This is a genomic window from Xanthomonas arboricola pv. guizotiae, assembly GCF_002940205.1.
Taxonomy (GTDB): domain Bacteria; phylum Pseudomonadota; class Gammaproteobacteria; order Xanthomonadales; family Xanthomonadaceae; genus Xanthomonas; species Xanthomonas arboricola_C.
In genome coordinates, this window is sequence record NZ_MDSK01000001.1 from 166594 (window position 1) to 278583 (window position 111990).

Here is a 111990-nt window from a genome sequence, read left to right on the forward strand (position 1 = left end):
GCGACGCCTGCAGCCTGGTGGCTGTCGGCGTTTTGGTTTTTGCAGTCTGCTGCGCAGCACGCTGCAGCCAGGACGCGCAAGGCAACACCGCTGGCGACACTGGCGCTGCAACTGCGGCCGGCCTCGGGTCGCGGTACTTTCCGGGCACCGCTGAGCGCTGACCGTGGGCGCCTGTACAGCCGCCACCGCGTCGCCATGCCTGCGTTTTGTCGGATCGGTGCGCGCATCGACGCCGTTCTCCACACGTCGCTTACACCCGCGCAACCCGCACTGCCTAGAATCCGGGTTCCTCAACTGGCGTAGCGGACAATGGCAAACATTGCAGTGGTGATGGTCGACGGCGTGGCCGATTGGGAAATTGGCGTCGTCCTGCCGGCGGCACGCGAATGGTTCGGCGACCAGGTCGCCATCGCCAGCATCGATGGTCAGCCGGTGCGATCGATCGGCGGGTTGCGCATCACCCCGGACTTCGCCCTGTCCGATCTGGCGCCGCTGGACGCCGACCTCTGGATCCTGCCTGGCAGCGAGCGTTGGCAGGCCGGCGAAATCCCCGGCCTGAGCGGCCTGCTGGTCGAGCGCGTGCAGCACCAGCGCCCGGTCGCGGCGATCTGCGGCGCCACCATCGCCCTGGCCTATGCCGGCCTGCTCGACCAACGCGCGCATACCAGCAACGCGCTGGCCTTCCTGCAGGAACACGTGGTGCCGTACGCCGGTGCTGCGCAATACCGGCACGAAAAGGTGGTGACCGCCGATGGCGTGATCACCGCCCCCGGCACCAGCCCGGTCGGCTTCGCGCTTGCCTGCATGCGACTGCTGCATCCGGAACGCACCGACATGCTCGCCCAGCTGCGCGGCATGTTCGCCGGCGAGTTCGTCTGATCCAACGGATTCAGGCCGGTACAGCTGATGCGCTGTACTGGCTCACCGTGCTGATTCCCTGTATCGAGTCTCCATACCGTTCGCGGCGAATCACCAGGCGTGAGTCGCTGCGCTGAGCAACCTGAGGCGATTTGCTGACCGGGATTTTTTGCACCGCTCGCCGCAGCTACTCACCAAAGATGACGCGCTGCATCGCTTCGCCGAGCCGATTCGGCTTGCAGACATACCGTTCCATCAGCAGCATCTCGCGCGAAGGCCGCCCAAAAAAAGATGGCCACGTCGTCTCCGACGTAGCCATTCAAGTTGCCTGGCATGCACTCCCATGCGCTGCCTGATCGTGATAACGCTGCCGGTCACTGTTGGCCATCGGCACGCCGCCACGATCATGTGGATGACAGCGCTTCAATCCGGCCCGCCTTTCCGTCAGGCATCCAGCCCGATCGGGCAGCTCACTCCCGTTCCGCCAAGCCCGCAATAACCATTGGGATGCTTGGCCAGATATTGCTGGTGATCGTCTTCGGCGTAGTAGAACGTGGGCGCCGGGAAACGGATCTCCGTGGTGATCGCGCCATACCCGGCGGCGTCCAGTTGCTGCTGGTACGCATCGCGGCTGGCAAGCGCGGCATCGTATTGCGCCTGTGTCGTGCAATAGATCGCCGAGCGGTATTGCGTGCCGACGTCGTTGCCCTGCTGCATGCCCTGGGTGGGATCGTGGCTTTCCCAGAACGTGCGCAGCAATTGCGCAAACGACACCGTCTGTGCGTCATAGACCACCAATACCGCCTCGGTGTGGCCGGTCTGCCCGGAACACACCTCGCCGTAGGTGGCGTTGGGTGTCTCGCCGCCGGCATAACCCACCGCCGTGGTGTACACCCCGGGCAGGTTCCAGAACTTGCGTTCTGCGCCCCAGAAGCAGCCGAGCCCGAATTGCACCTGGGCCAGGCCGGTGAACTCGCCGCGCAACGGATGGCCGTTGATCAGATGGGTGTTGTGGAGCGGCAGTGCCTGCTCGCGTCCGGGTAAGGCCTCGCCCGGACGTGGCATGCGTTGTTTGAAAGCGCCGATTCCCAGCATGGTGCAACTCCGCAATCGTGAGGACTGCCTGCTGGATGGCGCCGACCGCAGCGGCTTTCAAGCCGCTGCGGCCAATACGGCATTACTTCTTGGTCAACGAGGCGGTGGCGGTGTCCACTTCCGGCATCGCCGAGCTGTGGTGGTTGATGATCAGCCATTTGCCGTCACGCTTTTCGTACACGAAGGTGTAGCGCGCCTGCACATTGGTCTTGCTGCCGTCCTTGTCGGTCAGCGTGAAGGTGTAGACGCCGGCATCCACCGCGCTGTCGTCATCGAGCACGCGCACGGTGCGGTAGTTGACGACGCCCTGCGGCTTCTTGGTCAGGAACATCTCGAAGTACTTTTCGATCTGTTCGCGCGAGGCGCGGACCTCGTTGGAGACGGTCGGCAGCAACACGCCGTCCGGCGCGTACAGATCGGCCACCTTGTCCGGATTGCCGGTGGCCAGTGCCGCGTTCCAGGTATCGAACAGCGCGGCGACTTCGCGCTCTTCGCCGCCGGCCGGCAACGTGGCCTTGTTGGTGTAATGCATCACGCCGCCAGCCAGCGCCGGGGTGGCAGCCAGAGCCAGAACCAGAGAGAACAGAATGCGACGCATGGGAAATCTCCGTGTGGTTGATGGGGGTGCCTCATCGGGCAAGCTCAGTATCGAAACCAAGCGGCCCCCACAATTCTGCCGATTGGCATATACTCAAATATGCTGATCGGCCTAGAGCGAAGTCATGGAAACCCCTACCAATGCTGGTGATTGGCGCCTGACACTACGACGCGAGGCATCCGACAGCGCACGCTGGCAGGCGCTCTGGGAGGCTGCGGTGGCGCTGCGCCAGGTACAGACGCCGGAACAGGCCTGCGACGCGGTGCTGGGCCGGGTGCTGCTGTTGCTGGGCCTGGAACATGGCGCGGTGCTGGCACAGCGCGGGCCACGCGCGCAGGTGCTGGCCAGCCGCGGCCGCGCATTGCCGCCCGGTGCCAGCGCAGCCGGCGACAGCCATGAAGCGGCCTGGCTGATGCCACCGCGCCCGGCCGATATCCGCGAGGCCAAGGTGCCGATCCAGGCACTGGGCAGCACCCTGGGCATGCTGTGCGTGGCCTGGAACGACCACCGCCCCGCGCCCGGCAACGACGATGTGCAGGCGCTGCAGGCCTTCGCACTGCTGCTGCCGGCGATGGTGGCCGAACCGGCCAAACCGCTCGCCACGCGTCGGCGCAAGCCGGTGCAGGACGACCGCCTCGGCGCGCTCAGCAAACGCGAGAAACAGGTGCTGTCCCTGCTGCCGCGCGGCCTCACCAATGCGACACTGGCAGCTGAACTGGGGATTTCTGCCGGCACGGTCAAAGTGCATGTGGAGCGAATCCTGCAGAAACTTGAGGTAAAAGATCGCACCCAGGCCGCGGTGTACGCGGTCCAAGCCGGACTCGCGCTATGAATGCATTGGCGGTGCGTTGGAACGATTGGCCGATCACCCGCAAGAGCCTGGCGGTGGTGACCCTGCCGCTGCTGCTGCTGGCGGTCGCCCTGATGGCGATCTACAGCGTGGAGCGGCAGAACATCGCCGCCGAGAACGATGTGCGGCAAACGCTGGAAGTGTTGAGCGATCTGTACGAAGCGCACGCGCTGCTGGCCGAAACCGCAGCCGGCGTGCGCGGGTATCGGCTGGTGCGCCGCGATGAATTCCTCACTCCGTACCGCGATGCCGAGCCGCGCCTGCAACGGGTGGCCGAGCGGCTGTCGCAACGCATCACCGACCCGGGGCAGGCACAGCGGTTTGCGCGCATCAAGCCGTTGTTTGCGGAAAAAATGCAGGGCTGGCGCCGGTTGCTGGCACCGGATCTGAGCCGCGAAGAAGAGATCCGCCAGCTGTGGGACGGCAAGTACAAGCTCGACATCCTGCGTGCCGAACTGCGCGAACTGCGCAATTACGAAACCGCGCAATTGCAGGTGCGTACCGCCAAGGCGCAGGGGCTGCGCCAGCGCAATCTCATCATCACCTTAAGTGCGGCGATGCTGGGCGGCCTGGGCGCGGTGTTTGCGGTGGCGTGGTTCGCCTCGGCGCTTTCCGGGCGCCTGCGCACGCTGGCCGCCAATGCCGACCGGCTGGGCGAAGGCCTGCCGCTGGCCCCGCAGCCGCGGGCCGGCGACGAGCTGGGCCAGGTCGGCCAGCGCCTGGCGCAGGCCAGCGAACTGCTGGCCGCGCGTGCGGCCGAGGCGCAACTGGCACGGCGCGAGGCAGAAACCGCCAACCGTGCAAAGACCGAGTTCCTGTCGCGCAGCAGCCACGAATTGCGCACGCCGCTCAATGCGATCCTGGGCTATGCGCAGGTACTGGAGATGGATCTGCCCGAGCCCGGGCATCGCCGTCATCTGCAGCATATTCTCGGTGCCGGCCGGCACCTGCTGGGGCTGATCACCGAGCTGCTGGACATCGCGCGTATCGAAGCCGACCAACTGGATCTGAGCCCGGAGCCGGTCTCGGTCCGCGCGGCCGTCCACGAGGCGCTGGGCCTGATCGCACCGGACGCGGACAAGCATGGCATCGCGCTGCAGCCGGCCGTCATCGACGGGCCGTGGACGGTGCGTGCAGATGCGCAGCGGCTGCGCCAGGTGCTGCTCAACCTGCTGTCGAATGCGGTCAAGTTCAATCGCACCGGCGGCCAGGTGCAGGTGAGCGCGCAGCCGGATGGCGAGCAGGTGCGCATCACCGTCGCCGACCAGGGCGCGGGCCTGACGCCGGCGCAGATCGAGCGGCTGTTCACGCCGTTCGAGCGGCTGGGCGCGGAGCGCTCGGCGGTGGAAGGCACCGGCTTGGGCCTGGCCCTGAGCAAGCGCCTGATCGAGGCGATGGGCGGACGCATCGGTGTGGACAGCAGCCACGATGGCGCACGCTTCTGGATCTCGCTGCCGCAGGGCGAACCGCAACGCAGCGAGCCGGCGCGCGCCATCGTGCCGCCGAGTAGCACGGGCAGCGGCGTGTGCCGGCTGTTGAGCATCGAAGACAACCCGTCCAACCAGGCCCTGATCCGTACCCTCAGCGAACGTCGCCCGCAATGGCAACTGCTGGAAGCGGCCAGCCTGGCGCAGGCGCGCGAGCTGCTGCAGCACGGCGTGCCGGACCTGATCCTGCTGGATCTGCATCTGAGCGACGGCAACGGCGAAGAACTGCTGCGCGAGCTGCAGGCGCAGCCGGCCACGGCCGGCGTGCCGGTGGTGGTGATCAGTGCCGATGCCACCACCGCCACCCTGGCGCGCGTCGGCAATCAGGGCGTGCGCGCGTATCTGACCAAGCCGCTCGATGTGGCGGAATTCTTCACTGTGATCGACGGGCTGCTGGCATGACACGCGACCAGATCCTGGCTTCCCGCATCCTCATCGTCGACGACGAGCCGGCCAATGTGCGGCTGCTCGAAGACCTGCTGCAGCGCGAAGGCTTCCAGCAGGTCATCGCCACCACCGACCCATTGCGGGTGATGGGGCTGGTGTCGGCATTCGCGCCGGACCTGATCCTGCTGGATCTGAAGATGCCGGAACTGGACGGCTATGCACTGCTGGAACAACTGGCGCGGCTGTCCGATCCCGGCCACTTCCTGCCGGTGATCGTGCTCACCGCCGACCCCAGCCGCAGCGCGCGCCATCGCGCCCTGGGCCTGGGCGCCAAGGACTTCCTGACCAAGCCGCTGGATACCTTCGAGGTCGCGCTGCGGGTCTGGAACGTGGCCGAAACCACCGTGTTGTTCAAGCGCCTGCGGGCGCTGGCGGCGCCGGATGCGGCGCCGCCGGGGTGGCGTCAGCAGAGTTGATGGACGCGCGATCGAGCGATCCCCTCGTAGGAGCGCACCCGGGCGCGACGGGTGTTTCCGGGAATGCCCGTCGCGCCCGGGTGCGCTCCTACGCCAGGCATTGCGCGGGCGCCTAGCTCGCTCAACGCTACAGCGCCCGCGTGACCTGTCCGCACAGGCCAATGTCCGCCAGCACCGCCTGGGCCTGGCTGAGATGCATGTCGGCCACGCAAACCTGCAGCACGCCGAAAGCAGGCAGCTCGCCGGCACCGCCCAGCAGCGACTCTCCGAACACGAATGCGGTGATGCCGGCATCCTCCAGCGCATGCTTGGCCAGATGCGCGTCGATGATGTGACTGGCGCGATAGGCGATCTGCATGTCAGCCGCGCTCCAGGCGTTCGCGCTCGGCGTCCTGCTTCCACTCGCGCAGTGCCGGCAGCGCATCCAGTGCGGCCAGGTAATCGCCGGCAGCCTCGAACAGCGGCACGCCGTAGCTGGCAAAACGCAGCGCGACCGGGGCGAACATCGCATCGACGATACCGAAGTCGCCGCACAGGAACTGCCCGGCATGGCCATGCTCGGCGCGCAGGCTGGCCCACAGCGCCTGGATGCGGGTGATGTCGCGCTCGGCAGCCGCGTCCCAGCGGGCCGGGCCGGGCATGCGGGCCAGATTCATCGGCAGCTGGGTGCGCAAGTCCGCAAAGCCCGAATGCATTTCCGCCGCCGCGGCGCGTGCCTGCGCGCGCACGGCCAGCTCGGCCGGCCAGCCGCGGCCATCCAGCCAGCGTTCGTTGACGTATTCGCAGATCGCCAGCGAGTCCCAGACGTGCAGGGTGTCGTCCCACAGCACCGGCACCTTGCGGGTGGGCGAATAACCGGCGATGCGGGCCTGGAATTGCGGCGTATCCAGCGGCAGCGCGATCTCTTCGAACGGTACCTGGAAATGCCGCAGCAGCAGCCACGGGCGCAGCGACCAGGAGGACCGGGTCTTGTCGCCGATCACCAGGCGGGGCAAAGGCATGCGTGGGGCACTCCGACGGATCGCCGCAGCGTACGCGCCGGCGGCGGTGCCGGCCAGCCCACCGTGCCGCCTGCCGATGGCAACCCCGGCCTGGGTGCGGTCAGCCCATGCAGGCCCCGGCAGCAAGGCGCTTGCGCGCAGGATCACCGCGCACAGGCCACGCGCGATGTCCGGCCCCCGATACGCCGCCTACCCCTAACCGGTGCCACCGCCTAAACTTGCGGTTTACCTATTGCTGATGCGCGCATGTCCGATACCCTAGCCACCGACGCCACCGCCCCGGCGGAGAAGAAAGACTTCATCCGCCAGATCGTCCGCGAGGATCTGGCCAGCGGCAAGCACACGGTCATCCGCACCCGCTTCCCGCCCGAGCCCAACGGCTACCTGCACATCGGCCATGCCAAGGCGATCTGTCTGGATTTCGGGCTGGCCGCCGAGTTCGGCGGGCTGTGCAACCTGCGCCTGGACGACACCAACCCGGCCAAGGAAGACCCCGAGTTCGTGCTCGCCATCCAGGACGACGTGCGCTGGCTGGGCTATGACTGGGCGCAGTTGCGCCACGCCTCGGACTATTTCGAGGTGTATTACCTGGCCGCGCAGAAGCTGATCCGCGACGGCCACGCCTTCGTCTGCGATCTCTCCGCAGAACAGGTGCGCCAATACCGCGGCACGCTGACCGAGCCCGGCCGCAATTCGCCGTTCCGCGAGCGCAGCATCGAGGAAAACCTGGACCTGTTCCAGCGCATGCGTGCCGGCGAATTCCCCGACGGCGCGCGCACGCTGCGCGCCAGGATCGACATGGCCAGCGGCAACATCAATCTGCGCGACCCGGCGCTGTACCGCATCAAGCATGTGGAGCATCAGAACACCGGCAACGCCTGGCCGATCTACCCGATGTACGACTTCGCGCATTCGCTCGGCGATGCGGTGGAAGGCATCACCCACTCGCTGTGCACGCTGGAATTCGAAGACCATCGCCCGCTCTACGACTGGTGCGTGGACAAGGTGGATCTGGTCGGCCATCCGGAATTGCTGCAGCCGCTGCTGGACAAGGGCCTGCCGCGCGAGGCCGCCAAGCCGCGCCAGATCGAGTTCTCGCGCCTGAACATCAACTACGCGGTGATGAGCAAGCGCAAGCTCACCGCGCTGGTGGAAGAACAGCTGGTGGATGGCTGGGACGACCCGCGCATGTACACGCTGCAGGGCCTGCGCCGGCGTGGCTATACGCCGGCGGCGATGCGCCTGTTCGTGGACCGTGTGGGCATCAGCAAGCAGAACTCGCTGATCGATTTCTCGGTGCTGGAAGGCTGCCTGCGCGAGGATCTGGATGCGGCCGCGGCGCGCCGCATGGCCGTGGTCGAGCCACTCAAGCTGGTGCTGACCAATCTGCCGGAAGGCCACACCGAGACGCTGCAATTTTCCAATCACCCCAAGGACGAATCCTTCGGCACGCGCGAGGTGCCGTTCGCGCGCGAGCTATGGATCGAGCGCGAGGATTTTGCCGAAGTCCCGCCCAAGGGCTGGAAGCGCCTGGTGCCCGGTGGCGAGATCCGCCTGCGCGGCGCCGGCATTGCGCGCGTGGACGAGGTGATCAAGAACGACGCGGGCGAGATCGTCGAGCTGCGTGGCTGGCTGGACCCGGAATCGCGCCCAGGCATGGAAGGCGCCAACCGCAAGGTCAAGGGCACCATCCACTGGGTCAGCGCGGTGCATGCGGTGGAAGCGGAAATCCGCCTGTACGACCGCCTGTTTTCGGTGGAAAAGCCCGACGACGAGTCCGAAGGCAAAACCTATCGCGACTACCTCAACCCGGAATCCAAGCGCAGCGTGCGCGGCTACGTGGAGCCGAGCGCAGCGCTGGCAGCGCCCGAGCAGGCATTCCAGTTCGAGCGTACCGGCTACTTCGTCGCCGACCGCCGCGACCATAGCGCGGCCACACCGGTATTCAATCGCAGCGTGACCCTGCGCGACACCTGGGCCAAGTAACCAAAGGCCGAAATACAACGACGTCCGCTCGAAGCGGGCGTCGCTGCCACCGAAGGCAGGCGGTGATCGCGCCGCCTGCGGATGCACCATCTGCGTCTTGTCAGGCGCCCTCCCCGGCCTTTATCGCCGACGCGGAGCAACGCCTCGCCACGCATTTACTCCATCCAGGCCGGCACGCCAGTGCTGGTCGCCCATGCACGGCAGTGGCATCGCTAGATCAATCAACGCAATCGACGACCCGCAGCATTCGGCCGGCAGGTCACGACAGCGCAGCGCGCTGCAGCAACGCCGTCGCTACGACGTCGGCGCTTCAAACTTCTGCAGTGCTCGCCTTGATCAACCGGCTGCCGCACGGCACGCTGCGACGCACGCCCTGAGGAACAGCACGATGCGTGAACGCTTGATGGTGGGTGTCGCCTGCGGAATCGGTGCAGGCTCGCTGTGGGGGCTGGTGTTTCTGGCGCCGCAATTGCTGGCCGCATTTACGCCGCTGCAATTGGCGGTGGCGCGCTATCTCTCGTATGGCGCGGTGGCGGCGTTGGTGCTGGCCCCGCGCGCGCGGCAGACCGCTGCCCGGCTCGGCCGCGCCGAATGGTGGGCGCTGGTGCGTCTGAGCCTGATGGGCAATTTGATCTATTACGTGCTGCTTGGCAGCGCCGTGCAGTGGGCCGGCAGTGCGGCAACCGCATTGATCATCGGGCTGTTGCCGGTCGTGGTCACCGTGATCGGCACGCGTACCGCAGGCGCGGTGCAATTGCGCCGTCTGGCGGCGCCCTGCGTGCTGTGCGTGATCGGCGTGGCGTTGGTGGCACTGGACACCGTGCAGGACGACTCCGGCCAGCAAGCGAGCGACCGCCTCACCCGCGTTGCCGGCCTGCTGTGCGCGGTGGGTGCGCTGGTGTCGTGGGCGGCGTATTCGATCGCCAATGCCCGCTGGTTGCGGCGGCGCCCGGATCTGTCCGGCGGCGACTGGTCGCTGCTGACCGGCGTGGTCACCGGCGCATTGGCGCTGTTGCTTGCGCCGGCCGCGCTGATCGGCAGCGCGCCCCATGCGCCGATCGACTGGGCCAGTTTCTGGGGCATTTCGCTACTGCTGGGCATCCTGGCCTCGGTGATCGGCAACGCCTTGTGGAACCGGGCCAGCCGCGTGTTGCCGCTGACCCTGGTTGGCCAGATGATCGTGTTCGAGACGGTGTTTGCGTTGCTGTACGGCTTTGCCTGGGAAATGCGCCTGCCCACGCCACTGGAACTGGCCGCCATCGCCTGCCTGCTGGTCGGCGTGCTGTGGTGCGCAGCACTGCATGCGGAAGCGAAATGACGCCGGCACCTGATGCACGCAGCGGCCTAGATTGCAGGCTGTGTCCGCCAGCAATGCCGCCATGTGCCTCCCACACCCACGCTTACGCCCACCTGCAGCCACGTTGCGCAGCGCGGTGTTTTCGCTGTCGATCGGCCTGGCGGCCTGCTCGCCGCAGCCGCCCGTCCCGAACGCGGTGACCCCGGCCGAGGTGTTCTGCACGCTGCTTCCGGGCCGGCCAGATGAGGATCTGCCCAGCGATCGCCGCGACGAAAGCATGCAGCAACTGGACCTTGCCACGCGCTGCCACCGGGCGCTGCACTGACAGCGTTGACGACCCTGAGGCTGCGGGCGTGTTGCGGTCACCCGCCGCGCGCCGGCCAGCGTCATCCGCCGCAACGCGCGCAAGACCTGGATCGCGGGGTTTGCCGTCGCTGATCCAGCGCGCGCCACATTCCGCGCATCCGGGGCTTACCATGGCCGCTCACCTGTCCTGATCGGAGCGGCCGCATGTCCGTCTTTTGTCCCGGTGTCTGAGCACGCTGTTGCTGCTGGCCTGTCTGGTGTCGATCGGCTGCGTGGCCGCACCACCGGCCGATACCGCCGCGCCGCCTCCGGCGACCGGCTCGGCAAGTGGCCCGGCCACCGGCAAACCGATCACCGTCACCACCACCTGCCGCACCGATGCCGATTGCACGGTGAAGGACGTCGGCAACTGTTGCGGTGCATTTCCGGCCTGCGTCAACGTCGACAGCGCCACCGACCCGAAGGGCGTGCTCGCGCAGTGCCAGGCCAGCGGCATGATGAGCGTGTGCGGCTTCCGCGAAATCAGCGCCTGCCAGTGCGTGGCCGGGCAATGTGCCGCAAAGGACGCCCAGGCCGATACACTGCGCCCCGCCACTTCCCCTACTGAAACGGTCCACTGATGCTTTACGCGCAAGTCCACCTCACGCTGCCCGACTGGATCCACGCGCATGTCGACGACAGCCGCGCCTATCCCAGCGACGGGGACAAGGTGGCGCTGGCAATCGAACTGTCGCGGATGAATGTGCAGGAGCGCAGCGGCGGCCCGTTCGGTGCGGTCGTGTTCGGCCCGGACCACCGCATCATCGCTGCGGCGGTGAACCGCGTGGTGCCGCAGAGCACCTCGCTGGCGCATGCCGAAAACATGGCCTACATGCTCGCGCAACAGCGCCTGCAGACGCCGCGCCTGAACGATGTGCTGTCGCCGGTGACGCTGGCCACCTCCGCGCAGCCGTGCTGCCAGTGCTATGGCGCCACGGTGTGGGCCGGCATCGACCGCCTGCTGATCGGCGCACGCGCCGACGACGTGATGGCACTGACCGAATTCGACGAAGGCCCCCTGCCTGCCGATTGGGTGGGCGAGCTGACCCGCCGCGGCATCGAGGTGGTGCGCGACGTGCATCGCGACCAGGCCTGCACCGTGCTGCGCAACTATGGCGAGGGCGGCGGTGACCATTATTGACCTGCCCCGCAGCGATCGCGCACGCCAGGCACTGCGATGAGCGGCCTGCTGTGTTATTGCCGCCAGGGCTTCGAGCCGGAGCTGGCCGCCGAGTTGAGCGCGCGCGCCGCAGTCGTCGGCATCGCCGGCTATGCGCGTACCCAGCGCAACGACGGCTATGTGCTGTTCGTCTGCGATGAGGCCGCACAACTGGCTGCCAGGCTGCACTGGCGCGAGCTGATCTTCGCGCGGCAGAAGCTGATGGTGATTGCCGAACTCAAGGACATCGACCCCAAGGACCGCATCACGCCGATGCTGACCGCCCTGGAAGGCCAGCCGCGTTTCGGCGATCTGTGGGTGGAACACCCGGATTCGGACGCGGGCAAGCCGCTGGCAGGGCTGGCGCGCAGCTTCGGCAACGCCTTGCGTCCGGCCCTGCGCAAGGCCGGCCTGCTCACCGACAAGCCGCAGCCGCGCCTGGCACGGCTGCATGTCTGTTTTCTCGACGGCGACCACGCCTTGCTGGCGGTGGCCGACAGTGCCGACAGCGCGCCGTGGCCGCTGGGCATTCCACGTTTGAAGCTGTTGCCGGAGGCGCCATCGCGCTCGGCGCTCAAGCTCGACGAAGCCCTGCTCACCCTGCTCGCACCGGACGAACGCGACGCGCTGGTCAAGCCCGGCATGCGCGCCGCCGATCTGGGCGCAGCTCCCGGCGGCTGGACCTGGGTGCTCACCCGCCAGCATGTGCATGTCACCAGCGTCGACAACGGCCCGCTACGCGAGCATGTGCTGGAGACCGGCCTGGTCGAGCATCTGCGCGCCGACGGCTTTCATTGGAAGCCTGCGCAGGCGCTGGACTGGATGGTCTGCGACATGGTCGAGCAGCCGCGCCGCGTGGCCGAACGCATGGCCACCTGGATCCGCGAGGGCTGGTGCCGCAACACCATCTTCAACCTCAAGCTGCCGATGAAAAAGCGCTGGGACGAGACCCGGCTGTGCCTGGACCTGTTCGAACAGCAGGCCGAGAAATCGCTGATCGTGCGTGCCAAGCAGCTGTATCACGATCGTGAGGAGATCACGGTGTTGGCGATGCGGGGTTGAGAGCGGGGAATCGGGATTGGGGAATCGTGGGAGCTGGGATTCGGGATTGGGGATTCGGGAATCGTAAAAGCGGGGGGATTGGTGGCGTTGTTGCGGTGGGTGCTGGCGGGTATCGCGTGAGTTGGTGTGGTGATTCACCTGCGGCAGTCGCGCTGATGGCAGTCCGGCGTGGTTGCTGGGTAGCCGCTTTTTGGTAGTCGACTGCATGGCCCTTGGGGACTTCATCGTGGCAGCCTGGTGCGCGCCAGCCTGCTCGCTTGACTTCGACGGGCAGCTCCGTCGATTGACGGAGCTTAGGCGCGATCAGAGCACGATGCGCTTGCTGCCCTCGCGGGCCGAGCGGTAGATCGCATCGACGATGCGGATGTCGCGCAGGCCTTCTTCGCCGGGCGCACGCAGCGGAGTGCCGTTGATGATCGCCAGCGCGTCCTCGTCCATCTGCAATGCCTGCTGGTGCGGCACCCTGGCGTCGAACACGCGCCCGTCGCTGGCCTTGCCGGTCACGCCCTGGTAGCTCTGGAACGGCGACAACTCGTACCAGCCGCGCTCGCATTCGGCACGCAGCACATTCATGTTGTTGCCGAAGCTGGTCTTGCACTCGGCACGCACCGCGTTCGGGAATTCCAGGGTGAAGTCCATATGCTCGTCGACTTCGTCGAACAGCTCGGGGCGATCGGTCCAGCGCTTGGCGGTCACGGCCAACGGCTCGCTGCCCACCGTGTAGCGCGCGGCATTGAGCGGATACACGCCCATGTCGTACATCGCCCCGCCGCCGAACTGGGAGCGCAAGCGCCACGGACGATCGGCCTTGGTCGCATCGTGATAGCCGTTGTACCCGGCCTCGGCGCGCACACGCTGCATCGCGCCGAACGGTTTCTCGCTGGCCATCGCGATCAGGCGACGCGTGTTGGGTTCGTGCTGCATGCGGTAACCGATCGTCAGCGCCACCTTGTTGCGCTTGCACGCCGCGATCATCGCCTCGCATTCGCCGGCATGCATCGCCATCGGCTTTTCGCACCAGACGTGCTTGCCGGCCGCCGCCGCGCGCAGCGTCAGCGGCGCATGCAGATGGGTCGGCGTGACGATGTACACCACGTCGATGTCGTCGTTGTCGGCGATCCGGTCGAAGTTCTCGTAGGTGTAGACGTTGCGATCGGCGATGCCGTACTTGGCCTGCCACTGCGGAATCTTCGCGGGCGTACCGGTGACGATGCCGGCCAGCCGGCAATGCTTGGTCAGCGCCAGGCCCGGCGCGAGCTGCCCGCTGGCATAACTGCCCAGGCCGGCCAAGGCCACGTTGAGCGGTTTGCCCGGCTTTTTCTTCGGCAATGCCCAGCCGGGCGCAGCAAGCAGGATGCCGGCGCCGCCGAACGCGGCGAGCAAACGGCGACGTGTGATCGATTGCACGGACATGCAAACCTCCTTGGCAAGATTGAGAGCGGCTGACACCATCGCATGCGTTCGTCAGCGATGACGACGACGCACTCGCACAGGAGTGTCAGTGGGTACATGCCGCAGCGCGCCCAATCGCACTGCCCGCAGGCGGGCGCAGTGCTGCTGTTGGTCGCTCGTCGGCCAATGCTGCCCGGGCACCTTACTTGATCGTGCGTGATCGCCGCCATGGCCGCTGCGCACGTTCTGGCACACTGGCAACGATCCCATCTGGAGCATGCCGCATGACCGCTGTCGCCCGCAGTCGTTTCCTGCCACTGGCGTTGCTGTTGTCCAGCTCGCTGGCGATCGCTGCCGATGCGCCGTTCGTTGCGCGCGACCTGATCGGTGACGGCGCCTTCACCCACAATGCCGAGGGTCCTGCGGCCGGACCGGATGGCGCGCTCTATGCGGTGAATCTGGGCAAGGACGGCACCATCGCGCGCATTGCCCTGCACGCCGATGGCAGTGCCAAGGCAGAGGTCTTCGTGACCCTGCCCGAGGGCAGCACCGGCAATGGCATCCGCTTCCGCGACGGGACGATGTACGTGGCCGATTACACCGGCCACAAGATCCTGCAGGTGAACCTGCAGACGCGTGCGGTCAGCACCTTCGCCTCGCTGCCCGACGCCGACGGCCCCAACGATCTGGCGATCGCGCCCGATGGCAGCTTCTATGCAAGCGACCCGAACTGGAAGGACAATAGCGGCCGCCTGTGGCACATCAGCCGCAAGGGCGTCGCCCGGTTGATGGAATCGGGCATGACCACGCCCAACGGGCTGGATGTCAGCCCCGACGGTAAGCATCTCTACGTCAACGAAAGCATGTCGCGCAAGGTGTGGGTATACGACCGCGTCGACGGTGGCCTGCGCAACAAGCGCCTGCTGATCAGCTTCCCCGACTTCGGCATGGATGGCATGCGTTGCGATGCCGACGGCAACCTCTATATCGCCCGCTACGATGCCGGGCAGATCGCGGTGGTCTCGCCGCAGGGCAAGTTGCTGCGCACGGTCGCGTTGAAAGGCCGCAAGGCCAGCAACGTCGCGTTCGGCGGCAGCGATGGCAAACAGGTGTTCGTGACCTTGCAGGATCGTGGCGCAGTTGAAACGTTCAGGTCCGATCGCCCGGGCCGCGAAACCGGACGCTGAAACTGCTGCGCGCGTCGCAACGGTTCTCAGGTCGCGCAACAGCGTCCTGGCATCCTGCAGGTCACCCGTGGAGGACTCCCCATGCAACCGATCGAACTCAAGGACGCGGCTGCCTTCGGCAACGAATTCCTGCGCCTGACCCTGCTGCAGGGATTCCAATCGCTGACCAAGCGCGATCTGGAATTGCTGATCTTCGTGCTGCTCGAACGCGACGGCGCCATCTCGCGCAACAGCTCCAACGCGATGGTCGCGCTGCAGCTGCGGGTGACCTCGGCCAAGGTCAAGGCGTTGCGTCGCGACGGCTATGCGCGCTGGCGCTCGCTGGTGCCCGAGGAAGGCGATGCGGCCATGCAGCGCATCGTCGCCAACGTGCTCACCGAAGACAACCTGCGCTCCGGTGCCAAGCACGTCAGCGAGCGTAGCCGCAAGGAAGGCTTTCTGGCGGTGCGCATCGAACATCCGGACGACGCGCAGCAATTCGAACAGGCCATCCTGGATGTGGGTGCCTTGCCGGTGTACGAGCGCAATCGCGAAGTGGTCGCGGTGCGCTTCGACACGCTGCTGAAGGTCGCCGAGCGCTGGGGCTATCTGCAGCCGGATCCGCAGGCCACCGTGCGCGAACTGCAAAAGCTCACGCCCACTGCCGAAGAGGTGGCGGACCTGCTGAAGAAGGACATCGCGCAGCTGCGTTGGGAGGACGTGCGGCGCGCGCTCAACAGCCTTGGCGCCAAGGCCGTAGCCAGCACTGCCGAGGGCGGTCTGAAGGGCTTGTTGAAGATCGTGTTTCCGTTTATCCCCGGCTGAGCTGCGGAGCCGGCTGCGATGTGCGGGGGTGCGGTGCGGTCATCGGTTCCGGCTCCGGTGCCGTTTGGGCCGATGCCGCAACGCGCACGCCGCACCGACGCCAGCCCGAGCGCTGGTAGGCGCGGTCGCCAGATCCTGAGCACGGCTTGCACGCACCCCAAGACGCCCGACAGACTCTATGCTTGCGGGCTGTTCCACATCTGGGGGATCTGATGACCACCGTTCGTAGCGTTGCGTTTTCCGTATTGCTGCTGCTCGGCGGCCACGCGCTCGCGCAACAGGCGCCGACGCCGGCCAGCAGCATGCCGCTGATCGACGTACCCAATGTGATTCGCACCCAGCCGCTGTCCAGCGGCGAGGTCACCCACCAGGCCCAGCTGGAGCGCCCGCGCGGCGAGTCCAGCGTGATCGCGCGCTCGATCCAGCCCAACAGCGTGGTCGGCAGCTACCGCATCGACTTCCAGGCCATGGATACCGACGGCGACGGCAGCATCAGTCGCGCCGAGGCACAGGCCAACCCGGCACTGGCCGATGAATTCGACGCGCTCGACACGCATCACAGCGGCCACCTGGGCCGCGAACAGCTGGCCGGCTGGCTGATCCAGTAAGTCATTCGGCAGCATCGCAAACAGGGCCGCGCGCGGCCGCGCTACGCAGGCGCGCACGGCCCTTCGTTTGTGACCGCGTTTGTGACCGCCGCAACCTCTTGCAGTGCCCGCTTCGGTCGGCTAGATTGTATTTAACGGATACAATCTGGATGGCTCGATGAGCGCTCGCCTGGCCCTTGCCGCAGACCTTGGCTATCAATTGCAACTGGCGACCCTGGCCTCCAGCCATGCCGCGCGCCAGGAACTGGCCGAACTGCACCTGACCCCGGCGCGCGTCACCGCCTTGATCCACATCCGCGACCAGCCCGGCTGCGACCAGACCGAACTGGGCAACCGCCTGCTGGTCAATCGCGCTGCCGGCATGAAGATCGCCAACGCACTGGCCGAGCAGGGCCTGATCGAGCGTCTGGCCGGCCGCGACCGACGCAGCAAGGGTTTGTACCTCACCCCGCTTGGCGAGCGCACGCTCGGCACCGCCCAGGGTTGTCTGGCGCGGGCGATCGCGCGCACCTGCACCGGCCTGCAGGCCAGCGAGCAGCAGACCTTGCTGCGGCTGCTCTGCAAGTTGAACGCCAGCGCCACGCTGGAACGGGCAAACGTGCCGGACGCCGCGCTCGCCGAGGAACTGTGATTTCCACTCTGTACCGACTCGAAGGAGACGCCGCTTGAACGAGCATGACGTGGTATCGGTCCGCATCGAAAACCGCATTGCCTGGGTGAAGTTCGCACGCCCCGACAAACGCAACGCGATGAGCCCGGCGCTCAACCGCCGCATGATGGATGTGCTGGACGAGCTGGAATTCGACGACAACGTCGGCGTGCTGGTGCTCGGCGGCGAAGGCACCGCCTGGTCGGCCGGCATGGACCTGAAGGAATATTTCCGCGAAACCGAAGCCCAGGGCCTGCGCGGCGTGCGTCGCTCGCAGCGCGAATCCTACGGCTGGTTCCGCCGCCTGCGCTGGTACCAGAAACCCACCATCGCGATGGTCAACGGTTGGTGTTTCGGTGGCGGTTTCGGGCCGTTGTTCGCCTGCGACCTGGCGATCGCCGCCGACGAGGCGCAGTTCGGCCTGTCGGAAATCAACTGGGGCATCCTGCCCGGCGGCGGCGTCACCAAGGTCGCGGTGGAACTGCTGTCCATGCGCGATGCGATGTGGATGACGCTGACCGGCGAAATGGTCGACGGCAAGAAGGCCGCCGAATGGCGCCTGGTCAACGAAAGCGTGCCGCTGGAACGGCTGGAGGCGCGCACGCGCGAGGTGGCCGAGTTGCTGCTCAGGAAGAACCCGGTCGCGCTGAAGTACGCCAAGGATGCGGTGCGCCGGGTCGGCACCATGACCTACGACGAAGCCGAAGATTACCTGGTGCGCATGCAGGAAGCGGCCAATTCGTTCGACAACAACGCCCGCAAGGAAGGCATCCGTCAGTTCATCGACGAGAAGAGCTACAAGCCCGGCCTGGGCGAATACGACCTGACCAAACACAGCGCCTGAGCACGTCCTGCGGCGCCTGAAGCGATGCGTGCAGCACGCGCATCGTTGGCGCTGCCAGTGGTTTTCTGCACCGAGGAGGGAGTATGGAAGCCTTGTCCGCAACCCTGCGCGGGATCGCTGCGCGTGGGCCGTTGGGCCTGTTCGTCGACGGCCAATGGCGCGCAAGCAGCGGCGATCGCGCCGTCGATGTGATTGCCCCGCACACCGAACAACGCCTGCTGCGCTACACCGAGCCCTCGCCGGCAGACACCGAGGCCGCCATCGCCGCCGCGCGTGCCGCATTCGACACCGGCCCCTGGCCGCAGCGATCGCCGCAAGAGCGCGGCGCCGTGCTCAAGCGCGTGGCCGCGCAGCTGCGTGCGCGCATGCCGGAGCTGGCCGAAGCCTGGACCGGACAGGTCGGCGCCACCATCGGCTTCAGTCGCCACGCTTCGCAGCAGGCGCCCGGCCTGTTCGACTATTACGGCGATCTGATCGCGACTCACCCGTTCGTGGAGCCGCGTGCACGTGCCAACGGCGGCCGCGTGCACATCGTGCAGGAGCCGGTGGGCGTGGTCGCCACGATCACTCCCTGGAACGCACCGCTGGTGCTGCTCTGCTACAAGGTCGCTGCGGCCCTGGCGGCCGGTTGCACGGTGGTGGCCAAGCCCTCGCCGGAAACGCCGATCGATGCCTACATCCTGGCCGAGTGCATCAGCGCCGCCGACGTGCCCGATGGCGTGTTCAACCTGCTGCCGGGCGGGCGCGAGGTCGGCGAACAGCTGATCCGCCATCCGCAGGTGGACAAGGTCAGTTTCACCGGTTCCACCCAGGCCGGGCGGCTGATCGGGGTGGCCTGCGCCGAGCGACTGGCGCGGGTCGGGCTGGAGCTGGGCGGCAAGTCGGCGGCGCTCGTGCTGGACGATGCAGACATCGCCAGGGTGCTGCCCAGCCTGGTGCCCTACTCGATGCCGATCACCGGCCAGGTGTGCTTCGCACTCACCCGCGTCCTGGTGCCGGCGCAGCGACGCGACCAGATCCTGCAGGCGTACTGCGCGGCCATCGGCGCGCTCAAGCTGGGCGACCCGTTCGCAGCCGAGACCGGCATGGGCCCGTTGGCGCTCGGCCGCCAGCTCGAACGCGTGCAGTCCTACATCGCAAAAGGCAGCGCCGAGGGCGCACGCCTGGTCATGGGCGGCGGCCGGCCGACGCATCTGCCGCGCGGCTTCTTCATCGAGCCGACGGTGTTTGCCGAGGTGACCCCGGACATGACCATCGCCCGCGAAGAGATCTTCGGCCCGGTGGTGAGCTTCATCGATTACCACGACGAGGCCGACCTGATCGCCAAGGTCAACGCCAGCGACTTCGGCCTGCACGGCACGGTCTACAGCGAGGACCCCGATCGCGCCTACCGCATCGCCCGTCGCGTGCGCAGCGGCAGCCATTCGATCAATGGCATGTGGGTGGACTTCGACATGCCGTTCGGCGGGGTCAAGCATTCCGGAATCGGCCGCGAAGGCGGCATCGAAGGACTGCACGCCTTCCTCGAAACCAAGACCATCTATCTCAGTTAGGCCTCCAGGTTAGGCCCTCCAGCACGCCGGCCGCGCAGTCACCGCAGGGCGCGGTCGCAACGCGATGCGACAGGCGCTGCCTTGTCCATCGGTTCCTGCGGTGGGTCCGCACTCGCCGGTGAACGTTCGCCAGGCGTTCCCGCACACGCATCAACCTTCAGCCGCCACCGTCGCACTCACGCCAGTCACTCTCCCAACTGCATTCGGAAGACAGCGCCATGACCATGCCGACCGACTCGATCTCCTTCCACGCCCGGCTCACCCCACACCGGCTTGCCGCCCGCGACCTGCTGCTGGACCGGCAATGGACGTACGCAGAACTGGACGTCTTGATCGGCCGCCTGGCCGCATTGCTGCAGGCGCGCGGCTGCACCGAGGGCGAACGGCTCGCCGTGCTGGCGCGCAATTCGGTCTGGCAGGTGGCGCTGCATTTCGCCTGCGGACGCGTCGGCGCGATTTACGTGCCGCTCAACTGGCGGCTGAGTGCGACCGAACTGGATGCATTGCTACAACGCGCCGAGCCACGCCTGCTGCTGGGCGACGAGGTTGCGGCAGGGCGCGCCGATGTCGCGTCGCTGGCCGACTTCGTCGATGCGGCGAACACGCTCGAACCGGCAGACACCGGGTCGATTCCCCCCGAACGCATCAGCCTGATCCTGTTCACCTCCGGCACCTCCGGCCAGCCCAAAGGCGTGATGCTGAGCGAGCAGAACCTGCAGCAGGTGGCGCACAACTTCGGCGTCACCACGCGCGTGGATGCGCACAGCAGTTTCCTGTGCGAGGCGCCGATGTTCCACATCATCGGCCTGGCTACCAACGTGCGCCCGGTGCTGGCGGTGGGCGGCTCGATCCAGGTCTCCAACGGCTTCGAGCCCAAGCGCACGCTGGGCTGGCTGAGCGACCAGTCGCTGGGCATCACCCATTACGTCGGCGTGCCGCAGATGATGCAGGCCTTCCGCAGCCAGCCCGGTTTCGATGCGGCAGCGTTGCGGCATCTCACCGCACTGGTCAGCGGCGGCGCACCGCATGCCAGCGACGACCTGCTCGGCTGGCTGGACGATGGCGTCCCGATGGTCAGCGGCTTCGGCATGAGCGAGGCCGGCACGGTGTTCGGCATGTCGGTGGACTGCGCGGTGATCCGCGACAAGCTGGGCGCGGTCGGCATTTCGACCCCTGCGGTGCAGACGCGCGTGGTCGATGGCGATGGCAACGACTGCCCGGTCGGCATGCCCGGCGAGCTGTTGTTGCGCGGCCCCAACCTCAGCCCCGGCTACTGGCGCGACCCGCAGGCAAGCGCCGCCGCGCTCGACGAGCACGGCTGGTTCCGCACCGGCGACATCGTGCGGCGCGATGCCGACGGGTTCTTCTGGATCGTCGATCGCAAGAAGGACATGTTCATTTCCGGCGGCGAGAACGTGTATCCGGCCGAGATCGAAGCGGTGCTTGCCGATCATCCGCAGGTGCGCGAATGCGCGGTGGTGGGCATCGCGGACCCGCAATGGGGGGAAGTGGGCTACCTGGCGATCGTGCCGGCCGACGACGCGCCGGATCTGGAGCAGATCCGCGCCTATCTGATCCAACGACTGGCCAAGTACAAGGTGCCCAAGCATCTGCGCGTGGTCGAGGCGCTGCCGCGCACCGCGACCGGCAAGCTGCAGAAAGGGCGCCTGAAAGATGCCCTGGCCACCGGGGCGTGATGCGACCGGATGTGGATGACGCCGCGAGCAGCCGGCGGTGCACGCAGGTTGCCGCCCAGCCACGGCAACGATACGGCAGCGACCGATGCCAGACAGCACAACGGGCAGCCTGAGCCGCCCGTTGTGTGCATGCAGCACTCCAGCGCCATCACGACACGGCAGTGGCTTGCGCCGCGCCTGCCGCGCTCAATCGATCACGCGGACTCGCCCAGCAACAGATCGTCCTCGCTGATCTGGTCGTCCACCCACACCGCGCCCTGTTCGGCCATCACCGCCAACTGGTGTTCCAGTTCGCGCATCAGCAGGCGCACGCCGGGCTTGTGGATGGCACTGCCATCGCGATAGATCACCCCGCCTGCGCGCGCCTGCGACGGCTGCTGCAGCTGGAAGGCGCGCAGCTCGCCGCGTGCGATATCCCCTGCCACCATCATGCTCGGCATCACCGCAATGCTGTCGGTGCCGAGCAGGATCTCGCGGGTGAAGCTGGCCGAACTGGAACGCAGCTGATCGCGCGTGGCCAGGCCGTGCTCGCGCATCACCTGCGCCACGTCGCGCTCGACATGCTGGCTCAGCGTCGGCAGCACCTGGCGATATGCAGCGGCTTCGGCGATGCGCACCTGGCCGTTGGCAAACAGGGGGTGATCGCTGCGCGCCACCAGCGCGATCGGGTCCTGGTACAGCACCTTGCGGATCAGCGCGTCGTAGCGGGCCAGCGGATACAGCCGGCCCACCACCAGGTCGATCTCGTTGCCGGCCAGCTTGGGCAGCAGCTCGTCGGTGCGCCCATGCAGCAGGCGTACCCGCAGCGTGGGTTCGGCGCGATACAAGGCGGCCAGCACGGCCGGCAACAGGCCGCTGGCGGCGACCGGCAACGCGCCCACGGTGATGGTGAGCGCATCGTCCTGCAGCAGCCCCTCGAAGGTGTCCTGCGCGCGGCGCAACTGGCCGAGCACGACATGCGCGGTCTGTACCAGCACCTCGCCCATCGCATTGGGGCGCACGCCGCGCGAATGACGCTCGAACAGCGGCGCGCCGACGATCTCTTCGATCTCCTGCAGGGCACGCGTCAACGCGGGCTGGGTGACGTTCAAGACGCGTGAGGCGCGGAGCAGGCTTTTCTGCCGGTCCAGTGCCTCGATGACACGTAGATGCCGGACCTTGATGCGGTGTTCGAAGAACACGGAGGACATGGTCATGGGGGGTGGGCCTTACGTTGGGAAGTCGGGTAGTGCGGCGGGACGGCACCTGGCCGCCGCCTGCAGCTCAGCGTGCATCGGGCACACGCCGGGTCTGCATGAAGTCTTCGAAGGATTCGCCACGCATGATGGCGTAGACCTGCAGATTGGTCATGCGCACCACGCGGGCGAATTTTTCGATGACGAAGAAGTTGGCGCCGTACTGCACCAGCCCGAGCCAGTCGCGTGCACGGATCAGCGCCTTTTCATGCTCGGTGAGGCCGGCTTCCTGCATCAGGGCTTCGGAATCTTCGAGAAAGCGATCGCGCCACGGGGCGCGGATCATATGCCAGAAGAATCGGTTGATGCGCAACGCGCGATTGCTGGTACGCAGATCGAACAGGTAAGTGCCGCCGATCTGCTCCATGCCCTGTACTTGCGGATTCATCGGCCGGCCCTCATGCCGCGTGCGCGGTGCGCGTGGCGTGCGCGAGCAACTGCGCCGAAGACGGCGCGTCAGCGGCTTCGACGCCCGGCTCGTACAGCACCACCGTCATCGCGGTGGTGGTCATCAGGTAGTAGTTCTGATGCAGCTTGCGGATCGGCCCGCCCAGCGCGCCACGCATCGCCAGCCACATGATCTGCTCCACGCTCTCGGCGCCACCCAGGCGCACGTAGTCGGTGTGGGTGAGATCGGTCAGCGTGTCCGGCGCATGCTGGAAGCGGTCCAGAAATTCCATGTCCCAGTCGGTGTTGTTGAAACCGGTGCGCTCGCCGTGGATCTGGTGCGACAGCCCGCCGGTGCCCACCACCACCACCCTGAGATCCTCCGGATAGGATTCGATCGCCCGCCGCACCGCCTGGCCCAGCCGGTAGCAGCGGCGCGCGGTCGGCAGCGGGTACTGCAGCACGTTGATCGCGATCGGCACCACCGTGCCCGGCCAATCCGGCACGTGCGGCCACAGCAACGGCAGCGGTGCCGCGCAGCCATGGTCGATCGGCTTGTCCTGAAAGACAGTCAGATCGAATTCGTCGTTGACCAGACACTCGGCGATATGCGCCTGCAGTTGCACATCGCCGCGGATCGGCGGCAGGTTGCGCAGCCCTGCGCCTTCATCGGCCACCGGGAAGCGCTCGCCGATGCCCAGGGCGAAGGTCGGATACAGGTCGAAGAAGAACGTCGTGCAATGGTCGTTGTAGAAGAACACCAGCACGTCTGCCTGCTGCTCGGCCAACCAGGCGGCCACCGGCGTGTAACCGTCGAACAACGGCTTCCACAACGGATCCTGCTGTTTGCCCTTGTCGTAGGCCACCCCGATGGTGGGAACGTGCGAGGTTCCGATGCCGCCGATGATGCTTGCCATGCTGCACTCCTGCGATGCACGCCGGCCATCTGCCGTGGCCGATTGCGCATCAGTGATTGAGTCGAAATCCGTCATGGGATCCCCACAACGTCGGCTGACCACTCCGCACCGCCAAAACGGTATCCTTGGGATCCAAACTGCCACCAAGCGCGCTCATCTGCAAGGTTTTTATACCGGTTTTTGCGAGTTTTCCCCTTCGAAGGAACGTGCGCTGCAGTACGGCGCGAGAGAATGGAGCCAATGGCGAACAACCACCGATTGCAAGCGGTCCAGCAGCTACGCGAATTGATCCTGTGCGGCACCTTCGCCCCCGGCGAGCGCATCACCGAAGCGGCACTGGCCGAACGCCTGGCGATTTCGCGCACGCCGATCCGCCAGGCCCTGCCGGCGCTGTGCCAGGAAGGCCTGCTGGTACAGGCGGGTAACCGTGGTTACGCAGTCCGGCGTTTCAGCCAGCAGGAAAGCCTGGACGCCCTGGCGGTGCGCGCGCTGATGGAAGGCATGGCAGCGCGCGCCGTCGCCGAACAGGGCGCCTCGGCTGCGCTGCTGGCCACGCTGCATGCCTGCCTGGGCGAAGGCGACCGGATCCTGGCCACGCGCAGCCTGGATGCCGGCGACGAGCAGGCCTATGGCGCGATGAATGCCCGCTTCCACCGCGCCATCGTGGTGGCCGCCAACAAGCCGATCCTGACCGAGACCGTGGACCGGTGCACCGTGGTGCCCTTCGTCAGCCCGGTCAATGTGGTGTTCGGCCAACGCTCGCCCAGCCTGGCCTACGACGACCTGTACTACGGGCATCGGCAGCACGGCGCCATCGTCTCGGCCATCGAACAACGCGATGGCGCGCGTGCCGAGCTGCTGTTCCGCGAGCACGCCAATACCCAGCGCCACAGCATGGGCATCTGACGCGCGCACGGGTTTGGCGCGGACAGCGTGCACTGGCCTGGCGCAGCAGCCTGCGCAGCTTCAGGGCTCGAACGTAGCACCACCCGGCCTAGCGCTGCATGCAGCGTTACCTGCATCAGCGTGCTGGCTCCGTCTGCGCCGCAGCACGCACGTAGACGCGCCGGCGTGCATGCTGGGGATACGTGCGGATTTCCACGCCAGAGAGTCCACGTTAGAGGGAGTGCACGAACATCAGGTTGACGCTGGTGCCGGCCACCGAGTTGTTTACCTCGACCGGCAGATAGACATTGAAATTCAGCAGGTTGTTGGCATCCAGCCGCCAGGACAGGCCTGGCCCGAGATAGAACTGCATGCGCTTGCTGTCAGGCACACGCTGCCCGTTGGTGCGATTGTCCTTCAGTTGCTGCAGGTAATAGCCGTTGATACCCAGGCGCAATTGTTCGCCGACCTTCACCGAACTGGCCAGGTTGGCCCACAGCACATCGCCGGCCTGACCATTGCGAAAACGGAATCCCGGGATCGGCGGTACGCCACCGGCACGATCGGTGCGGAAATTGTAGAGATAGTTCAGCCGCATGCTGATCTCCCAGTTGTCGCCGGGCTGCACGGTAAACGCCCAATGCGGCGCCACCGACCAGAATCCGGTGCTGTGGTTGATCGCGACATCGCGATCGAACTTGCCCACCGGAGCGAATGCATCGATTGCGAAGCGCTGGAAGAACAGGACGCGCCCGTCGCGCATCACCGGGTCGATCTGCAGCGCCGGCCCGAAGGAGATGTCGCCCATCCCGAACCCGTTGGCGCGCAACTGCACCGGGCTGTCTGCGGCGAAGGAGGTGTCGTAGTTGACCAGCGGCACGATCGCATTGAGGCTCAGCGACGCGCGCTTCCACCGATAGGGCGTGACATAGATCAACTGGGTCAGCAGAGTGCTGACACCGACCTTGGGATCGCGAAAGGCGGCCGCATCGTCGCCGCGCGCGTCCTTGATCGCGTCGAAGTCGTAGTAGCGCAGATACTCGATCACCGTCCAGCCCGGCGTGGAGGATCCGAAGCCATCGAGAAAACTCGTCCCGCCCAGGTTGATGCCCTGCGGCGGTGCAGCGGTTTCCGGCACCGCTTGTGCGGATGCCGCAACGGGCAGGCCGGCGCCAAGCAGCGTCAGCAAGGTCAGGATACGGTGCCGGTACGACGACGACCGTGGCGGTGCAACGGCACAACGGGCAGATGAGCTCACGCGTTCCACTAGGCGATTCTCCAATGCGATGGATGGATGACTGCGGGCGCGACGTGGGGGAGGAAAGCGGTGCTGCGGTGACTGGCATCAGCCTGTGCGTCGGTCGACGGATTGGAGGCAGCCGATCAATCAGCGCCGATCCGCATCAGCAAGGCGCCAAGCCGCTGCTTGAACAACCAGCGCCCCTGTTCCAGCACCAGCACGTCGTCGAAACTGCCGAGCAACGCAGGCGATTGGGCCGTCCAGGGCGGCGCCGTCGAGGTGTCCGCAGCGGTGTAGAGCAGGACCTTGCTGTGCGCATGCGCCAGGGCCGGCGACTGGATGCTGACCAGCGTGTTGAGCATCAGGTGACAGGTCGTGCGCGGCGGGCGCGCGCGGAACGATTGCGCAATCGCCTCGCGCCCATGCACCGGCAGCTCCGGCGCACTGGGGCGGGCGAATACGCCGTCGGCAGTGAACAATGCGGCGAGGCCGTCGTGATCATGACGGTCGTTGAGCAATGCGAATTGGCGAATCGCCTGCTCGCAGGCAAGGATGATCGATGCATCGGCGGGCATGCAGCCTCCTCGGGGCGTTGCTGAAAAACCGACACGCCCGGTCAACGACGGCAGCGCATGCGCCGCCAGCCGGACCGGGCCGCCATCACGCGTCCTGCAGCCAGTCGCGCATCGCTGCATTGACGGCCGCAGGCGCTTCCAGCGGCGCCATATGCCCGCTGTTCTCGAAGACCACCAGCCGTGCGTGCGGGATCTGCTGCGCCATCTGCTGGTGCTGGGCCAGGGGACTCCAGGCGTCCTGCCGGCCCACGCCCAGCAAGGTCGGGCAGCGGATCCGCGCCAGCACCGGCGCGGCGTCGGGGCGCTCCAACAACGCGTCGATCTGCCCGGCGTAGTCCTGCACGCTGTGCCGCTGCACCATCGCCATCAACGGGCTCATCAGTTCGGCATCGGCGTGCCGCTGCGGATGCAGCATCGGCGGTAGCCATTGCCGCGCGAGCGCCTGCATGCCTTGCGTCTGCGCAAGCCGCACCAGTGCCGCGCGCTGCTCGTGCTCGCCATCGCGGCGTGGTGCACTGCCGGTGTCCAGCAAGGCCAGGCGCTGCACGCGCTGCGGCGCCTGGCGCATGATCTCCAGCGCCACCCGCCCGCCCATGGAATGGCCGGCCACTGCGAACTGCGGCGGGGCGACGGCCAGGACGTGTGCCGCCATCTGCACGATGCTGTCGAAGCCGGCGAAGTCCAGCACCTGCACCTCGGCCAGATCGCTCAGCGCCTCGCGTTGCGGCTGCCAGATGCTGGCGTCGCAGAGCAGGCCGCACAGCAGCAGCAGGCCGGGTCTGGACGCACGGGTCGCGGAAGAGGACATGGCTCGACTGTAGCCAGGCCGGCTGCGCCCGTCGTATGGAACATGCTGCCTGCGCTATAAGTTAACCAACATATCGGACATGGCCGATGCCGTGCGCGTCGGCCGCCAGGGCGATCACGCGCTGCCGGAGGCGCGCTTCCACAGCACGTCGACCAGCGGCGGCAACTTGCCGGCCAGCCCGAGCACCGACCCGCGCAACAGGGTCAGGTGCATGTCGTCGTTGGAGAACACCGTGTTGATCGCATCGAAGCCATACGCGGCCACGGTGTTCTCGCTGCGGCGGGTGCGCGCCCAGCGCTGCAGCCGGTGCGGGGCGGCCCAGTCCGCACGCTTTGCCAGCGCACTGCGCACTTCATCGCGCAGCGCAGCGACATCGCGCAGGCCCAGATTGACGCCCTGCCCGGCCAGCGGATGCACCACGTGTGCGGCATCGCCCAAGGTCAGCACGCGGCCGCTGACGTACTGCTCCACCAGTTGCCGTTGCAGCGGAAACGCCGCGCGCGCGGAGACCACCCGCACCTGCCCCAGCCGCGCCGCGAAGGCCTGGGTCAGCGCGCGCGCGAAGTCGGCATCGTCCAGCGCCAGCACGCGCGCGGCCTCGGCATCCGGCAAGGTCCATACGATCGAACTGCGGCCATCGGCGAACGGCAGGAATGCCAGCGGGCCGGTGGTCAGGAAGCGCTGCCAGGCGGTGGCCTGATGCGGCTGTTCGGTCTCCACGAAGGCGACCACGCCGCGCTGCGCGTAGGCGTGCCGCGACACCGGCAGACCGGCGAGCTCGCGCAAGGTCGATGCGGCGCCGTCGGCGGCGATGGCCAGCGCCGCTTCCAGGCGGCTGCCATCGTCCAGGCGCAGCCGCACGCTGTGTGCGTCCTGGTCCAGCTCGACCACGCGTGCCGGGCAATGCACCTCGATGCCGGCCGCGTGCACGGCGGCCCACAGGCGATCGACCAGCACCGCGTGTTCGATGATCCAGCCGAGTTGTTCGCGGCCCAGGGTGTCGGCGTCGAAGCTCAGCTCGCCGCCGCCGGCCGCGTCCCAGACCCGCATGCGCCGGTACGGCTGCACGCGGGCAGCGCGCACCGAGGCCCAGACGCCCAGGCTGTCGAGCAATGCGGCATTGTCGGCGGCGAAGGCGTAGACGCGCAGATCGGGCTGGTCGGCCCGCCAGCGCGCGGGCTCACGGCCTTCGACCAGGGCCACGCTCAGGCCGGCATCGGCCAGCGCCAGCGCGCAGGCGGCACCGACCACGCCACCGCCAACGATCAAGGCATCACGATTACCACGACGGCTCATGCGACGCCCCTGCACAACTGCGGCACATCGCCCCGGAAACCCATCGCCCCGCCGACCAGCATCGACTGCAGCGGCGCCGCCTGCGAGGTGGCGAGCAGGCCGAGGCTGCGCAACGGCCGCAGCAACGGCGCCGGATTGCCGGTGAGCCGCGCCAGCCCGCTGGAAAACCCGATGGTCTGCTCGCGGTCCACGTGCCGCCGCGCCAGGTACTCGGCCAACAATGCGCCCGCCCCGGCATCGCTGCGATCGTGCTCGATCAGTTCGGCCAGCGTCAGTGCATCGCGCAAGCCGAGGTTGAAGCCTTGCGCGCCAATCGGATGCAGCGTCTGCGCGGCGTTGCCCAGCAGCACCACGCGCTCGGCAACCAGCGCGTTGGCCAGCACCTGCACCAGCGGGTAAGCGCTGCGCTCGCCGCTGGCGACAAAGCGCCCGGCGCGCCATCCGGCCGCCCGCTGCAACCGGGCCAGCCAGCCGGTCTCGTCGAGCGCGGCCACCGTCTCGGCCTCGGCGCGCGCCACGCAGTGGATCGCGCCGTAATGGCGGTCGCCGCGCGGCAGCAGCGCAGTCGGCCCGTGTTCGCCGAAGCGCTCCCAGGCGGTGCCATCCGGTGGGCGCGAGGCACGCACCCGCGCCACGAACAAGGTCTGCAGGAAGTCGTGCGCGTCGCTGCCGATATGCAGCAGCTCGCGCACTGCGCTATGGGTGCCGTCGGCGCCGACCACTAGCCGGGCCTGCACGCGCTGCTCGCCATCAGCGGTAGTGATCCGCAGCGCGCGCAGACCGTCCTGCACCGGCTCGACCCCGATGCAGCGTGCCGGGCGATAGCGGCGCAGCCGGGTCAGCTCGTCCAGGCGTGCCTGCAAGGCCTCGCCGAAATCGCGCGCCACCACCACCTGGCCGAAGCTGTCGCGGCCGTAATCGGCCGCGTCCAGCTGCACACGACCGAAGTCGCCGGCCCGGCTGACGTGGATGCGCCGGATCGGCCCCGGGGCGCTGCGCAGCTTGGCCATCACCCCCAGCACGCTCAGCGCATTGACGGTGGCGGCGGCAAAACTCAGGTTGCGCTGGTCGAACACCGCTGGCGGCGTGCCGGCCGGGGTGGCTTCCACCAGCCCGACATCCAGGCCGATGCGGTCCAGCGCAATCGCCAGGCTGGAGCCGACCAGGCCGCCGCCGACGATCAGAACGTCATGTGGATGTGTCATTGCCACATGATAAGCCTTCGCCCATGACCCGTTGCCGCGAGCGGGTGGGACAGCGTGCCGCAGCCGGCTGCTCGTGCAGCTACCGCTACCCTCGCCGATGCAGGGCGCATCCAGGCGCCCACCGGCTTGCGTGCGCGGCGTTCGGCGACAAGCGCTTGTGCCAGGAGGTTTCGCAAGGCGCCAATGGCGCGGGCGCGCCGGGTTCCACGCTACACTCGCCAGCCTGTGACCCGGCCACCTCCGCGCATGACCCCTCGCTCGCACGACACCCTGGTTTTGAGCCTGCTTGCCGTCCTGATGGCGGCCACGCGGATCAATCACTTCGCGCCGGTCCCGGACGCGTCCTGGGCGGTGTTCTTCATCGGCGGCTTTCATCTGGCCGCGCGCACCAGGCTGGCGTTCCCGCTGCTGATGCTGCTGGCAGTGGCGGTGGATTGGCTGGTGATCACCGGCCAGGGCCTGAGCTTCTGGCAGCACTACTGCGTGTCGCCGGCGTACTGGTGCCTGATCCCGGCGTATTTCGCGCTGTGGGCCGGCGGCATGTGGCTGCGTCGGCAGTACCACGGCGCGCAGTGGAGCGCGCTGGCCCGGCTGGTGCCGGCACTGTTGCTCTCGGTGGCGCTGTGCCAGTTGATCGCCCAGGGCAGCTTCTACTGGATCAGCGCCAGCGTGGCCGAGCCGACCGTGGCCGGCTGGTTCAAGAACTACACCGATTGGCTGGGGCCGTATCTGCGCAGCGCCGCGCTGTATGTCGCTGCGGCCGCGGCGATCCAGGTGGCCGCCGAGCGCCTGACCAGCGCGCCCGGCCAGACCCAGGCCGGCTGAGATGGGCAACCGGCTCTCGCGGATCTATACGCGCACCGGCGACGACGGCAGCACCGGGCTGGGCGACGGCAGCCGTACCGGCAAGGACGCGCTGCGCGTCAATGCCTATGGCAGCGTGGACGAGGCCAATTCGGCCATCGGCGTGTTGCTGGCCGCCCCGGGCGTGCCGGAACCGATTGCCGGGCTGCTGACCACCATCCAGCACCAGTTGTTCGATCTGGGCGGCGAGCTGTGCATCCCCGGCCATGCGGCCATCGAGAGCACCGATATCGACGCGCTGGAGCACCAGTTGGACCTTTTCAACGACACCCTTCCCCCGCTGAAGGAATTCATCCTGCCGGCCGGGGGCGAGGCCGCCGCGCGCTGCCACCTGGCCCGCACCATCGTGCGCCGGGCCGAGCGCGAGACCGTTGCGCTAGCGCGCCAGGAGAGCGTGCGCAGCGAGGCGATCGGCTACCTGAACCGGCTGTCCGACCTGCTGTTCGTGCTGGCGCGCGTGCTGGCGCGCGCCGATGGCCAGCAGGAAGTACTGTGGCGGCACGACCGCCGGCGCGGCTGAGCTGCACATGGCACGGCGGACAGGCTAGATTTGCCCCATGTTGGTCTTTACCCATCCCGCCTGCCTCGGTCACGACGCCGGCCCCGAGCATCCCGAGAGCCCCGCCCGCCTGGAAGCGGTGGTGGGGGCCCTGCGCGAAGCGTTCCCGGACCTGGACTGGCGCGAGGCACCGCCGGCCAAGCTGGGCGACCTGTGCCGGGTGCATGAGCGCGAACAGGTCGACGCGATACTGGAAACCGCCTTCGAAGGCCACCATCGGCTCGACGTGGACACCGTGATGTCTCCCGGCTCGCGCGCGGCAGCATTGCGCGCGGCAGGTGCCGGCATCGCCGCGGTGGACGCGGTGATGCAGGACGCCACCCGCACCGCCTTTTGCGCCGTACGCCCACCCGGGCACCACGCCACCGCGCAGGTGTCGATGGGCTTTTGCCTGTTCAACAACATTGCCGTGGCCGCCGCGCATGCGCGCGACCGGCATGGGCTGGAACGCATCAGCATCGTGGATTTCGACGTCCACCACGGCAACGGCACGCAGGCGATCTTCGAACGCGACCCGAGCGTGCAGTATCTCAGCACCCACCAGTCCGGGCTTTATCCGCACTCGGGCAGCGTTTACGAGCGCGGCATCGGCAACATCCACAACCTGCTGCTGCAACCAGGCAGCGACGGGCTGCGCTTCCGCAACGTGTGGGAAGACGAGATGCTGCCGCTGGTCGATGCCTTCCGCCCGCAGCTGATCCTGATCTCGGCCGGCTTCGATGCGCATCTGCGCGATCCGCTGGCCGATCTGATGCTCGATGCCGACGACTTCGCCTGGCTGACCGGCGCGCTGCGCACCCTGGCCGAGCGGCATGCCCGTGGCCGGGTGGTGTCCATGCTGGAAGGCGGCTACGACCTGCAGGCCTTGCGCGAAAGCAGCGTGGCGCACGTGGCCGCGCTGCGTTGAACCCTACCGGCGCCTTGCTCGCGCCCCCCATCGCGATGAACCTCGCCCTCCCGACCAGGGAGCTCTTCATTGCCCCTATGCGGGGTATACGGCAAGCTAGTCGCCATTTTATTGGTTGAATCACGCGTGCGCCGAGTTCTCCGCCTGCTGCCCCTGCCTTTGAGCATCGCCATCTGCCTCCCGGCCATGGCTGCCGACAAGCCGTTGAACTGGGGACTGTGCCCGGCCGTGGATCCGCTGCCAGGCTTCGACGGCGCGCCCGCCGCAGACGCCAAGGCCGCCGAAATGCGCCAGCAGTTGCCGACCGACATCGAAGGCGACCAGCTGTCCGGCACCAGCACCACCCCGCAGTACCAGGGCAATGTGGCGCTCAAGCGCGGCGACCAGTTCCTGGGCGCCGACAACCTGCGCATGGACACCGAGACCGGCAACTACATCGCCGAAGGCCATGTCCGCTACCAGGACACCTCTTTCCGCATGGTCGCCGACCGTGCCGAAGGCAACCAGGACACCGACGCCCACAAGGTCACCAACATCCAGTACCAGCTGGTGGACCGACGCGGCAACGGCGCGGCCGAATCGGTGGACCTGCAGGGCCAGGTTGGGCAGATGCACCGCTCGACCTACACCACCTGCGACCCCTCGCAGCCGATCTGGCGCGTGCGCGCGCCGGAGATCGACGTCGACAACGAAGAAGGCTTCGGCACCGCCCGCAACGCCGTGCTGCAGATCGGCAAGGTGCCGGTGCTGTATTTCCCCTGGTTCAAGTTCCCGATCGACGACCGTCGCCAGACCGGCCTGCTGTTCCCGCAGTTCGGCCTGTCCGGCCGCAATGGCTTCGACTACCTGCAACCGATCTACCTGAACCTGGCGCCGAACTACGACGCGACCCTGTTGCCACGCTACATGAGCAAGCGCGGTTTCATGTTCGGCACCGAGTTCCGCTACCTGTACGAAGGCGGTCGCGGCGAGATCACCGGCAACTACCTGCCCAACGACAAGTTGCGCGACAAGGACCGCGGCAGCGTCTTCTACAGCGGCTACCACAACCTCAACAAGTACTGGCAGGCGCGCAGCAGCATCTCCTGGGTCAGCGACACCCGCTATGTGGAAGACTTCACCAGCCGCCTGAATGGCATGGGCTCGGCCTCCAGCCTGCAAAGCACCGTGGGCATCTACGGTACCGGCGAGACCTGGACCGCCGGCCTGATGGCCGACCGCTGGCAGCTGACCGACTACACGCTGGACGAGCAGGCGCTGCCCTACAACCGCCAGCCGCGCGCCTACTTCACCTGGGACAAGCCGTTCGGCATCTTCGAGGCCGGCGTGTATGCCGAGGCGGTGCGTTTCAACCACGACGACTCTTACCTTGTCAGGCCTCCAACCGACGGCAACACCAACGGTGACGACGGCGACGATTACGTGCGCACCAACATCCGCAACAAGGAGTACGGCAGCGGTTCTCGCTTCGACATCAAGCCCTACATCTCGATGCCGTTGTCCGGCGCAGCCTGGTTCTTCACTCCGACCGTGGCATGGCGGTACACCGCGTATCAGCTGGATTCGACGCTGGCCAACACCGCGCCGCTGACCGGCGACCGCTCCCCCTCGCGCAGCCTGCCGATCGCCTCGGTGGATGCCGGTCTGTATTTCGACCGCGAAACCTCGGTATTCGGCACCAACTACCTCAATACGCTGGAACCGCGCCTGTATTACCTGTACGTGCCGTACCGCGACCAGGATGACCTGCCGGTCTTCGATACCCGCCCGTTCACCTTCAGCTATGGCCAGTTGTTCCGCGACTCGCGCTACACCGGCGCCGACCGTCAGAACGATGCCAACCAGCTGACCCTGGCAGTGACCTCGCGCTGGCTGCGCCAGGACGATGGCCGCGAGAAACTGTCGCTGAGTGCGGGGCAGATCCTGTACTTCAACGACTCGCTGGTCACCATCAACAACAGCACCAACACTGCCACTGGCGGCAGCGAGCAGCCGATCGAGCAGGGCAAGTCCGCCTGGGTGGCCGATGCCAACTACATGATCAACGACCGCTGGTCGATGGGCGCCACGTATCAGTGGAACCCCAACTCGCGCAAGGAAGATCTGGCCAGCCTGCGTACGCGCTACCTGCTCAACAACGACGGCATCATCAATCTGGCGTATCGCTACCGTCGCAACCTGATCGACGACAGCGACCAGCTCAAGCAGGCCGACTTCTCCTTCCTGTATCCGATCAACCCCAGCTGGAGTGCGGTCGGCCGCTATTACTACTCGCTGCTGGACCGCAAGCCGCTGGAAATCATCGGTGGCGTGCAGTGGGACAGCTGCTGCCTGGCGGTGCGCGCGCTGGTGCGCCGGTTCGTGCGCAACCGCAATGGCGAGATGGACAACTCCATCCAGGTGGAGTTCGTGCTGAAGGGCCTGAGCTCGTTCGGGCAGAACACGGACCGCACTTTGCGCCGTGCTATTCTCGGCTATTATCGCGACGACCTGTACCTGGTCCCGCCCAGCAATACCACGACCAATCCGGACGATTACGATCCGAACCTGATTCCATGACCAAGCCTTTCTCTGTTGTTCTTGCCTCGCTGCTGGTACTCACCAGCACGCTCTCGCCGTTGGCCTCGGCACAGCAATCCCAGCCGCTGGATCGCATTGCCGCCATCGTCGATGAAGACGTGGTGCTGCAGAGCGAGCTCGATCGCGCCGTACGCAACGTCAAGTCGCAGTACGCCGGCCGGGAGAACCAGCTGCCGCCGGACGATGTCCTGCAGCGCCAGGTGCTGGAGCGTCTGGTGTTGGTCAAACTGCAGGTCGGCCGCGCCGAAGGCAGCGGTATCCGCGTCAGCGACGAGGAACTCAACCGGGCAATCGCCAGCATCGCCCAGCAGAACGGCACCACCGTGGATGGCCTGCGCCAGAAACTGGCGGCCGACGGCATGGGCTATGGCGATTTCCGTGCTTCGGTGCGCGACGAAATCATCGTGCAGCGCCTGCGTCAGAGCTTTGCGCAGAGCCGCATCAGCGTGAGCGAAGGTGAAGTGGATACCGCGCTGGCGCAGCAGGCCACCACCGGCAGCCAATATCACCTGGCGCACATCCTGGTCGGCCTGCCGGAAGGCGCGACGGCCGATCAGATCGCCACCGGCCAGAAAAAGGTCGATGGCGTGAAGGCATTGATCGACAAGGGCGAGCTGGATTTCTCGGCGGCGGCAGTGCGGTATTCCGACAGCCCGAACGCGCTGGAAGGCGGCGACCTGGGCTGGCGCAGCCTGGACGAGATCCCCAACGCGTTCGCCCAGCTGATCCGCGACATGCAGCCCGGCCAGGTCGCCGGTCCGCTGCGCGGTCCCAGCGGTTTCCAGTTGCTCAAGCTGGTGGAAATGCGCGACGCCAATGCCGGCGGCGAAAAGAAGCTGGTCACCGAATACAACGCACGCCACATCCTGGTACGCATCAGCGACAGCCAGACCGAAGCGCAGGCCAAGGCCAAGATCGACACGCTGCGTGCGCGCATCGTCGGCGGCGCCGATTTCCAGGCCACCGCGAAGGAGTCGTCCGAAGACACCAATAGCCGTGGCCAGGGTGGCGATCTGGGCTGGTTCCCGGCCGACGCGTTCGGCCCGGACTTCGGCAAGCAGGTCGAGAGCCTGGCCGACGGCGCGGTGTCCGAGCCGTTCCGCACCCAGGCGGGTTGGCACATCGTGCAGCGCGTGGGCAGCCGTCAGACCGACGTCAGCGCCGAAAGCCAGCGTGCGCAGATCCGTGAAACGATCGGCCGCCGCAAGCTGGAAGAAGAGTACAACCGCTACCTGCAGGAACTGCGTGGCGAAGCCTACGTGAGCTTCCGCACCGGCGACCGCGCCGACGGCGATGCCAGTGCCGCCCCAGCCAAGCCGGCCGACCCTGCGGCGCCTGCCGCACCGACGCCGCCGGCACAGCCGACGCGCTGAGTCGATGTTCCCGTCGCTCGCGCTGGTGCCAGGCGAGCCGGCCGGGATCGGGCCGGAACTGTGCGTCCGGCTCGCCCAACGGCCGCGCCCGGATGCCCACCTGATCGCCTACGCCGATCCGGACACCCTGCACAGCGCCGCAAAGGCGCTGTCTTTGTCTGTGCGACTGCTCGATCCGGACCAGCGCGCCCGCGCGCCCGGCGACCTGCCGCTGCATCCGATCCGTCAGGCCGTGCCGACCCGTTTCGGCATCGCAGACCCCGCCAACGCGGCGGCGGTCATTGCCGGCCTGCGTGGCGCTGCCGGCGGCTGCCTGTCCGGCAAGCTGCAGGGCATCGTCACCGGCCCGGTGCATAAGGCGGTGATCAATGCCGGCGGCATTCCCTATACCGGCACCACCGAGCTGCTGGCCGAACAGGCGGGCTGCCCGGTGGTGATGATGCTGGCCAATGCCATCGTGCGCGTCGCCCTGGTGACCACCCATTTGCCGCTGCGCGCAGTGGCCGATGCGATCACTGCCGACGCGGTGGCGCGCTGCCTGCGCATCACCGACGCCGCGATGCGACGCGACTTCGGCCTGGAACGCCCGCGCATCGCGGTGCTGGGCCTCAACCCGCATGCCGGCGAAGACGGGCACCTGGGCCACGAGGAGCTGGACGTCATCATCCCGGTACTGGAGCAGCTGCGCGGCGACGGCATGCAGCTGATCGGCCCGCTGCCTGCAGACACCGCATTCCTGCCGCAGAAGCTCACCGGCTTCGATGCGGTGGTGGCGATGTATCACGACCAGGGCCTGCCGGTGCTCAAATACAGCGGCTTCGAGCAGGCGGTCAACATCACGCTCGGCCTGCCCTACCCGCGCGTGGCGGTCGATCATGGCACCGCGCTGGAGCTGGCCGGGCGCGGTATCGCCGACCCGTCCAGCCTGATGGCGGCGACCGAGTTGTGCGCACGCCTGGCCGCACGCGGCTAAGCGGGGCTGCGGCGACCTGCCTTGAACGCTGCGCAGCCTGCATGCAGCCGGTCTGGCATGCCGGCGATGCGCAGAACCGGCACCGCGTGCAGGCGCTGCCACGTTAAACTGCGCACATGAATCATTCTTTCAGCGCACCGGCCAAGAAGTCGCTTGGCCAGCACTTTCTTGCCGACCGGTATTACATCGACCGCATCGTGCAGGCAGTGGACCCGCGCGCCGGCCAGCACCTGGTCGAAATCGGCCCGGGTCAGGGCGCGATCACCTTTCCGCTGCTGCGCAAGCACGGCGCACTGACCGTGATCGAATTCGACCGCGACCTGATCGCACCACTGACCGACGCCGCCGCACCGATCGGCGCGCTGAGCATCATCCATCGCGATGTGCTCAGTGTGGATTTCACTGCACTGGCCGATGGCACGCCGATCCGGCTGGTCGGCAACCTGCCCTACAACATCTCCTCGCCGATCCTGTTCCATGCGCTGGACCATGCCGCAGCGGTAGCCGACATGCACTTCATGCTGCAAAAGGAAGTGGTCGACCGCATGGCCGCCGGCCCCGGCAGCAAGGTGTATGGGCGGCTGAGCGTGATGCTGCAGGCCTATTGCGAGGTCACCGCGCTGTTCGTGGTGCCGCCGGGCGCATTCCGGCCGCCGCCGAAGGTGGACTCGGCGGTGGTACGGCTGGTGCCGCGCGATCCGGCCACGGTGCTGATCAGGGATCGGCGGCGCTTTGCGGACGTGGTGCGCGCCGGCTTCGGCCAGCGTCGCAAGACCTTGCGCAATGCCTTGTCCAACGTCTGCGAGCCCGCCCATTTCGAGGCCGCGCAGGTGCGCCCGGATGCACGCGCCGAACAACTCGAGGTCGCGGATTTCATCCGCCTGGCCAATGTCGAGCCGGCTTGAGCGCCGCTCCCACACGGTTTTATTTAGACTTTCCGCATGCACGATGATCCGCGCTATCGGGTCGAGGTCGAGGTGTCGCCCCGCTTCCTCGCCCATCAATCGACCCCCGACGAAGGCCGCTATGCCTTCGCCTACAGCATCCGCATCCAGAACGCGGGCGCCGTGCCTGCGCGCCTGATCGCACGCCACTGGCAGATCACCGACGCCAACGGACGCACCGCACGGGTGGACGGCGAAGGCGTGGTCGGCGAACAGCCCTGGCTGCGCCCCGGCGAGGCGTTCAGTTACACCTCCGGCGTGCTGCTGGAGACCGAGCAGGGACAGATGCAAGGTCATTACGACATGGTCGCCGACGATGGCACCGAATTCACCGCCCCGATCGCCGCCTTCGTGCTGAGCGTACCCAGGACGCTGCACTGATGGATGCTGGACTGATGGAGCGCACGCGATGAGCGTCTGGGCAATTGGCGATCTGCAGGGCTGTTACGACATCACCCAGCGCCTGCTGGAAAAAATCAACTTCGACCCCGCGCAGGACACGCTGTGGTTCTGCGGCGACTTGGTCAACCGCGGCGGGCAATCGCTGGAAACGCTGCGCCTGGTGCATTCGCTGCGTGCGCATAGCGTGGTGGTGCTGGGCAATCACGACCTGTCGCTGCTGGCGATCGGCGCGCGCTCGGAAGAAGAGCAGCGCAAGGTCAACCCGGATCTGTTGCGCATCGTGCTGGCCGAGGACCGCGGCCTGCTGCTCGACTGGCTACGCATGCAGAAACTGGCGCACGTGGACCGCGAACTGGGCTGGATGATGATCCATGCCGGGCTGGCGCCGAAGTGGACCACGCAGATGGCCGAGAAACACGCACGCGAGATCGAGCAGCAACTGCAGGGCGGTGGCTATCGCAAACTGCTGCGCAACATGTACGGCGATCAGCCGGGCTGGTCGCCGGGCCTGAGCGGGTACGACCGCAGCCGCGCCATCATCAACCTGTTCACCCGCATGCGCTATTGCACCCCGCGCGGGCGGATCGCCACCGACGACAAGGGCACGCCGGGGACGCAGGCACAGGGCCTGTATCCGTGGTTCGAAGTGCCGGGCCGGGTCGAGCGCGATCTCAAGATCGTCTGCGGGCACTGGTCTGCGCTGGGCCTGACGATCACCCAGGGCGTCCATGCGATCGATACCGGCGCGGTGTGGGGCGGCAAGCTCACCGCCTTGCAGCTGGATACCGACGAGCTGCGGGTGGTGCAGGTGCCGGGAATTCCGGTCACGCAGCCGCCGAAGACGGCGCAGCGCCCGCTGCCGCCGCGCCGTCGGCAGCGCCAGCGCGGTGGTGGCGACAATGCCAACGGTGGCCCCGCTGCAAATCCGGCGCCTGCGGCGCCCGTTGCCGACTGAGTTGAACATGCACTGCGCGGCGGTCGCGCAGGCGCGCAGTGCATATGCCGTTGGAACGCCCGGCAGATCGCTGCCAAGCGCGCGTGCCATACGCATCGGGCCCCACGGTGAGCGAGGGAGAGCGACCGGCCCTGCTGATCGCGCTGCACATCGATGGCGCCTGGCCGTCCGCCATCCGCCCGCGCAGATGCCCGCATCGACAACGCCATGCGCCGTCATGCGCGCAACCCCTGCGCTGACGACGGCAAGCGCGGCATCGCCGCCAGCAGGGCACGCGTGTAGTCGGAACGCGGCTGCGCGAACACCTGCTCGGCCGGCCCTGCCTCCTGCACCCGCCCGTGCCGCATGACCAGGATGTCGTGACTGACCTGACGGATCACGCCGAGGTCGTGCGAGATGAACAGATAGGCCAGGCCGAGCGTTGCCTGCAGTTCGGCCAGCAGCTCGAGCACCTGCGCCTGAACCGACACATCCAGTGCCGACACCGCTTCGTCCAGCACGATCAGGCGCGGTTCGGTGGCGATGGCGCGCGCGATCGCCACGCGCTGGCGCTGACGACCGGAGAGCTGCAGCGGGAAGCGCTCGGCCAGCGCGCCGCCAAGCCGTACCTGTTCGAGCAGTGCGGCGATCCGTGCCGGCTGTGCGGCGCGCGGCAGGCCGACCGCATCCAGCGCGTCGCCGAGAATGCGGGCCACCGTCCAGCGTGGATCGAACGAGCTCAACGGATCCTGATAGACCGCACTGATCGCACGCCGCCACGGCCGACGTTGCGCTTCGGCCGCGCGTGCGCCGCCGCTGCCGCTCCAGCGCCGGCCATTGAGCCGCACCTCGCCGGCATCCGGCTCGGTCAGGCCCAGCACCAGCCGCGCCAGGCTGCTTTTGCCGGAACCGGATTCGCCGACCACCCCCAGCGTGCGCCCGGCCTGCAGCACCAGGTCGACCCCATCGACGGCAAGACGCGCCTCGCCATCCGGGCCGGGATAGGTCTTGCGCAGGCCGCGCACCTCCAGCAACGGCGGTGCCGGTGCGTTGGCGGGCTCTGCGCCGGCCAGGGCGGTCGCCACGCGCGGCCCGCGTGCGCCGGGAATCGCTGCGAGCAGCGCACGCGTATAGGCATGTGCCGGCCGCTGCAGCACCCGCGCGATCGGCCCCTGCTCGACCACCTCGCCGTGGCGCAGCACCACCACCTCGTCGGCCTGTTGCGCCACCAGCGCCAGATCGTGGCTGATCACCAGCAACGCGCCACCGTGTCGCTTGATCGCCTGCAAGGCCGCCAGTACCTGCACCTGCACGGTGGCGTCCAGCGCAGTGGTCGGCTCGTCGGCGATCAAGATGCCGGGTGCGTTGGCCAGCGCCGAGGCGATCAACGCGCGCTGGCGCAATCCGCCGGAGAGCTGGTCCGGGCGTTGCCGTGCGCGCAACGCCGGTTCCAGCAGCTCCAGCACCCGTTCGCGACGGCTGGCGCGATCGCCCCAGCCGTGCGCGGCCAGCGCTTCCTCGATCTCGCGGCCGACCGGGCGCAGCGTGGTGGAATAACGCCAGCTGTTGTAGAGCGGATAATTGTTGAGGTACACCCCCAGCTCCAGGCGCGCATCATCGTCGAAGACATACGTGGTTTTGCTGCCCACCAGGGTGGTGCCGCCCTTCTTGCGGCCATAGGGGGCGGGGTTGGCACGCGAGCCGCTGTCGATCTGCGCCAGCGTCAGCGTGCCGCCGTTGATCAGTTCTTCTTCGCGGTAACGCAGCAGCAGGCGCGTATCCAGGCGCGGGCCGAAGCGATAGCCAAGATTGGCGACCAGTTCGCGGCCGTCGGTATCGGTAAGGTCCTGGTAGCCGTCGCGGCTGTTGTGCAGCAGCGACACGTACCAATCGAAGTTTCCCGCCGCACCGCCGTTGCTGATCTGCTGCTTGCGGTAGTCGTAGCTCCCTCCCTCCAGCCGGAGATACGTCCCCGGCGAGGTCTGCCCGGTGTGGGTGACGAAGTTGATCGCGCCGCCAAGACTGGTGGCCGCATACTGGAAGGCGTTGGCACCGCACAGCACTTCGGTGTAATTCACTGCGGCAATGCTGAGCAGATCTTCCTGGGTTCCCCCGGGGCCGGTGATCGGCAGCCCGTCGAACAGAAACTTGGTGCCCAGCACGTAGCCGCCATAAAAGGTATTCAAGCCGGAACCGCGGATCGAGATCTTGGCGGCCGCGTTGCCGCTGGTGGATAGCGCGAACACGCCCGGCTGGAAGGCCAGCACGTCTTCGGCGCTGGCAGCGCGCCCGCGTTCCACCTGCTCGTTGTCCACCAGCGCCGTGTTGCCGGCCACCGTCTGCAATGCTTGCCCGGCCTGCGCCTGTTCCGGCTTGCGCTCGGCCTTGATCGTCACCGCCTGCAACGTGTGCACCTGCGCATCGGTCCCGGCATCGGTGGGCTGCGCTTGCGCAGGCAGCTGCGCCGCAGCGGCCATCACCCAGGCAATCGCCGAGTACAGTACTGCGCGTCTGTTCGTGGACATCGTGTTCTCCGCCTGATCGTTTGCGCATCGTGGCGCGGCTCGATGCTGCAGACGCACATCGCGTGCCAAGCGACACGCCAATGCCGTGGCACATGGGATCACGCAAAAAAACGCCACCGATACCGCGCGGCATCGTGCCTGGAGCACGGCGAAATGTTGATTCGATGTTTCTCCACCAACATTTTTCACGCGGTCATTTCCGCACGCACTATCGTCATGCCGCAAATGCCATGAGCAACGCCTGGCGCGAGGCGAAAAATGCCTGATTTCAGCGCTTTTTCATCAAGTCATTCTCAAATCTGATAAGCGATCGGCGCATTTGGGAGCCCTGCGCCATTGCCATGTCCTCTGCGGTGCAGTCAGATGGAATGCCTCGCTGTCGGCATACGAACAGTCTCGAGCTGCCAGCTTCTGTCTGTGCAGCAACACCATCGATATGCGGGCGCCACGCAGGTCGCGCGACCGCCCACCATCGTCATCACAGGATTCTCCGCATGCGCAGTCCGTTGAATGTCGTCGCCGTTTCCGGCAGCACCTCGCGCCCGTCGCGCAGCCTGGCACTGGCCGAGGCGACCCTGGCCGAACTCGCACAACGCGTCGCAAGCAGGTCCAGCATCATCCAGCTTGGCGATATCGCCCGGCCGCTGGGTGCCGCCTTGTGGCGCAGCGAGTTGGACGCGTCCGCGGAGCAGGCGCTGCGCCAGATCGAATCGGCTGATCTGCTGCTGGTGGTCGCACCGGTGTATCGCGGCTCGTATCCGGGCTTGCTCAAGCATCTGTTCGATCTGATCGATATCAACGCCTTGATCGATACTCCGATCCTGCTGGCGGCAACCGGCGGCAGCGAACGGCATGCGCTGGTGATCGATCACCAACTGCGCCCGCTGTTTTCCTTCTTCCAGGCGCTGACCTTGCCGATCGGCATTTACGCCACCGAGAGCGATTTTCACGACTACCGCGTGGTCAATCCAGCATTGCGCCAACGCATCGAACTGGCCGCCGAACGCGCCGCAGGTGTGCTCGGCGCACGCCCGGAGGCACTGCGGCGCATCGCCTGATCGCACCCTGCATATGCACATGCGAATTCCGATGACCATCTGATCCATCTCGTACGCATGCACATACGCACCGTTGCCGCAAAGAGCCTGCAGAGCGCGCACGCATGGTGCCGCGAGCTCTGGCGACCAGTTCGCCACTTGAATCCCCGCACATGGATATGCGGGCTCCTGCGAGGGACGCGCACCGAATGCCCGCACCCGAGAGACCAATCATGGACATGTTCTGGTTCATCCCCACCCACGGCGACAGCCGCTATCTGGGTACCAGCGAAGGCGCGCGCCAGGTCAGCGCCGAATACATCACCCAGGTGGCGGTGGCCGCCGACACGCTCGGCTACGAGGGCGTGCTGATCCCCACCGGGCGCTCCTGCGAGGACCCGTGGGTGATCGCCTCCAGCCTGATCAATGCCACCCGTCGTTTGAAGTTTCTGGTCGCGCTGCGTCCCGGCCTGATGGCACCGGCGCTGGCCGCGCGCACGGCGGCCAGCTTCGACCGGCTCTCCGGCGGACGCCTGCTGGTGAACCTGGTCACCGGCGGCGACCGCGGCGAACTGGAAGGCGATGGCGTATTCCTGGACCACGCAGACCGCTATGAAGCCTCCGCAGAGTTCATCCGCATCTGGCGCGAGATCATCGCCCACAGCCACAACGGCGACAGCTACGACTTCGCCGGCAAACATCTGCAGGTCAAGGCGGCCAAGCTGTTGTATCCCACCGTGCAGAGGCCGTATCCGCCGGTGTGGTTCGGCGGCTCTTCCGATGCCGCGCACGATCTGGCCGCAGAGCAGGTCGACACCTATCTGACCTGGGGCGAGCCACCGGAAGCGGTGGCAGAAAAGATCGCCTCGGTGCGCAGCAAGGCCGCTGCGCTCGGGCGCACGCTCAGCTTCGGCATCCGCCTGCATGTGATCGTGCGCGAAACCGACGAGGAGGCCTGGGCGGCAGCGGAGTCGCTGATCCGTCATCTGGACGACGACACCGTGGAGCGCGCACAGAGTGCATTCGCGCGCATGGATTCGGTCGGCCAGCGGCGCATGGCCGCGCTGCACGGCCGTGGCCAGCGCCGCACCCGTGCCGATCTGGAAGTCAGCCCCAACCTGTGGGCCGGCGTCGGTCTGGTGCGCGGTGGTGCCGGCACCGCATTGGTGGGCGATCCGCAGACGGTGGCCAAGCGGATCGAAGAATACGCTGCGCTCGGCATCGACACGTTCATCTTCTCCGGCTACCCGCATCTGGAAGAAGCTTACCGATTCGCCGAGCTGGTGTTTCCGCTGCTGCCGCGCACGGTCAAGCAAAAACTTCCCGGCCAGGCACTGAGCGGACCCTTCGGCGAAGTCATCGCCAACACCATCGTGCCGCGCGCTTCGGCGCGCTGACAGGAGCACTCATGAAGCGCCGCAACCTGCTCAAAGTCGCAACCCTCGCCGGCGTCGCGCTCGGCGCCCCGCCGCTGCTGTCCGGCACCGCCTTCGCGCAAGCCAAGGGTGCAGTGCCCAAACACCTGCGCCTGGACTACGCCTATTACTCGCCAACCTCGCTGGTACTCAAACACTTCGGCTGGCTGGAGCAAGCGCTCAAGGCGCAGGGCACCCAGGTCACGTGGGTACTGTCGGCCGGCAGCAACCGCGCGCTGGAATACCTGGGCGGCAACAGCATCGACTTCGGCAGCACCGCTGGCCTGGCCTCGCTGCTGGCGCGTGCCAATGGCAATCCGATCAAGGCCGTGTATATCTACTCGCGCCCGGAATGGATCGCGCTGGCGGTGGCCAAGAACTCGCCGATCCGGCAGCTGAGCGAACTCAAAGGCAAACGCGTCGCCGCCACCAAGGGCACCGACGCCTACCTGTTCCTGCTGCGCGCGCTGCGACAGGCCGGGTTGAGCAAGCGTGCGGTGGAGATCGTCCATCTGCAGCATCCCGACGGGCGCACTGCCCTGGAACGCGGCGACGTGGACGCGTGGTCCGGCCTGGACCCGCACCTGGCCGCGAGCCAGATCGAGGCCGGCACGCGCCTGATCTACCGCAACACCGCGTTCAATTCCCGCGGCTTCTTGAATGTCAGCGAGACGTTCGCGTCCGCGTACCCCGAGCAGATTCCGCTGGTGATCCAGGCCTACGAAAAAGCACGCAAGTGGGCGATCGCGCACCCGGACGAACTTGCCGCGCTGATCGCCGCCGAGGCCCGGCTGTCGCCCCTGGTGGCCACGCTGCAGCTGCAGCGCACCGACCTGCGCAATCCGGTCATTGGTCCGGAAGAGCGGGCGGCGCTGCAGAGCGCCGCGCCGATCCTGCTCGAAGAAGGCCTGGTCCGGCCCGGCACCGATCTGGGCAAGGTGCTGGCTGCACTGATCGATCCCAGCTACGCCAAGCGCGCAGGCGTGGCGCAGGCCTGAGCACGGCGATGAACGACACCTCCTTGCGCGTTTCCGCTTCCGTGGCCGGCACCCCGCCGCGGCCGCGCCTCAGGCTGCCCGCCAGCAGCCTTGGCTGGCTACTGCCGCTGATCTTCTTTGCCGGGCTCGAAATCGCCTCGGCGCTGGGCTGGACACCGAGCTACCTGCTGCCGCCTCCCAGCCAGATCCTGCACACGCTTGCCGACGAGGCGGGCCGTGGACTGGCCAGCCATGTCGGCGCCAGTGTGTTGCGGGTGCTGGCGGGCTTCACCATCGGCGCCGGGCTCGGCTTGCTGGTGGGCGTGGCGGTGGGCCTGAGCCGCTGGCTGGAACGCCTGCTCGACCCCAGCTTCCAGGCGCTGCGCGCGGTGCCCAGCCTGGCCTGGGTGCCGTTGCTGCTGTTGTGGATGGGTATCGACGAGGCGCCCAAGATCACCCTGATCGCCATCGGCGCGTTCTTCCCGGTGTATCTGGGTGTGGTCAGCGGCCTGCGCCAGGTCGACCGTACGCTGGTGGAGCTGGGCGAAAGCTACGGCCTGTCCAAACCGCGGCAGGTGCGGCGGATCCTGCTGCCGGCGGCGCTGCCGTCCATCTTCACCGGGCTGCGCACCAGCCTGAGTCTGGCCTGGATGTTCCTGGTGGCCGCCGAACTGATCGCCGCCACGCGCGGGCTGGGTTATCTGCTGAGCGACGGACGCGAAACCTCGCGGCCGGACATCGTGATCGGCGCCATCGTGTTGCTGGCCCTGCTCGGCAAACTCAGCGACGGCCTACTCAAGAGCATCGAATCGCGCAGCTTGCGCTGGCGCGACAACCTGCAGAATCGCAAAGCGCCGGGCCAGCCGGGGAGCCCCACGTGAGCAGCCCTGGCCTGCAGCTGCACATCGCCGGCAAACGTTTCGGCACGCGCCAGGTGCTGCGCGATATCGACCTGCAACTGGCGCCCGGCGAAATCGTCAGCCTGATCGGCGCCAGCGGCTGCGGCAAAAGCACCCTGCTGCGCATCCTGGCCGGCCTGGAGCGCGACTACGCCGGCGAGGTGGCGCTGGATGGCGCCCGCGTGCGTGGCGTGAACCGGCAGATCGGCTTCATCTTCCAGGAGCCGCGGCTGTTGCCGTGGCTGGATGTGGCGGCCAATGTCGCCTTCGCCGACGACGCCGATCTGTCGCCAGCGGCCGCGCGGCAATCTGTGCGCGTACAGCGGTTGCTGGCCGAGGTCGGCCTGCTGGATTACGCGACCGCGCTGCCCAAACAGCTGTCCGGCGGCCAGGCGCAACGCGTGGCGCTGGCGCGCGGGCTGTACCGGCAACCGCGCGTGCTGCTGCTCGACGAGCCCTTCAGCGCGGTGGATGCCTTCACCCGCATCAAGCTGCAGGACCTGCTGCTGCGCCTGGCCGGCGAACATGGCTTCAGCGTGCTGCTGGTCACCCACGACATCGACGAGGCGGTCTATCTGAGCGACCGCGTCATCGTCATCGGTGGCCAGCCCGGAACGATCGCGCATGCACAACGGCTGGAGATGCCGCGTCCGCGCGATCGCCGGGCGCATGAAGCGGCGCTACGGCAGGCCCGCCAGGAACTGCTCGCGGCCCTGCACGACATCCATGTGTTCTGACCGCTGGCGCACGCTGGAAGCGCGCTCCGGGATGCAGCATGCCGACCCCGGCGATCCTCTGTACTTCGCGCCGACCTTGGATCGGTCAGCGCCCCACTCCTTCGCATCTGCACAAGGCCACTGCGCATGACCAGCCGCCAACCGCAACCGACCCTGCTCAATCCGCTGCAGACCGCCCAGCGCCTGGCTGCCGGGTTCGCCGACACCGCGATCGAGCGCGATGCACGCGGCGGCACCCCCAAGGCCGAGCGCGATGCATTGCGCGCCAGCGGCCTGCTCGCGCTCAGCATTCCCGTGCAGTACGGCGGCCTCGGCGCCAGCTGGAGCGAGGTGCTGCAGATCGTGCGCACCTTCGCCAAGGTCGACAGCTCCATCGCGCATGTGTTCGGCTTCCATCACCTGATGCTCGCCACCGTGCGGCTGTTCGGCCAGCCCGCGCAGTGGCAGCCGTGGCTGGAGCAGACCGCGCGCAAGCAGTGGTTCTGGGGCAATGCGCTCAACCCGCTGGATACCCGCACCGTCGCCGTGCAATGCGAAGGCTGGCGCGAATTTTCCGGCAGAAAGAGTTTCTGTTCCGGCGCCATCGATTCGCAGATGCTGATCGCCTCGGCACTGGACGAGCGCAGCGGCAAATTGTTGATCGGTGCGATTCCCACGGCGCGCAGCGGCATCACGCTCGGCCACGATTGGGACAACATCGGCCAGCGCCAGACCGACAGCGGCAGCAACACCTTCGAACGCGTCCGCGTGGAAGAAAGCGAACTGCTGCTGGATCCCGGTCCGTTGAGCACCCCGTTCGCCTGCCTGCGCCCACTGATCGCGCAGTTGCTGTTCGCGCACCTGTTCCTGGGCATCGCCGAGGGCGCGTTCGAGGAAGCGCGCAAATACACCCTGACCGAAGCCCGCGCCTGGCACCGCTCCGGGGTCGAGCAAGCCAGCGAAGACCCCTACGTCCTGGCCCATTACGGCGAGTTCTGGCTGGGCCTGGAAAGCGCCCGGCTGCTGACCGGCCGTGCTGCCGAAGTGCTCGACGCCGCCTGGCGCAAGGAGCACGCGCTCGGCCGCGACGAGCGCGCGCAGGTCGCCCTGGCGGTGGCCGCCGCCAAGGTCGCCACCACACGCGTCGGGCTGGAGGTGTGCAGCAGACTGTTCGAGGTCACCGGCGCGCGCGCCACCCATGCAGCGCTGCGGCTGGACCGCTACTGGCGCAACCTGCGCACCCAGACGCTGCACGATCCGGTCGATTACAAGCTGCGCGAACTCGGCGAATGGGCGCTGCGCCAGCAACCACCCACGCCCAGTTTCTATTCCTGAGCCTGCCGATGCTTCGCCTGCATTCCCAACTCGGACCTCGCGTCCCGCCGTGTTGAACCGACGCCGCCTCGCGCCCTTCCCTCCCCTACGCACGAGCCCGTCCCATGTCCGACTTCCGCCTGCTCACCCTGCCTGCAGCGCAGCACCACGCGCTCGCCGGCAACGCCGTGCGCGCCACCGCGCACGTGTTCGAAGACCCGTCGTCCCAGGCATTGCTGACGCACCTCGAACGGGTTGCGCCGAGCGAGGCCAGCGTGCTGATCGTCGGCGAATCCGGCACCGGCAAGGAGCTGGTCGCACGTCACATCCATCACCGCAGCGCGCGCGCCCGCCACCCGTTCGTGGCGGTCAACTGCGGCGCGTTCAGCGAGTCGCTGGTCGATGCCGAACTGTTCGGGCACGAGAAAGGCGCGTTCACCGGCGCCCTCAGCGCCAAGGCCGGCTGGTTCGAGGAAGCCAACGGCGGCACCTTGTTCCTCGATGAAATCGGCGACCTGCCGATGCCGATCCAGGTCAAGCTGCTGCGCGTGCTGCAGGAGCGCGAAGTGGTACGGCTGGGCTCGCGCCGCAGCGTGCCGATCGATGTGCGCGTGCTGGCCGCCACCAACGTGCCGCTGGACCACGCCATCCAGCATGGGTATTTCCGCCAGGACCTGTTCTATCGCCTCAACGTGGTCGGCGTGGAGCTCAAGCCGCTGCGCGAACGCCCCGGCGATATTCCGCCGCTGATCCGCCACTTCGTCGACATCTACAGCCAGCGCCTGGGACACGGCCGGGTGAGCATCAGCGCGGATGCCGAACACCTGTTGGTCGAGTACCCGTGGCCAGGCAATATCCGCGAGCTGGAGAACGTCATCCACCACACCTTGCTGATCCACCGCGACGGCGTGGTGCGCGCCGAAGACATCCGCCTGTCGCAACTGCGCTTGCCAAGCCAGGCCGGCGGCGACCCGCACGAAGACGGCCAGGCCCTGCTCGAACGCGCCTTCGACAGCCTGTTCGAAAGCGCCGGCGGTGCGTTGCATGCAACGGTGGAAGATCAGTTGTTTCGCGCCGCGTACCGGCACTGCCACCACAACCAGGTCAGGACCGCGGCGTTGCTGGGGCTGAGCCGCAACGTGGTACGCGCGCGGCTGATCGAACTGGGCGAGCTGGTGGTGAACAAACGCCTCGGGTAATCACCCCTGGCTGCCTGCAGGACGATCTACGCCGCATAGCGCAGCTCACACGGCATGCCTGCCACGCACGGTCACCGCACATGCAGCGGGCTTTGGCCGCTCACTCGGAGGCGTCAACGCCGCCGGTAGTCCACGTAGTCGAATGCAAACGCATGCCTGGCATCGGCCGCGTGCGATTCGCGCTGTACGGCTTCCCATAGCGCAGGGTCGATCGGCGGGAAATGCGTATCGGCGCCATCCACTGCCGTGTCCACTTCGGTCACCGCCAGCAGATCGGCATGTTGCATGGTCAGGCGATACACCTCGCCGCCGCCGATCACGCACAGTTCCTGCGCGCCATCCTGCACGGCGCGTTCGATCGCCTGTTCCACCGATGCCACCGGATGCATGCCGTCGAACGGTGCCTGCCCCGAACGCGTCAGCACCAGGTTCAACCGCCCCGGCAAGGCACGCCCCAGCGACTGCGCGGTCTTGCGCCCCATCAGGATCGGCTTGCCCAACGTCAACGCCTTGAAGCGCTTGAGATCGTCGGGCAGCTTCCATGGCAGGTCGTTGTCGCGGCCGATGGCATTGTTGCGGTCGAAAGCGACGATCAGGGTCAGTTTCATCGGTCCGGATACAGCGTGTCGTAGATTTTCATCGCGGCGTGCCGGCCCATCATTCCAAGGCAGAAAGCCGCAAGGTACAACACGGCAATCACCGCCAGCGCCGCCAAAGACTGCCCGCCGAAGACGTTCGTCAGCTGCAGGGGTTCGCCCTTGTACAAGGCAATACCGAAAAAACCGATCGGTGCGATGAGCAGGATGCTCGTGAGATTCACCAACAGGCTGGCCTGCATTGCCATCAGCGAATCAGCCAGTTTTTCCCGTGCCTTGATCGAATGCTTGGCCATCACGGTGCTGTCGTCTCAAGTGGATACCGGAGAACCATGCCGCAACTCGCTGGTCACACCGCCACCGGCGCCTTGATCGCCGGATGCGGGTCGTAGCCCTCGATGGCGATGTCCTCGAAGCGGAACGCGAACAGGTCGGTCACCGCGGGATTCAGGCGCAGGCGCGGCAGCGCACGCGGGGTGCGGGTCAGTTGCTCGCGTGCCTGCGCGAAGTGATTTGCGTACAGGTGCGCATCGCCCAGCGTATGCACGAAATCGCCCACGCCCAGGCCGGTGGCCTGCGCCACCATATGCGTCAGCAGTGCGTAGCTGGCGATATTGAACGGCACGCCCAGAAAGATGTCGCCGCTGCGCTGATACAGCTGGCAGCTGAGCTTGCCGTTCACCACATAGAACTGGAACAGGCTGTGACACGGCATCAGCGCCATCTGCGGCAACTCGCCGACATTCCAGGCGCTGATCACCAGCCGGCGCGAATCCGGGTTGCGCTTGATCTCCTCCACCAGCCATTGCATCTGGTCGATCTCGACCCCGTCCGGGCCGGTCCAGCGCCGCCACTGCTTGCCGTACACCGGGCCGAGATCGCCGTTGTCGTCGGCCCATTCGTCCCAGATGCGGACCTGGTGGTCCTTGAGGTAGCCGATGTTGGTGTCGCCCTGCAGGAACCACAGCAACTCGTGGATGATCGAGCGCAGGTGCAGCTTCTTTGTGGTGACCAGCGGAAAGCCGTCGTTGAGGTCGAAGCGCATCTGCCAGCCGAACACGCTGCGCGTGCCGGTGCCGGTGCGATCGGATTTCTCGGCGCCGTGTTCCAGCACATGCTGCAGCAGGTCCAGATAGGGCTTCACTTGGCCGCCTCCGCGCCCGCGGCCTGCACCAGCATCGGCTGCAGCACCGGCGCGCGGCGCGACATCGCCAGCAACGCCAGGCCGCCGATGATCAACGGCAGACTCAGGATCTGCCCCATCGTCAGCCAGTTGAAGGCCAGGTAGCCGATTGGTGCATCCGGCACGCGCACGAATTCCACGATGAAACGGAACACGCCGTACAGCAGCGCGAACATCCCCGACACCGCATAGCGTGCGCGCGGCTTCATCGAGAAGGTCCACAGCACCACGAACATCACCACCCCTTCCAGCGCCGCCTCGTAGAGCTGCGAAGGATGCCGCGCAAACTGGTTCAATGCACCGGCGGCGTACTGCGCCTGAACCTGGGCCGGCGCCTGGCCTAACAACTCAGGCGCCAGCGGGAAGATCACGCCCCAGCCGGCATCGGTGAACTTGCCCCACAGCTCGCCGCCGACGAAATTGCCCAGCCTCCCGAAGCCCAGGCCCAGCGGCACCAGCGGCGCCACGAAATCCATCACGTCGAAGAAGTGCAGCCGGTGCTTGCGCGCCCACAGCCCGCAAGCGATCAGCACGCCCAGCAGGCCGCCGTGGAAGCTCATGCCGCCCTGCCACACCTTGAACAGGATCAACGGGTTGGCCAGCAGGCTGTCGAACGCATAGAACAGCATGTAGCCGATGCGCCCGCCCAGCACCACGCCGAGCATGCCGTAGAACAACAGGTCGGAAAACCCGTCCATGTCCACCCCCGGCAGGCGGCCGCGCAGGATGCGCGAGCGCCCCAGTGCCCAGGCAGAGAAGAACGCAGCCAGGTACATCAACCCGTACCAGTGCACCTGCACCGGTCCAAGCGAGAAGGCGATGGGGTCGATGGCGTGCAGATAGATCATGCGGACCGCGGATCACGTAGAGCGAGGCGTCTATTCTGACACCTCGCGCGCGCTCAGCCTAAGAGCTGGGGACGATCGGGCAGCTCGTCTTCATGCTGGGAGCCGGCAGCGGCAGGAAAATGCTCGGTCAACAGCTCGGTGACCGCCTCGATCCCGGCCAGCACCGCCGCCTCGTGCTCGCCATCGCGCAGGAACTGCTGCATGCGTCGGCACACCTCGGCCCACTGCGCTTCCGGCACCCGGCTGCGCAGCCCACGGTCGGCGACCACTTCGATGGCGTGGTCGGCCAGCAGCAGATACAGCAGCACCCCGTTATTGGCCTCGGTGTCCCAGGTGCGCAAGTGCGCGAAGGCCTGCTCGGCACGCTGGCGCGCGGTGTGCCCGCGCCATAGCGCGTCCAGCGGCAGGTCGGCTTCCACCGCCAACATGATCTGGCCGGTATGGGTGCGCTCGCTGGCGGCAACCGCCGCGGCGATCGCGTCCATGCAGCCGGCCGGGAAACTGCGCTGCGCCGAGGGCGCGAAGACATGCCTGAGCCACCGCATTACCAGCTCCCCGAGGCGCCACCGCCTCCCGACGATCCGCCACCACCACCCCAGCCGCCGCCACCGAAACCGCCGCGGCCACCGCCTCCAAAGCCACCGAATCCACCACCGCCCCAGCCACCGCCGCCGACAAAGCGCCCCGGCGAACCGGACGCCAGGCCGGCCAGCAGGCCGATCACCGCAGCGCCAGCGCTGGCGAACAGCAGCGAGGTCAACAGCAGGGCGGCACCGCCGGCAGCGACGCCGGTCAGCAATGCACGCAGCGGCCGTGGCAGGGCACCGAGAATGCCGCGCGCCACCATCGCGACCACAAAACCGATGAACAAGGCCATGATCCAGCCGCCGCCACCCGAGCCATTGCCGGCGCCGCCATCGGCGTGCCCGCTGACCGGCGCCGGCAGCGCCTCGCCCTCGATCAGGCCGGCCAGCGTCGCAGTCGCCGCACCGATGCCGCCGGCGTAGTCGCCCTCACGGAAGCGCGGTGCCAGGTACTCCTGGATGATGCGGTTGGCCGTGATGTCGGGGATCGCCCCTTCCAGGCCGTAGCCCGGCTGGATCCGCACCCGGCGGTCGTCCTTGGCCACCAGCAGCAGCACACCATCGTCCACGCCCTTGCGGCCGATCTTCCACTGGTCGAACACGCGCTGGGTGTACTGCTCGATCGCCTCCGGCTGCGTGGTCGGCACGATCAGGATCTGCAACTGCGCGCCCTTGCGCTGCTGCAAGGCCAGCGCCTGCTGCTCGAGTTGCCGGGTCTGGGTGGCGTCCAAGGTGCCGGTGACATCGACCACGGGCGAGCGCAGCGGCGGAATGGCTGCCAGATCCTGCGCCAGCAGCGAGGCCGGCAGCAAGCACAGTGCCGTCATCCACAACACCCACATGTACGTTTGCCGCATTGCCAACTCCTACCCTAATGAGTACTGACAGTTGATCAGCACTGCCACCTAGCTTTCCCTTCTGCCTGCGGGAGAAGGTGCCCCAAAGGGGCGGATGAGGGTGCGCCGCAGAGATCTGCGAGTGCCTGCAATGACAAACGCGTCGCCACGCGTCGTCAGGAGCGAATCACCGACGGCTCCACTGTTTCGCTCGCTCCGTACCCTCACCCCAACCCCTCTCCCGCGGGGGAGAGGGGCTCAATATCCCGCATTTGACAGTTGGTATTGATCCACCAAATGAATCCACCAAGTGGACTCGTCGAAATGGCGAATCCCTGCGCTTGCTCAACATCCCTTGCAGCACGACATACCCGGCCTGATTACTGCGCGGGCTGCGGCTGCTGCGCAGGCTGTTGCTGCGGCGCCTGCTGATTGCCGAAATCCACCTGCGGTGCGCGCGAAATCTGCGCTTCGTTTTCCACGCTGAAATTTGGCTTGGGCTGGTAGCCGAAGATCTTGGCGGTGATCACCTGCGGAAACGAACGGATGTAGGTGTTGTACTCCTGCACCGTCTGGATGTAGCGACCGCGCGCCACGGTGATGCGGTTCTCGGTGCCTTCCAGCTGCACCTGCAGATCGCGGAACGACTGGTCGGATTTCAGCTGCGGATAGTTTTCGCTGACCACCAACAGCCGCGACAGTGCGCTGCCGAGTTCGCCCTGCGCCTGCTGGAACTGCTTGAGCGAGGCTTCGTCGTCGGCATTGACCTGGATCTGTCCGACCCGCGAGCGCGCATTGGTCACCTCGGTCAGCACCTGGCGCTCCTGCTGGGCATAGCCCTGCACGGTGCGCACCAGATTGGGAATCAGGTCGGCGCGACGCTGGTATTGATTCAGCACCTCCGACCAACCTGCCTTGACTCCTTCTTCCTTCTGCTGGATCGCGTTGTAGCCGCAACCGGACAGCGAGACGGTCAGGATCAGCAACACCAGGGCGCGAATCAGGACGGGCATGCAGGCGATTCCGTTGAAAGAGAGCCGCAGCATGCCACGCGGCGAGTCAAGCCGGCATGCACATGCCTGCGCCTGGCAGGCGATTCCGGCCAGGCGCGATGCAGCCTGACAACGGAAAGAGACCGTCACGGCATGCTGCGTGGCCGGCCGACTCGTCGCTGGCGCCTCGGTGCGCCACATCGCCAGGAACGCCTCCACGCAGTCGCCAGTCGAGAAGCCGACCGGCGGCAGTGCGTCACTCGGCCGCACTGCTCTTCAGAACAAGCGCGGCAGCAGGATCAGTCCCCAGCACAACAGCACATTGATCAGCAGCAGGAACACCGCCGCCGAGCCCATGTCCTTGGCACGGCCAGCCAGCACGTGGTGCTCGGGGCCGTAACGTTCGATCACTGCCTCGATCGCCGAATTCAGCAGTTCGGCGGCCAGCACGATCAGCAGCGGCGCGATCAGCGCGATGCGTTCCAGCCCGGACTGGCCGAGCCACAGCCCCAGCGGCAGCAGCACTGCCGCCAGGCACACCTCCAGCCGAAACGAGGATTCGTGCAGCCATGCCGCGCGCAGGCCCTGCCATGACCAGATCGCCGCCTTGAGCATGCGGCGCGGACCGCGCGGCACGTGTCCCAGTTGATCGGCCATGCGTCAGTACTTCCGGCCGCAAGGGCATATCTGGGGACGGCTCGAACGCATGGCGTGGTCACTGCTGGGAAAGTGCGAATCTTGCACCGTCGTGCAGTCCGCCGCCAGGGCGTGGCCAAATGCCCGCCAGCTGGCGTTGGGCCTGCAATGACGTCCAATGCTGCCGCATGGCGCAATCTCTTCCACGTTGTGGTGCACGCCCGGCGGCACGCTCTGCGGGCAGTCCATGACAGGCGCTGGACGCCCACCGGTTTGCCCTGGGCTTGCAGCCTGCCGCACCATGGTGGTCCGCTTTACTGCCGCAGGTTCTTTCGCATGACCAAGCATCCCTTGCGCACGCTGCTATGCGCGCTTGCCTTGTTGTCCGGCCACGTCCACGCCGCCGCCCCGCACACCGCGCCGCAGATACCGGCGCAGGTGTCCAACGCCGCCTGGGAAGACGACATGCGGCGCTTTTCCGACAGCGATGCGCAACGACCGCCGCCCCGGCACGGCATCGTCTTCGTCGGCAGTTCGTCGATCCGTTTCTGGGACACGCTGGCCCAGGATTTCCCCGGCATGCCGGTGATCAATCGCGGCTTCGGCGGTTCGGAAGTGCGTGACAGCACCTGGTACGCCGACCGCATCGTGATCCCGTATGCACCGCGCCAGGTGGTGCTGTATGCCGGCGACAACGATCTCAACAGCGGCCGCACGCCGCAGCAGGTGCGCGACGACGTGCTGGCATTCGTCACGCGCATCCGCCGCGACCTGCCCAGCGCGCGCATCAGCTATCTGTCGATCAAACCCAGCCCCTCGCGCGCGCATCTGCTGCCGGCGATCGTCACCGCCAATCGGCTGATCAAGGACGCCCTCGCGCCGCTGCCGCACGTGGACTACGTGGACGTCTACACGCCGATGCTCGATGCCGACGGCAAACCGCGCGCCGAGCTGTTTCGCCAGGACATGCTGCACATGACCGCCGATGGCTATGCCATCTGGCGCAAGGCGGTGGCCCCGGTGCTGGAGCAGAAGTAGCGCCCTGCAGGTCGATCTGGCACGGCGCGCGGGATCAATGCCACGCAGTCGAAAACACCATCATCGCAACCACAAACGGCGCCCCAGGCACATGCAGCGCGTCTGCCTCGTCAACAGACGATTCCAAATCAGCCACGCCTCATCGACCAGCGCTGCGGGCGCTCCCCCGCCGCAACGGATGACGACAGATCGCGCGAGTCAAGGCTACCGTGAACTCAGGCCACCACCACCGCGACCGAGGTGCCGACCCCGGACTCGCTATGCAGTTCGATCCGCCAGCCGAAGCGATCGCACAGCCGGCGTACGATCGACAGGCCCAGGCCGGTGCCCTGCGGGCGCGTGGGATCGGCGCGGAAGAATGGCTCGAAGGCGCGCGCGCGCGCTTCCTCGCTCATGCCGATGCCGGTATCGCGCACGATGATGCGGTCCTGGGTGACTTCCACTTCGATGCTGCCGGTGTCGGTATAGGCGCAGGCATTGCGCAGCAGGTTGCTGAGCACCACACGCATCACCCGCGGCGGGGCGAACATCTGCAGGCTGCGGTCGCCGACCATCGTCAGGGACACCGGCTTGTCGCCCAGCAACTCGCGGGCGCTGTCGACTTCCTCGCTGGCCAGTTCGGCGGCATCGAAGGTCTCGCTTTGCGGGTCGATCTCGGCCTCGCGCGCCAGGATCAGGAAGGCGTCGATCACCGCTTCCATATCGCGGCCGGCACGCTGGATCCGGCGCAGGCTGCGCTGGGTGCGTTGCGACAGTTCGTCGTCGGCCAGCGCCATGTCGCTGGCCACCCGGATCACCGTCAACGGTGTGCGCAGCTCATGACTGGCATCGCGGGTGAAATTGCGCTCGCGCGCGACATGGTCGCTGACCTTCTGCCCCAGCGCGTGCAGCGCGGCGGCCAGTTGCCGCGTCTCGCCCTGCAGGTCGGCAGGCAGCCGCTCCGGGGCCAGTTCGTCGACATCGGGGTTGCGCGGATCCCATTGCGACACGCGCCGCGCCAGCCAGCTGATCGGCGACAACATCCGCTTGGAAATCCGGTAGGTCACCCAGAACACGCCATAGATCGCCAGCAGCACCAGCATCGCCGGCACCACCCCGAACCACAGCGTCAGGTGCGACGCGCGCGAGCGTGGGAACACCAGGTACAAGCGCCCCTCCGGGCGTTGGTCGACATACACCAGGGCATCGGCGGCGGCCACTTCGCTGAAACCAGGAGACAAGCGCCGCAACGCCGCGGGCGCAGGATCGCGGCCCTGGCCGGTGGGCGAGAAATAGCCCTGGATGTTGCGGGTATTCGGCGGCGGATTGCTCGGCGCGCTCTTGTGCAGGCGCCAGAAATGCACGGCCTCGTCGACAAGCACGGTGCGCACCAGGCTGTACTTGATCACGAAGGACAGCAGATAGCCGCCCAGCACGATCGCCAGGCTCGCCAGGGCGACCTGCAGCAGGAAGGCGAGACGTATTTTTCGTGGAAGCCCGTGCGGCATTGCTGCATCCAGGGGAGAGCGCCGGATTATAGGCAACGCTTCCGTAAGCCCGTCGTGCAGCCAGACGGCAGCACGCGGAAGCGACAGGCGCGTGGGCGCCTACAGGAGGTGACCGGCCGCCAGAACGGCGGCCGGCCGGCGACATCAGGCCATCGGCTGGGCGATGTCGGCGATGCGATAGCCGGCGCTCTGCACGGTGTGCAGCAGCGGACGGTCGAACGGCTTGTCGATGATCTTGCGCAGGTTGTACAGATGGCTGCGCAGGGTGTCCGAATCCGGCAACCCGTTGCCCCAGATCTCGCGCTCGATTTCCTGGCGGGTGACCACCCGTGGCGACTCGCGCATCAGGATGGTGAGCAGGCGCAGGCCGATCGGCGAGAGCTGCAGCTCGGTGCCGGCGCGGGTGGCGCGCATGCTGACCGGATCGAGTACCAGGTCGGCGACCTTGAGCACTTCCGAGCCGACCTGGCGACGCTCGCGGCGGATCAGGGCACGCAAGCGTGCTTCCAGTTCCTGGATCGCGAACGGCTTGGTCAGGTAATCGTCGGCACCGAAACCCAGGCCGGTGAGCTTGTCGTCCAGCGTGTCGCGGGCGGTCAGCATCAGCACCGGGGTGGACTTGCGTGCGTCGTTACGCAGGCGGCGACACACTTCGATGCCGTCCAGACGTGGCAGCATGAGATCCAGCACGACCACGTCGTAGCTGTTCTCGGCGGCCAGACGGTAGCCGTCGAGTCCGTCCTGCGCGTAGTCGACCTCGAAGCCACGGCCTTCCAGGTACTCGCCGATCATTTCGGAGATATTGCGGTTGTCTTCGACGACCAGCACGAGGCCGGACGTTTCCTTGGTCTGACGCATGGACTTTCCTCGGTCTTCAGCTTTGTGAAACATGCCGGATCGGCAGTGGAAAGGGCGTGAAGACCAACTAACGTTCTGTGACGGCGCGCGGTGGCCGCCGGTTGTCAGCGCCCGAGCAACGGACGCAGCGCTGGCCACACCGTTTCCAGCACCCTGGGCTGGGCAGCGGCAGTGGGATGCAGGCCGTCCGCCTGCATCAGGCCTGGCTGCAGCGCGACCTTTTCCAGGAAAAACGGCACCAAGGCGGTCTTGTACTGCCTGGACAGGTCGGCGTAGCTCGCCTTCAGGCGCTCACGGTAGGCGGGACCGTAGTTGGGCGGCACATCGATGCCCAGCAGCAGCACCTTCGCCCCGGCCTGCTGGCTGAGCTGGATCATCTTTTCCAGGTTGCCCTTGAGCTGGGCCGGGGTCAGGCCGCGCAGCGCATCGTTGCCGCCGAGTTCGATCACCACCACGCCGGGGCGGTGCTTCTGCAGCAGGCCGGGCAGCCGCGTCAGCGCGCCGGAGGTGGTTTCGCCGCTGATGCTGGCATTGACGACCGCCGGTGGCGTCGCCATGTCACGCTTGAGGCGTTGGTCCAGCAAGGTGACCCAGCCGGACTGCACCGGAATGTTGTGCGCAGCGCTCAGGCTGTCGCCGACCACCAGGATCGGGGCGGTCGCCACCGGACTTTTGGCAGAGGCAATCCCCGGCGCAAGCAGGGACAGTGTCAGCAGCCACAGGACCAGCGCGCCATATCGCAGTGTTCTTTCACGCATTCGGAGATTCCTCATCGACAGTCTGGCCACCCGCTCCAGCACCCGCACCGCCATCGACGTCCGCGAGGTCGGCAAGTCCGTCAGCGGACCGGAGGGAACACTCCACATCCTCGACAACATCAGCTTGACGGTCAGTGAAGGCGACAGTATCGCCATCGTCGGCGCGTCCGGCTCGGGCAAGACCACCCTGCTCGGCCTGCTGGCCGGGCTGGACCTGCCCAGCCGCGGCAGCATCGCGCTCTCGGGCCAGGACCTGGGCCAGTTGGACGAGGAGGCCCGCGCCGCCCTGCGCGCCCGCGAAGTCGGCTTCGTGTTCCAGAGCTTCCACCTGCTGCCGGCACTCACCGCCGAAGAAAACATCGCGCTGCCGCTGGAGCTGGCCGGGCGCGAGGATCCGGCGCGGGTGCGCGAGGTGCTGGAGGCGGTCGGCCTGAGCGCGCGTGCGCGGCATTACCCGCGGCAGCTGTCCGGCGGCGAGCAGCAACGTGTGGCGCTGGCACGCGCCTTCGTGGCCAAACCGCGCATCCTGTTTGCCGACGAACCCACCGGCAGCCTGGATCAGGCCACCGGCGCGCAGATCAGCGACCTGCTGTTTGCGCTCAATGCCACCAGCGATACCACGCTGGTGCTGGTGACCCACGACATGACGCTGGCGCAGCGCTGCAAGCACATCTACCGCATCGACAGCGGCCGCCTGCACGCCCAGCCCGGTTCGGCCGCATGAACGTGCTGCGCCAAGCCGCGCGCGCGGTGCGCCGCGAATTCCTGGCCGGCGACCTGCTGACCGTGTTCGCCGCGCTGGTGCTGGGCGTGGCGGTGATGACGGCCGTCGGCACGCTGGTCGATCGGGTCACCCTGGCGCTGACCTCCAGCGCGGCCGAAGTGCTCGGTGGCGATCTGGGCGTGACCGGCCGCCAGGAGATTCCGGCCGACTTCGCTGCGGAAGCGCAGCGGCGTGGCCTGCAGAGCACGCGCATGGTCAGCTTCCCCAGCGTGCTGTTCCATGGCGACGCCAGCCAGATGGCCAATATCCGCGGGGTCGGCGCGGGCTACCCGCTGCGTGGGCAATTGCTGGTGTCCACGGACAGTGCCGGCATGCAGGGCAAGCCTGCGGGCGCACCGCCACCGGGCCAGGCCTATGCCGATCCGCGCCTGCTGGAGGCCCTGGGCCTGCGCGTGGGCGAACAGCTGGAATTCGGCGCCGGCCATCTCACCATCACCGGCGTGCTGCGTGCCGAACCGGATGCCTCCGGCGAGCTGATGCAGCTGTCGCCGCCGCTGCTGGTCAATCGCGCCGATATCGCTGGTGCCGGCCTGCTCGGCCACGGCAGCCGCGCCTCGTATCGGCTGATGTTTGCCGGCGCACCGGATGCCATCGCCGACCTGCGCGCCTGGCTGAAGCCACGCGCCAGCGAGTATCGCTTGGTAGGTATCGAAGACACCCAACGCGGCATGCGTGCAGCGTTCGACCGCGCCGGCCGCTTCCTGGCGTTGTCGGCGTTGCTGGCAGTGCTGTTGTCCGGCGTGGCCACCGCATTGGCGGCCAACCGGTTTGCGATGCGGCGTATCGACACCGTGGCGGTGTTGCGCTGCCTGGGCGCACGCCAGCGCGACATCCTGGCGATGCTGTCGCTGCAATTGCTGCTCACCGCGATTCCGGCCTGCCTGGTCGGTATCGGCTTAGGCATGCTCGCGCAGGAAGGCCTGGTGCAGGCGCTGGGCAGCCTGATCCCGAACCGGCTGCCGCTGCCGCAGGCCACCCCTGCCCTGGCGGGCGCAGGCATCGGCCTGGTGCTGTTGCTAGGCTTCGGCCTGCCGCCGTTGCTGCGGCTGCGCAACGTGCCGCCGATGCGCGTGCTCAACCGCAGCTTTGCCGCGGTGCCGCCGAGTTCCTTGCTGGTCTACGCCGCGGCATTGGCGGCCACGCTGGCACTGACCGTGTACGCGACCGGCAACCTGGTGCTGGCCGGCTGGGTGCTGGGTGGCCTGGCCGCATTGGCGCTGGTGGCGATGGCGCTGGGGCTGGGCCTGCTGGCCTTGCTGCGGCCGATCCAGCACCGCCTGCGCGGCGCCTGGAAGCTGGGCCTGGCCTCGCTGACGCGGCGCCGCGGGCTGAGCGTGGTGCAGCTGGTCGGGCTGTCGCTGTCGTTGTGCGCGCTGCTGCTGCTGGCGGTGGTCGGCCCCGGCCTGCTCGGGCAATGGCGCGATCGGCTGCCGGTGGATACGCCCAACTATTTCCTGATGAATATCCAGCCCGAGCAGACCGAGCCGGTGCTGCAGACGCTGCGCGGCCTGGGTGTGCAGGATGCGGCCGTGGAGCCGTTTTCGACCGGGCGCCTGGTGGCGATCAACGACAAGCCGCCACTGCGCGGCGACCGCGATCCGGCCGACGATGGCGACGGCGACAACCGCCCGGTCAATTTCTCCTGGCGACATGCATTTCCGCCGGCAAACACCTTGCTGGAAGGCAAGTTCTGGGCGGCCGACAGCATTGCGCCGGAGGCTTCGGTGGAAGAAGGCTGGGCGCAGCGGTATCAGCTCAAACTGGGCGACCGCATCACCCTGCTGCTGGGCGAGCAGCAGCGCAGCTTCACCGTCACCAGCATCCGCAAGGCCGACTGGGACTCGTTCCGGGTCAATTTCTTCCTGCTGCTCAACCAGGGCTCGGTCGGCGATGCGCCGTACAACCTGATTTCCAGCTTCCACCTGCCGCCCGGCAACGCGCCCAAGCTGGCGTCGCTGAGCCGCGACTACCCCAATATTTCGGTGCTGGACATCGATGCGATCCTCGGCCGCGTGCGCGAGGTGATCGACCAGGTGGCGCAGGCGGTGCAACTGGTGATGGGTTTCAGCCTGCTGGCCGGCGTGCTGGTGCTGCTGGCGGCCTTGCAGGCCACCGCCGGCGAGCGCCGCTATGACAGCGCGGTGCTGCGCACGCTGGGCGCGCGTCGCGGCCAGTTGCGTGGCGCGGTGCTGGTGGAGTTCGGCGCGCTCGGCCTGCTGGCGGCGACGCTGGCGGTGACCGCCGCCGCGGTGATCGGTGCGGTGGTCGGGCAAAAGGCGTTCGAGATCGCGTTGGCGCCGGACTGGCCGCGCCTGCTGCTCGGCGGCGCGTTTGGCCTTGCGCTGAGCCTGCTGGCCGGCTGGTCGGGCACGCGACGCATCCTGTCCACGCCGCCGGCGCTGGCACTGCGGACCGACTGAGGCCGGGTCGGTTGAAGCCGCGAACGGGCGGCGCGCAGGCGTCGCCCGTTCGCGTTCCGTCGCACCGCTGCATATGCCTGCAGCGCATAAGCACCTTGCCAATCGTACGTTCGCAGCGGTGGCCGGACTGCCTACAGTGGTGTGTCAGGTCGCCGGCCCAGGCGGCCATCCGTTGCCGTCGAGGTGCCACCGTCATGGCCAGCGTCACTTCCGCTGCGCGTGCGCAGCCGCCGCGCGATGCGGTTTCCACCGAGCACGCTTCCAGTGTCCGGATCGTGCCGTTCGATGCCCCGCTGGGCGCCGAAGTGATCGGCCTGGATCTGTCGCAGCCGCTGGATGCAGACACCTTCGCGCGCATCCACCAGGCGCATCTGGACTACCACGTGCTGGTGTTCCGCGAGCAACGCATCACGCCGGCGCAGCAGGTCGCTTTCAGCCGTCGCTTCGGCCCGTTGCAGATCCATGTGCTGCGCAACTTCCAGTTGCGCGGACATCCGGAAGTGCTGGTGGTGTCCAACATCAAGGAGAACGGCGAGCCGATCGGCCTGGGTGATGCCGGCCACTACTGGCACTCGGATCTGTCGTACAAGGACACCCCCAGCCTGGGCTCGCTGTTGCATGCGCAGGAACTGCCCAGCGAGGGCGGCGACACCTTGTTCGCCAACCAGCACCTGGCCTGGCAGACCCTGCCCGACGCGCTCAAGCACGCGGTGCAGGACCTGCGTGCCGAGCACAGCTATCTGGCCAAGTACGAAGAACTGCGTGCGCGCAATCCGTGGCGCCCGGCGCTGACACCGGAGCAGATTGCCGAAGTGAAGCCAGTGCAGCATCCGATCGTGCGCACCCATCCGGAAACCGGCCAGAAAGCGCTGTTTGTCAGCGAGCATTTCACCACCCGCATCGTCGGCTTGCCCGACGACGAAAGTGCTGCACTGCTGCAGGCCTTGTTTGAACACAGCACCGGCGATGCGCTGGTGTATCGGCATCGCTGGCAGCCGCACGACATGGTGTTCTGGGACAACCGCTCGGTCATGCATCTGGCCGCCGGCACGCCCGATCATCTGCGTCGCCGGCTCAACCGCACCACCATCGAAGGCGATGCGCCGTTCTAGCCAAGGTGCTGCCTCGCGCGCGTTTCGCAACACGTAATGCGCTGGGAAACGCGCCTTCTTCCTTCCCCCTCGACTGGAGCGCCGCATGCGTTTGACCGTCACCTCTCACGCACGTCCGCAGCGCCGACGTTTTTCCCGACGTGTCGCGCTGCTGCTCCTGGCCGCATTGCCGTTGCTGCACAGCGCGCATGCGCAGGCCGAAGGAAAGCTGCGCATCGCCAAACAGTTCGGCATCGTCTATCTGTTGCTGGACGTGGCACAGGATCAACAGCTGATCGAACAGCAGGGCAAGGCCGCCGGCGTGGACATCGACGTGCAGTTCCTGCAGCTGTCCGGTGGCGCGGCCGTCAACGATGCCCTGCTGACCGGTTCGATCGATATCGCCGGTGCCGGCGTCGGGCCGTTGTTCACCATCTGGGACCGCACCCATGGCCGCCAGAACGTGCGCGGCGTGGCGTCGCTGGGCAACTTCCCGTACTACCTGATCAGCAACAATCCGCGCATCAAGAGCATCGGCGATTTCACCCCGCAGGACCGTATTGCGGTGCCGGCCACCGGCGTGTCGGTGCAGTCGCGTTTCCTGCAGCATGCCTCCCAGCAACGCTGGGGCGACAAGGGCACCCATCAGCTGGATCCGCTGCAGGTGGCCTTGCCGCACCCGGATGCGGCCGCCGCGATCATCCGTGGCCGCAGCGAGATCACCGCGCATTTCGCCAGCCCGCCATTCCAGGAGCAGGAATTGGCGCGCAACCCGGCCGCGCACATCGTGACCAGTTCCTACGAGATCGAAGGCGGCCCCTCCTCGGCCACCGTGCTGTATGCCACAGAAAAATTCCGCCGCGACAATCCCAAGACCTGTCGCGCCTTCGTCGCGGCGCTGGATCAGGCTGCACGCTTCGTCGCCGCGCATCCGGAGCAGGCGGCGGATATCTTCCTGCGTCGCAATGGCTCGAGCATCGATCGCGCGCTGGTGCTGCAGATCCTCAAGGACCCGAAAGTGCAGTTCACCGTGGTGCCGCAGAACACGCTGGGGCTGGGCAAGTTCATGCAGCACAGCGGCGCGATCAAGCAGACCCCGCGCAAGCTGAGCGACTACTTCTTCGACGATCCGCTGATTGCGGGCGGGAGCTGAGCGATGAGTCCGTCCACACCATTGCTGCAGGTCGATCACGTCAGCCTGGAATACGCCTCGGCGCAACGCGTGGTGCGCGCCACCCATCGCGTGCGTTTCGATGTGCATGAAGCCGACCGCTTCGTGCTGCTGGGGCCTTCGGGTTGCGGCAAATCCACCCTGCTCAAGGCGGTGGCCGGCTTCGTCACCCCGCGCGAGGGCCAGATCCGCCTGGATGGCAATGCGGTCACCGGGCCGGGGCCGGACCGGGTCGTCGTCTTCCAGGAATTCGACCAGCTGGCGCCCTGGAAGACCGTGCGCGAGAACGTGGTGTTCGGCCTGCGCGCAGCCCGCAAGCTGTCGCGCGTCGAGGCGCGCGAGCGTGCCGACGACAGCCTGGCGCAGGTCGGGCTGAGCGCGTTCGCCCAGGCCTACCCTGTCCGGCGGCATGAAGCAACGCGTGGCGATTGCGCGCGCGTTGGCGATGCGCCCACGCGTGTTGCTGATGGACGAGCCGTTCGCCGCACTCGATGCGCTGACGCGTTCGCGCATGCAGGAGCAGGTGCTGGAGCTGTGGGAGCAATCGCGCTTCACCTTGTTGTTCGTCACCCATTCGATCGAGGAGGCGTTGGTGGTCGGTAACCGCGTGCTGTTGTTGTCGCCACATCCGGGCCAGGTGCGCGCCGAGCTCAACGCGCATGCGTTCGGCCCGCACAGCGCCGGCAGTGTGGCGTTCCAGCAGACCGCGCAGCGCATCCATCGGCTGCTGTTCGACCTGCCCGACGATGCCCTGGATGATGCCAAGGTGGCGCCGCTGCGTCGCCCGGCCGAGCGCCAGCGCGAGGCGCTGCCATGAGCGGCAGCACCGCCCCCGCGCTGCCGCCATTGCCGCCGGTGCGGGCCGAGTACGAAGTGGCCCTGCAGCCGCTGGATCCCGCATTGGTTGCAGCCGCCGCGCCGACGCGCTGGCAGGCACCGCCCTGGCTGCGCAAGGCGCTGGTGCTGGTGGTGCTGGTCGCGGTGTGGGAGATCGCCGCACGCGTGGTCGGCGACGATCTGATGCTGCCCAGCGCGCTGCAGACCACACGCGCGTTTTACGACGGGCTGCTGTCCGGCGAGTTGTTGCGCCGCGTGGGCGCTTCGCTGCGCGTGCTGGCGCAGGGCTATGCGCTCGGCGTGGTACTGGCCTTCGTGCTGACCGCGCTGGCCGCTTCCACGCGCTGGGGCCGCGACGTGCTCGGCACGCTGACCGCCATGTTCAATCCGCTGCCGGCGATCGCCCTGCTGCCACTGGCCTTGCTGTGGTTCGGCCTGGGTACCGGCAGCCTGGTGTTCGTGCTGGTGCATTCGGTGCTGTGGCCGCTGGCGCTGACCACCTACGCCGGTTTCCAGGCGGTGCCGGAAACCCTGCGCATGGCCGGGCGCAATTACGGATTGCGTGGGCCGCGCTACGTGGCGCAGCTGCTGATTCCCGCCGCGCTGCCGGCGATCCTGTCCGGGCTGAAGATCGGCTGGGCCTTCGCCTGGCGCACCCTGATCGCCGCCGAGCTGGTGTTCGGCGCCACCTCCGGCCAGGGCGGCCTGGGCTGGTACATCTTCCAGAACCGCAACGAGCTGTATACCGACCGCGTGTTCGCCGGCCTGGCGATGGTGATCGTGCTGGGCCTGCTGGTGGAGGGCGTGGTGTTCCAGGCCATCGAGCGGCTGACCGTGCGCCGCTGGGGCATGCAGCGCTAGCGGGATGACCGTAGACGCTGCGAGCGCAGCGGTGCGTGGCCAGGCGTTTTGCCTGGCCACGCTGCAGATGAACGTGTCGCGCCAGCCACCAGCGCCCTGAGCCTACGTGCCGGGCTCATCGGCACGGTCGCGTGCGCTTAACGGGGCTGGCTTATGCTGCCGGCCCCTTTGCTGCCGTCTGCCGTCATGCCTACCGCCCCCTTCACTGCCTATCTGTATCCGGTGCTGTTGCTGATCGCCAGCAACGTGTTCATGACCTTTGCCTGGTACGGGCATCTGAAGTACAAGAGCACGCCACTGATGATCGCGATCCTGGTCAGCTGGGGCATCGCGTTCTTCGAATACTGCCTGCAGGTGCCAGGCAACCGCCTGGGCAGCGCGGTGTATTCGGCGCCGCAGCTCAAGGGCATGCAGGAAGTGATCACGCTGCTGGTGTTCGCCGGCTTCTCGACGTTCTACCTGGGCCAGTCGTTGAAGTGGAATCACTGGGCCGCATTCGGCTTGATCCTGGTCGCGGCATTCCTGATGTTCAAGGAATAACCACCAACCGCCGTCTCGCTGGTAGGAGCGCACCTGGGCGCGACCTCGCAAAGTGTCCTGTGGCGCGATGGGCCTTGTCGGGAATGCCACGTCGCGCCCGGGTGCGCTCCTACGGTGTGCGGGTGCCTAGTTCGCCGGTTCGACCCACTGAGCGAACACCGCGTCCAGCTGCGCGTCCTTGACCCGCTTGCCGCTCTGCACCGCCTCGGCCTGCTGGAACATCGGCATGATCATCGCCATGCCGTCCGGCTTGGTCTTCAGATGCAGGCCGGGCGGCGTATCGAGCAACCTGGCCCAGCGCGTGCGCACCTTGGCCCAGTAGCCTTGGGTGCCTTTCCAATACGCATGGGCCGGGGCGAAGTCGACCTCGGTGGTCTTGCGGTAATCGTTGAAGCCGAACTCGCGCGCGATCGCTTCCTGGCTGCCGTCGGGCTTGCGCAGCACCTTGGTGTTGAACTGTTCGTGGGTCCAGCCATTGGGCGTGAGCGTGTGGCGATTGATCACCGCGAGCGCGTTGTAGTCGCTGCGCTTGGTGTACTCGCGGCGCGGCAACGGGCGCCAGCTCAGGTCGCTGGTCCAGGTGGGATGGCCGTCGGCATAGTCCAAGCGACCGGTGCCGCAATAGCGCGGCGCGTCGCTGACCTCGTAGACGCACTGGGTCCAGGCGCCGGTGGTGACCGCCGGCGGCAGCGCATGCACCGTCCAGGTCTGATCGGCGCTGAATTCGAAACGCTGCGGCGCCTCGTAGATCCAGTCCTGCCGCCAATGCTTGGTCACGTGCCTGCTCTTTTCGTCGACCAGCAGATGCTGCAGCACCAGCTTGCGCGGTGAATCCTCCACCACGATCACCACTTCGCTGGCGCCGCTGCGCATGGCCGATGCACGCTCGTAGCCGGGCTTGAGCAGCACCGTCTCGTCGAAGGCAAAGTCCACCGCGTATTCGCCCTGCATCGCCAGGATGCTCTGCCGATCGCGCTGGGCGTCGGCGGCAGCAATCAACGGCAACAGGCTCAGCGTCAGTGCGATACAACGGGAAAACGTTCGGCTCATCGGAACTCTCGGGAGTGGTTGGAGACGTCAGCGGCGCAGGCGCACCAGCGACGCCGTCATGTCGGATGGGTTGTTGTTGCTGGATGTGGCGGAGACCGTGCGCAAGGCGGCAGCGCGCGCGCAGCAGCAATCGTCCACCGCCACGCGGCCGTCGATGCCCTCTTCGCGCGCCAGGCGTGCGGCAACCTCCGCACCCAGCGCCGACACGGTCGCCAGGCTGGCGACAAACGGCTGCTCGCGGGTGGCGGCGGCCTGCAGGCGCAGCGCACTCAAGCGCCACGCCTCCCCACGCATGCGCCCGGCCAGACGACGCCACAGCCGCTCGCCGACGCCCAGCTCATGGGTTTCCATCGGCAACGGCGGCAGCCGCGAGACCAGGCGATCCCAGATCAGGAAATCGCTGTCAGGCAGCAGGCAGATCCGCCAGCAGCACTGCCCCTCGGCATCGAAGAACCAGATGCTCTCGCGCACGCCATCGCTGTCGACCTGCCGGCACGCCGCCGCATCCACCGCATGCTGCCAGCCATCCAGTTCGTTGCCCAATGCGGGCCGGTACAGGCACAGCACCGTACCCAACGCCGCCAACTGCTGCGGACGCGGCAGCGCGGCGCGGGTGGCACGTGCATGCGACAACGACGGCAGCGGGCGGGCGATGGGCATGGCCGCTACCAGCTCACCGCCAGGCTGACCGAGGCGGTGCGCCCGGCGCCGGTGAAGCGATCGATCACCGTGCTGCTGGCCAGCGTGCCGTTGGGCAGCGCATTCCAGTCCACATAGCGGCGGTCGGCCAGATTGAAGATGCCTGCGGTGACCTTGGCACCCGGTGCGAACTGCCAGTGCCCCATCAGGTCCAGCGTGGCATAGCCGGCCGGGGTGTAATAGCTGTCCAGCTGCGGGCGACGCTTGCGCGCGACGAAGGTGCCGATCAGTTCCGCCCCCCAGGCATCGCTGTCGAAGGCCACGCCGAGCGTGCCGCGCAGCGGATCGACCGAGTTGAGCGGGGTGTCGTCGGTGAGATTGTCGCCTTCCGCATACGCCACGGCGCTGTTGAGCGACCAACCCTGCCAGCCGGCCAGCGCGCCCAGATCGATTCCGCCGCGCGCTTCGGCACCCTTGATCACCACATCGTCCACGTTGCGCGACTGGAACAGCATCAGCCCTTCGGCATTGAAGCCGGCCGGCGCATACGATTCGATGAAGTTGCGGTAGTCGGTGTAGTACACGCTGACGCCCAGATAGCCGACTGCATCGTTGAAACGCAGCCCCAGTTCGCCACCGCGGCTGGTCTCCGATTTCAGGTCCGGATTGGCGATGGCGGTGTAGCGCGCCTGCAGATTGGTGAAGCCGATATTGACGTCGTTGTACGGCGGCGCGCGGAAGCCGTGCGCGTAGTTGGCATACGCCGACCAGGCGTCCGAAAACCGCCACACCACACCGAACTTGGGAGACACCTGCGTTTCATCGATGGTCTCGGCGGCAACACCGGGATTGTCTTCGCGGAAGATGTCGTCCACCTGCGGCGACAGCCGGAAGTAATCCACGCGCACCCCGGGCGTCAGCGACAGCTGGCCATCGAACAGGCGGATCTCGTCCTGCGCATACAGCCCGAGCTTGGTGGTCTCGCTCTTGGGAAAATCGCGCACCGGGAACACGTCCTGACCGACGCGATTGGTGATCGCGCCATTGGCCAGATTGACCGAGTAACCATCGCGCTTGGCGCGGGTGTCGGTCCAGGTGCCGTCCAGGCCATAGGTGATGTCGTGACCCAGCGTGCCGGTATCGATGGCTTTGTGCGCGTTGACCAGCAGGCCGTACACGCGCTGGTCGAAGTTGTGTTCGTTATGACGGCGGGTGTTGTTGCCGCGCAGCTCGTCGGTGCGCTGCAGGCTCTCGCTGTCCTGGCGATACAGCTGCCACTGCAGATCGTCGGCCAGCGCCCAATCCAGCGCATCCAGCTCGTGGCGCAGCGAGACGCGCGCGCGGGTCTGATGGTCGCGTCCGTCCTGCGACAGGATGCGCAGCGATGGCGTGGTCACGCGCGGGTCGATGCCGGTCAAGGCCTCGATGCTGCCGTAGTCTTCGTTGCCTTCCACAGTGAGCTTGAAGCGCTGCTGCGCGCTGGGCGCGTACACCAGCTTGGCCAGCACGCTGCGGCCATCAATGCGCTGCGGGTTGGCTGCGGTCCGGCTGAAATCGCGGCTGCGGTTGTCGCCCTGGTTCTGCGCTTGCTGGCCCTGGCGATGGCTGACCGCCACCATGCCGCTCCAGCGCTCGCCGCCGAACGCGCCGGTGGCACCGGCGAACAGGCCGTTCCAGTCGCCTTCGTAGCCGAACTTCAGGCCGACATAGCTGTGCTTGTCGGCGCTCAGGTAATCGGATGGATCCTTGGTGACGAAGGCCACCACGCCGCCCAGCGCGTCGGAGCCGTACAGCGAGCTGGCCGGCCCGCGCACCACTTCGACGCGCTTGAGCGTTTCCAGATCGACGAAGTTGCGGTTGGCGTTGAGGTAGCTGCCGAAGCTGAAGGTGTCCGACACCGGCACGTTGTCGACCAGGATCGCCACGCGGTTGCCGTCCAGCCCGCGGATGCGGATGCCGTTGGCGCCGGTGAAGCGGCCGCTGCTGCTGGTCACCGACACGCCGGGCGTGTAGCGGAACAGATCCTTGAGCTCGCGCACCAGTTGGTTGTCCAGTTGTTCGCGGTCGATCACATCCACCGTGCTCGGCACATCGACCAGGGCGCGCTGGGTGCGCGTGGCGGTCACCTGCAACCGGTCGAAGTCGTGGACCTCGCGCGCGGCGTCGCCACTGGCGGCGAGGTCGGCAGCATGGGCACGCAACGGAAGAAGAGCAGGCAGCGCAAGCGACAGCGCGACCACCAGCGGATACAGGCGAATCATCGGGAACCTTTGAAGGGAAGTTCCCGGCAGCGTGTGCTGCAGACTGGGCCGCGACCGGCCGCCGGGAAGAGCGTGGGGGTGCGCGGACGGCGGCGGCAACGCCCGCGACAGACAATCCGATCCCCTGCGCCAATGCGCGGAATCGGGGGTGGAACTACTTGGTCAGGATGAGCTTGTCGTTGCTGGTATGACGCAGGCGATAGACGCGGTCGCCATGCTGGATCAGCACTTCGCGACGGCCTTTGAGCAGCGCCTCGCTGCTGATGAGGTCTTCTGCGGGGACGGCGCGCGGGGCAGCGCGGTCGCGCAGGTTGACCGGTTCGGAGCGGAGCAGCACGGGATGAGCGGTCATGATCTGGATCTCCAGTCGGTTGGCCAGACAAATAATAACCATTCTCATTTAATGATCAAGAGCCATTCTCATCTTCGCAGCAGGATCTTTGCATGAATCGAACGGATTCGATTCACCAAGGCTATCGAAAGAAGGTGATCAGGGTGCTGGCCGGCGGTTCTTTCAACGCAGAGATCGCAGCCTTGCCGATCACATCGCCGCGGGTGAGGCCCGCACCAGCCAAGTGAAAGCATGCCTGAGAGGACAACCGCGCCCTGCGATGCAGCGCTGGGCCGGCAGGCGCGGCCGGCCAGAGGCAGCCCCTGGTGTCGTTGAAAGCGCGACCAGCCACGCATCGCAGCCAACCGTCCCGCACTCACGCCCATCGCAGGCTGTCCTCAGCGCGTGGCTTCCTCCACCCGTGCCCAACCGGCGGCATCGACCAGGGTCAAGGTCTCCAGCGCGCCAAGATTTTCTTCCAGCTGCGCGACCCGGCTGGCCCCCAGGATCACCGTGGACACGTGCGGGTTGCGCAGGCACCAGGCGATGGCCAGGCGTGCGGGCGACTGGCCCAGCTCGGCAGCCAACAAGCAGAATGCGCGGGCGCGTTCCAGCCGCCGCGCCTCCGGTGCGCCCAGCACCTCGTCCTGCAGCCATTGATTGCCCGGCTGGCCGAGGCGGCTGTCGGCATCTACGCCGGCGTTGTACTTCCCGGTCAGCAGGCCCGAGGCCAGCGGCGACCAGATCGTGGTGCCCAGCCCGCCCTCGCACAGCGGCGCGTATTCGCGCTCCAGCCGGTCGCGGTGCAGCAGGTTGTACTGCGGTTGCTCCATCGCCGGAGCGTGCAGATGTTCCTGCCCGGCGATGCTGATGGCCTCGCGCAACTGCTCGGCGCTCCACTCGGAGGTGCCCCAGTACAACACTTTGCCCTGGCGGATCAGGGCATCCATGCTGCGCACGGTTTCGCGGATCGGCGTGTCCGGATCGGGCCGGTGGCAGAAGTACAGGTCCAGATAGTCCACGCGCAGGCGCTTGAGCGCGGCATGGCAGGCGTCGGTGACATGCTTGCGCGAGAGTCCGCGCTGGGTCGGGCGCGGGCTGTCCACCGCGCCGAAGAACACCTTGCTCGACACGCAATACCCATCGCGCGGCAGGCGCAGGTCGGCGATCACATCGCCCATCACCTCTTCGGCGCGGCCGCGTGCGTAGACCTCGGCGTTGTCGAAGAAATTGATGCCGTTGTCCCAGGCGGCGGCAATCAGGTTGCGCGCTTCGCTGCGCCCGATCTGCTTGCCGAAGGTGACCCAGGCCCCGAACGACAGGGCCGACAGCTGCAGCCCGGTGGACCCCAGACGACGGTATTGCATTGGCAGACTCCAACAACCTCCGCGGCGCCCTGCCCCGGATCGGCGTGCGCAGTGTAGGACGTGGTGCGGCCGGGGCGACAGGGTTGCGCGGCATCGATGCCGCTCAAGATCCCATGCCGGCACGCGCAGGTACCACCGGTTCTATCGGTTCCGGAAAGAAGTGCGAACAGCCAGATGAGCTGCACGTTCTTCCTAGCGTCCATTCCTGGCGCGTGACGCCAGATGGATCGCTTACCGATCACAGCGGCCACGGAGTCCGCAGAGATCAACACGTGCTTGACGCATTGCTTGCCGATCAGCAGTGGCAATGCTGGGGCGGCGCCGCGCTGCCGACCAACCACGCGCATGAGATCTCCAGGTTCTCAGTGCAAGCTACGGTCTACTGAGGGCGCTTGCACGCGTACCGGCGTGGGACACGCCGCAAGTACGTCCATGTAGAGCTCCCCTGCCTGCCCAGCCTTACGTCTACGCGTGGTAACTCTGGCAACTGTTCGGGCGATACAGGGAGGAACCGGCGTGGGCACCTAGCTACAAGACGATCGGTAACGATCCAGGCTCTCACGGTGGCCCACGCCGGCTCTCGACACCTACGCTGCCACATTCCGAACAGATAAGGCTCTGGCGCGGCATCCATGCCGCTCAAGGTCCCACCCCGCTACGCGCGCAGGCAGCACCGGTTTTCGTCGACGGCTGACGGGAAAAGCGGCATCCGGTCGGGTGACCGTGCTTCGGGGCGGGGTCTTTGCGGGCGACGCTCGGCAGCGAATCGACTCCCCCCGATCAATGACCTTGCGCAAGCGCGGCTCCTCCGCCCGCGCGCAGGCGGCTGCCCGCGCCCGCCCCGGCTCGCCTGCAGGCCTAGCGGCGGGCCCTGAATGCTGCTCGCCTTGCCCACGGTCACCCCCTGCTCTAGGCTTCTCGTTTTGCCGTCAGCAGCCCCGGGGATTGGAATGGTCGAAGGTTTGGGAAGGATCGGTTTCGGCCTGTTCGGTCTGGCGGTGCTCATCGGCATCACCTGGCTGTTTTCGAGCAACCGCCGCGCGATCGACTGGAGGCTGGTCGCCACCGGTCTGGCGCTGCAGATTTCGTTCGCCGCACTGGTGCTGCTGGTGCCGGGCGGACGCGATGTGTTCGATTCGCTGGGCAAGGGCTTCGTCAAGGTGCTGAGCTTCGTCAATGAGGGGTCCACCTTCATTTTCGGCAACCTGATGAACATCGACAGCTACGGCTTCATCTTTGCGTTCCAGGTGCTGCCCACCATCATCTTCTTCTCGGCGCTGATGGGCGTGCTCTACCACCTGGGCGTGATGCAGGTGGTGGTGCGGGCGATGGCGTGGGCGATCACCAAGGTGATGCGCGTGTCCGGCGCGGAAACCACCAGCGTGTGCGCCAGCGTGTTCATCGGCCAGACCGAAGCGCCGCTGACGGTGCGTCCGTACATCCCTAAGATGACCCAGTCCGAGCTGCTGACGATGATGATCGGCGGCATGGCGCATATCGCCGGCGGCGTGCTGGCCGCCTATGTCGGCATGCTCGGTGGCAGCGACCCGGCGCAGCAGGCGTTCTATGCCAAGCATCTGCTCGCCGCCAGCATCATGGCCGCGCCCGCCACCCTGGTGGTGGCCAAGCTGCTGGTGCCGGAAACCGGCACCCCGCTGACCCGCGGCACGGTCAAGATGGAAGTGGAAAAGACCACCAGCAACGTCATCGATGCGGCGGCGGCCGGCGCCGGCGACGGCCTGCGGCTGGCGCTGAACATCGGCGCGATGCTGCTGGCCTTCATCGCGCTGATCGCCTTGATCAACGCACCGCTGACCTGGCTGGGCGAGATCACCGGCGCCGCCGCGCTGCTGGGCCGCCCGACCAACCTGTCGACGATCTTCGGCTACGTGCTGGCGCCGATCGCCTGGGTGATCGGCACCCCATGGGTGGACGCGACCACGGTCGGTTCGCTGATCGGGCAAAAGGTGGTGATCAACGAGTTCGTCGCCTACAGCGAGCTGTCGCGTATCGTGAAGGGCGAAGTGCCGGGCGTGGGCCTGAGCGCGGAAGGTCGGCTGATTGCCACGTATGCGCTGTGCGGCTTTGCCAACTTCAGCTCGATTGCGATCCAGATCGGCGGCATCGGCGGGCTGGCACCGGAACGCCGTCACGATCTGGCCAAGTTCGGCCTGCGCGCAGTGCTGGGCGGTTCGATCGCCACGTTCATGACCGCTACCATTGCCGGCGTGCTCTCGCATTTCGGTTGAGGCGGCGCGGGTTCATCGGGGTGAGGGTCTAATCGCCGCACGCCACGTTTCATTCAGTCATTCAAGTCAAGGGTATTTATGAGTTCGGTCGTCGTTGTCGGGTCCTTCAATGTCGATCACGTGTGGCGCTGTGATGTGCTGCCTGCGCCGGGTGCCACCATCGCCGGTCGCTACAGCACCGGCCCGGGTGGCAAGGGCTTCAACCAGGCGGTCGCGGCCGCACGTGCCGGCGCCAGGACGCACTTCCTGTGCGCGCTGGGCGACGACGCCGGCGGCGCGCTGGCGCGCTCGCTGGCTGCGCACGACGGCTTTGCATTGATCGCCGAGCCCAGCAATGAGCCGACCGGCACCGGCGGTATCTATGTCGACGCGCACGGCCGCAACACCATCGTGATCGGTGCCGGCGCCAACTCGGTGCTGAGCGCGGCGTTCGTGGACAACCAACGCGCGCTGGTGGCCTCCTCCGGCGTGCTGCTGGCGCAGCTGGAATCGCCGGCGGAGACCATCGAGTCGGCGCTGGCGCTGGCACGCGAATGCGGCGTGCTGACCGTACTCAACGCCGCACCGGCCAATGCGCCGACCTCGATCGGCCTGCTCAAGCTGTCGGACGTGCTGACGCCGAACGAAACCGAATTTGCGGCCCTGCTCGGCCGCCACGTCGGCGAACGCATCAATGCCGACGATGTGGCGGCGCTGGATGGCAACACGCTGCACTCGCTGTGCCGCAAGCTGCTGCCGGGCGGTACCGTGGTGGTGACGCTGGGATCGGTGGGCGCCTTCATCTCGCACGCCGAAGAACAGCTGCGCGGCGACACCGGCGCGCATTACCGCGTGGGCGCGGAAAGCGCGCAGACGGTGGACACCACCGGCGCCGGCGACGCCTTCAACGGCGCGCTGGTGGCCTCGCTGGCGCAGGCGCCCACTGCCAGCTTCATCACCCACGTGCGCTTTGCCACCCGCTACGCCGCGCGCTCCACCGAAGTGGAAGGCGCCGCCACCTCGATGCCGCGCATGGTGCCCGAACCGGCCGTGTGATCCGCACGCTTCGCGCAAGCAACAAAGGCGACCGCAGCGATGCGGTCGCCTTTTGCGTTCAGGGCGTCGGCATCCCCACGAGACTGCTTCGATCCGCGAACGGCATGTTGAGGCCTGTCCATCGACGGACGCTGCGAAGCCTGCTGCGCCGGTGCTTCGATCTTCTCCATCGGATCGCACTCTGGGCGGCGGTACCTGGCGTGACGCCGCGTCGCGCACCCGCACCCTCATCCGGCGCTGACGCGCCACCTTCTCCCGACGGGAGAAGGAAGCAAGCCCCTCTCCCGTCGGGAGAGGGGTTGGGGTGAGGGTACGGTCAGCCAGTAATCTCGCCGCTGCCATCGCTCTACTGGTCACCTGACCCACACAGCAACCGCACAAGACCGAAGGCCAGAACTGCTCTCCCGATTCCCGATTCCCCAATCCCGATTCCCCAATCCCCCACCCAGCTACAATGCCGCCATGCAGATCGGCCCCTATTCCATCGACCCGAACGTGATCCTGGCCCCGATGGCCGGCGTCACCGACAAGCCGTTCCGGCTGCTGTGCAAGCGGCTGGGCGCCGGGCTGGCGGTGTCGGAGATGACCATCTCCGATCCGCGCTTCTGGGCCACGCGCAAATCGCTGCACCGCATGGATCATGCCGGCGAGCCGGATCCGGTCAGCGTGCAGATTGCCGGCACCGAGCCGCAGCAACTGGCCGAGGCGGCACGCTACAACGTCGACCACGGTGCGCAGCTGATCGACATCAACATGGGTTGCCCGGCCAAGAAGGTCTGCAACGCCTGGGCCGGCTCGGCGCTGATGCGCGACGAGGACCTGGTGGCCCGCATCCTCAGCGCGGTGGTGCGGGCGGTGGATGTGCCGGTGACCCTGAAGATCCGCACCGGGTGGGACTGCGATCACCGCAACGGCCCGACCATCGCGCGCATCGCGCAGGAGTGCGGCATCGCCGCGCTGGCCGTGCATGGGCGCACCCGCGACCAGCATTACACCGGCACTGCCGAGTACGCGACGATTGCGCAGATCAAGGCGGCGCTGCGGATTCCGGTGATCGCCAATGGCGATATCGATTCGCCGCAGAAGGCAGCGCAGGTACTGCGCGAGACCGGTGTGGATGCGGTGATGATCGGGCGTGCCGCGCAGGGGCGCCCGTGGATCTTCGGCGAGGTGGCGCACTATCTGGCCACCGGCGAGCTGTTGCCGCCGCCATCGTTGGCGTTCGTGCGCGACACCCTGCTCGGCCATCTGGACGCGCTGCACGGGTTCTACGGGCAGCCGCAGGGCGTGCGCATCGCGCGCAAGCATCTGGGCTGGTACGCCAAGGATCACCCGCAGAGCGCCGACTTCCGTGCGGTGGTCAATCGCGCCGAAACGCCGGAAGCGCAGCTGGAACTGACCCGCGCGTATTTCGACGCCTTGATCGCCGGCGTACCGCCAGCGCTGTCGGTTGCCGCCTGAGTTTTCCTGCGTTGTTGGAGCTGCAGCCATGACCGCACCAAGCGACACCCCGACCTATCTGCATGGGTTTTCGTCCACCGAGCAGGCACGCCTGCTCAAACAGGCGCGCCTGCTGGAAGCCACGCTGTTCAACCAGATCGACTACAGCGGCGCACGGCGGCTGCTGGAAGTGGGCAGCGGCGTGGGCGCGCAGACCGAAATCCTGCTGCGCCGCTTTCCCGACCTGCACGTCACCGGCGTGGATCTGAGCGAGGCGCAGTTGGGCGCGGCGCGTACCAATCTGGAACGGCTGGCATGGTGCCGCGAGCGCTACACGCTGCAGCAGGCCGACGCGAGCGATCTGCCGTTCGAGGCGCGCCAGTTCGATGCGGCGTTCCTGTGCTGGGTGCTGGAGCATGTGCCCTCGCCTGCGCGCGTGCTCAACGAGGTGCGGCGCGTGCTGCTGCCGGGCTCGCCGGTATACGTCACCGAGGTGATGAACGCTTCGTTCCTGCTGCACCCGTATTCGCCCAACCTGTGGCGCTACTGGATGGCCTTCAACGATTTCCAGCACGACCAGGGCGGCGACCCGTTCGTCGGCGCCAAGCTGGGCAACCTGCTGCTGGCCGGCGGCTTTCGCGATGTGCACACCGAGATCAAGACGCTGCATCTGGACAACCGCGAGCCGGGCCGGCGCAAGACCATGATCGGGTTCTGGGAAGCCGTGCTGCTGTCGGCGGCCGACCAGTTGCTCGCGGCCGGCGCGGTGAACGCAGACACCGTGGATGGCATGCGCCGCGAACTGGCGCAGGTGCACAGCGACCCGAACGCGGTGTTCTTCTACTCGTTCGTGCAGGCGCGCGCGACGGTGTATTGAGTCGCCGAGCGCCCCCGCCAGGCAAACCTACCGAGCCGCAGGTACAGGCGTGGCGGCGTGTTCCAGATCGCCGGTCAGCACCGTACCGGCGGGCTCGTGCCAGATGCGTCGCCACATCTGCGCCAGCACCTCGCCGATCTGATCGCGCGCCACCGGCGCGCGGTAGGCGGCCTGGATCTGACGCGGCGCGATCGGCTGCCATTGCCCGTCTTGGCGATGGGCCACCACGAAGTTGAAGTTGTAGTCCGGCTCCAGGCCCATGCGCAGATCGCTGAGCATCAGCTCGTCATCGACCAGGCGTGCGCGCATGAAACCGCGATTGAACCAGGCCAACCGGCGCACCGCATCGAAACCGGCCACCTCGCCCAGGGCCTGGGTATTGCTGGAATAGCCGCGAAACTGCATCGGGCCCTTGTCGGCCACCAGCGAGCGTTCGCCGATCACGTAGCCGTTGGGCGTCATCGCCACCACACGCCACAGCAAGGTGTTGAGCGGCATCGGCACCGAGAAGCGCGGCGCATCCTTCAACCCGAGCGCGGCCAGCGCACGGTCCGCCTCCTGGTCGACCAGGTGCTTGGCCAGCAACGACCAGCCCAGATAGGCGGAACTGAGCGCCAGGCCGATCACCAGCGCGTGCTGCGCGAGCGGCCGCGCGCGCGCAAACCATGCCACCGCGCAGGCCAGCAACAGCCAGAGCGTGTAGGCCGGGTCGATGATGAAGACGCTCGACCACATCGCCGGATGCGGCTGCAGCGGCCACCACAGCTGGGTCCCGTAGACGGTGAAGGCATCCAGCAGCGGATGGGTGATCAAGGCCAGCTGGATCGCCCAGAACCAGCGCTTGGGCGCAGTGGCCACGCGCCCATTGCCGTAACGGCGAAACAGCCACCAGATCAGCCAGCCCAGCAACGGCAGCACGAACAGCGAATGGCTGGCGCTGCGATGCACCGTCATCAGCGTGACCGGATCGTCGGTCAGCGGCAGCAATACCAGCGCATCGAGATCGGGCAAGGTGCCCAGGGCGGCGCCGGCCAACAGGGCTGCACGGCGCTGTCCGGCCGGTGCGATGGCGGCAGCGACGGCGCCGCCAAGAACGATCTGGGTCAATGAATCCATCGGCCGATGCTAGCAGGACGGGCATCGTCCAGTGCCATCACGTGCGTTCTGGCCTGCCGGCAGTCAGCCAGCAGGCGCGTCGCTCGCATCGCGCTGCGGCTCGCGGTCGAAAACGGCGCTGCAGCCGCCGTCCGCAGTCCTTGCACCAGGACAGGGAACGCTGCACGCCGCGCACGTCCGATGGCAGTTGCCGGCAGCTGCGGTCTGCCGGCGTGCGCTGCGCATGGCGGCCTCACGCCGCGCGCTGCTGCGCGGGATGAGGTTGCGGCGCCAGTTCGGCCAGCACCTCGCCATGATGGTTGACCAGTTGCAGTGCGCCGGACTGCGTCTCGCGCAGCGCCGTCAGGCTCTCCACCCAGTCGCCGGTGTTGGCGTAGAGATGGCCGGCCTGCATGCGCAATGCAGCGCGATGGATGTGCCCGCAGACGATGCCATCCAGATCGCGGCGCACCACATCGGCCAGGCCGGCTGCCACGAAGCGGCCGATATAGCGCTCGGCCGCACCGCTGCGGCGCTTGAGGAACTCGGCCAGCGACCAGTAGCGCATGCCCAGGCGCCGCCGCAGACGATTGGTCAGCTGATTGCCGGTGAGGATGCGGTAGTAGAGCCAGTCGCCGAATCGTTCCTGCAAGCCGCCGAAATGGGTTTGCGCGTCGTAGTCGTCGCCATGGGTGACCAGCAGCCGGCGGCCGTCCAGCGAGGTGTGGACGCTGCGCCGGCGCACCTGCATGGCCGGCATCACCAGACCGCAGAAGCGGCGGATCGCGCGATCGTGATTGCCGGGCACGTAGACGATCTCGGTACCGCGCCTGGCCTGCGCATGCAGGGCGGCGATCACCTGCTGATGCGCCGCATCCCAGACCGCGCGCCGCTGCGACATCCACCACAGGTCGACGATGTCGCCGACCAGATACAGGGCCTGGCAACGCTGGCGGCCGAGGAACGCGGCGATCTCGGCGGCATGGCAGTGCCGCGAGCCCAGGTGCAGGTCGGACAGGAACAGGGCGCGGACGGGAGGGTGCAATGTGGACACGTGCATGCGGACATCTCCAGGGCAAAATCTCGGCGCCGCGATCGGGCGCTGCGCAGGCAGCTTGCGTGCGCCGCCCGCAGGCGTCGGCAGCGCGCTGACGCAGCTGCGCCCCGCAGCAAGCCGCGGCGTAGCACTGCAATCGGTCACCCGCATCCCGGCTCGTGGTCGCCATGGCAGCCATGCCCCTCGCCCCGGCACGCTGTCCAGCGACATCGCGCATTCCCCTCCAGCGCCGTGGCTGCACGCAGCCATGCCGCCAGGCACGCGCGCATGCTGACCGGTCAGTACGACCATTGCATGGCAAGCTGACGACACCCGGATGACCGTGCAAACCCGCGCCACGACACGGGTTTAACGCCACAGCGGGCTGTTCAGGCGCACAATGCACAGGGTTGTCGGACGGTGTATCATCCGCACCCATCTTTTCATCCGAATCAAGGGATATAAGCCTGATGTCCAGCTACCTGTTCACCTCCGAATCGGTCTCCGAAGGCCATCCGGACAAGATCGCCGACCAGATCTCCGACGCAGTGCTGGATGCCATCCTGGCCCAGGACAAGCGTGCCCGCGTGGCATGCGAGACGTTGGTCAAGACCGGCGTTGCGATCGTTGCCGGCGAAGTGACCACCAGTGCCTGGATCGACCTGGAAGCGCTGACCCGCAAGGTCATCCTGGACATCGGCTACAACAGCTCCGAGGTCGGCTTCGACGGCGAGACCTGTGGCGTGCTCAACCTGATCGGCAAGCAGTCGCCGGACATCAACCAGGGCGTGGATCGCAAGAACCCGGAACAGCAGGGCGCCGGCGACCAGGGCCTGATGTTCGGCTACGCGACCAACGAGACCGACAGCCACATGCCGGCCGCGATCCATCTGGCGCACCGCCTGGTCGAGCAGCAGGCCAAGATCCGCAAGAAGAAGAACTCGGCGCTGTCCTGGCTGCGTCCGGATGCCAAGTCGCAGGTCACCCTGCGCTACGAAGACGGCGTGGCGACCGCGATCGACGCGGTGGTGCTGTCGACCCAGCACGACCCGGGCGTGAAGCAGAAAGACCTGATCGAAGCGGTGCGCGAGGAGATCCTCAAGCCGGTGCTGCCGGCCAAGTGGCTGCACAAGGGCACCAAGTTCCACATCAACCCGACCGGCAAGTTCGTGATCGGCGGCCCGGTGGGCGATTGCGGCCTGACCGGCCGCAAGATCATCGTCGACACCTACGGCGGCTGGGCGCGTCACGGTGGCGGCGCGTTCTCCGGCAAGGATCCGTCCAAGGTCGATCGCTCGGCAGCCTACGCGGCGCGCTACGTGGCCAAGAACGTGGTGGCTGCGGGTCTGGCCGACCGTTGCGAAGTGCAGGTCTCCTACGCCATCGGCGTGGCCGAGCCGACCTCGATTTCGGTCACCACCTTCGGCACCGGCAAGATTGCCGACGAGCAGATCGAAAAGCTGATCCGCAAGCACTTCGACCTGCGTCCGTTCGGCATCATCCAGATGCTCGACCTGATCCACCCGATGTATCAGCAGACCGCGTCCTACGGTCACTTCGGCCGCAAGCCAAAGGACTTCTCCTACACCGACGCAACCGGCGCGCAGCACAGCGCCACCGCGTTCTCGTGGGAAAAGACCGACCGCGCCGACGCCCTGCGCGCCGACGCCAAGCTGAAGTAAGCCAGCTGCTCCTGCGGGAGTGAAACTGGCAAGAAGTGCAGATGGGCCGCAGATGCGGCCCATCTGCGTTTTGGCGGAATGCGTACCGTCATCAAGGCTTGCGTGGGAAGCATCGCCTGCCAATCAGCAGTGGCAATGTTGGGAGCGTGGTGCCGCGTCCGGGGGCGGGAACGTGTGGCGGCATGGATGCCGCCACCGAGCCTGCTGGGATGGATTCACGGCGTGTCCCGACACCGGATGCGGCGCCGCGCCGCCGACCAACTCCGCACGCCGATCAAACTGTGCACAAAATCTAGCGTTTCCATGCGAATGCTTCGGTTTGCTGCGGGCGCTTGCACGCGTACCAGCGTGGGGCACGCCGCAAGTACGTCGCTGTAGGCGCTGGCGCGGCATCCATGCCGCTCAAGGTCCCACGCCGGCACCCGCGCAAGCACCACCGATCATTGTCGGCGACTGAAAAAAAGCGGCGGCCGGTTGACTGATCGAGCTTCGGAGCGTGGCTGTCATTGGCGAAGCGAGGGCAACGTGTTGAATCGATGCCGACAACATCGGTTGCGGAATCAGCAAGCATGACGCCGCTCGAAAAGCCTTTGCTTAGCGCGACAGCGACAGCGACAGCGACAGCGACAGCGACGATTAGGAACGTGGCGCCATTTCCGGGCAAGACCGTGTTTCAAGCCCCCCCGTCGGGGGCGAGAAGGCACTTGTTGGCCGCCACTGGCGCGCGTGCCTTGGAGTGCCCACGCCACAAGCGCGGGCCGGGGCGCGAAGCGGGGATTGGGGTGAGGGGTACGGGACGAAGCCTGCTTGCGTATTCGACGACACCAGGCTTCGCACGCACTCTCATCCGCCCCTGCGGGGCACCTTCTCCCGGCGGGAGAAGGAATAACGCGGGTCACATCTTTCGAGATCGGGATCGCTACTGCAGGTTACCGATCAAGTTGCAGCTGTTCCTCAAGTGCCCGGGCAAACTCCGGCAACGGGCACGCCATGCGTTGCCCTGCTGTGCAAACGCCAAGCGCCAACTTCTGCTGCAACGGCGGATGTTCCAAATTTAGCGGCGCCAGCGTCCGCAGTTGATCCAGCGATTGCGCCAGATAGCGCGCACGCACCACCTGCTGCCCATCCGGTTCGCGCCATAGCTCCAGCAGCAATGCGCCACCCGGCGGCGGATCGTCGGCGCCGTAGCCGGGGAGATGAAAGTGCACGCCCAGCAAACTGCTCAACGCGGCGATATGCGTATCGCTGCCAACGAAGACCGAGACCTTTGGCGCCTGCACATCGCCGAAGCGCTGCAGCACTTCGCGCGCCAGCGGTGCGCCCGAACGTGAGGCCATGTAATGCGGGCGTGCGTAGATGTCGAACAACAGGGCATGCAGGCGCGAGACCTGCGCCAGCCGCTCGGGTGTGGCGCGGCCCCAGCCGACCTGCGACAGCGGCAGGCCTTCGGCGTATTGCAGCAGCAACACCTCGCCGGTGCCGGAGGTCAGGTCGATCGGCCCGCCCAGGACCAGGCCGCGCCCGTTGGCCGACGGTGCCAGCGTGGACGGCATCTGCGCAAAGTCACAGGGCGTGCGCGTGCAACCCAGGATCTGCTGCATCGCCTGCAACTCGGCTGCGTGCCCTCGCAGCAATGTCGCAGGGCCACCGGTTTGCCTGTCGATCGCCGCAACCGCCGCCGCGCCATCGAACGGCGCCGCACCGGCTTCGATCGGTCGGAACAAGGGATCGTTGCTGCCGGCCTGGCGATGTCCGGCGACGATCCCGCAGCCCGGTGCCAATGCCTCGGCCAGCAAGGCGCCGCTGTCGATGGTGCGCTGATCGGTATTGGCCCAGACCGACACGCTGCCTGCTGCCGGGCATCCGCTGCGCGACAGCACGCCCTGCTGCGCCAGCCACCGGCGCAGATAGTCGCCGCTCAGCTGCACGCCGATGCGCCCGTGCGGCGTCAGCAGGCTGGCCGGTGTGGACCATTGCGGCCATGGCGCGTCTGCATAGTGCGCTGCGGCGGCTTCGCCCTGCAGCGGTGCGCGCACGCCGTGCCGGAAGACAGCCACCACGCGTTCCAGTTGCGCGGTCTGCGCGATGGCGGGCGGCCCGGGCGGACGCGGCGTGCAGCCGATCAGCAGCAGCGCACCGAGTGCGAGTGCCGGCATCCGCCATCGTGGACGAAGCGCTGCCGTCGAACGTTGCCTGACGCCTGCGCGCAACGGCGTATTGATCCCGCACGACGGCAGCGACGCGATCCCCATCGCGTCGCTGCCGTCATCGCCTGCGGGCGTCTGTTCACCACCCTGCCCCGTTTTTTTCGCTTGCCTGCAACCCATGCTTGTCGGTCATGCCGTTGGTCCTGGCGCACTCTACCGGGCCAATGTGCAAGGCAGACGACACCTGGCGGAATTTATCCAAACGTCCGTGCAGCGGCCACGCGGCGATAGCTGCGCTGCCTTGCTTTCAGAATGTCGCCGGCGTTGCGGCCGGTGGCCTGCCCTGCGCGGCCGTTGCACCAGCCGCCTCGGACTGCAACTGCTCGTGCAGGATGCGGCGGATCTCCAGAATCGCCTGCGGGGTTTCCTGCACGCTGTGCCAGGAGGTCACCACCAGTTCGGACTCGGCGCCGTCCAGATGCGCGCTGCGATACGGCACCAGGCCATCGTCGGAGTCGGCCAGCGGCATCTGCGGTTTTTCGCGCCCGACGATGGTGTGGTAGCGCACCTGCGGGGAGATCGGCAGGTCCCTGCTGGCGCGCACGAACGGGTCGGTATCACGCAGGTTGTCGATGCTGGTGGGCACCAGCACGCGGCCCTTGCGTCGGTAGTCGCCATCCTGATCGTCACGTGCGCTGCTGGCCAGGTCCTGCATCACATCGCCAAAGCGATCCAGCAAGGCGATGGGCAGACGCACCAATTTGCCGACAAAACGTCCCAGCCCACCTTCGGCCAAGGGCGTGCCGCGATGCGGCGCGGCGATGAAGATGGCGCGGTCGACCTGCGGCATTGGCGAAAAATGCAGCAACGGCGACAACTTCGCGCGGATGCGTGCGCCGCGTTCGCCCTCCAGTCGATAGTTTTCCAGCAGGGAATTCCATAACTGCTCGCCGGAGGACGACACCAGCAGCCGCCCGATGACGCCGCCCATGCTGTGGCCGATCAACACCATGTCGTGCGATGCAATCGCGCTGCCGGACGGGTCGAAGTGCTGCAGGCTGCGTTCCACCAATGCCTGGATTTCCGCACGATTGACCGCCATCGGCGCGTTGGTAGGGTAGTACACCTGCCAGATCTGGTAGCGCTGGCGCAGTGCTTCATCGCCCATCACCTCATTGGCGACATTGACCCAGGCCTCCGGGCTGCTGGCCAGCCCGTGCAGCATCAGCAGCACGCGTCGATTGGGGTCGTAGGGCTGCATCAGGTACAGATGCGGGCGGTCGATGCCGCGCGCGCTGCCCAGCATCGACCGCAGCGACTGCGCGGCAAACCCGGACCTGGCCAGCCACAGGCCATAGGCGGCGGTGAAGTTGGCCGCCAGCGGCACGCGCTGGCCATGCAGCACCACGTCGTTCTGGCGATACGGATCGTAAGGCATCACGGTGACGGCACGACCGCGCAGCACCGCATCCAGCGTATCGCCCTCGAAGCGCAGCAGCAGCGTTGCCGGTGCATACGGCATCTCGCTGAAGGTGGGCAGCGGACGCTGCGGTGTTGCGACGGCGGCAGCCGGCTGCAACGCCAGCCCGGCAGGGTCGCCGACCACCTGCGGGTCCACCTCGGCCACCAGTTCTGCGCCGAAGCCGTCGCGTCGATAGGTGCTGCGCAGTCCGTCAAAGCGCAACGCCGAGGCGGCGAAGATCGCGCGCGGCGTGTTGCCGCCGCCCGGCAACCGATACGCAGACATGTCGATAACGACCTGCCAGCGACCGATGGCAGTCGGTTCGCGCTCGCTCTGGCCGGTCTGCTGCGCGCGTGCGAACAGGCGTTCGATCACCTGCTGGACGGCGTAGTTGTAGTAGTCGCGCACCTGCGTCTGGCGATTTTCGAACGCACGCGCACTGGGCGCCCGATCGGTGAAAAACAGGTAAGCGTACGCATGCCGCGCGGCCTCCAGCCAGGCGTCGACTGCGGCGTCGCTCATGGTTGTCGGGTCGCGCCCGCCCAGCGCAATCGCATGCGCGGTCCATAGCTCGGCCTGCGTTGCCAGCCGGCGCTCATCGCCGATGCCTGCGACGGTGGCGAGTTGCTGCAGGCAGGGCAGCGGGTCGCTGCGGCAGGCCTTGGGTTGCAGACCGGCCACCTGCACCGTCTCGCCGCTGGCCTGGCTCAACGCGCCGGTGCTGAGCACATCGCCACGCGTGCGCGCGATGAAGTCGGCGCTGCTGTGCGATTGCACCGTGACCATGGCGCAGCCGCTCAGCCACAGGCTCGCCAGTACGCCCGCCAGCACCGCGGCGGCGCGGCATCCACGCAGGCGCGGCATCACCGCGGTGCGCTCGCGGTGGCCCCGGGCGCCGGTGCCAGCGGCATGCCGGCGCGGATGCGCTCGGAGAAATCGGCCGCCTTGTCTGCGGCGATCGCACGTGCGGTGAAATGGCCACGCTGCTTGAGTGTGGCGAAGTCGTAGCCGGGCATCAGCCCATCGTGATCGTAGGCGTATTCGTCGGCGTAGCCGGACAGCAGCAGGCGATGATCCAGCGGCAGCGTGGGCTGCAATTGCCGCGCCAACGCAAACACGATCGTGGTGCAGTTGCTGGTGAGCGTGTTGTAGAACGCCGGCGCGCGATTCAAGTCGTTGGCCAGGCCCACGTAGCCCATGAACATGCGGCGCAGCCCGGCCTTGGGAATCGCCAGCCGATACAGATACATGTCCTCGCCACGCACATTGGTGCGCACGCGCAGGATGTCGCGCTCGTCGGCGGCCACCAGGGTCTCTTCGAAACTGCGGAAAAACCCGCCCAATGCCGAGAACGACTCGTCGCGCTCCTTGCGGATTTCCAGCGAGAACACCACCTGCGAGCCGTCGTCGAAACCGAACGACACCAGGGTGTGCGCGATCGCCGGCCCCATCCAGTACGACAACGCCAGATCGGCGCTGACCAGACGGTCCAGATCGTACTGGCGGGTTTCCCAGCGCGGCTGGTAGTCGGTTTCGCCATGCCAGTCGAAATTGCGCACGTTGTGCAGCGTGACGATGTTGCCGTGCACCTCGGGCTGCAGGCGCTGGGCGACATCGTCGGCCCAGTCGCGGTCCTGGCTGGGCTGCATCATCCACCACGACAGCGCCAGCACCGCAAATGCCGCACTGAAGATGCCCACCAAGGCCCAGTTCTCGCGGCCACGGCGCAGGCCCCATAACGCCGCGACTGCCATCGCGCACCACGAGCCCACCCACGCCGCGCGCACGAACGCGTTGCCGGTCAGTGCGAAATAGATCGCCAGCCCGCCCCAGAGCGCGGCCAGCACCAGCGCCACCCGCAGCGCCCAGCGCCCGCTGCACGAACGCGTGGCCGGTGTCATCGGGTGCCGCCTTCCGGCACCTGCATGCCCAAGGCGTGCATCAACAGATCGGCCGAACGATGGGCGAGGCGTTTGCGTTCGGACTCGTCGTTGCCGCGCAGGCAGCTGCCCAGCATGTCGATCACCAGCAGCAGCTGTTCGTCGTCGACATCGGCGCGGCACAGGCCGGCGTCGCGGGCGCGGTGCACGAACGGCAGGAAGATGCGCACCACGCGCCGGTCGGCGGTTTCCACCGCCGGGTGCGCGCGTTCGATGGACCGCCAGAAATCCACCAGCGGCGCGGACTGGGCGATGTGCTCGGCCACGTCGTGCAGCAGCACGGCCAGTCCGTCCGGGCGCTCGGCCAGATCGGCGGCCAGCCGCTCCAGGCCATCCAGGCCACGGGTCATCAACGCGGTCATCAGCGCGAGCCGGTCGGGGAAATTGCGGTACAGCGTGGCGCGGCCAAGGCCGGCACGCTCGACCACCAGTTCCAGCGGGGCATTGACGCCGTGTTCGCTGAACACTTCGTCGGCGGCATCGAGTATCTGCCGGCGGCGCAGCGCGGCATCAGGGCGGGAAGTCGTCATCGCGGCATTATCGGACAAATTTGTCCGGTTACGCCAGAGTCCGCTTGTCGATTCCGCGCCCTCTCCGACCAACGGTCGGATCGGGTTGGACCATCGAATCCGACGGTCCAATCAGCGAACCGGATCAGCCGGTGTTCTGCACGCCTTGCGAGACGCCGTTGACGCAGGCGACCAGCGCGCGCAACAGCTCGTCGTCTTCGCCATCGGTGGCGCGCCAGCGTTGCAGCAGGTCCACCTGCAGCACGCTGATCGGGTCGATGTAGGGGTTGCGCAGGCGGATCGACAAGGCCAGCCGCGGGTCGTGCTGCAGCAGCGACTGCTGGCCGGTCAAGGCCTTCACCCAGCCCTTGGTCAGCGCCAGCTCGGCGCCGATGCCCGGGAAGAACCGCTGGTGCAGGTCGCCCGACAGCCGCGAGAACAGCTCGGCGATGGTGAGATCGCCCTTGGACAGCACCATCGCCACGTCGTCGAGGAAGGTGCGGAAGAACGGCCAGTCCTGCGCCATCTCGCGCAAGGTGTCTTCGTGCCCGGCATCCACCGCCGCCTGCAGGCCGCTGCCCACGCCGTACCAGCCCGGGATCACCGCACGCGCCTGGCTCCAGGCAAACACCCACGGAATCGCGCGCAGGTTGGACAAGGCCGCGTCCTGGCCGAGCCGGCGCGACGGGCGCGAGCCCAGCGTCATGCGTTCGATCACGTCGATCGGCGTGGCGCGGCGGAAGTACTGCATGAAATCCGGCGCGCCGACGAAGGCGCGATACGCCACGGTGCTGCGTTCGGCGACCAGGTCCATCACCGGCCGCCAGCGATCCTCGCGCGGCTCGGGCGCACGCGGGCGCAGGCTGGACAGCAGCACCGCGCCGGTCATCTGTTCCAGCGAGCGCAGCGCCAGGGCACGGATGCCGTACTTGCGGTGGATCACCTCGCCCTGCTCGGTCACGCGCAGCCGGCCATCGACACTGCCGCGCGGTGCGGCATCCAGCGCGCGGCTGGTCTTGCCGCCGCCACGTGCGATCGAGCCGCCGCGGCCGTGGAAGAAGGTCAGCCGCACGCCCAGCTCGGCGGCGGCTTCGAGCAGTTCCACCTGCGCGCGCTGCAGCCCCCAGCGCGAGGCGGTGATGCCGCCGTCCTTGCCGCTGTCCGAATACCCGAGCATCACCATCTGCGTATCGCCGCGCGCGGCTAGATGCTGGCGATAGACCGGGTCGGCCAGCAGATCCTGCACGGTGCCGGTGCCGCCACGCAGATCGTCCACGGTTTCGAACAGCGGCACGATATCCAGCGGCACCGCGCCGGCATCGTCGACCAGCCCGCCACGACGCGCCAGTGCGAGCACGGTGAGCACGTCGGCGCGGTTGTGCGCCATCGAGATGATGTAGCTGCCCAGCGCATCGGCGCCGTGGCGGCTGCGCGCATCGGCGAGCGCGGCGAACACCGCATCCAGCCGCGCATTGCCTTCGTCATCCACGCGCGGCAATGCCTTTTCGCCGGCTGCATACGGACCGAGCAATGCCGCGCGCTGCCTGGCATCCTGTTCGTCCCAATCCGCCTGGCCGAGTGCGTCGGCCACTGCGCGCGCATGCACGCTCGATTCCTGGCGCACATCCAGCCGCGCCAGGTGGAAGCCGAAGCTGCGCACACGCCACAACAGGCGACGCACCGCGAACCAACCGGCGTGCAGGCCCTTGTTGGCCTGCAGGCTGTCCAGGATCAATTGCAGGTCGTGTTCCAGCTCTAACGGGCTGGCGTAGGCACCCTCGGCATCGTCCAGCGTGGCCTGCAGGCGCGCGCGCATCAGGTCGTTGAGCAGGCGATACGGCATGTCGCCGTGACGCGGACGCGAGCGTGCGGCGTCCTCCGGCAACAGCGCGCGGTAGCGCTGCAGTTGCTCGCTCAGTGCCGGGCTCACCGCCACCAGCGTGGTCGATTGGCTGAGCAGGCTGGCCAGCTGCCAGAGTTCCTTCTGATAACGGTCCAGCACTGCGCGTCGCTGCGCGTCCAGCGTGCCGGCGATGGTGACGGCATCCACGTTGGGGTTGCCGTCCATGTCGCCGCCGACCCAGGTGCCGAAGCGCAGCAGCCGCGGCAGGGTCGGCACGCTGCCGTAGGTTTCTTCGATGGCGTGTTCGAGGGTTTCGTACATCACCGGCACCACGCGATACAGCACCTGGGTGAGGTAGAAGCCCACATGCTCGCGCTCGTCTTCCACGGTGGGGCGCACCGGCGAGGAGTCGGCGGTCTGCCAGGACGCGGTCAAGGCCATGCGGAAGCGCGCCGCGTCGGTGGCGCGCTCGTTGGGCGTGCGCATGCCGTCCAGGTTGTCGACCAGGCTGGCGACCATCAACTGCTCTTTTTCCAGCAGCGCGCGGCGCACCGCCTCGGTGGGATGCGCGGTGAACACCGGCTCCACGTCGATCCGCGGCAACCACTCGGCGAGTTCGTCCAGCGTCACGCCCTGCGCCTTGAGCCGGCGCAAGGCGTCGTGCAGGCCATCCGGCTGCGGCGTGTCGGTACCGCTGCGCTGGTATTCGCGGCGGCGGCGGATGCGGTGCACGCGCTCGGCGATGTTGACCACCTGGAAATAGGTGCTGAAGGCGCGCACCAGCGATTCGGCCTCGCGTGGCTCGCGCCCGGCCAATTGCTCGCTCAAGGTGGACGGCGGGGCATCACTTTCACGCCGCGAAATGGCGGTGGTGCGCACGCGTTCGATTTCATCGAGGAATTCCGCAGACACCTGCTCGGCGAGCAGGTCACCGACCAGTGCACCGAGCCGGCGCACATCGTCGCGCAGGGGAAGATCGGGGGTAGCGAACACAAGACTGCTGCGGTACTCGTTCATCGGAAACGCACACCCTCCTCAAGCGCAAAGTCGTCGAAGACTAACCCAAAAGGATTAGATGATCGCGACCGGCACGACGGTTTCAACACCAACCATCGTGTGCTGGCGCACGTGGCGATGACCCTCGTAGGAGCGCGCTGGCGCGCGATGGGGCTTTCCCGGTGATGCCCCATCGCGGGCAGGCCCGCTCCTACGCGATGTGGCTGTCCTGGGCATGCTGCGTCGCGCCCGGGTGCGCTCCTACCGGTGATCGCGGCAATCGCGTGGACGGCGCAGCGAATCTCCCGGGACGCGAGGCGGACGCATTCACCGTAGGAGCGCACCCGGGCGCGAAGAAGCGTTATCGATAAAGCCCCATCGCGCGCAAGCGCGCTCCTACCGGTGCCAGCGCACCATCGATCAACGCGTGCGCGTAGCGCCGGTCTCCTTCACCGGCTCGCCGAGATTGGTCTTCAACCACTGCTCGCTTTCGGCCAGCATCTGCAGGATCGACTGCCGCGCACGATACGCATGCGATTCGTTGGGCAGCAGCACCAGCCGCGCGTTACCGCCCAGGCCCTTGATCGCGGCGAACATGCGCTCGCTCTGGATCGGGAAGGTGCCGGTGTTGTTGTCGTCCTGGCCGTGGATCAGCAGCAGCGGATCCTTGATCCTGTCGGCGTAGTTGAACGGCGACATCGCCTGATACACCGATTGCGCCTGCCAGTAGTTGCGCTCCTCGGCCTGGAAGCCGAACGGGGTGAGCGTGCGGTTGTAGGCACCGCTGCGCGCGATGCCGGCCTTGAACAGCCGCGTGTGCGCGAGCAGGTTGGCGGTCATGAAGGCGCCGTAGGAATGCCCGCCGATGGCGATGTGCTCGCGGTCGGTGACCCCGCGCCGCACCACTTCGTCCACCGCGGCCTGCGCATCGGCGACCAGCTGCGGCACGTAGGTGTCGTTGGGTTCGGCATCGCCTTCGCCGACGATCGGCATGGTCGGGTTGTTGAGCACCACGTAGCCGATCGCCAGAAACGCCTGCGGCCCCCAGTAGCTGATCGCGTTGAAGCGATAGGGCGAGTCGGTGACCTGGCTGGCGGTGTCGGCACTCTTGAACTCGCCCGGATAGGCCCACATCAGCAGCGGCCGCGGTCCGTCGCGCTTGGGGTCGTAACCGGGCGGCAGCAGCAGCGTGGCGGTGAGGTCCACGCCATCGGCGCGCTTGTAGCGGATCTGCTCCTTCTGCACGCCACGCAACTGCGGCAGCGGATGGGCGAAATGCGTCAACGCACGCGGCGCAGGCGCTGCATCGCCCAACGCCTGCACGACATAGTTGGCCGGTTCCTCGGGCGATTCGCGGCTGAGCAACAACTGCGTGCCTTGCGCATCCAGCAATGCCAGCGGTGCGGAATAGCTCGGCGCCTGCGAATGGAACAGGCGCGTGGCGCGCCTGCTGCGCAGATCGAAGCGATCCACGAACGGCCGGTCGCCTTCCGGCGAGGCGCCCTTGCCGAGCAGGAACAGGCTGTTGCCATCGGCGCCGGTCTGCAGCAGCGTGCGGCCCTTGCCGTCGGCCACGGTCGCCGGCGTGCCGGGATCGTTGTAGCGGTCCTGCGAGGAGCGGTCCCACAGCAATTCGGGCGCGCGCTGCGGCTGGTCCGGTGCAATGCGCCACTGCTTGGTGCGGCGGGTCTTCCACCAGCTTTCGCTCAAGATCGCCAGATCGCCGCGGCCCCACTGGATGCCTTCGAATCGGCTGCCCAATTGCGCCAGCGTGACCGGCGCGCGGTTGAACGGCGCGGCCTGCATCCGCACCGCGTCGCGGACCTTGCTCTCGCGTGCCGGGTCGCCACCGTCCTGCGCTTCGGCCCACACCAGCGTGGCCGGTGCATCGTGCCGCCAGGCGATGTCGCGTACGCCGGTCGGCACCGCATCGTTTCCGGTCGGCAGGCCTTCCACCAATGGCAGCTGCGCGATCTGACGCACCGGTTTGCCCTGCAGGTCCAGCACCTCGATGCGGCGCGGGAAGTTGTCCACCGGCACCAGATACGAAAACGGCCGCTCGCTGCGTTCGCTCAGGATGTAACGGCCATCCGGCGACACCGACAGGTTGAGATAGATGCCTGGCGTGGCGATCGGGCGCACCTGCCCGGCCACCGTGACGATGATCGGCTGGCCGGTGGCGTAGTACTCGAACACGCGCGCATCGGCCTCGTTGCGCAGCAGGTCCTGATAGGTCGGCAGCGAGCGCACGCCGGCAGCGGCGCTGGTCTGCTGGATCGCCGGGCCGGTCGGGATCGCGTCGCGGGTCGGCGGTGCGCCCTGCCCTGCAACCTGTTGCTGCAACAGCAAACCACTGCCATCGGGCAACCAACGCAAGTCGTCGTTGACGCTGGTGTTCAGGCCGGCCACCAGCCGCCGCGCCTGCCCGGCCGCCACGTCCACCAGCCACAGTTCGTTGGCGCCGCTGGCGGCATCTTCGCGGCGGAATGCCAGATGGCGTTGGTCGGGCGACCAGCTCAGATCGGCCAGCGACAAAGGGGAGGGCAATCCGGCGATCTGCCGCTCGCTGCCGTCGGCCACCGACAGCAGCCACAGCTTGCTGGCGAACGAAAAGCGGCTGGCCGCAAAGGTCTTCGGATGGATGCGCAGGCCGGCCAGCTTCAGCTCCGGCTGGGCCACCTCGGCGATGTCCGGCAGTGCGGGCATTTGCAGCATCGCAGCCAGATCGCGCCTGGGCGAGAGCTGCAGCAGCGGCGCACGCGGGGCATCCACCACCGCCTGCAGCGCCTTGGACGGCAGTTGGTAACTGCTGCCTGGCGCAGGGCCTGGTGGAGCGACTGCCGCGTTGGTCGCTGTTGGGTTAGCCGCCCCGGCCATCACCGGTGCGCTCAATGCCAGCACCCCTGCCAACGCCCATGTGTGCTGCCGCCAGCCTTGCGCATGCCGTTTCGCCCGCATCGTCCGTCCCCGCTGATGATCGACTCCGGATCATAGCAGCCGCCTGTCGGCCGCTCCCCGCCGTTGGTAGGGGGTCGGCCGCAATTCATGCCGCGCGAGGGTGCTGCCGATATAATCGGGCACTCTCGTCGAGGGGCGCTGCGACCGGTAGAGCGGACTGATCCGCTCACTGCACCACAGGTGCAGGTACACGGCCAGGCTCGACCAGCAGTTACCGTTCAACGGCGCCCGGCATTGCAGACATTCGTTTGCCTACCGGAGCCATTGCATGAACGCTGTCACAAAGATCACCCCGCATACCGACTACAAGATCGCCGACCTCTCCCTGGCCGACTGGGGCCGCAAGGAGCTGGACATCGCCGAGCACGAAATGCCGGGCCTGATGTCGATCCGCCGCAAGCATGCGCAGACCAAGCCGCTGAAGGACGTCCGCATCACCGGCTCGCTGCACATGACGATCCAGACCGCCGTGCTGATCGAAACGCTCAAGGACATCGGCGCCGATGTGCGCTGGGCCTCGTGCAACATCTTCTCCACCCAGGACCACGCCGCCGCTGCGATCGCTGCGACCGGCACCCCTGTGTTTGCCTGGAAGGGCGAGACGCTGGAAGAGTACTGGGACTGCACGCTGGACGCGCTGACCTTCACCCTGCCCGACGGCACCCTCACCGGCCCGGAGCTGGTGGTGGACGACGGCGGCGACGTCACCCTGCTGATCCACAAGGGCTATGAGCTCGAGAACGGCAGCACCTGGGTGGACGAGCCGGCCTCCTCGCACGAAGAGGGCGTCATCAAGGCGTTGCTCAAGCGCGTGGCCGTCGAGCGCCCGGGCTACTGGGGCCGCGTGGTCAAGGACTGGAAGGGCGTCTCCGAAGAGACCACCACCGGCGTGCACCGCCTGTATCAGATCGCCGAAGCCGGCAAGCTGCTGATCCCGGCCATCAACGTCAACGACTCGGTCACCAAGAGCAAGTTCGACAACCTGTACGGCTGCCGCGAGTCGCTGGCCGATGGCCTCAAGCGCGCGATGGACGTGATGCTGGCCGGCAAGGTTGCCGTGGTCTGCGGCTACGGCGATGTCGGCAAGGGCAGCGCCGCCTCGCTGCGCGCCTATGGCGCCCGCGTGATCGTCACCGAAATCGACCCGATCTGTGCATTGCAGGCGTCGATGGAAGGCTTCGAAGTCAACACCATCGAATCCACCCTGGGCCGCGGCGACATCTATGTCACCACCACCGGCAACAAGGACATCATCACCGTCGAGCACCTGCAGGCGATGAAGGACCAGGCCATCGTCTGCAACATCGGCCACTTCGACAACGAGATCCAGGTCGATGCGCTCAAGGCGCTGAAGGACGTGCAGAAGATCAACATCAAGCCGCAGGTGGACAAGTACGTGTTCCCCAATGGCAACGCGATCTTCCTGCTGGCCGATGGCCGCCTGGTGAACCTGGGCTGCGCCACCGGCCACCCGAGCTTCGTGATGTCCAACTCGTTCGCCAACCAGACCCTGGCTCAGATCGACCTGTGGGAAAAGCGCGACACCTACGAGAAGAAGGTCTACGTCCTGCCCAAGCACCTGGATGAAGAAGTTGCGCGTCTGCACCTGGAAAAGATCGGCGTGAAGCTGACCACCCTCACCAAGGACCAGGCCGACTACCTCGGCGTGCCGGTGGAAGGCCCGTTCAAGCCGGATCATTACCGCTACTGAGACGTGGGCGCACGTTCGCCCATTCTCGACAGTGTCAATCAACGGGCGCCGCAAGGCGCCCGTTGTGCTTCAAGGCCATGATCGGCACGACGTCGAAGCTGAATCTGCGCACGCGTTGCACTACGCGTTGTCGCCTGCGCTGTGGTCGGCCGAACGTGACAGACCGCGCGGCGGCCAGGGCCACGACACGCCGACATTTGCTGCAGCCGCCATTGGCCGATCTTCGCCGATGGCACCGTCAGCCGCGTGCGCCCGCCTCGTCCGCATCCATCGCAGCAGACTCATACACGGAGATCTGGCTATGGCTGCGCGCAGTGTAGGACTGCCCGCTCCAATCGCCCCATCTGGCCCGCAAGCGCAAGCCGGCGATCCGTGCCATCAGATCCAGTTCGGAAGGCCAGAGGTAGCGATAGCGATCGTTGAAGACGCGGGTCGCCGACTCCCCGATCATCACGATGCGCTGCTGGATCAGCTGCCGGGTCGGATCGGCACTGGAGCACATCAGCATCACCGGCACGTCGCCCTCGTCCAGGGCCGGCGCCTCCAACGACCTCAACTTGCCGTCCGCCAGCAAGGTCTCCGCCTGCGGCACCATTGTCTGCAGGACGAACACGCCGGACGTTGCCAGGCGCTCGCGCACCGCGCGCAGGCAACGCAATTGGTCGTCCTGCGTCAACAGATAGCCGAGCGAATACACCGAATAGATCAGGTCGAACGGCCCGGCGACCGGGACATCGACAAAATCGGCGCAGACCAGGGTCAGTCGCTCGGCACCGGGCTTGGCACGCAGCTTGTCCAACATGCCAAGCGAGTTGTCGATGCCGCAGACTGCCGCGCCGCCAGCCGCCAGCGGCAGCGCGATATGTCCGGTGCCGATCCCCAACTCCAGCGCCGTGCCACTGCCGACCAGTGCCGCCAATGCCTGCGCACACTGCGCTGCACTGGCAGCGGCCCAGTGGTCCCTCAGGCGATCGTAGTATTGCGACACCTGATCGTAGGCGTGCGCCGAGGATGCATCCATGCCCTTCTCCGCGAAAGAGTCGCTGGCCACCCTAAGCAACCATCCCGGTCGTCGCATGCGCCGCCGACGCAACATCGCCGGTGGCGAGCCAATGCGCGCACTCGGCGCCCAGCTCGGCGACAACACGCTGGCGATAGGCCGCATCGACTGCCGGTGCCAGTCGGTCACGCCACCGCCCATTGAGACCTTGATTGAAGAAGGCTCGGCCGCCGTCGCGCCAGAAACCGGCGCCCTGTGGAACGTAGCGCGCGGCGTGCGCGCGCATGTAGTCCAGACTGCAGTGCGCCAGCACGCGCTCGCAGCACTGGGCATCCAGCGGGATATCCAGGAATGCGGCAATGCGCCGCACTTGCGCAGGCAGGTCATGCAGCAACGCGGCGTAATGCACCAGCAGCACGTTGTCATAATCGCGCAGCGCCCACCAGGAACGCACGCCCTCCCATAACGGCCACAGCGGCGCACCATCGCCGCGCATCCAGTTCTGGAAATAGTCCTCGACCGAGCACGCGGGCGGCGGCATGACCTTCAATTTACCGTTGCTGGAGGGCTCCGCATCCAGACGCGCCTGTGCATCCGCGCTGACTGCCCGCTGATGGTCGTACAGGCTCCAGACGATGTCGCGCGCATCGCGGCCGACGTAGAGATAGCGGGCGCGTTCGGATAGCACCAGCGCATCGGCGGGCAGATGGGTCTTCACGAAGCGGCGATGGCGTTGCTCGGCGAGCAGCCGCTGCTTGGTGGCCTTGTCCGGATACACCGAGTCGAACCAGGGCGACAGCCGCGAGACCTCGATCTCCTCGGTGCCGCCGAAGATCAGTTGCGCGACGATCTGCTGCACCCAGGTCGTCCCTGCCTTGGCATAGCTGGCGATGACGACATCGTCGTCGCGAAAGGCGAAGTCGTTCCAGACTGTCGAGTCGAAAAAGCGATTGGAATATTCGCGCTGCTTGGAGGGCATGCCCACATCGGCGTCCTGTCGGTTGTCATCGCATCGGGCTCATCGGATATGCACGCGTGAACACTTCGCAACCGCATGATCCGCATCCGCGCCTGGCTCCAAGTCCCGGCAAGACGGCATAACGTCTGCCGCACATCCGCACACTGCACTTGCAGCACATCGGTGACCTGCGGCAGCGCGCATCGCCGTCGCCGACGATGCGCGTGCATGCGGGCCATCCGGCAAAGCCCGCCCTGGCGTTGCAGTTAATTCGTGTAGATATACGCCACCTTGCGCGGACCAAACATTTTTAGAATCTTCGAAAACACGAGTGACAGCATGGCTTTGGCAGTTTTCATAACGCGCACCTCTTCTGGAAGTTTCAGAAATGGCGAACTATGACATTCGCCTCATTCAGGCTAGCAATATTCATATGGCCAATCAACATTATGGTTGGTACTTTATTTTTAAAATCAAATTATCGGACATGTGTCGCAGAATAAGCCACGCAATGTGCGTTTATCCGAACAGATCTTCGCGCAGGCATTCCAGGTATTCGCGTACATGTCGCTCGCGTGCGGCAACGTCGTCCGGCAGACGCAAGCCGCGCGTAAACCAACGCAGCCGCGGCCGTGCGTGCAAGTGCGGGTAAGGCTTGTGCGGCACCGGTACGCCGAGGAAGTTGCATAGTGGCGCCCAGCCTTGCCGAGCCGAAAATACCAGCAGCCGATCGGCTGGCACCGTATCGATCACCGCCTGATTCCAGCGGTTGAAGTAGTCGACCATGAAGGCGCGGTCCTGACTGCGCCCGCCCATCTGCTGCTTCAAGAACGTACTGAATGTTTCGCCTTCAGGGCCGACGAAGGTGCTCTTTCTGCCCGGCATCAGGATGGTCTGGGTCACCGACTCGAACCAGCTGTCGGGATCGCGCACCGTCAGGACGACCTTGGCCTGCGGATATACCTCAATCAGTTGCCGCCAGTAATAGCAACCGGGATGGTCGGTGCTCGAACGGTAGCCGGCGAAGATGGCCGACCAGTCTGCGGCACCGCGTTCGGCGGCATTCCACAGTGGCAGTGCCGTACGCATGTTCGCGGCGACCTCCGTGGCGTGATAACACGGTCCAAATCCCAAATGTTCCAGCGCGAACTTCAGCGACAGCGTTCCGGTTCGGCCTAGGCCAGCACCAAGCACTTCTAACGACATGACGATTCTCCGATCCGTTACATGCAAGGCGGCAACCTAGCACGCAGCCATGGCGTACGTCCCGGTATTGGCAGTCAGGATGGATGTGGCAATTACACGCGCCATGCGCGATTTAGTTGGCGGACAAGAACGCGGATCGCAACGACGCGCTCACCCGCGCCAATTGGCATTGCGCTCCCAGAACGCCACGCTACGCCGATACGCCTCGCGGTCCAGCGGCGTGCCCGAGCCGCCCTCTTCCACGCCCAGGGCATTGCGCAACATGGTGATCGGTGCCATCGGAATCTCGTCCGGCTCTGCGGTGTACAGACAACCGACCACACCCCAGTCTGCCTCGATGGGCGTGCCTTCCTTGGCCAACTGCTTGCGGCTGTAGAGGATGGGCAGCAGATAGGCGGCCACCGGTGGCTCGACACCTTCGAACCACCGCACCAGCGCGGCCAATTCCTGCCTGCTGCGTGCCTCGTAGCCGGAACGCAGCAGGTGCCGGTTGTCTTCGGTAATGGGAATGGTGAGGCAGCGGGTCGAGGTCCAGTTGCGGTGCACGTGCAATTGGCAAAACGGCGCATAGCCCTCGATCACGCGTAGCGGCGCCTCGTCGTTGAGCCGCTGGATGAACTGCTCCGGCGTGCAGTCCTGGATGGCATTGCGACGCCCATCGCGCGGAAACAAGCGGGTGCGGGCGAACTGGGTCAGGACGATCGACATGAGCGGGCTATGCGGCGACAAAGAGCGCCAGGGTAGCGCGCAGGCGTTCGCACGACTACGTTGATCAGCATCAGCCGACCGCGCGGCGATCGGACTGGCCCGAGTGCTTGGCCTGGTCCACGGAAGTCACCGAACACGCACCGACAGCATGCAGGTACGCAGCATGCAGCGACGTCGCACCTGCGGCGGAGCTGGATCCGTCCGGTAATCACCCAATGCGGCCGTTCGCTGGCGCTACCAGATCAAATCGTCCGGCACCTTGAACTGGCTGTAGTACTCGTCATCGCTATCGGCCGCAGCCGGCGCGCTGTTGCGTCCGTGGTCCAGCACCACGGCATCGGCATCGCGGCTGTAAACCTTGTCGGCGGCCGCGCGCGGAATCAGCTCGAAACCATCACCGTACCGCACGATCACTAGCGTGCCGCTGGCCAACTGGCTGCGCAGCGTCGTGTTGACCAGCACGCTGCGGATCACGCTGCCGTCGTTGAAGCGGTAGTCGATCTCGCCTTCGCGCTTGACCTTGTTGGTCTCCACGATCTGCCGCACCTGCGCGAGCACTTCCTGCTGGCGCACCTGCACGTTGCGCTCTTGGGCCAGCGCACGATCGCGCTCGGCACGCTCGGCCTGCAGGCGCGCCGCATCGACCTTGTCCGTCGCCGCCGGCTGCACCGCCGCGCCCTTGGCATGGCGCTGTTTGACCTGTTCGCGCGCAACCTTGTCCACCTGGGCTTTTTTCACCAGGCCGGCCTTGAGCAGCTGTTCTTGCAATGGATTGCGCATCGGGAGGCCGGGCAGTGGACTGGCGACTAGTTTAACGCGGCCAGCGCCGGCCCATCGTCGTGGCCGGGCCGAGCCGTTGGGATCGCCTGCAATCCAGATTGCAGCCATGCCGCTGCCAGGCGCAGGTTCGGGCTTATCGCCGCTGCCGCGGGCGGTTACTGCTCGGCGCGATGCGGATGCGGCATGCAAGCCGCGAATCGGCACCTCAGGCCTTGCCGCACGAGGGCAGCGCAGCGTGCAACGGTGACGTGCACACTGCCGGCGGCAAACAGCGAAGCAGCTGATCTATGTCACCGCCGACGGCTAACGAGATTGCAACGGCCGCGTTGCACGCGCCGCATGCTAACGATGAGCGTTGCCTATCGCCAAGCCTTGATTTGACAAGGCAGGTGCAGGCGAGATCGCAACGGCCGCGTGGCTCCCTGATTTTTGCGACCAATCGCGCCGTTGGCGCCCAGCCCCGCGCCCAGTTTGCTGGCCCGCTGCAGTGAATACGTATGCACAACACCCATGCTGCGCCGCGATGCGCGCTTAGCATCACCGCGCGCTGCACGCCGTGCGCGCTTTCCGGAACAGGGGCCGGAAGCCTTGATGCGGGCATCGCGCACTGCGCGTCGGCCTGCGCTTACCAATGGAGATCGATCCGATGCGCAACACGCCCGCTCATACCCCACTTTCCTTGATACAACGCGGTGCACGTCTCTTGCTGACCGCATTGGTCCTGCTGGTGACCACCGCCAACGCGCAGGCCGATGTCATCCTGCATGCCTTCAACTGGCCCTATGCCACCGTCGAAGCGCGCGCCAAGCAGATTGCCGATGCCGGCTATCGCAAGGTGCTGGTCGCCCCCGCGTACCGCTCCGAAGGAAGTGCCTGGTGGGCGCGCTATCAACCCCAGGACATCCGCCTGATCGACAACCCGCTCGGCGACACCGCTGCATTCAAGAAGATGGTCCAGGCGCTGGCCAACAACGGCGTGGGAACCTATGCCGACATCGTGTTCAACCACATGGCCAACGAAGCGGCCACGCGTTCAGACCTCAATTACCCGGGCAGCGCGGTGCTGTCGCAGTACGCTGCAAACCCCGGCCGTTACGATTCGCTGCGTCTGTTCGGCACGCTGCAGTCAAACTTCCCCAGCGCCAGCGATTTCGGCCCGGCGCAATGCATCAGCAACTACAACGACGCCTGCCAGGTGCGTAATTACCGCATCTGCGGCGGCGGTAGCGATCCAGGCCTGCCCGACCTGGTCGGCAACGATTGGGTGGTGCAGCAGCAGCGCGCCTATCTGCAGGCGCTCAAGAGCATTGGCGTGACCGGCTTCCGGGTGGATGCGGCCAAGCATATGAGTTTCGACCATCTCAATCGGGTCTTCGATGCCGGCATTCGTTCCGGCGTGTATGTGTTCGGCGAAGTGATCACCGGCGGCGGTAGCGGCAATGGCGATTGCGACCAGTTCCTGGCGCCGTACCTGCAGTCCACGCCGCATGCGGCCTACGACTTCCCGTTGTTCAACGCGTTGCGCAATGCATTCGCCATTGGCGCCAGCCTGCAGCAGCTGGTGGATCCTGCGTCCAGCGGACAGGCCTTGCCGGGCAATCGCACGGTGACCTTCGCCGTCACCCACGACATCCCCAACAATGCCGGCTTCCGCTACGCCATCCTCGACCCCGTCGACGAGACGCTGGCATACGCCTATCTGATCGGCCGCAACGGTGGCATGCCGATGGTCTACACCGACAACAACGAAAGCGGCGACAACCGCTGGGTCAACGCCTATCTGCGCGACGACCTGCGCCGCATGATCGGCTTCCACAACGGCGTGCAAGGCAGCGACATGCAGGTGCTGTCGTCCAGTGCCTGCCATGTGCTGTTCCGGCGCGGCAGCCTCGGCATCGTCGGCATCAACAAGTGCGGCAATCCGGTCACCACCACGGTGGCGATGAATGGCAGCGTGCTGTACTGGAATGCGGATTATGTGGATGCACTGGGCTCGGGCAGCGTGGTGCGCATCTCCAGCGGCTCCTACACCTTTACGCTGCCGGCGCGCGGCGCACGCATGTGGCGCCGCTGAGCTGTCCGGCGAGCGCGGGGCGTCCGCTGCGTGACTGGAGCCCGATCGCAAGGAGAGGCGGCCTCTGACATAGGACACCACCGGCTTATCGCCGGTGTTGCGGAGTCTGCAACGCGTTGGATGGTGCGACCGGGCTACCAGGCGAACGGCGCGGCGACCTTGCGCGCGCCGAGCATGAACGCATCGGCCACATGCACGAACGGGGTGACATCCACCTCCGATTCGCCGGCGCGCACCAGCTGCACGAAACGCCGGTACAAGCCGTCGTATTCGCCGGCGGCTTCCACTGGCTGCGGCTGGCCATCGATACTGAGCCTGGCACCGCCCTCGCTGAGCATGAGCAGGCCATCGGTGGTGTCCACTTCGATATCCCAGCGCTGATGGCCGGTCTGCAGGAAATCCAGTTCCGCCGTTACCGGCACCCCTGCGGTATCGACAAAGCCGAGCCTGGCGTACAGCGGAGCCTGGCGGTTTTCCGGCGTGTGCAGCTCCGCTTCGCGCAGCGCGAAGGGGCGCGGCAACAGATGCGTGACGATGGACAGCGCATTGATGCCGGGGTCGAACACACCCATGCCACCGGGATCGAGAATCCAGTCCTGGCCCGGATGCCAATGGCGAATGTCTTCCTTCCAGATGATGTGCGCGCGCACGATCTGCTTGTCGGCCAGCCACGCCCGCGCAGGTTCCACGGCAGCGGCGCAGCGCGAATGCCAGCTGGTGAACAGGCTGCGTTGCGCACGCTGCGCCAGCGCGCGCAGATCGTCGATCTCGGCCAGGGTGGCGGCCGGGGGTTTTTCCAGGAACACATGGCGCCCGGCGGCCAGCGCGGCCTGCGCCTGCGCATGCCGCCCGACCGGTGGCGTGCACAGCGCCACCGCTTCAATCTGCGGATGCGCCGCGAAGGCCTCTTCCAGGCTGTGATAGGCCGGCACTCCATCGACCGTGCCATGCCGGCTCACCGTGGCCACCAGCTGCACATCGGCACGCGCGGCGATGCTGGGCACGTGCTGGTCGCGGGCGATCTTGCCGATGCCGACAAGGGCAATGCGCAATGCGTCTGGATGCTTCATCGAAACCTTCGGGCTGATAGTGACGTGGCGGGACCCGCGCGATCGCCCGTTTCGGGCGCATGCACGGACACTGCGGCAGCGGCGCGATGCAGCAGCGCACGCAACGGCGCAGTGTAAGGTCAGGCTGCGGCTCGCTGCGAGACATCGCTCCTGCTTGTTTTGCTATACCTGCGCCGCCCGGTGGCCGTGCCAGGGCGGCCATGGTTGCGTTGCTGTGGCGGCACCATCGCTACGGTGTGCCCTGGCTTGTCGCAACCAACTGAAGACAGCGCAGCTGAGAATCAGAAAGCGCACGCGGCCTGGTCAATCCTGCCGACACGCCCATTGACGCAAGCGCCGGTACGGACCACGATCGCCGCCGGCACCCGGATCTGCCGCCTCCTTGAAGGGTCACACCGATGTTGCATCACCTTTCGCTGGGCGTTCGCACAATCGAGACGTCGGCCGCCTTCTACGACGCCGTGCTTGGCGCACTCGGCTATGTGCGGGTGTGGTCCAACCTGGAACCGGGCACGCTCGACCAGGCGGTCGGTTACGGCCGGCCCGGCGGCGAGGACAGCCTGGCGTTGAGACAACGTCAGGCTGCGAAGCGCGCGCCGGGGGCCAGCTTCCATCTGGCGTTCGCCGCCAGCGATGCGGCGGCAGTAGACGCCTTCCATCTGGCCGCGCTGCAGCACGGCGGCAGCTGCAACGGCGCCCCCGGTCTGCGGCCGGATTACGGCGACGATTACTACGCGGCGTTTGTCATCGATCCCGACGGGCACTACCTCGAAGCGGTGGTCGTCACGCCGGTCTGAGCGCTGCCGCTTGCCTGCCGTTGCGCGGCTGCATCTATGCGCGGCGTGAACACGGGACCGATCTGCAGAATGCGCCGCGGCGCCATCGCCGTACCGGCGCTGACCACTGGCAACTGGTTGGAGGCCGGCAGATCCCAGGTCGCCGCGTACGCGATGCCTGCACTGCACGCCGTCATGCTGGACGCCAGCAATGCCACACCCAGAGAGTTCCGCGTCGCGACCTGCCTGACCGTGTTCGCAGGACAGGCGGGTGGCCGCATGCACTTACATCTCCAGCACGACCTTGCCCAGGTGGCTGCCCTGCTCCAGATAGCGGTGCGCTGCAGCGGCTTCGCCGAGCGGGAAGCGCTTGTCGAGCAGCACGCGCAGCTTGCCCTGCGCGATCCACGGCCACACCACGCGCTCCACTTCCGCGGCCAGGCGCGCCTTTTCGTCGGCACTGCGCGGGCGCAGCGTCGAGCCGGTGAGGATGGCCTGCTTGCGCATCAGCAGCGGGATCGGCACCTCGATGGTCGAGCCGGCCTGCGAGGCGATGTAGACGATGCGCCCGCGCGGGTTGAGCGCCTCCAGGGTGTCGGCGAACACCGCAGCGCCCACCATGTCCAGCGACACATCCACCCCGCCGTGCGCCTTGGCCACGTCGACGAACGATTCGGTGGTGGAATCGATCGCCACATCGGCGCCCAGTTCGCGCGCCTGCGCCGCCTTGGCCGCCGAACGCGCAGTCGCCAGCACATGCGCACCGGCGGCCTTGGCCATCTGGATCGCAGTCACGCCGATCCCGGACGTGGCGCCGTGCAGCAGCAGCCATTCCCCGGCCGCCAGCCGGCCATGCTCGAACAGGTTGGTATACGCGGTAAAGATGGTTTCCGGCAGCGCGGCGGCATGCGCCAGATCCATGCCCGGCGGAATCGGCAGCACATGCCGCGCGTCGACCGCTGCGTACTGTGCGTAACCGCCACCGCCCAGCAGCGCACACACCCGATCGCCGACCTTCCAGCGACTGGCCGGCTCCACGATCTCGCCGGCGATTTCCAGCCCAAGCGTCTGCGGCGCGCCGGGCGGGGGCGGGTAGTGGCCGGCACGCTGCAGCAGATCGGGACGATTGATCCCGGCCGCATGCACGCGGATCAGCACCTGCCCCGGCGCGGGCCGCGGGCGCGGCTGCTCGCTGGCGTACAGCGCATCCGCATCGCCCTTGCCATCGCGGATGGCGATGGCAGTCATCGTGGTATCGCTCATGCGCAGCACTCCGTAGAAAGTGCGCCCAGTGTAGAGCTGCCTGCGTCAACGCCCGGCGCAAGCCCGGTCGCGACATGTCAGGCAAGCGCGGCGCGATCACTGTCTCCACCAACTCACGGCAGGCAATGACACGATGGCCGGCATCACGCGTTGAACCAGTGCGGCGACAAAGACGATACGCCTGCCCGCTGCGAGGCTTCGCTCGCCGCCGCGCGGCAAGCGCCAGATCACCGACGCTGCGCACCAACGCAACCCAGATGCGGCCCAGCGATTCGGCGATGACATCCATCTCCTGTGCTTGCATGTCGCGCTCCCATCCAGTGGCGCCGGGGGGGGGACCGGGAACTGACCACCTGCGCCGCACACCGAGACGGGCGCCTCCGGGCGGCCTCAACCATGCGCCGGGTGGACCCGCAAGCGCGCTTGGCAAGGCAGCCGGACGCAGCACATCCCCCACCAAATATGCATTCATCGCGATGAAGCGATATTATGCCGGCACGATCCGCCGGACCCGCCGCGATGACGCCTCTCAGTTTCGAGTTCTATCCGCCCAAGACCGACGACCAGCGCGCCCAATTGGACCGTACGGCGGCCAGGTTGAAGGGCTACGCGCCGGAGTACGTGTCGTGCACCTTCGGTGCCGGCGGCTCCACGCTCAGCTATACCTCCGAGACGGTGCGTCACCTCAAGCAGAAGCACGGTTTCGAAGCCGCCCCGCACCTGTCCTGCGTCGGCGGCAGCCGCCAGGAGATCCGCGAACTGCTCAAGCTGTATCGCGCGATCGGCTGTACCCGCATCGTCGCGCTGCGCGGCGACCTGCCCTCGGGCATGGGCCATCCCGGCGACCTGCGTTACGCCTCGGACCTGATCGCCTTCATCCGCGCCGAGCACGGCGATGCGTTCCGGATCGAAGTCGGCGCCTATCCGGAAACCCATCCGCAGGCGACCGACGCGCTGAGCGATCTGCGTTACTTCAAGGCCAAGGTGGATGCCGGCGCCGATGCCGCAATCACCCAGTATTTCTACAACGCCGACGCGTACTTTCATTTCCGCGATGCCGTGCAGCGCATGGGCGTGGAGATCCCGATCATCCCCGGCATCATGCCGATCTCCAATTTCTCGCAGCTGCGGCGCTTTTCCGAGCAGTGCGGTGCGGAAATTCCGCGCTGGATCAGCAAGAAGATGCAGTCCTACGGCGACGATGCCGATGCGGTGCGCGCCTTCGGTGCGGAAGTGGTGGCCACCGTGTGCGAGCGCCTGATCGCCGGTGGCGCGCCTGCCCTGCACTTCTACACGCTCAACCTGGCCAAGCCGACCACGCAGGTGCTGCAGCTGCTCGGCCGCTGAGCCAGCCGATCCAAGCCATGCCCGCGGCGAGCGTATCTGTGCGGGTACATCATCGGCAGGCGCGCGCGTGATGCGCAAACGCCGTGCACGCTGCCCCGGTTCCGGCGCGTTGCCCGCCGGCTCACGCACGCCCCGTTACGCTGCGCCGATGCCTCGCCTGCTGCTGCCGTTACTGCTGCTGTTCTGCCTGTGCCCGGCCACGCGGGTGCAGGCGCAGGAGATCCGTCGCTGCGTGACAGCGGACGGGCAGACCATGTTCACCGACCGCCGCTGCGAAGATGTCGGCGCGGCAAGCCGCGCGCCGCCTGCCATCCGCCCGCAGGGCAATACCGGCCTGTATCGCTACGGCTGCCCACGCCGGCTGAGCGAACTGGTGTCGTTGCTGCAACTGGCGGTGGACAGCCGCGACGTCAATCGGCTCTCCAGCCTCTACCTGTGGAGCGGCCAGTCCGACGCCGCTGCCAACCAGGTGCTGAGCCGGCTGGAAGCGATCGTGCAACGCCCGTTGCTGGACATCGTGCCGATGTACCCGCAACGCGATCCGCCGACCTGGGAAGCCGATGCCGGCACGCCAGCGACAGCGGCTGCATCATTGGACGGCAGCACCATCGACACCCCGCTCCCGGCACCGCCAAGCCGCCCCCGCCCCTGGGGCCTGCGCCTGGAACAGAACCTCGCCAGCGGCACGCCCGCACCCAGCGTGTTGCGGCTGCGCCGGCAGTACAACTGCTTCTGGGTGACGTTTTAGCGCAGCAGCCGCGGTGACGCTGGCCGCCGCGACCTGGTCGAACAAGGGCCACCGCAAGGCTGCCGCCCCCCAGCAGACCGCACGGTCCTGATGACGGTCACTGCGGCCACAACGCGCGAATCGCGGCGATGCCTTGCGCGCCATGCGAACGCGCGTCGCGCAGGTCGTCGACCTGCATGCCACCGAGTGCGTAGATCGGCAAGGAGACCTGCTCGCGCAAGCGTTCGAACCCATCCCATCCCAAGGGTGTCGCACCCGGATGCGACGCGGTCGCCTGCACCGGGCCCAGCACCGCAAAATCGCAGCCAAGACGCTGTGCGTGGCGCAGCTCTTCCAACCCGTGACACGAGGCGGCGACCGGCTGCCCGGCCGGCAACGGGCGCTGCTGCAGGCTGGCCAGTTGCTCCGCGCCCAGATGCACGCCGATGCCGAGTTCGCTGGCCAGTGCGATGTCGCGGTTGAGCAGCAGTTGCGCGCGCGCGCGGCCGCGCAGGCGCATCACCTGCTGCAGCAAGGCCTGCCAGCGCGCCGGTTCGGCCTGCCGCGCACGCAACTGGATGCGCGTGATGCCGTCCTGCAGCGCACGCTCCAGGCCTTCCAGCCACCGCACGTCATCGGCCGGCTCGGGCGTGATCAGATAGCGGTCGGGCTGGCGCAGCACACCGACCACCGGCACATCGGCCGGCGGCATCGAATAACGGGTCAGCTTGTCCGCGGCCACCCAGGTCATCGCTTGGCCTTCGCGGCCGCGCGGGCTGCCTTTCCATGCAGTGATGTGGCGCACTTCCAGGCGCAGCCGCTTGTCCGGGTACAACTGCGGCACGTCCATCAGCCACTCGCCGACCTGCGCCTCGATACCGAGCTCTTCGTTGAGTTCGCGCACCAGTGCCTGTTCGGAGGTCTCGCCAGGCTCGCGCTTGCCGCCCGGAAACTCCCACAGGCCGGGCATGTCGCGGGTTTCGGTACGGCGGGTCAGCAGGATGCGGCCGCGGGCGTCGGTGATCACGCCGGCAACGACGTGGATGGATCTCAGAGAATCGGGCATGCCACAAGAGTGCCGCGAGTGAGCCGTTCAGTGCAATCGCCTGAAGGCGGGGAATGGAGATTCGGGAATCGGGAATCGGTTGAAGCACGCACCATGCCCGCCTTTGCAATTCCCGATTCCCGATTCCCGATTCACGTCTACAGTGGATGGCCGATGCGCCACAGCACGCCGCTGGGATCGTGCAAGGTGAAATCGCGTGCGCCCCATGGACGATCTTCCGGCGCGCTGCAGCTCACCGCGAACTGGTCGCCCAGGCCGGTGTCGTGCACGTGCTGCCACCAGCTGTCGGCATCGTCCACCCATAGGTGCAGCATCAGGTTTTCGGCCAGCTCGCGCAGATAGAAGTCCTGCAGCAGGAACGCGCACTGCGCGCCATGCCGAAAAAGCAGGTCACATTGCCGACCTCGTCTTCCTGCACGAATCCGAGCGCGCGATAGAACCGCTGCGACACCGCGTAGTCGCGCGCAGGCACGAACACCTTCAATTGCTGGCTGGACAGCAGCGCCATGACCGCACTCCACGCAGGATGTGGATCGAGCATACGCCCCGCAGTGGCACCGGCGCAGACGCCTGCATGCGGCAGGCGCCGTTGGCGCCACAAGAGATGGACAACGCGTGGCTGGCCTGCCCTGCCGAGGCCCATCGCAAGACAGCTCGCCGGACGCTTCCAGCGTCTATGCCGTTGGTATCCCGTCGTTACCTGGCAACGATGCAAGCCATGACTTCGCAGCGAGTTGGCCAAAGGCGGCGAAACCTGAGCGTGGCCTCGCACCCGGTCTGCGATCTCCCCTTTCCTGCTTCAAGACTCCCTCAGGATTCCATCCGTAAGCAGAGCCCCCTTGGTAAGGGGGCGCGCCAACGGCGCGGGGATCGGAAGCAAGGACCGTGCACCAGGCGTCCGCTACGCGGATGCCTGGTGTGCAGCCCGCCAGGCGGGCTGCACCACGGTCAACTCAGCATCAGCTGAGTTGACCGTGGCAGTGCTTGTACTTCTTGCCGCTGCCGCAGGGGCACGGATCGTTACGGCCCACCTTGGGCTCGTCGCGGGTCACCTGCGAGACCGGCACCGGCGCGTTGCCGCCCTGCATCTGTTCCACTTCCTCGTCGGCACCATAGCCGCCCACGTCCTGGTGCTGGAACTGCGAGGCCATCAAGCGCGCCTGCGCCTGCAGACGCTCCTGCTCTTCCAGCTCGGCCACTTCCTCTTCGCTGCGAATGCGCACGCGCGCCAGCAGGTTGATCACTTCGCGCTTGACGTTCTCCAGCATCTCGGAGAACAACTCGAAAGCTTCCTTCTTGTATTCCTGCTTGGGCTGCTTCTGCGCATAGCCACGCAGATAGATGCCCTGGCGCAGGTAATCCATCTTGGCCAGATGCTCCTTCCAGCCCTGGTCGAGCACGGTCAGCATCACGTGCTTCTCCAATGCGCGCATGGTGTCGTTGCCCACCGCCGCTTCCTTCTCGGCAAAGTGGGCATCCACCGCTGCCTGCACCTTGGCCGCAATCTGCTCGGCGTCCAGTTCTTCCTGTGTGCGTGCCATCTCGCTCAGCGCCAGCGGCATGCCCAGCTCCGCTTCCAGCGTGGCTTCCAGACCCTTCAGGTCCCACTGCTCGTCGACGGAGTTGGGCGGCACGAAGCGTGCGACCAGGTCGTAGATCACATCGCCACGGATGCCGTCGACGTTGTCCTTGACCGATTCGGCATCCAGCAATTCGTCGCGCTGGGCGTAGATCACCTTGCGCTGGTCGTTGTTGACGTCGTCGAAGTCCAGCAGGTTCTTGCGGATGTCGAAGTTGTGCGCTTCCACCTTGCGCTGCGCCTTTTCGATCTGCCGGCTGACCAGGCGGTCTTCAATGACGTCGTCTTCCTTCATGCCCATCATGCGCATCGCCTTCTGGACCCAGTCCGAGGCGAAGATGCGCATCAGATTGTCTTCCAGCGACAGATAGAAGCGCGACGAACCAGGGTCGCCCTGACGACCGGCACGGCCGCGCAGCTGGTTGTCGATACGCCGCGACTCGTGCCGCTCGGTACCGATGATGTGCAGGCCGCCGGCCGCCTTGACCGCATCGTGACGACGCTGCCATTCGGTCTTGGCCGCAAGGCGCTGCTCGTCGCTGATGTCGTCGCCCATGGCATGCAGCTCGGTTTCCAGCGACCCGCCCAGCACGATGTCGGTACCGCGACCGGCCATGTTGGTGGCGATGGTCACCGCGCCTGGCTGGCCGGCGTTGGCCACGATGGTGGCTTCGCGCTCGTGCTGCTTGGCGTTGAGCACTTCGTGCTTGACCCCGGCCTTGCGCAGATGCTCGGACAGCATCTCCGAGGTCTCGATCGAGGTGGTACCCACCAGCACCGGCTGGCCGCGCTTGGCGCAGTCTTCGATGTCGGCGAGCACCGCGTTGAACTTGCCCTTGCGGTTGAGGAACACCTGGTCCGGATGGTCCTTGCGCACGGTCGGGCGGTTGGTCGGGATCACCACCACTTCCAGACCGTAGATGCTCTGGAATTCGTAGGCTTCGGTGTCGGCCGTACCGGTCATGCCGGACAGCTTCTTGTACATGCGGAACAGGTTCTGGAAGGTGATGCTGGCCAGCGTCTGGTTCTCGCGCTGCACCGGCACGCCTTCCTTGGCCTCGACCGCCTGATGCAGGCCGTCGGACCAGCGCCGCCCACTCAGCGTGCGACCGGTGAATTCGTCGACGATCACCACTTCGCCATCGCGCACGATGTAATCCACATCGCGCTGATAGATCGCATGCGCACGCAGCGCCGCGTTGAGGTGATGCACCACGCTCAGGTTCTGCGCGGCGTACAGGCCGTCTTCGGCATTCTCGAGAATGCCGGCCTGCATCAGCAGTTCTTCGGCGTGGCCCATGCCCGCCTCCGACAGATGCACCTGCTTGCCCTTTTCGTCGATCCAGAAGTCGCCCTCGCCCTCCTCGCTTTCCTGCCTGGTCAGCTGCGGCACGATGCGGTTGACGCGGATGTACAACTCCGGCGACTCGTCGGCCGGGCCGGAGATGATCAGCGGGGTACGCGCCTCGTCGATCAGGATCGAGTCGACTTCGTCGACGATCGCGTAATGCAGGTTGCGCTGATAACGGTCGGCCTTGGACAGCGCCATGTTGTCGCGCAGGTAATCGAAACCGAACTCGTTGTTGGTGCCGTAGGTGATGTCGCTGCCATAGGCCTCGCGCTTGTCGCTGTGCGGCATGCCTGGATAGACCACGCCCACGCTCAGGCCCAGCCAGTTGTACAACTTGCCCATCTGCGCGGCATCGCGGCGCGCCAGGTAGTCGTTGACCGTGACCACATGCACGCCCTCGCCCTGCAGCGCGTTGAGGTACACCGGCAGCGTGGCG

General features: G+C 66.9%; 100 protein-coding genes, 2 pseudogenes and 1 riboswitch (1 of these 103 only partly in view). Of the genes and pseudogenes, 54 read left to right on the plus strand and 48 right to left on the minus strand.

The window, feature by feature from the left end; all coding sequences use genetic code 11:
- Positions 1–309 precede the first annotated feature (309 nt).
- Positions 310–879 (plus strand): type 1 glutamine amidotransferase family protein, encoded by a 570-nt coding sequence (locus XarbCFBP7408_RS00900; protein ID WP_104560527.1) that lies wholly within the window; start codon positions 310–312, stop codon positions 877–879.
- A 423-nt stretch (positions 880–1302) separates the two neighbouring features.
- Here the strand turns inward: XarbCFBP7408_RS00900 and msrA are convergent, their stop codons facing one another.
- The gene (gene msrA / locus XarbCFBP7408_RS00905) at positions 1303–1953 is read right to left on the minus strand and encodes a peptide-methionine (S)-S-oxide reductase MsrA (protein WP_104560529.1); all 651 of its coding nucleotides are present in this window, start codon (positions 1951–1953) and stop codon (positions 1303–1305) included.
- 82 nt (positions 1954–2035) lie between these two features.
- Complete coding sequence (locus tag XarbCFBP7408_RS00910) at positions 2036–2551, minus strand: SgcJ/EcaC family oxidoreductase (protein WP_104560531.1); 516 nt, start codon at positions 2549–2551, stop codon at positions 2036–2038.
- A gap of 124 nt (positions 2552–2675) precedes the next feature.
- Here XarbCFBP7408_RS00910 and XarbCFBP7408_RS00915 point away from each other — a divergent pair, with 124 nt between their 5' ends.
- The 3 genes from XarbCFBP7408_RS00915 to XarbCFBP7408_RS00925 are packed head-to-tail and all read left to right on the plus strand — an operon-like array spanning position 2676 to position 5751.
- Positions 2676–3383 (plus strand): helix-turn-helix transcriptional regulator, encoded by a 708-nt coding sequence (locus XarbCFBP7408_RS00915; RefSeq protein ID WP_104560533.1) that lies wholly within the window; start codon positions 2676–2678, stop codon positions 3381–3383.
- Positions 3380–5290 carry an ATP-binding protein gene (locus tag XarbCFBP7408_RS00920; RefSeq protein ID WP_104560535.1) on the plus strand — a complete coding sequence of 637 codons (1911 nt, stop codon included), beginning with the start codon at positions 3380–3382 and terminating at the stop codon, positions 5288–5290. Before XarbCFBP7408_RS00915 ends, XarbCFBP7408_RS00920 begins: the two co-directional genes overlap by 4 nt.
- Positions 5287–5751 (plus strand): response regulator, encoded by a 465-nt coding sequence (locus XarbCFBP7408_RS00925; RefSeq protein WP_104560537.1) that lies wholly within the window; start codon positions 5287–5289, stop codon positions 5749–5751. Before XarbCFBP7408_RS00920 ends, XarbCFBP7408_RS00925 begins: the two co-directional genes overlap by 4 nt.
- Before the next feature lie 127 nt (positions 5752–5878).
- On the opposite strand, the gene XarbCFBP7408_RS00930 is transcribed toward XarbCFBP7408_RS00925, so the two are convergent.
- The gene (locus XarbCFBP7408_RS00930) at positions 5879–6109 is read right to left on the minus strand and encodes a DUF2007 domain-containing protein (protein ID WP_104560539.1); all 231 of its coding nucleotides are present in this window, start codon (positions 6107–6109) and stop codon (positions 5879–5881) included.
- 1 nt (position 6110) lies between these two features.
- Positions 6111–6752, minus strand: a complete 642-nt coding sequence (locus XarbCFBP7408_RS00935) for a glutathione S-transferase family protein (RefSeq protein ID WP_104560541.1) — start codon at positions 6750–6752, stop codon at positions 6111–6113.
- Between the two features lie 246 nt (positions 6753–6998).
- Here XarbCFBP7408_RS00935 and XarbCFBP7408_RS00940 point away from each other — a divergent pair, with 246 nt between their 5' ends.
- The 6 genes from XarbCFBP7408_RS00940 (at position 6999) to rlmM (ending at position 12601) form a co-directional block, all read left to right on the plus strand.
- Positions 6999–8738 (plus strand): glutamine--tRNA ligase/YqeY domain fusion protein, encoded by a 1740-nt coding sequence (locus XarbCFBP7408_RS00940; RefSeq protein WP_104560543.1) that lies wholly within the window; start codon positions 6999–7001, stop codon positions 8736–8738.
- 388 nt (positions 8739–9126) lie between these two features.
- Positions 9127–10056: a DMT family transporter gene (locus XarbCFBP7408_RS00950; protein WP_104560545.1), complete on the plus strand. Its 930-nt coding sequence runs from the start codon at positions 9127–9129 to the stop codon at positions 10054–10056.
- Between the two features lie 103 nt (positions 10057–10159).
- Positions 10160–10360 carry a hypothetical protein gene (locus XarbCFBP7408_RS22640; RefSeq protein WP_181106148.1) on the plus strand — a complete coding sequence of 67 codons (201 nt, stop codon included), beginning with the start codon at positions 10160–10162 and terminating at the stop codon, positions 10358–10360.
- 220 nt (positions 10361–10580) lie between these two features.
- Complete coding sequence (locus XarbCFBP7408_RS00960) at positions 10581–10961, plus strand: hypothetical protein (protein ID WP_104560549.1); 381 nt, start codon at positions 10581–10583, stop codon at positions 10959–10961.
- The gene (locus XarbCFBP7408_RS00965) at positions 10961–11521 is read left to right on the plus strand and encodes a nucleoside deaminase (RefSeq protein ID WP_104560551.1); all 561 of its coding nucleotides are present in this window, start codon (positions 10961–10963) and stop codon (positions 11519–11521) included. Before XarbCFBP7408_RS00960 ends, XarbCFBP7408_RS00965 begins: the two co-directional genes overlap by 1 nt.
- A gap of 36 nt (positions 11522–11557) precedes the next feature.
- Positions 11558–12601 carry a 23S rRNA (cytidine(2498)-2'-O)-methyltransferase RlmM gene (rlmM, locus tag XarbCFBP7408_RS00970; protein WP_104560553.1) on the plus strand — a complete coding sequence of 348 codons (1044 nt, stop codon included), beginning with the start codon at positions 11558–11560 and terminating at the stop codon, positions 12599–12601.
- A 303-nt stretch (positions 12602–12904) separates the two neighbouring features.
- Here rlmM and XarbCFBP7408_RS00975 read toward each other — a convergent pair whose 3' ends face one another.
- Positions 12905–14014 (minus strand): Gfo/Idh/MocA family protein, encoded by a 1110-nt coding sequence (locus XarbCFBP7408_RS00975; protein WP_104560555.1) that lies wholly within the window; start codon positions 14012–14014, stop codon positions 12905–12907.
- Positions 14015–14277: 263 nt separating this feature from the next.
- Between XarbCFBP7408_RS00975 and XarbCFBP7408_RS00980 the strand changes: the two genes are divergently transcribed.
- The 7 genes from XarbCFBP7408_RS00980 (at position 14278) to XarbCFBP7408_RS01010 (ending at position 21335) form a co-directional block, all read left to right on the plus strand.
- On the plus strand, positions 14278–15180 hold the full coding sequence (locus XarbCFBP7408_RS00980) for an SMP-30/gluconolactonase/LRE family protein (RefSeq protein ID WP_104560557.1): 903 nt from the start codon (positions 14278–14280) through the stop codon (positions 15178–15180).
- Between the two features lie 81 nt (positions 15181–15261).
- Positions 15262–15984 carry a hypothetical protein gene (locus XarbCFBP7408_RS00985; protein ID WP_104560559.1) on the plus strand — a complete coding sequence of 241 codons (723 nt, stop codon included), beginning with the start codon at positions 15262–15264 and terminating at the stop codon, positions 15982–15984.
- A gap of 212 nt (positions 15985–16196) precedes the next feature.
- Positions 16197–16592 (plus strand): hypothetical protein, encoded by a 396-nt coding sequence (locus XarbCFBP7408_RS00990; protein WP_104560561.1) that lies wholly within the window; start codon positions 16197–16199, stop codon positions 16590–16592.
- Between the two features lie 157 nt (positions 16593–16749).
- Positions 16750–17223, plus strand: coding sequence for a MarR family winged helix-turn-helix transcriptional regulator (locus XarbCFBP7408_RS00995; RefSeq protein WP_104560563.1), 474 nt, complete (start codon positions 16750–16752; stop codon positions 17221–17223).
- 34 nt (positions 17224–17257) lie between these two features.
- Positions 17258–18085 (plus strand): p-hydroxycinnamoyl CoA hydratase/lyase, encoded by an 828-nt coding sequence (locus tag XarbCFBP7408_RS01000; protein ID WP_104560565.1) that lies wholly within the window; start codon positions 17258–17260, stop codon positions 18083–18085.
- 83 nt (positions 18086–18168) lie between these two features.
- Positions 18169–19638: an aldehyde dehydrogenase gene (locus tag XarbCFBP7408_RS01005; RefSeq protein ID WP_104560567.1), complete on the plus strand. Its 1470-nt coding sequence runs from the start codon at positions 18169–18171 to the stop codon at positions 19636–19638.
- A gap of 218 nt (positions 19639–19856) precedes the next feature.
- On the plus strand, positions 19857–21335 hold the full coding sequence (locus XarbCFBP7408_RS01010; RefSeq protein ID WP_104560569.1) for an AMP-binding protein: 1479 nt from the start codon (positions 19857–19859) through the stop codon (positions 21333–21335).
- 194 nt (positions 21336–21529) lie between these two features.
- On the opposite strand, the gene XarbCFBP7408_RS01015 is transcribed toward XarbCFBP7408_RS01010, so the two are convergent.
- The 3 genes from XarbCFBP7408_RS01015 to XarbCFBP7408_RS01025 all read right to left on the minus strand — a co-directional run bounded on the left by XarbCFBP7408_RS01015 (position 21530) and on the right by XarbCFBP7408_RS01025 (position 23874).
- Entirely contained in the window at positions 21530–22531 is a 1002-nt protein-coding gene (locus XarbCFBP7408_RS01015; RefSeq protein WP_104560571.1) for a LysR substrate-binding domain-containing protein, read from the minus strand.
- Between the two features lie 67 nt (positions 22532–22598).
- On the minus strand, positions 22599–22958 hold the full coding sequence (locus tag XarbCFBP7408_RS01020) for a protocatechuate 3,4-dioxygenase (protein ID WP_104560573.1): 360 nt from the start codon (positions 22956–22958) through the stop codon (positions 22599–22601).
- Positions 22959–22968: 10 nt separating this feature from the next.
- On the minus strand, positions 22969–23874 hold the full coding sequence (locus XarbCFBP7408_RS01025; protein WP_104560780.1) for a gallate dioxygenase: 906 nt from the start codon (positions 23872–23874) through the stop codon (positions 22969–22971).
- Between the two features lie 231 nt (positions 23875–24105).
- Here XarbCFBP7408_RS01025 and XarbCFBP7408_RS01030 point away from each other — a divergent pair, with 231 nt between their 5' ends.
- The gene (locus XarbCFBP7408_RS01030) at positions 24106–24780 is read left to right on the plus strand and encodes a GntR family transcriptional regulator (protein ID WP_104560575.1); all 675 of its coding nucleotides are present in this window, start codon (positions 24106–24108) and stop codon (positions 24778–24780) included.
- Positions 24781–24991: 211 nt separating this feature from the next.
- Here the strand turns inward: XarbCFBP7408_RS01030 and XarbCFBP7408_RS01035 are convergent, their stop codons facing one another.
- The 5 genes from XarbCFBP7408_RS01035 to ubiH form a co-directional block, all read right to left on the minus strand.
- Positions 24992–26026: a SphA family protein gene (locus tag XarbCFBP7408_RS01035; protein WP_181106136.1), complete on the minus strand. Its 1035-nt coding sequence runs from the start codon at positions 26024–26026 to the stop codon at positions 24992–24994.
- Positions 26027–26142: 116 nt separating this feature from the next.
- Entirely contained in the window at positions 26143–26574 is a 432-nt protein-coding gene (locus tag XarbCFBP7408_RS01040) for a nuclear transport factor 2 family protein (RefSeq protein WP_104560579.1), read from the minus strand.
- Positions 26575–26659: 85 nt separating this feature from the next.
- Entirely contained in the window at positions 26660–27382 is a 723-nt protein-coding gene (locus tag XarbCFBP7408_RS01045) for an alpha/beta fold hydrolase (protein ID WP_104560581.1), read from the minus strand.
- 114 nt (positions 27383–27496) lie between these two features.
- Complete coding sequence (locus XarbCFBP7408_RS01050) at positions 27497–28678, minus strand: UbiH/UbiF family hydroxylase (RefSeq protein ID WP_104560583.1); 1182 nt, start codon at positions 28676–28678, stop codon at positions 27497–27499.
- On the minus strand, positions 28675–29883 hold the full coding sequence (gene ubiH / locus XarbCFBP7408_RS01055) for a 2-octaprenyl-6-methoxyphenyl hydroxylase (RefSeq protein WP_104560585.1): 1209 nt from the start codon (positions 29881–29883) through the stop codon (positions 28675–28677). Before ubiH ends, XarbCFBP7408_RS01050 begins: the two co-directional genes overlap by 4 nt.
- A 246-nt stretch (positions 29884–30129) precedes the next feature.
- Here ubiH and XarbCFBP7408_RS01060 point away from each other — a divergent pair, with 246 nt between their 5' ends.
- From XarbCFBP7408_RS01060 to XarbCFBP7408_RS01100, 9 genes are all read left to right on the plus strand, one after another.
- Positions 30130–30708 (plus strand): hypothetical protein, encoded by a 579-nt coding sequence (locus XarbCFBP7408_RS01060; RefSeq protein WP_104560587.1) that lies wholly within the window; start codon positions 30130–30132, stop codon positions 30706–30708.
- A 1-nt stretch (position 30709) separates the two neighbouring features.
- Positions 30710–31267 (plus strand): cob(I)yrinic acid a,c-diamide adenosyltransferase, encoded by a 558-nt coding sequence (locus XarbCFBP7408_RS01065; protein WP_104560588.1) that lies wholly within the window; start codon positions 30710–30712, stop codon positions 31265–31267.
- A 37-nt stretch (positions 31268–31304) separates the two neighbouring features.
- Entirely contained in the window at positions 31305–32213 is a 909-nt protein-coding gene (locus XarbCFBP7408_RS01070) for a histone deacetylase family protein (RefSeq protein ID WP_104560590.1), read from the plus strand.
- 126 nt (positions 32214–32339) lie between these two features.
- Positions 32340–34772 carry an LPS-assembly protein LptD gene (lptD, locus tag XarbCFBP7408_RS01075; RefSeq protein WP_104560592.1) on the plus strand — a complete coding sequence of 811 codons (2433 nt, stop codon included), beginning with the start codon at positions 32340–32342 and terminating at the stop codon, positions 34770–34772.
- Entirely contained in the window at positions 34769–36166 is a 1398-nt protein-coding gene (locus tag XarbCFBP7408_RS01080) for a peptidylprolyl isomerase (RefSeq protein ID WP_104560594.1), read from the plus strand. The genes lptD and XarbCFBP7408_RS01080 overlap by 4 nt, the downstream gene beginning before the upstream one ends.
- A gap of 4 nt (positions 36167–36170) precedes the next feature.
- Positions 36171–37139, plus strand: a complete 969-nt coding sequence (gene pdxA, locus XarbCFBP7408_RS01085; RefSeq protein WP_104560596.1) for a 4-hydroxythreonine-4-phosphate dehydrogenase PdxA — start codon at positions 36171–36173, stop codon at positions 37137–37139.
- A gap of 116 nt (positions 37140–37255) precedes the next feature.
- Entirely contained in the window at positions 37256–38044 is a 789-nt protein-coding gene (gene rsmA, locus XarbCFBP7408_RS01090) for a 16S rRNA (adenine(1518)-N(6)/adenine(1519)-N(6))-dimethyltransferase RsmA (RefSeq protein ID WP_047124649.1), read from the plus strand.
- A 36-nt stretch (positions 38045–38080) separates the two neighbouring features.
- Entirely contained in the window at positions 38081–38464 is a 384-nt protein-coding gene (gene apaG / locus XarbCFBP7408_RS01095) for a Co2+/Mg2+ efflux protein ApaG (protein ID WP_104560598.1), read from the plus strand.
- A gap of 28 nt (positions 38465–38492) precedes the next feature.
- On the plus strand, positions 38493–39440 hold the full coding sequence (locus XarbCFBP7408_RS01100) for a symmetrical bis(5'-nucleosyl)-tetraphosphatase (protein WP_104560600.1): 948 nt from the start codon (positions 38493–38495) through the stop codon (positions 39438–39440).
- A gap of 215 nt (positions 39441–39655) precedes the next feature.
- Here the strand turns inward: XarbCFBP7408_RS01100 and XarbCFBP7408_RS23035 are convergent, their stop codons facing one another.
- Positions 39656–41944 carry an ATP-binding cassette domain-containing protein gene (locus XarbCFBP7408_RS23035; protein ID WP_258071964.1) on the minus strand — a complete coding sequence of 763 codons (2289 nt, stop codon included), beginning with the start codon at positions 41942–41944 and terminating at the stop codon, positions 39656–39658.
- Between the two features lie 494 nt (positions 41945–42438).
- Here XarbCFBP7408_RS23035 and msuE point away from each other — a divergent pair, with 494 nt between their 5' ends.
- From msuE to XarbCFBP7408_RS01145, 7 genes are all read left to right on the plus strand, one after another.
- On the plus strand, positions 42439–43002 hold the full coding sequence (gene msuE, locus XarbCFBP7408_RS01115) for an FMN reductase (protein WP_104560602.1): 564 nt from the start codon (positions 42439–42441) through the stop codon (positions 43000–43002).
- Between the two features lie 212 nt (positions 43003–43214).
- Positions 43215–44378, plus strand: coding sequence for an FMNH2-dependent alkanesulfonate monooxygenase (gene ssuD / locus XarbCFBP7408_RS01120; protein WP_104560604.1), 1164 nt, complete (start codon positions 43215–43217; stop codon positions 44376–44378).
- An 11-nt stretch (positions 44379–44389) separates the two neighbouring features.
- Entirely contained in the window at positions 44390–45394 is a 1005-nt protein-coding gene (locus XarbCFBP7408_RS01125; RefSeq protein WP_104560606.1) for an aliphatic sulfonate ABC transporter substrate-binding protein, read from the plus strand.
- An 8-nt stretch (positions 45395–45402) separates the two neighbouring features.
- Complete coding sequence (locus XarbCFBP7408_RS01130; RefSeq protein WP_104560608.1) at positions 45403–46254, plus strand: ABC transporter permease; 852 nt, start codon at positions 45403–45405, stop codon at positions 46252–46254.
- Positions 46251–47009 carry an ABC transporter ATP-binding protein gene (locus XarbCFBP7408_RS01135; RefSeq protein WP_104560610.1) on the plus strand — a complete coding sequence of 253 codons (759 nt, stop codon included), beginning with the start codon at positions 46251–46253 and terminating at the stop codon, positions 47007–47009. The genes XarbCFBP7408_RS01130 and XarbCFBP7408_RS01135 overlap by 4 nt, the downstream gene beginning before the upstream one ends.
- Positions 47010–47135: 126 nt before the next feature.
- Positions 47136–48323: an acyl-CoA dehydrogenase family protein gene (locus XarbCFBP7408_RS01140; protein ID WP_104560612.1), complete on the plus strand. Its 1188-nt coding sequence runs from the start codon at positions 47136–47138 to the stop codon at positions 48321–48323.
- 104 nt (positions 48324–48427) lie between these two features.
- Complete coding sequence (locus XarbCFBP7408_RS01145; RefSeq protein ID WP_104560614.1) at positions 48428–49501, plus strand: sigma-54 interaction domain-containing protein; 1074 nt, start codon at positions 48428–48430, stop codon at positions 49499–49501.
- Positions 49502–49614: 113 nt separating this feature from the next.
- Here the strand turns inward: XarbCFBP7408_RS01145 and XarbCFBP7408_RS01150 are convergent, their stop codons facing one another.
- The 8 genes from XarbCFBP7408_RS01150 to XarbCFBP7408_RS01185 all read right to left on the minus strand — a co-directional run bounded on the left by XarbCFBP7408_RS01150 (position 49615) and on the right by XarbCFBP7408_RS01185 (position 55197).
- On the minus strand, positions 49615–50109 hold the full coding sequence (locus XarbCFBP7408_RS01150; protein ID WP_104560616.1) for a dihydrofolate reductase: 495 nt from the start codon (positions 50107–50109) through the stop codon (positions 49615–49617).
- On the minus strand, positions 50106–50393 hold the full coding sequence (locus XarbCFBP7408_RS01155; protein WP_104560618.1) for a hypothetical protein: 288 nt from the start codon (positions 50391–50393) through the stop codon (positions 50106–50108). The genes XarbCFBP7408_RS01150 and XarbCFBP7408_RS01155 overlap by 4 nt, the downstream gene beginning before the upstream one ends.
- 53 nt (positions 50394–50446) lie before the next feature.
- Positions 50447–51241 carry a thymidylate synthase gene (locus XarbCFBP7408_RS01160; protein ID WP_104560620.1) on the minus strand — a complete coding sequence of 265 codons (795 nt, stop codon included), beginning with the start codon at positions 51239–51241 and terminating at the stop codon, positions 50447–50449.
- Positions 51238–52128, minus strand: coding sequence for a prolipoprotein diacylglyceryl transferase (gene lgt, locus XarbCFBP7408_RS01165; RefSeq protein WP_104560622.1), 891 nt, complete (start codon positions 52126–52128; stop codon positions 51238–51240). The genes XarbCFBP7408_RS01160 and lgt overlap by 4 nt, the downstream gene beginning before the upstream one ends.
- A gap of 53 nt (positions 52129–52181) precedes the next feature.
- A complete protein-coding gene (locus XarbCFBP7408_RS01170) occupies positions 52182–52673 on the minus strand; it encodes a TPM domain-containing protein (protein WP_104560624.1) in 492 nt (163 codons plus the stop codon).
- Positions 52673–53569: a TPM domain-containing protein gene (locus XarbCFBP7408_RS01175; RefSeq protein WP_104560626.1), complete on the minus strand. Its 897-nt coding sequence runs from the start codon at positions 53567–53569 to the stop codon at positions 52673–52675. The genes XarbCFBP7408_RS01170 and XarbCFBP7408_RS01175 overlap by 1 nt, the downstream gene beginning before the upstream one ends.
- A 359-nt stretch (positions 53570–53928) precedes the next feature.
- Entirely contained in the window at positions 53929–54561 is a 633-nt protein-coding gene (locus XarbCFBP7408_RS01180; protein ID WP_046346231.1) for a LemA family protein, read from the minus strand.
- A gap of 255 nt (positions 54562–54816) precedes the next feature.
- Positions 54817–55197 (minus strand): diacylglycerol kinase, encoded by a 381-nt coding sequence (locus XarbCFBP7408_RS01185; protein ID WP_039530617.1) that lies wholly within the window; start codon positions 55195–55197, stop codon positions 54817–54819.
- Between the two features lie 315 nt (positions 55198–55512).
- On the opposite strand from XarbCFBP7408_RS01185, the gene XarbCFBP7408_RS01190 reads away from it, so the two are divergent.
- Entirely contained in the window at positions 55513–56214 is a 702-nt protein-coding gene (locus XarbCFBP7408_RS01190) for an SGNH/GDSL hydrolase family protein (RefSeq protein WP_104560628.1), read from the plus strand.
- Positions 56215–56429: 215 nt separating this feature from the next.
- Here XarbCFBP7408_RS01190 and XarbCFBP7408_RS01195 read toward each other — a convergent pair whose 3' ends face one another.
- From XarbCFBP7408_RS01195 to XarbCFBP7408_RS01205, 3 genes are all read right to left on the minus strand, one after another.
- Positions 56430–57701 (minus strand): sensor histidine kinase, encoded by a 1272-nt coding sequence (locus tag XarbCFBP7408_RS01195; protein ID WP_104560630.1) that lies wholly within the window; start codon positions 57699–57701, stop codon positions 56430–56432.
- Between the two features lie 144 nt (positions 57702–57845).
- Positions 57846–58559 (minus strand): response regulator transcription factor, encoded by a 714-nt coding sequence (locus XarbCFBP7408_RS01200; protein ID WP_002811889.1) that lies wholly within the window; start codon positions 58557–58559, stop codon positions 57846–57848.
- Positions 58560–58663: 104 nt separating this feature from the next.
- Entirely contained in the window at positions 58664–59332 is a 669-nt protein-coding gene (locus XarbCFBP7408_RS01205) for an arylesterase (RefSeq protein ID WP_181106135.1), read from the minus strand.
- Between the two features lie 103 nt (positions 59333–59435).
- Between XarbCFBP7408_RS01205 and XarbCFBP7408_RS01210 the strand changes: the two genes are divergently transcribed.
- The 7 genes and pseudogenes from XarbCFBP7408_RS01210 to XarbCFBP7408_RS01240 all read left to right on the plus strand — a co-directional run bounded on the left by XarbCFBP7408_RS01210 (position 59436) and on the right by XarbCFBP7408_RS01240 (position 67021).
- Positions 59436–60041, plus strand: a complete 606-nt coding sequence (locus XarbCFBP7408_RS01210) for an ABC transporter ATP-binding protein (RefSeq protein ID WP_258071972.1) — start codon at positions 59436–59438, stop codon at positions 60039–60041.
- Positions 60038–62521, plus strand: coding sequence for an ABC transporter permease (locus tag XarbCFBP7408_RS01215; RefSeq protein ID WP_104560634.1), 2484 nt, complete (start codon positions 60038–60040; stop codon positions 62519–62521). The genes XarbCFBP7408_RS01210 and XarbCFBP7408_RS01215 overlap by 4 nt, the downstream gene beginning before the upstream one ends.
- A 194-nt stretch (positions 62522–62715) precedes the next feature.
- On the plus strand, positions 62716–63633 hold the full coding sequence (locus XarbCFBP7408_RS01220; RefSeq protein WP_104560636.1) for a TauD/TfdA dioxygenase family protein: 918 nt from the start codon (positions 62716–62718) through the stop codon (positions 63631–63633).
- An 85-nt stretch (positions 63634–63718) separates the two neighbouring features.
- On the plus strand, positions 63719–64765 hold the full coding sequence (locus XarbCFBP7408_RS01225; RefSeq protein ID WP_104560638.1) for an ABC transporter substrate-binding protein: 1047 nt from the start codon (positions 63719–63721) through the stop codon (positions 64763–64765).
- Between the two features lie 3 nt (positions 64766–64768).
- Positions 64769–65600: pseudogene (locus XarbCFBP7408_RS01230) on the plus strand (ABC transporter ATP-binding protein).
- The gene (locus tag XarbCFBP7408_RS01235; RefSeq protein WP_104560640.1) at positions 65597–66481 is read left to right on the plus strand and encodes an ABC transporter permease; all 885 of its coding nucleotides are present in this window, start codon (positions 65597–65599) and stop codon (positions 66479–66481) included. The pseudogene XarbCFBP7408_RS01230 and the gene XarbCFBP7408_RS01235 overlap by 4 nt, the downstream one beginning before the upstream one ends.
- Positions 66482–66667: 186 nt before the next feature.
- Positions 66668–67021, plus strand: a complete 354-nt coding sequence (locus XarbCFBP7408_RS01240; protein ID WP_024938302.1) for a DMT family protein — start codon at positions 66668–66670, stop codon at positions 67019–67021.
- A gap of 126 nt (positions 67022–67147) precedes the next feature.
- Here the strand turns inward: XarbCFBP7408_RS01240 and XarbCFBP7408_RS01245 are convergent, their stop codons facing one another.
- From XarbCFBP7408_RS01245 to hemP, 4 genes are all read right to left on the minus strand, one after another.
- On the minus strand, positions 67148–68071 hold the full coding sequence (locus XarbCFBP7408_RS01245; protein ID WP_104560642.1) for a DUF6607 family protein: 924 nt from the start codon (positions 68069–68071) through the stop codon (positions 67148–67150).
- A 27-nt stretch (positions 68072–68098) separates the two neighbouring features.
- A complete protein-coding gene (locus tag XarbCFBP7408_RS01250; RefSeq protein WP_104560644.1) occupies positions 68099–68731 on the minus strand; it encodes a Hemin transport protein in 633 nt (210 codons plus the stop codon).
- 5 nt (positions 68732–68736) lie between these two features.
- Positions 68737–70971: a TonB-dependent hemoglobin/transferrin/lactoferrin family receptor gene (locus XarbCFBP7408_RS01255; RefSeq protein ID WP_104560646.1), complete on the minus strand. Its 2235-nt coding sequence runs from the start codon at positions 70969–70971 to the stop codon at positions 68737–68739.
- 154 nt (positions 70972–71125) lie between these two features.
- Positions 71126–71365 carry a hemin uptake protein HemP gene (hemP, locus tag XarbCFBP7408_RS01260; protein ID WP_024938306.1) on the minus strand — a complete coding sequence of 80 codons (240 nt, stop codon included), beginning with the start codon at positions 71363–71365 and terminating at the stop codon, positions 71126–71128.
- Between the two features lie 50 nt (positions 71366–71415).
- Between hemP and XarbCFBP7408_RS23040 the strand changes: the two genes are divergently transcribed.
- Positions 71416–71550 (plus strand): hypothetical protein, encoded by a 135-nt coding sequence (locus XarbCFBP7408_RS23040; protein ID WP_258071965.1) that lies wholly within the window; start codon positions 71416–71418, stop codon positions 71548–71550.
- 150 nt (positions 71551–71700) lie between these two features.
- On the opposite strand, the gene XarbCFBP7408_RS01265 is transcribed toward XarbCFBP7408_RS23040, so the two are convergent.
- Positions 71701–72669 carry a potassium channel beta subunit family protein gene (locus XarbCFBP7408_RS01265; protein ID WP_104560648.1) on the minus strand — a complete coding sequence of 323 codons (969 nt, stop codon included), beginning with the start codon at positions 72667–72669 and terminating at the stop codon, positions 71701–71703.
- Here XarbCFBP7408_RS01265 and XarbCFBP7408_RS22930 point away from each other — a divergent pair.
- From XarbCFBP7408_RS22930 to XarbCFBP7408_RS01285, 5 genes are all read left to right on the plus strand, one after another.
- Positions 72669–73055 (plus strand): hypothetical protein, encoded by a 387-nt coding sequence (locus XarbCFBP7408_RS22930; protein ID WP_146093720.1) that lies wholly within the window; start codon positions 72669–72671, stop codon positions 73053–73055. The genes XarbCFBP7408_RS01265 and XarbCFBP7408_RS22930 overlap by 1 nt on opposite strands.
- Positions 73056–73619: 564 nt before the next feature.
- On the plus strand, positions 73620–74918 hold the full coding sequence (locus XarbCFBP7408_RS01270; RefSeq protein WP_016903833.1) for a NupC/NupG family nucleoside CNT transporter: 1299 nt from the start codon (positions 73620–73622) through the stop codon (positions 74916–74918).
- Between the two features lie 78 nt (positions 74919–74996).
- Complete coding sequence (locus tag XarbCFBP7408_RS01275; protein WP_104560650.1) at positions 74997–75953, plus strand: ribokinase; 957 nt, start codon at positions 74997–74999, stop codon at positions 75951–75953.
- Positions 75954–76415: 462 nt separating this feature from the next.
- Positions 76416–77414: a tRNA dihydrouridine synthase DusB gene (gene dusB / locus XarbCFBP7408_RS01280; protein WP_104560652.1), complete on the plus strand. Its 999-nt coding sequence runs from the start codon at positions 76416–76418 to the stop codon at positions 77412–77414.
- A 28-nt stretch (positions 77415–77442) separates the two neighbouring features.
- Positions 77443–78270, plus strand: a complete 828-nt coding sequence (locus XarbCFBP7408_RS01285) for a methyltransferase domain-containing protein (protein ID WP_104560654.1) — start codon at positions 77443–77445, stop codon at positions 78268–78270.
- A gap of 27 nt (positions 78271–78297) precedes the next feature.
- Here XarbCFBP7408_RS01285 and XarbCFBP7408_RS01290 read toward each other — a convergent pair whose 3' ends face one another.
- Both XarbCFBP7408_RS01290 and XarbCFBP7408_RS01295 read right to left on the minus strand, forming a co-directional pair.
- Positions 78298–79386, minus strand: coding sequence for a metal-dependent hydrolase (locus XarbCFBP7408_RS01290; RefSeq protein ID WP_104560656.1), 1089 nt, complete (start codon positions 79384–79386; stop codon positions 78298–78300).
- A gap of 232 nt (positions 79387–79618) precedes the next feature.
- Entirely contained in the window at positions 79619–80425 is an 807-nt protein-coding gene (locus XarbCFBP7408_RS01295; protein ID WP_104560658.1) for a UDP-2,3-diacylglucosamine diphosphatase, read from the minus strand.
- A 446-nt stretch (positions 80426–80871) separates the two neighbouring features.
- Here XarbCFBP7408_RS01295 and metK point away from each other — a divergent pair, with 446 nt between their 5' ends.
- On the plus strand, positions 80872–82083 hold the full coding sequence (gene metK / locus XarbCFBP7408_RS01300) for a methionine adenosyltransferase (protein WP_104560660.1): 1212 nt from the start codon (positions 80872–80874) through the stop codon (positions 82081–82083).
- Between the two features lie 929 nt (positions 82084–83012).
- Here the strand turns inward: metK and XarbCFBP7408_RS01305 are convergent.
- The 6 genes from XarbCFBP7408_RS01305 to XarbCFBP7408_RS01330 form a co-directional block, all read right to left on the minus strand.
- A complete protein-coding gene (locus XarbCFBP7408_RS01305) occupies positions 83013–84239 on the minus strand; it encodes a histidine-type phosphatase (protein ID WP_181106134.1) in 1227 nt (408 codons plus the stop codon).
- A gap of 298 nt (positions 84240–84537) precedes the next feature.
- Entirely contained in the window at positions 84538–86559 is a 2022-nt protein-coding gene (locus XarbCFBP7408_RS01310; RefSeq protein ID WP_181106131.1) for an alpha/beta fold hydrolase, read from the minus strand.
- Positions 86556–87593 (minus strand): DUF4105 domain-containing protein, encoded by a 1038-nt coding sequence (locus XarbCFBP7408_RS01315; protein WP_104560664.1) that lies wholly within the window; start codon positions 87591–87593, stop codon positions 86556–86558. Before XarbCFBP7408_RS01315 ends, XarbCFBP7408_RS01310 begins: the two co-directional genes overlap by 4 nt.
- Positions 87590–88162, minus strand: a complete 573-nt coding sequence (locus XarbCFBP7408_RS01320) for a TetR/AcrR family transcriptional regulator (RefSeq protein ID WP_102581988.1) — start codon at positions 88160–88162, stop codon at positions 87590–87592. Before XarbCFBP7408_RS01320 ends, XarbCFBP7408_RS01315 begins: the two co-directional genes overlap by 4 nt.
- Positions 88163–88286: 124 nt before the next feature.
- Positions 88287–91001 carry a phosphoenolpyruvate carboxylase gene (ppc, locus tag XarbCFBP7408_RS01325; RefSeq protein ID WP_104560666.1) on the minus strand — a complete coding sequence of 905 codons (2715 nt, stop codon included), beginning with the start codon at positions 90999–91001 and terminating at the stop codon, positions 88287–88289.
- 399 nt (positions 91002–91400) lie between these two features.
- Positions 91401–93938: a S9 family peptidase gene (locus XarbCFBP7408_RS01330; RefSeq protein WP_104560668.1), complete on the minus strand. Its 2538-nt coding sequence runs from the start codon at positions 93936–93938 to the stop codon at positions 91401–91403.
- A gap of 124 nt (positions 93939–94062) precedes the next feature.
- A riboswitch (S-adenosyl-L-homocysteine riboswitch) is annotated at positions 94063–94175 on the plus strand.
- Between the two features lie 31 nt (positions 94176–94206).
- Here XarbCFBP7408_RS01330 and ahcY point away from each other — a divergent pair.
- A complete protein-coding gene (gene ahcY, locus XarbCFBP7408_RS01335; protein ID WP_104560670.1) occupies positions 94207–95649 on the plus strand; it encodes an adenosylhomocysteinase in 1443 nt (480 codons plus the stop codon).
- Between the two features lie 238 nt (positions 95650–95887).
- Here ahcY and XarbCFBP7408_RS01340 read toward each other — a convergent pair whose 3' ends face one another.
- The 5 genes from XarbCFBP7408_RS01340 to XarbCFBP7408_RS01360 all read right to left on the minus strand — a co-directional run bounded on the left by XarbCFBP7408_RS01340 (position 95888) and on the right by XarbCFBP7408_RS01360 (position 100301).
- Positions 95888–96670 (minus strand): class I SAM-dependent methyltransferase, encoded by a 783-nt coding sequence (locus XarbCFBP7408_RS01340; protein ID WP_104560786.1) that lies wholly within the window; start codon positions 96668–96670, stop codon positions 95888–95890.
- 31 nt (positions 96671–96701) lie between these two features.
- Positions 96702–97634: a sulfotransferase domain-containing protein gene (locus XarbCFBP7408_RS01345; protein WP_104560672.1), complete on the minus strand. Its 933-nt coding sequence runs from the start codon at positions 97632–97634 to the stop codon at positions 96702–96704.
- Between the two features lie 492 nt (positions 97635–98126).
- Positions 98127–98813 carry a sulfotransferase family protein gene (locus XarbCFBP7408_RS01350; RefSeq protein ID WP_104560674.1) on the minus strand — a complete coding sequence of 229 codons (687 nt, stop codon included), beginning with the start codon at positions 98811–98813 and terminating at the stop codon, positions 98127–98129.
- A gap of 150 nt (positions 98814–98963) precedes the next feature.
- Positions 98964–99521: a DUF3228 family protein gene (locus XarbCFBP7408_RS01355; RefSeq protein WP_104560676.1), complete on the minus strand. Its 558-nt coding sequence runs from the start codon at positions 99519–99521 to the stop codon at positions 98964–98966.
- Positions 99522–99755: 234 nt separating this feature from the next.
- Positions 99756–100301 (minus strand): DUF2058 domain-containing protein, encoded by a 546-nt coding sequence (locus XarbCFBP7408_RS01360; protein WP_104560678.1) that lies wholly within the window; start codon positions 100299–100301, stop codon positions 99756–99758.
- 703 nt (positions 100302–101004) lie between these two features.
- On the opposite strand from XarbCFBP7408_RS01360, the gene XarbCFBP7408_RS01365 reads away from it, so the two are divergent.
- Complete coding sequence (locus XarbCFBP7408_RS01365; protein ID WP_181106129.1) at positions 101005–102375, plus strand: alpha-amylase family protein; 1371 nt, start codon at positions 101005–101007, stop codon at positions 102373–102375.
- Between the two features lie 134 nt (positions 102376–102509).
- On the opposite strand, the gene XarbCFBP7408_RS01370 is transcribed toward XarbCFBP7408_RS01365, so the two are convergent.
- On the minus strand, positions 102510–103445 hold the full coding sequence (locus XarbCFBP7408_RS01370; RefSeq protein WP_104560680.1) for a Gfo/Idh/MocA family protein: 936 nt from the start codon (positions 103443–103445) through the stop codon (positions 102510–102512).
- A 398-nt stretch (positions 103446–103843) separates the two neighbouring features.
- Between XarbCFBP7408_RS01370 and XarbCFBP7408_RS01375 the strand changes: the two genes are divergently transcribed.
- Complete coding sequence (locus XarbCFBP7408_RS01375; protein WP_104560682.1) at positions 103844–104242, plus strand: VOC family protein; 399 nt, start codon at positions 103844–103846, stop codon at positions 104240–104242.
- A gap of 264 nt (positions 104243–104506) precedes the next feature.
- Here the strand turns inward: XarbCFBP7408_RS01375 and XarbCFBP7408_RS01380 are convergent, their stop codons facing one another.
- Positions 104507–105484, minus strand: a complete 978-nt coding sequence (locus XarbCFBP7408_RS01380; protein ID WP_104560692.1) for an NAD(P)H-quinone oxidoreductase — start codon at positions 105482–105484, stop codon at positions 104507–104509.
- A gap of 519 nt (positions 105485–106003) precedes the next feature.
- Here XarbCFBP7408_RS01380 and metF point away from each other — a divergent pair.
- Positions 106004–106831, plus strand: a complete 828-nt coding sequence (metF, locus tag XarbCFBP7408_RS01385) for a methylenetetrahydrofolate reductase [NAD(P)H] (RefSeq protein WP_104560694.1) — start codon at positions 106004–106006, stop codon at positions 106829–106831.
- Positions 106832–106901: 70 nt separating this feature from the next.
- A complete protein-coding gene (locus tag XarbCFBP7408_RS01390; RefSeq protein ID WP_104560696.1) occupies positions 106902–107579 on the plus strand; it encodes a hypothetical protein in 678 nt (225 codons plus the stop codon).
- 97 nt (positions 107580–107676) lie between these two features.
- Here the strand turns inward: XarbCFBP7408_RS01390 and XarbCFBP7408_RS01395 are convergent, their stop codons facing one another.
- The 3 genes and pseudogenes from XarbCFBP7408_RS01395 to secA all read right to left on the minus strand — a co-directional run.
- Complete coding sequence (locus XarbCFBP7408_RS01395; RefSeq protein WP_104560698.1) at positions 107677–108624, minus strand: Nudix family hydrolase; 948 nt, start codon at positions 108622–108624, stop codon at positions 107677–107679.
- Between the two features lie 137 nt (positions 108625–108761).
- Positions 108762–109132, minus strand: a pseudogene (locus tag XarbCFBP7408_RS01400) (VOC family protein).
- A gap of 451 nt (positions 109133–109583) precedes the next feature.
- Positions 109584–111990: the 3' portion of a preprotein translocase subunit SecA gene (gene secA, locus XarbCFBP7408_RS01405; RefSeq protein WP_104560700.1), read on the minus strand. It continues 332 nt past the right edge of the window; the window shows 2407 of its 2739 coding nt (coding positions 333–2739); its start codon lies off the right edge, out of view; its stop codon occupies positions 109584–109586.

Bases quoted from the DNA above. Each gene is read 5' to 3' on its own strand.
- XarbCFBP7408_RS01065 (WP_104560588.1), top strand. From the start codon at position 30,710: ATGGGCAACCGGCTCTCGCGGATCTATACGCGCACCGGCGACGACGGC.
- XarbCFBP7408_RS01010 (WP_104560569.1), top strand. From the start codon at position 19,857: ATGACCATGCCGACCGACTCGATCTCCTTCCACGCCCGGCTCACCCCA.
- XarbCFBP7408_RS01270 (WP_016903833.1), top strand. From the start codon at position 73,620: ATGGTCGAAGGTTTGGGAAGGATCGGTTTCGGCCTGTTCGGTCTGGCG.
- XarbCFBP7408_RS01225 (WP_104560638.1), top strand. From the start codon at position 63,719: ATGCGTTTGACCGTCACCTCTCACGCACGTCCGCAGCGCCGACGTTTT.
- XarbCFBP7408_RS01020 (WP_104560573.1), bottom strand. From the start codon at position 22,958: ATGAATCCGCAAGTACAGGGCATGGAGCAGATCGGCGGCACTTACCTG.
- ahcY (WP_104560670.1), top strand. From the start codon at position 94,207: ATGAACGCTGTCACAAAGATCACCCCGCATACCGACTACAAGATCGCC.
- XarbCFBP7408_RS01050 (WP_104560583.1), bottom strand. From the start codon at position 28,678: ATGAGCCGTCGTGGTAATCGTGATGCCTTGATCGTTGGCGGTGGCGTG.
- XarbCFBP7408_RS00975 (WP_104560555.1), bottom strand. From the start codon at position 14,014: ATGTCCGTGCAATCGATCACACGTCGCCGTTTGCTCGCCGCGTTCGGC.
- XarbCFBP7408_RS01175 (WP_104560626.1), bottom strand. From the start codon at position 53,569: ATGCGGCAAACGTACATGTGGGTGTTGTGGATGACGGCACTGTGCTTG.
- XarbCFBP7408_RS01305 (WP_181106134.1), bottom strand. From the start codon at position 84,239: ATGCCGGCACTCGCACTCGGTGCGCTGCTGCTGATCGGCTGCACGCCG.
- XarbCFBP7408_RS00965 (WP_104560551.1), top strand. From the start codon at position 10,961: ATGCTTTACGCGCAAGTCCACCTCACGCTGCCCGACTGGATCCACGCG.
- XarbCFBP7408_RS00995 (WP_104560563.1), top strand. From the start codon at position 16,750: ATGAGCGCTCGCCTGGCCCTTGCCGCAGACCTTGGCTATCAATTGCAA.
- XarbCFBP7408_RS01205 (WP_181106135.1), bottom strand. From the start codon at position 59,332: ATGAGGAATCTCCGAATGCGTGAAAGAACACTGCGATATGGCGCGCTG.
- hemP (WP_024938306.1), bottom strand. From the start codon at position 71,365: ATGGTTATTATTTGTCTGGCCAACCGACTGGAGATCCAGATCATGACC.
- XarbCFBP7408_RS00915 (WP_104560533.1), top strand. From the start codon at position 2,676: ATGGAAACCCCTACCAATGCTGGTGATTGGCGCCTGACACTACGACGC.
- apaG (WP_104560598.1), top strand. From the start codon at position 38,081: ATGCACGATGATCCGCGCTATCGGGTCGAGGTCGAGGTGTCGCCCCGC.
- XarbCFBP7408_RS01295 (WP_104560658.1), bottom strand. From the start codon at position 80,425: ATGCACGTGTCCACATTGCACCCTCCCGTCCGCGCCCTGTTCCTGTCC.
- XarbCFBP7408_RS01195 (WP_104560630.1), bottom strand. From the start codon at position 57,701: ATGCCGCACGGGCTTCCACGAAAAATACGTCTCGCCTTCCTGCTGCAG.
- XarbCFBP7408_RS01190 (WP_104560628.1), top strand. From the start codon at position 55,513: ATGACCAAGCATCCCTTGCGCACGCTGCTATGCGCGCTTGCCTTGTTG.
- XarbCFBP7408_RS01375 (WP_104560682.1), top strand. From the start codon at position 103,844: ATGTTGCATCACCTTTCGCTGGGCGTTCGCACAATCGAGACGTCGGCC.
- ubiH (WP_104560585.1), bottom strand. From the start codon at position 29,883: ATGACACATCCACATGACGTTCTGATCGTCGGCGGCGGCCTGGTCGGC.
- rsmA (WP_047124649.1), top strand. From the start codon at position 37,256: ATGAATCATTCTTTCAGCGCACCGGCCAAGAAGTCGCTTGGCCAGCAC.
- XarbCFBP7408_RS00930 (WP_104560539.1), bottom strand. From the start codon at position 6,109: ATGCAGATCGCCTATCGCGCCAGTCACATCATCGACGCGCATCTGGCC.
- XarbCFBP7408_RS01330 (WP_104560668.1), bottom strand. From the start codon at position 93,938: ATGCGGGCGAAACGGCATGCGCAAGGCTGGCGGCAGCACACATGGGCG.
- XarbCFBP7408_RS01025 (WP_104560780.1), bottom strand. From the start codon at position 23,874: ATGGCAAGCATCATCGGCGGCATCGGAACCTCGCACGTTCCCACCATC.
- XarbCFBP7408_RS01250 (WP_104560644.1), bottom strand. From the start codon at position 68,731: ATGCCCATCGCCCGCCCGCTGCCGTCGTTGTCGCATGCACGTGCCACC.
- XarbCFBP7408_RS01390 (WP_104560696.1), top strand. From the start codon at position 106,902: ATGCGCAAACGCCGTGCACGCTGCCCCGGTTCCGGCGCGTTGCCCGCC.
- XarbCFBP7408_RS01060 (WP_104560587.1), top strand. From the start codon at position 30,130: ATGACCCCTCGCTCGCACGACACCCTGGTTTTGAGCCTGCTTGCCGTC.
- XarbCFBP7408_RS00900 (WP_104560527.1), top strand. From the start codon at position 310: ATGGCAAACATTGCAGTGGTGATGGTCGACGGCGTGGCCGATTGGGAA.
- XarbCFBP7408_RS01220 (WP_104560636.1), top strand. From the start codon at position 62,716: ATGGCCAGCGTCACTTCCGCTGCGCGTGCGCAGCCGCCGCGCGATGCG.
- XarbCFBP7408_RS23035 (WP_258071964.1), bottom strand. From the start codon at position 41,944: ATGTCCACGAACAGACGCGCAGTACTGTACTCGGCGATTGCCTGGGTG.
- XarbCFBP7408_RS01125 (WP_104560606.1), top strand. From the start codon at position 44,390: ATGAAGCGCCGCAACCTGCTCAAAGTCGCAACCCTCGCCGGCGTCGCG.
- dusB (WP_104560652.1), top strand. From the start codon at position 76,416: ATGCAGATCGGCCCCTATTCCATCGACCCGAACGTGATCCTGGCCCCG.
- XarbCFBP7408_RS00980 (WP_104560557.1), top strand. From the start codon at position 14,278: ATGACCGCTGTCGCCCGCAGTCGTTTCCTGCCACTGGCGTTGCTGTTG.
- XarbCFBP7408_RS00950 (WP_104560545.1), top strand. From the start codon at position 9,127: ATGCGTGAACGCTTGATGGTGGGTGTCGCCTGCGGAATCGGTGCAGGC.
- XarbCFBP7408_RS01130 (WP_104560608.1), top strand. From the start codon at position 45,403: ATGAACGACACCTCCTTGCGCGTTTCCGCTTCCGTGGCCGGCACCCCG.
- XarbCFBP7408_RS00925 (WP_104560537.1), top strand. From the start codon at position 5,287: ATGACACGCGACCAGATCCTGGCTTCCCGCATCCTCATCGTCGACGAC.
- ssuD (WP_104560604.1), top strand. From the start codon at position 43,215: ATGGACATGTTCTGGTTCATCCCCACCCACGGCGACAGCCGCTATCTG.
- XarbCFBP7408_RS01140 (WP_104560612.1), top strand. From the start codon at position 47,136: ATGACCAGCCGCCAACCGCAACCGACCCTGCTCAATCCGCTGCAGACC.
- ppc (WP_104560666.1), bottom strand. From the start codon at position 91,001: ATGAACGAGTACCGCAGCAGTCTTGTGTTCGCTACCCCCGATCTTCCC.
- XarbCFBP7408_RS01040 (WP_104560579.1), bottom strand. From the start codon at position 26,574: ATGCCCGCCGATGCATCGATCATCCTTGCCTGCGAGCAGGCGATTCGC.
- XarbCFBP7408_RS01080 (WP_104560594.1), top strand. From the start codon at position 34,769: ATGACCAAGCCTTTCTCTGTTGTTCTTGCCTCGCTGCTGGTACTCACC.
- XarbCFBP7408_RS01145 (WP_104560614.1), top strand. From the start codon at position 48,428: ATGTCCGACTTCCGCCTGCTCACCCTGCCTGCAGCGCAGCACCACGCG.
- XarbCFBP7408_RS01005 (WP_104560567.1), top strand. From the start codon at position 18,169: ATGGAAGCCTTGTCCGCAACCCTGCGCGGGATCGCTGCGCGTGGGCCG.
- XarbCFBP7408_RS00935 (WP_104560541.1), bottom strand. From the start codon at position 6,752: ATGCCTTTGCCCCGCCTGGTGATCGGCGACAAGACCCGGTCCTCCTGG.
- XarbCFBP7408_RS01395 (WP_104560698.1), bottom strand. From the start codon at position 108,624: ATGCCCGATTCTCTGAGATCCATCCACGTCGTTGCCGGCGTGATCACC.
- XarbCFBP7408_RS01200 (WP_002811889.1), bottom strand. From the start codon at position 58,559: ATGCGTCAGACCAAGGAAACGTCCGGCCTCGTGCTGGTCGTCGAAGAC.
- XarbCFBP7408_RS00990 (WP_104560561.1), top strand. From the start codon at position 16,197: ATGACCACCGTTCGTAGCGTTGCGTTTTCCGTATTGCTGCTGCTCGGC.
- XarbCFBP7408_RS23040 (WP_258071965.1), top strand. From the start codon at position 71,416: ATGAATCGAACGGATTCGATTCACCAAGGCTATCGAAAGAAGGTGATC.
- XarbCFBP7408_RS01150 (WP_104560616.1), bottom strand. From the start codon at position 50,109: ATGAAACTGACCCTGATCGTCGCTTTCGACCGCAACAATGCCATCGGC.
- XarbCFBP7408_RS01030 (WP_104560575.1), top strand. From the start codon at position 24,106: ATGGAGCCAATGGCGAACAACCACCGATTGCAAGCGGTCCAGCAGCTA.
- msrA (WP_104560529.1), bottom strand. From the start codon at position 1,953: ATGCTGGGAATCGGCGCTTTCAAACAACGCATGCCACGTCCGGGCGAG.
- XarbCFBP7408_RS00940 (WP_104560543.1), top strand. From the start codon at position 6,999: ATGTCCGATACCCTAGCCACCGACGCCACCGCCCCGGCGGAGAAGAAA.
- XarbCFBP7408_RS01185 (WP_039530617.1), bottom strand. From the start codon at position 55,197: ATGGCCGATCAACTGGGACACGTGCCGCGCGGTCCGCGCCGCATGCTC.
- lgt (WP_104560622.1), bottom strand. From the start codon at position 52,128: ATGATCTATCTGCACGCCATCGACCCCATCGCCTTCTCGCTTGGACCG.
- XarbCFBP7408_RS01155 (WP_104560618.1), bottom strand. From the start codon at position 50,393: ATGGCCAAGCATTCGATCAAGGCACGGGAAAAACTGGCTGATTCGCTG.
- XarbCFBP7408_RS01215 (WP_104560634.1), top strand. From the start codon at position 60,038: ATGAACGTGCTGCGCCAAGCCGCGCGCGCGGTGCGCCGCGAATTCCTG.
- XarbCFBP7408_RS01275 (WP_104560650.1), top strand. From the start codon at position 74,997: ATGAGTTCGGTCGTCGTTGTCGGGTCCTTCAATGTCGATCACGTGTGG.
- XarbCFBP7408_RS01320 (WP_102581988.1), bottom strand. From the start codon at position 88,162: ATGACGACTTCCCGCCCTGATGCCGCGCTGCGCCGCCGGCAGATACTC.
- XarbCFBP7408_RS01315 (WP_104560664.1), bottom strand. From the start codon at position 87,593: ATGACACCGGCCACGCGTTCGTGCAGCGGGCGCTGGGCGCTGCGGGTG.
- rlmM (WP_104560553.1), top strand. From the start codon at position 11,558: ATGAGCGGCCTGCTGTGTTATTGCCGCCAGGGCTTCGAGCCGGAGCTG.
- XarbCFBP7408_RS01235 (WP_104560640.1), top strand. From the start codon at position 65,597: ATGAGCGGCAGCACCGCCCCCGCGCTGCCGCCATTGCCGCCGGTGCGG.
- XarbCFBP7408_RS01360 (WP_104560678.1), bottom strand. From the start codon at position 100,301: ATGCGCAATCCATTGCAAGAACAGCTGCTCAAGGCCGGCCTGGTGAAA.
- XarbCFBP7408_RS01240 (WP_024938302.1), top strand. From the start codon at position 66,668: ATGCCTACCGCCCCCTTCACTGCCTATCTGTATCCGGTGCTGTTGCTG.
- XarbCFBP7408_RS01100 (WP_104560600.1), top strand. From the start codon at position 38,493: ATGAGCGTCTGGGCAATTGGCGATCTGCAGGGCTGTTACGACATCACC.
- XarbCFBP7408_RS01350 (WP_104560674.1), bottom strand. From the start codon at position 98,813: ATGTCGTTAGAAGTGCTTGGTGCTGGCCTAGGCCGAACCGGAACGCTG.
- XarbCFBP7408_RS00910 (WP_104560531.1), bottom strand. From the start codon at position 2,551: ATGCGTCGCATTCTGTTCTCTCTGGTTCTGGCTCTGGCTGCCACCCCG.
- XarbCFBP7408_RS00985 (WP_104560559.1), top strand. From the start codon at position 15,262: ATGCAACCGATCGAACTCAAGGACGCGGCTGCCTTCGGCAACGAATTC.
- metF (WP_104560694.1), top strand. From the start codon at position 106,004: ATGACGCCTCTCAGTTTCGAGTTCTATCCGCCCAAGACCGACGACCAG.
- XarbCFBP7408_RS01170 (WP_104560624.1), bottom strand. From the start codon at position 52,673: ATGCGGTGGCTCAGGCATGTCTTCGCGCCCTCGGCGCAGCGCAGTTTC.
- XarbCFBP7408_RS01015 (WP_104560571.1), bottom strand. From the start codon at position 22,531: ATGACCATGTCCTCCGTGTTCTTCGAACACCGCATCAAGGTCCGGCAT.
- XarbCFBP7408_RS01340 (WP_104560786.1), bottom strand. From the start codon at position 96,670: ATGGATGCATCCTCGGCGCACGCCTACGATCAGGTGTCGCAATACTAC.
- XarbCFBP7408_RS01370 (WP_104560680.1), bottom strand. From the start codon at position 103,445: ATGAAGCATCCAGACGCATTGCGCATTGCCCTTGTCGGCATCGGCAAG.
- XarbCFBP7408_RS01070 (WP_104560590.1), top strand. From the start codon at position 31,305: ATGTTGGTCTTTACCCATCCCGCCTGCCTCGGTCACGACGCCGGCCCC.
- XarbCFBP7408_RS01255 (WP_104560646.1), bottom strand. From the start codon at position 70,971: ATGATTCGCCTGTATCCGCTGGTGGTCGCGCTGTCGCTTGCGCTGCCT.
- XarbCFBP7408_RS01285 (WP_104560654.1), top strand. From the start codon at position 77,443: ATGACCGCACCAAGCGACACCCCGACCTATCTGCATGGGTTTTCGTCC.
- XarbCFBP7408_RS01045 (WP_104560581.1), bottom strand. From the start codon at position 27,382: ATGTCCTCTTCCGCGACCCGTGCGTCCAGACCCGGCCTGCTGCTGCTG.
- XarbCFBP7408_RS01265 (WP_104560648.1), bottom strand. From the start codon at position 72,669: ATGCAATACCGTCGTCTGGGGTCCACCGGGCTGCAGCTGTCGGCCCTG.
- XarbCFBP7408_RS01380 (WP_104560692.1), bottom strand. From the start codon at position 105,484: ATGAGCGATACCACGATGACTGCCATCGCCATCCGCGATGGCAAGGGC.
- XarbCFBP7408_RS01180 (WP_046346231.1), bottom strand. From the start codon at position 54,561: ATGCCCGTCCTGATTCGCGCCCTGGTGTTGCTGATCCTGACCGTCTCG.
- XarbCFBP7408_RS01245 (WP_104560642.1), bottom strand. From the start codon at position 68,071: ATGAGCCGAACGTTTTCCCGTTGTATCGCACTGACGCTGAGCCTGTTG.
- XarbCFBP7408_RS00920 (WP_104560535.1), top strand. From the start codon at position 3,380: ATGAATGCATTGGCGGTGCGTTGGAACGATTGGCCGATCACCCGCAAG.
- metK (WP_104560660.1), top strand. From the start codon at position 80,872: ATGTCCAGCTACCTGTTCACCTCCGAATCGGTCTCCGAAGGCCATCCG.
- msuE (WP_104560602.1), top strand. From the start codon at position 42,439: ATGCGCAGTCCGTTGAATGTCGTCGCCGTTTCCGGCAGCACCTCGCGC.
- XarbCFBP7408_RS01290 (WP_104560656.1), bottom strand. From the start codon at position 79,386: ATGGATTCATTGACCCAGATCGTTCTTGGCGGCGCCGTCGCTGCCGCC.
- XarbCFBP7408_RS01355 (WP_104560676.1), bottom strand. From the start codon at position 99,521: ATGTCGATCGTCCTGACCCAGTTCGCCCGCACCCGCTTGTTTCCGCGC.
- pdxA (WP_104560596.1), top strand. From the start codon at position 36,171: ATGTTCCCGTCGCTCGCGCTGGTGCCAGGCGAGCCGGCCGGGATCGGG.